Source organism: Sinomicrobium oceani (assembly GCF_900119185.1).
Lineage (GTDB): Bacteria > Bacteroidota > Bacteroidia > Flavobacteriales > Flavobacteriaceae > Sinomicrobium > Sinomicrobium oceani.
On sequence record NZ_FPJE01000006.1, the window covers coordinates 1 to 115343 of the forward strand.

The following is a 115343-nucleotide window of genomic DNA, read 5'->3' on the forward strand; positions in this document are numbered from 1 at the left end:
TTTTAAAAAAGCAGCGAACTCCTTTGTCATACGAGTGCCCTGCGCTACTAAATTCCAATCTCTTTCAACCACATGTCCACTATCCTGATCCAACCACCTCCTGCGCTTAACATGTAAAAAAACACGATGTCCTCGTAAGGGAAAATCTTGAATGGTAATCTCTTTATGGAAGCCCTTAGACATTAACCGACCGAAAGAGTTCTCTTTTGGAGGGGTGTTACGCTCCTCAAAATAAAGATGCATGACTTCACCATGCTTTTCGCTTTTTATCAAATCAAAGTAATCAACCAGGAAAGAGGGCAAAACCATTTTTATAAAGTCAAGATAATTGTCCAAGGTGCTTTTTTTACAAAGATCGAACCTTTACGCCAATTTCCCCACAACTTTTGAGATTGATCCTTTTAAACCCGGATTCTTCAACTTCACTTTTTTGAGTATCAAAATATTTATTTGGGACTTTTCCCGGCTTTACGTGTGTAGTTATAAGATGATTATAGCAATCAAGAACCCAATCTTCAATCGTAAAATCTATGAGAACCGTCACTAAAATTTTATGTCTGTCCCTGTTATGCCTGTTTGTTATGGCTTGCCAGGAAGATGATGAAGACCCTACGCGCGAATTATTGCTGGAGACCGGGGAGATAGAGCTCAGTCCGGGAAGTTCGGCAGAAATAGAGGTGGTATCCGGCTTCAGAAAAATTACCGCACGTTCATCTAACGAAGATATTGTAAAAGCTGAGGTTGTGGATAACGTAATACGGCTGACCGCCCTGGAATTCCGGGAGTATGCCGAAGTTATTGTTTACGTATCGGATGGTCTTCTCAGCAGGACGAGTCTCTTGGTGCGCGTTGCCAATTTCGGAGGGTTGCGTGTAGCACAGGAAAAAGTGGTTTTACCACAGCTGCAAACGACAGATACCCTACAGGTTACAGGTCTTAACAAAGGTTATGCCATAACAGCGTCGGAACCCGGAATTGCCGAATTTTCCGTTGTGGGAGACCAGCTGGTCATTAAGGCAAGAAAGCGCGGTAAGACCGTAGTGACTATAGAAGATAAGTACTCTGGAAGTGCGCAGGTGGAGGTAGACGTGGAAGGAGCGAAAATGTCTCTTGATTTTGGAGACCGGATTTTCGGGTATGCAGCTTTTGATGAAATAGCAGTTGTGGATAAGTCTGTCCGGAGTCTGCAACAAGTCACTTTTGAAATGACCTGTAAACTCGATGGATACCGGGGTCTGCAAACCTTTATGGGACTGGAAGGACAATTGATTGTACGGGGAAAGAACGACGATTACCGGGAAGATCACCCTATACAGATCGCCGGGCTCGGCGACAGGATTATGCTCGAAAGCACGCGTAGTTTTAACCTGCATGAATGGTTGCATATAGCGCTGGTGGTCGATTGTTCGCAGGCTGCGGTAGAAGATCAGTATACGCTTTATATCAATGGAGTACAGGACCCGCTTATTATACGAAGGAACGAAGAAACACACCGGCAGATCGACCTGGCTTCGAGCAATGACGGAAACCGTTTTGTTATTGGAAGAGCTTATGGGCAGGACTGGCGGGTGATTCGCGGTATGGTTTCGGAAGCCAGGGTTTGGACCGTAGCCAGGACGGCAACACAAATAGCCGAAAATCAATGTGAGCTGAAAGAAATGTCCCCGGAAGGGCTTCTGGCTCACTGGGATTTTTCCTCGGGGGTGTCGACAGACCATATTCCCGATATCAGCGGAGGAAAATACGCATCGGATCTTAAGCTGTCCGATGCACGGAAAAACGGCATGTACTATCCGATGACCGTCCCGAAGGAGCTGTTCTTAACCGAAACCTGTGAATGATAACCCCTTAATCTGCTTATGTTATGAAAAAAAGTTTTTTTAAGTATATCGTCGGAGGATGCCTGACGTTGTGTATGGTATATTCCTGTAATGATCAGGAAATTTCTGAGCCCGATGACCCTGCTTTGGGAGCTGTCCAGGGAGTTTCCGATCTGAAGGTAGAACGTAACGGACAGGAAGGAGAAGTGATCCTCAGCTGGAAAAATCCGGACGATCCTTACCTGGCTAATATCGAACTTTCCTACTTCGAACGTTCGGCAAAAGACGAGCGTACGGTGTTGCTGCTGGATGCCGGGAGCGGCGAACAGATGACGTATACGTTGGATATGGAGACTCCTGAAATTTATAACTTCGGACTTACCGCACTGAACATGGCCGGAATGAGGTCGGAAGAAATGATCGCCGGGCTGCATACGGCAGGTGAAAATATCTGGATATCCAGGGCGGATACCCTGATGCAGGCGATTGTAAGCTTGTATCTCGACGGAAAACCACGCGATATATGGAGTTCACAGTATCCGCAGGGTGGCGGTTATTGGGACGGCGCAGCCGTCATCTGGGGGCACGGCGCAGCTTTTTCCGGGTACACGGCGTTTAAACATGCCACGTGGAATGTCCCTGAACTTAAGGCTGAAGTCGAGGAAAACTATGATGAAAGGTTACTTACAGCTATCGACAAATTCAGGAACCGAAGAAACGGTGGACCAGAAGCGTATGCGGTGTATCCCGGGGAAGGAGACGAACGTTATTATGACGATAATATATGGATAGGAATAGATATGGTGAGTTTGTATATACTGACCAATGATGCGAGATACCTGGAAAGGGCGGAGATCGTATGGAATTTTGTCCAGGCAGGAACAGACGATATTATGGGAGGTGGTGTGTACTGGAAAGAAGGTCAGAAATCCAAGCATACCTGTTCGACAGCCCCTGCGGCCGTACTGGCGGCGAAGCTGTACGAAGCTACGGGGGAAGAGCATTATCTGACCAGTGCCAAGGCTTATTACAGCTGGGTAAAAGAGCTATTACAGGATCCGGCCGATTACCTGTACTGGGACAATGCAAGGCTGTCCGATGAAAACGATCCGGATTCCGGTATAGAAATATCTACGGCAAAGTACTCCTACAATTCAGGTCAGCCTATGCAGGCAGCGGTATTGTTGTATAAGATCACCAATGAACCTCATTACCTTACGGATGCGCAGCACATTGCGGAAGCCGCCCATCAGCGGTGGTTTACCCCGTTCCAGTCTCATATACTGGACGAATCGTTTAATATTCTGGAACCCGGGCATGTCTGGTTTCAGGGAATTATGCTCCGGGGATATGCCGAACTCTACCTTGTGGATCACGATGATACGTATATCGAAGACTACAGGAAGACCCTGCAGCATGCCTGGTTGTCCGATGCGCGAAACCCGGATACTAATCTTATCAATGAAAACTTCAAAGGGACAACAACCCAGGATAGCTGGGAGATCCTTCATCAGGGAGCGATCGTAGAAATGCTGTCCCAATTGGCCCTGCTGGATGCGGATTAACAGGATTACAGTGTATTGATAAAACAGGATTTACCGGGATAATGGAACGTCAAAATCACGTATCCCGGTAAAAAATTGTTAAAACAGACACCATTTTGTTATAGGAATTAAATTTTTAGGTGTAAAATATTTCCTGTTTCGGAATTATTACTTAGTTTCGTGTAATCGATTGCATTGTTTGTTTTTTATAATGAAAAGAAAATTTTGTTGAGCTGTTTTAATAGCTGCTACCCGTACTAACTAAAACCTGAACTATGAAAACCAAAGTTTTGGACTTCTTTCGGCTGACCTGCCTTGTCCTTGTCATTTTCCCGGTAAGTATTCAATCCTGCAAACCGGAGCACAAAGAAAAAAAGAGTGTTCCTGAGGTTGCAGACCCTGCCGATGCTATTATTAAAAACATTCGGGTACCCGAGTTTCCCGATACCGATTTTAATATTACCGATTTCGGCGCCATAGGTGACGGGACAACCTTGAATACCGATGCTTTTAAAAAAGCCATAGCAGCCTGTAATGAAGCTGGGGGAGGAAAAGTGATCGTGCCGTCCGGTAAGTTTCTTACCGGCCCCATACATCTCAAAAGCAATGTAAACCTGCATACCCTATCCGGTGCCGTTATTTTGTTCAGTAAAAATCCGGAAGATTATCTGCCTGTCGTACATACCTCATACGAAGGTGTGGAATTGATGAACTACTCTCCGCTGATCTATGCGTACGGACAGGAAAACATCGCTGTTACCGGAAAGGGTGTATTCGACGGTCAGGCCGGAAAGACCAATTGGTGGCCCTGGTGCGGGAGTGAAAGATATGGTTATCAGGAGGGGCAGCCCCATCAGCGGGATGATAAGAACCTGCCCCGGTTGCGAAAAATGAATAAGGAGGGCACGCCGGTTTCCGAAAGGATATTCGGGAAGGGGCACCAGTTGCGACCTACCTTTTTCGAACCGTTCGAATGTAAAAATGTACTGGTACAGGGGGTAACCTTTACCAATGCCCCGTTTTGGGTGATGCATCCTATAAAGTCCGAGCATGTCACTGTAGACGGAGTTACCGTAAGCAGCCACGGTCCGAATAACGATGGCTGCGATCCGGAGTACAGCAAAAACGTACACATTAAAAACTGTATTTTTGATACCGGAGACGATTGTATTGCCATTAAATCGGGAAGAAATGAAGACGGGAGACGGGTGAATATTCCCAGTGAGAACATCGTTGTGGAAGACTGTGAAATGAAAGACGGGCATGGAGGTGTTGTTATGGGCAGTGAAATATCTGCAGGCGTACGAAATGTTTATGTCCGGAATTGTGTTATGGATAGTCCCAACCTGGACAGGGCCATCCGGATAAAAACCAACACCCTCAGAGGGGGATTTGTCGAAAATGTTTTTGTCGAGAATATCAAAGTCGGTCAGGTTAAGGAGGCTACCTTGAAGATTAATACTCACTATGCCATTTACGATGCCCAGGAAGGGAACTATATTCCGGAGATCAGAAACATATACCTGAAAAATATTACGGTGGAGAACAGCGGGAAGTACGGAGTGCTGATAAGAGGTAGAAAAGAAGCAAAAGTAGAGAAGATTATCCTGGAAAACGTTACGATTACCAGGGCAGATTCTGTAATGTCCGTAAAAGATTCGGAGCCTGTAAAATTTCTGAACGTTACGATTAACGGGGAGAAAATGAAAGAGGAATAAGGATGTATATATTTGATATCCGCACAGTGCGACGGTTTGAATCGAACGACATTGTAAAGTATTTGCTTTTTATCCTGTTTTTTACGCTTTGTGGGATACTTTCGCAGGCACAGGAAAAGATCACGCCCTATAGGGAAATTGTTGTTGCCAAGGGGGGTAGTGCCGATTTCAGGAGTATAGCTCAGGCCATACAATCTACCAGGGACCTGGGACCTGGTTTTGTGAGGATTACCATTAAAAAGGGAGTTTACGAGGAAAAAATCGTTATCCCTGACTGGAAAACGCGGATAATACTCAGTGGAGAGGACCGTGAGGAAACGATTATTGTAAACAGCGATTTTTCCGGGAAACACAATCCCCTGACAGGTGTGAAGTTCTCTACATTCAACTCGTACACGATGCTGGTGGCAGGAGATGATTTTATTGCAGAAAACCTTACGGTGAAAAATGCATCCTGCGGAGAAGGGCAGGCCGTGGCACTGCATGTGTCCGGTAGCAGGGCGATCTTCAGGAACTGTAATATCGTAGGGTGCCAGGATACGGTTTACGCTTCCAGGGAAGGGAGTTTACAATATTATGAAGATTGTTATATCGAAGGAACAACCGATTTTATTTTCGGAGAGGCTACTGCCGTATTCCGCAATTGTACGATAAAAAGTACCGGTAACTCTTACATTACCGCAGCGGCAACTCCCCGCGGTCAGGAATTCGGTTTTGTTTTTATGGAGTGCGCTCTGGAAGCCGCGCCGGGGGTAGGTGCCGTTTTCTTAGGGAGGCCGTGGCGTCCTTACGCCCGTACGGTATTTCTCTCCTGTACGCTCGGTCCTCATATTGTACCGGAAGGCTGGGATCCATGGACCGGCGACAAGATGTTCCCGGCTAAAGAGAAAACCGCTTTTTATGCGGAATATGGGAGTGTAGGGGAAGGTTCGGATGTTTCACAAAGAGTGGCATGGAGTCATCAATTGCATAAACGCCAGGCCCGGATATACACCCTGAAAAACATACTGAAAAGTACAAAAGAAGCCGGTCCCTGGTACGATCGTATTCCCGATTGAAGTGTTTCCGAACCCCGTAAAATAAGATGCTGACGCCGAATGTAGCAGGTTGTGTCACCTCGAAATTTTTAGAAAGGAAAGCCTCGGAAGCCCTCGGAAACATTGTAAAATGCACTATCTTGCTACCATGAAAAAGATAGTGATTACCTTGTTGCTCTTTACCGTCTGGGGTAAGGGGATTACCCAGCAATTACACGATGCGGGAGTAGAACTACTCGAAGAAGGATTTATTTACGATGAAGCTCCATTTCCGCAATGCCATTCTTCCACCCTGGTGGGCATGGACAACGGCTCCATCATGGCAGCATGGTTCGGAGGTACGCACGAGAGGCACCCGGATGTGAGTATATATACGTCTGTTTATGACGGCAGCAATTGGTCGGTGCCCGTAAAAGTAGCCGATGGCGAGGTCTCCGATTCACTTAGATATCCTGCATGGAACCCGGTATTGTTCAGGAATAAAACCGGCACGCTATTCCTCTATTACAAGGTAGGACCTTCTCCCAGCGAATGGTGGGGATTGTACAAGACCTCCGATGATGACGGTAAAAGCTGGTCGGAGAGCAAAAAACTTCCCGAAGATATACTTGGACCTATAAAGAACAAACCGATAGTTCTGGAAGACGGCACTATTATAAGTCCCTCCAGTACGGAAGACGGAGAACTCTGGAAAGTACATATGGAAATCTCCGGGGACGGAGGGTTTACCTGGAAAAATATTCCTGTCGATCACGGGTCGGCATACAAAGCCATACAACCTACCTTGATTGTGCTTGGCAATGGTACGATTAAAGCCTTGATCCGCAGTGACCAGAATGTAATACTGCAAAGCGAAAGCAAAGACAACGGAAAGACCTGGTCTGTGCTTGAGAAAAGCGATGTCGCTAATCCCAATTCGGGTATAGATGCAGTAACGCTTGACAACGGAAAATATCTCTTGGTCTACAACCCGATGCTTGCGGGAGAGAACTGGTGGGAAGGGCGAAGCAAACTCAATCTCGCATATTCGGAAAACGGGAAGCAATGGAACGACATCTATGTCCTGGAGAACGAAGAAAAAGGAGAATTCAGTTACCCTGCAATCATACAGGCTCCCGATGGTACGGTCTACATTACCTATACCTATAACAGGGAAAAAATCCGTTATGTAAAGCTCCGTATGAAGGAGTGAGGGCGGTTATTCCTTAACTATAATAATTTCAGGGCGCCGAGGGCTTCTTCGATGTGGTTCCCGGCGTTGACCAGATCCCTGAATTTGTGAACGACCCTGCCCTTGGCATTGATAATAAACGTTTCTCTTCCGGTGAGAAACAGCACGTTTTTGATCCCGAATTGTCGTAGTACCTCATTATCCGGATCGCTTAACAGCGTGAACGGAAGATCGTACTTCTGTTGAAATTCTTTGTGACTTTCGGTACTTCCGGAATTGATACCGATGACACGTACCCCGGCATCTGTAAAAGCTTCGTAATGGTCCCGGAAAGCACGGGCCTGTCGGGTACATACGGGACTGTCGTCTTTGGGGTAAAAATAAATGACCCCTCCGTTTTCTCCCAATGCTTCGGGGAGATCAACAGGATTTCCGTTTTGGTCCTTTAGAGTAAAAGAAGGTATAAGATCTCCTTTTTTCAAAGATTTTCCTGATCTTTCGAACAATGCCATGATTGAGATGCTAAAATTTATATTCGTTTTCCACTGTCTTTTGTAAAGATAGGAAGAATTTCCGGACATTAAAAAATGTACGTTTTTTGGCACTTATTATATAAAAAGCGGTAAATAACACATTTTTTTTTACGTTCTCCTTTTATCTCTTTAAATTGGGACCAAAGCCGGAGAACGAACATGAAACACGTTGTGATTATCGGTGGCGGGGCCTGCGGTTCGGCTGCACTTATCGAACTACTCATTCAGAGTATAGCCAAAAAGCTGGAGAACCATGTACGCTATACGCTTATAGAACGTAGTGAACGTATTGGTTACGGAGTGGCTTTCGGAACACCTCAGAAATCCCACCTGTTAAATACCCAGGCCGACCTTATGGGAATATATGCCTACGAACCCGAACATTTTGCCGTTTGGTTACGCGAACACGGTGGTAAACATAGAAATGATGTAAAAGGAGAAGGAGAAGAGGAAAACGCCTATACCAGCCGCATTCTCTACGGTCATTACGTAGCGGAAGAAGTTGGTATCACGATTAAAAAGGCTGAAAAACACGGGATTTCTGTTGAGGTGATACACAGTGAAGCCATCACCATAGACCGCGATGATAAAGAACAGCTGCATATAACACTTGCAAACAAGGATGTGATCATTGCCGATGAGGTACTTCTCGCTCCCGGTACTCCGAAACCCAATTCGTTCAAAAACCTTCGGAAATACGATCAGTATATAGATTTTCCATGGCCCGCACATCGTTTGCTCGAAAAGAGCCGTAACGAAGAACATGTTGGTATATTAGGAACGAGTCTCAGTGCTATAGATACCGTGATGACCCTGGTAGACAACGGGCATACCGGCCAGATTACGATGTTTTCCCCGGACGGTATGTTGCCGCGGGTTCAGCCCGATCAAAACAAAGAGGTAGAGCGTCATTACCTGACGCTGGAGAACCTGCATCGGTTACAACGAGAAAACGGACACCGCCCTACGGCCAAGGAGTTATTCCGCCTGTTTATCAAAGATGTAGAAGCCGTTGAAGGCCGACAACTGGACTGGAAAGGGATGAACCGTCATGCCAGAGATCCTTACCCGTTGTTGCAAAAAGATATTGAGATCGCCGAATCGGGAGGAGATACCATCCTGAATATGGCCTACGACCTTCGCTATGAAGCCTCGAAGGTATGGAGCTGGATGGATAAAGAACAACAAATAATGTTCAGTAGTTGGCTCGGTCGGCACTGGACGGTAACCCGCCATGCCATCCCTTTGTACAATGCAAAAAAGATAGCTTCTTTAATGGAGCAGGGAAAATTACAGGTTGTAGCCGAAAATGATCAGGTGGAATTTGATGAACAGAGTAAGCAGTTCCGCATCCGTACCGGAAAGGGAGAGAACTATCATACCGATTGCCTGGTGAATGCTACCGGAAGTGCTTCAAAACTGGAAGAAATGGATAATGTTTTAGTAGAAAATCTTTTGCATAAAAAATATCTGGAACCTTACGCATTGGGAGGGGCAGTGATAAACCCCCATACGATGCAGTGTATTTCAGAAAAGGGAGGAAGCCATATTTATGGTGTAGGACACCTTGTCAATGGTATGCTGATGGATGTTAATGCCGTATGGTTCAACGTAAAGACAATTTCCAGGCTGGCCACGGAGATTTTATTTAAAATTACCCGGGATGAGTGCATTTAAATCCCTTTACTTTACCTTACTACCTTATCTGTGTTTTATACCTGTCGGATATATTCTGAGCAAAAACAAGATCATTCCGAAAGCGTACATCAATAAACCGTTGCTTTTTCTCTTTCTGCCGATATTGGTTATCGATAAGGTTCTGGAGGCCAATGTGTCTAATATAGCCATACTGGCCGTAATTTCTTTTTCCCTCTCCTTTCTGATGCTCGGCCCGGCTGTTTTTGTACACCGAAAACTGGAGTCGCACCTGAATATCAATATTCTGAAAAGCAGTTATGCCTATTTCAACGTTGCCTTTTTCGGTATTCCGGTTGTCACAGCCCTGTTCGGAGAAGAAGGGATAACCGTACTGATCTGTATATATATCGGCTCCGCACTTTACGGTAATATTCTGGGATATATTCAGGTGGCCAAATCGAGATTTACCACCCGTGAGGCTGTCAGAGAAGTGTTTAAGGTCCCGTTTATTTACGCCATAAGCCTTGCTGTCATCCTGAAGGTATTCCAGGTAGAGCCCCCGGAAATTCTCGGTTCGATAACCAGTGTGTTAAGTGTTGTGGTGTCTGTAGCCGGAATGACGATCATAGGGATGAGCCTGACGACCATAAAATTCCGGTCGGTCTCCTGGAAGTATTATGCCCGGATATTAGGAGTCAGGGTGTTGGCGGCCATACTTATCGTAAGCGGTTTACTGTGCCTGGAATATATTCTTATAGATGGTCTGAACAGTGAAGATCGACAGGTCATGGCACTCATTTCACTTTTTCCCATAGCCGTAAATCTTGCCGTTTTTGCTTCGTTCCTGAGATCCTGGGAGGAAGAGGCTGCACTACTGATCCTGTTTTCTACGGTAATGTCGCTGGTATTGGTACCTGCGGGGGCCATGTTACTGCAATACCTCACCGAACAGGGAGTACTGTGATAGTGGCTTGATAGCGATAATGCGGGCATCGGAAAGTTGTTATGGTGTGGTCTGTGTCCACCTGGGTTTTTCCTTCAGAATGTCTTCGTAGACCGGGCAGCTTTCGGCGTGAGCTCCCGGCAGGTATCCTGTGCTCATCAGGAATTCATTGACGATTTCGCCGCCTGTAAACTTAAACGTCTTTTTGAATAACTTCATCCATTCCTGTAGTGGTTTCGGATGATGGTGATCCAGCCATTGCTCGAAAGAACCGAATTCTTCCTGCAAGAGCAGGATACTTTTGGCATTTTCGATAGCAGCATTCACTTTGAGCCGGTTTCGTATAATACCGGCATCACAGAGCAGTCTTTCCCGGTCTTTTTCCGAATAGGTCGCAACTTTTTGGATATGAAAATTATCGTAGGCTTTCCGGAAGTTAGCTTCCTTTTTAAGAATAGTCTCCCAGCTCAGTCCAGCCTGGTTTATTTCCATGATCAGTCTTCCGAACAGCTCGTTATCGTCATGGATAGGAAAACCATAAAGGTTATCATGATAATTTTTATGCAAACTTCGTCGTGGTTCGGGGAGCGTATCGATATGAAAGCAGTAAGACATATTCTTTGGTTTTTGCCATGGTTTTGAAGGGTGCAAGATACGAACCTGCGGGTGTAGTATGGTAGAAAAAATCTCGTTTTTTCATATAGAACTGTCAGGGCTTACCAGTAGGTGCCGGTCAGGAAGGTCATACGTATAAAAGTAATAACGGTATGTTCCGAAATTTGTAATGCCGCTTCCGGGTCGGTGAATTCTTCATTGTCGATAAAGACCAGGAAAAGCCCGTCTTTAAAAGCAAGCATAGCATTTTCCAATGCCTTTTTTTCATCGGCCGGAGTAATATTGGAAATGTCTCCGAACCCGATTTTACCCGTTTCGGATTGTGTGCCTATTTCAGCCGGCCCCAGAAATGGGCTCAGTACGATCTTCGTCCGCTGTTCGTTATAGCGTTTTACTTCACTCCGGATGCACTCGGTGATAAGTCCGGACAGCGTTTCCGGATATTGGTCTACCGGAAATGCTACTGTCTTTATTTTCTTTTTTCCCAATTTCTTCAGTTGAAGGCTGAGTTGTGGCATACGCTCTTATTTGTTGATTTGTGTCAATATGGTGGGGTCCTTGATCTTGTTATCTTCGGCGAGTAATTTCATCTTGGAGATGATCTCTGCCGATTTGGGGTCATCATCTATAAAAGGTAGAAAAACTCTTCCGCGGTGCTGGCTGTGAACCGGGATAATGGACAGTTGCAAACCGTCTTTATACACCATGCCACTACCCAGGTGAATGCTGTAATCTCCCAGTTGGCCTCGGATCAGCAGATGTCGTTCTTTAACTTCCACATGGTCTAATTTAAACAGGCGGGCAGATTCCCTGGCCAGTACAGCACGCATTTTCATCGTACTGTGGCTCGCTTCCGGATCGACTTCGCCGACATGTGCTACGCTGACAACCAGATCGATATCTCTCATAACTTCACTAAAGATCACCGGGTTGATCTCTGCTATCGGGACTTCATGATAATCCTTGAGGTTCAGGAAGCAGACTTCTTCCAGGGTCGGCGCCTCCACATCTGAAGGCGAATACCAGTCGGCCATGGCGTATAAGGTGGCCATAATCCCGTATCGGTGAAATACCTTCTGTAACCCTTCTTCATAATTTACAGTCCAACCCCGGGATCGTAACAGGGCAATGGTCTTTTGAGGCTGGATCTGGTGCCCTTGGTACCTTTCGGATCGCGTACGTTGTTCCAGTTCGTTTTGTGTAGGCAGGTAAAGCTCGCGGAATACCTGTTTGAAAGGCTGTACGATGCCGAGATCAAACAGATGTTTCTGGTACAAGTCCCACTGTGCTGTATCATACAGGTGTACCGGGTGAGCTATGATAAGCAAGTCGTCATCCCCGAGAGGAATACGGTTACCCGAAGTATCTCTTAACCCTCCTTCATCCCAGAAACCCGAAAGTTGTTTCGCTTTGTTAAAGAGTACCAACGTACTCAACATCGCTTTGACTACGGGATGTTCCATGATTCCGGTAATTTCATCGATTGTAAAGGCATCTTCCCTGACCATAGCGTTTTCCAGCGATTCCCGGGTGCGCGAATACTGTTTCCTGAGGTAGACCTTATGCTCTTTGAGCAGCAGTATATCTTTGTCTTTTTTATACCTGGCCGGGATGGATTTCTGTTCTTTACCTTTTTTGGTCACTGTAATAGCTGCTTTGCCTTCAGGGGAAACAACCAGCTCGATTTCTGCATCCTCTTTCTGTATGCTGGCGTTTGCCATGATTTTTTTTACGGCTTTTGCTTCCATGGCCCAGCTAAAGCGAATCCGGTCTTCATAGCCTGCATTCCTCGCGAGATTGTCCAGTCCGATCTCTACGGCATTGGCCTCGCTGGCCTGTCTTTGTGCACCAAACTGTTTGCTTTCTTTGAGAAATGTCTGTAACAGGTCGTAACGCTTCAACAGGTCATTTTCCGGATTGACTTTACTTATGGGGATCAATCCGAGTGCCATCACATAATCTTTGTCTCTTTTATCGGTGATTTTTTTCAGGGTCTCCCGTATTTTGGTCTCCCCGAGAAGTACGGACGAATAGATCTTCACCCTTCGGTATCCCATACCGTCAGACAGGTATTTGGCCGATTCGTGCAGGAGTTTCCAGTTGGTTTTACCCAAGGTACTGTAGACCCTCCGGAACCAGTTTATATCAATGGCTCCCCGGACAAAATCGTTTTTCGGAATGTTCGAATACCTGGAAATAACCGTTTCTTTTTCTGCGGTCATATAATCTGTGGTATGTGCCAGGAACCACCATACCGCCTCCCCGAGATCTTCTATGTTCAGGTAATCTCCCAGCCAGTCGGCCCATTGCGTAGCAAAGCAGGCGACTTCTATGCTTCTTTTTCTGGAGAGTTTCAGAGCATCCATTACCGTGCTGAAATCGGCGAATGTTTCGTCTTCCGAAGGTGTCGAATGTTTGAGCAGGTGGCTGAAGTTCTGTGTACGTGTCCGGTGGTGGTAGTAACTGTTACCACGTTCCAGCTTGTCTGTTTTCATGCGTTGCATGATGTCGTAAAAATAATGCGTGCCCTCGATGTGGTGAAAACTCCGGATGTATGGGGATACTTCGGTTTCCAGGTATCCCCGCTGTAGTTCGACACTAAGCATCTGTGCTTTGAGTGGCCTTAAGACATCAGGACGTTTTATATGTTTGAAACGGTTTTTCAGGTAATTCGTGCCGCCGTCCAGGTAATAAAAGAACTGCAGATCAATAAGCGCGGTCAGTAGCAGATCGGCTTCCGTAATGTGTTTTTCGTGATACAGTTTCAGCGTAATTTGCAGCGGGAACTGGTCATAATTCCGGTGACGGTCGGCGCTGTGCAGTTTGGAGACGGCAGGAATAATTTCACGAATATCGGTGATCTTTGTAGCAGTGCTTATTTCATGAGCCATCAGGTATTGTTGTATCTTCCAGAAACGAAGCTGTTGTGCTATAGACAATTTCAGGACTTCATGTTCGTAAATACCGAAGGCTGCCTGGGGCAGTTTTCGAAACTTGTAATCATCGTTCGGAAGTAAATCCGGGGGGTCGGAAGCCATCATATCCTCAAGGACATCCAGTTTAAAAGCTCCTATCATTTCGATATCTGCAAAAGCGTCGATGAGGACAGAAAGCAGGAAGGACATTTTTCCGAGTACAGGGTCGGACTGGTACTGACTGACCTGCGGTTTCAGGTGAAGGCCTTTGATATCCGGGATATAAGCACTCATAAATTGTGCTCCTTCCTTGGTAAGTTGCCAGCCCTGATAAGGATACTGTAATTCCTGACAACTATGCAGGCATACCATGAGTTCAATATCGTTCAGTGTACTGCTTGTATACCACGCTTTCCAGATGTCTGCCAACGGCAGATGCCGGAACCTTTCTTTTGGGGAAAGCTCATACATGTGATCCTCGCTATATACATAATCGAATCTTTGTGCAAGCAAGGTCGTGACGATTTTATCCCGGTATCCCCTGATCCTGTACTCAAAGTCCTTGTTTTCACTGAACAGGGCAATCAGTTTGTTCAACTGAACAACAATGTTATCCCTGTCGATCAGGTTTTTGAAGAGAAAATTATCCTTCTTTCTGAGCAGAGATAAGCCTCCCGAACGTTCGAATTTCTTTTCCGGGCCGAATAATGGCGTGAGGTTTTCATAATCGATAATTCCGAAACCGTTGGCAAAAGAGAGTTCGTTATTGCGATCCTCGAGTTTATCCATAAGTACCGCTTCGTTTTTGCTCAGGGTTCTCTCCCGGTAACGGTCGGTTTGCTCTTTGACAAATCCGGGAAACTGCTTTTGTTCATGCAGTATCGAAAGCAATTCCAGTCCGGCCAGGCGTTGTGGCAGCCGTGAAGCATTCAAAAGGTTTGTCACCCGCGTTTTCAGGATGTTTTCGGGCTGTTTCAGCATAGCATCTATACTCCCCGAACGAATGAATTTACTTTTCCGTCCCAGCAACTGTTCCAGGATATCGAGTTCTTCTTCGTAGAGTTCCATTTTTCCGAACAGGATCATACCGGTAGCCGAAACCGCATCGCTCCTGTCTTGTATCGCCTGTTGCGCCACCGACCGTTTCCAGTTTCCTTCAGGTGGGTTGAAAGCGGTGTCGTTTTTATTGTTATTGTACCGGCTTGAGTAGGTGTAGAATTCCGGAAAAACGCTACGCATATATAATTCCCTTACTTCCGAAGGCAGTGATGCCAGATTTGTTCCGAGTTTTTCAAGCTGTTCTTCGGAAGCGTTCTGTATGAGAAAACGATAGAAATACCCGGGGCCTATCTTGTATGTTTTCCAGGAGAATCCGGTGCCGGAAAATGTTTTTCCGTCCTTGGGCAGGTGCTCTGCCCGTTGCTTGATCTTTTCAAAAAAAGTATCGTTAAGCTTAAATTCTGGAGTATTCATCAGCATCCAGTAATCCAGTTCGGGATCTTCTCCGAAGTTTTCTTCGGCATACTTTATAAGCTCATTCCGGGTGCGTTGGGTTTCATAAATGAAAAACAGAGCTACCAGCTTTTCGTCTTTCGAAGCCGTATTGCCGAATACTTTGTCAAAAGCTATTTTGTTCGCCTCATCTACATCGGTAAGTCCTTTAACCCAGAAGGCAATATAGGCTTCAAGGTGATCCTTGCTTTGGGCCGCAGCTAAAATATTTTCCGGGGTTCGTAACAGGTTTGATGCTGTAGAAAGAATACGTTTTATCGTCGCTTTTTTCGGAGCCTCCCACCCAAAGCCAAACCAGGTATCGACTGCTCGTATCACGCTGCTGAAACGGTATAGTTCTTCTTCCAGGATAAGGTCAATGATGTATAGTAATGCTCCCGTCGAGGTGAAATCGAGAGTTTCCAGGATGGTCTGCCGAAGCCCTTCCTGTCGTTGCGCTGCGAGGAGCAGGTTACCCACCGGTTTCCAATGTGTGGGATTTTCGGAGATCAGTAAGGCTTTTATGATCTCCGAACTGACAGAGCCGATCTCGTCTTCCCCGTTTATAATATCTTGCAATATGGGAAAAAAAGTAGCTCCATTGTGCCGTAATAAAAGCGTAAATAATAAGGCATGACCCGGATATTGCATGTGGAACGGACAGCTGTAACGTATCTGGTCTTCGAAGGGGATCATAGCAAATCCGTCAAATCCGGAGGCGTATAAATTTTGCAGGTGTTGTAGTTGTACCTGGTTGTAAGCCACCGAAGGAATACTCCGGAAAGGTCTGCGATAATATCCGTTCTGGTAGGGTAGTGTCAGGGCCAGTTCCCATAAACTTTCGATAAAAGGTGCCCTGATATTTCCGAAGAGTAAAACCGCAAGCCGTTTTCCTTCCTGCGTTTTCCAGGGGTTAAAGGCGGGGTCATTACTTACATGAGCAGTATAAAGCCTGATAACGGCGGTGTTTCCGTAACGCTCATGGGTGAGCCTGGAAATGATCCTGCCGAGTACCTGGTATGGTTCGGAAAAGGATGTAAGGTCTTTTTCAGTGATCTTTATTACCGGTTGAGAATTCAGATATACCCGGGCCTGCTCTCTGCTTATCATGACTAAAAGTATTGTTTGTTTAAGGCAAACTTATGATTTTGAACGTCACAGTTACCTCCCTTAAATCAGTGATTTCACCATTTTTAACATTTTTACAAAATCCCTGAGTTGGGGGATGGTTTCTGGCAATTCCCGGGATATTTTTGACCGATAAGATTATTAATGAATAATCAGAGGGGAGCTTGTACCGATATTTTGAGATCGAGACACTACACCGTGGGGGAAGCAAAAAAATCTTGAGGTATAGCCCGCTTACAACAAAAGCAGAAGTAATCGTCTTGTGCGTTGGTATTGAAGTTTATAGAGTGTTAAAGTGATAATAACAAACGATACTTTCGAGCTGGAGAACATAAACTTCGTACTCACGAAGATGCCGAAGAACATAAAAAGGCGGAACTTTCCGGAGGGACTTTTACATGGACAGTATGTTGGGGCGGACATTATAGCGGGTATTTTACGGACACTGTTATTAGGGAATATCTTGAAGAAAATTTGTAGGGAGTAGAATAATTTACAAAAAAAGCTGTTTCAATTATAAAGAAGTAGCTTTTTTTAATCTTACCGAAGACAACTTTTAGGACATGAATACTTTTGAAAAAATAAAAAGCGGTATTCCGAAAACAGTCAGTATTCCTGCCGGACTCGAAAAATTATGTCATTGGACGGACACTCATGGCTATCCTATCAGCGGATGTTTTGAGCTGAGCGCGGATGACGGGGAAACCATTACATCCTGGATGGGTTTTGATAAGGTATCGGATAGGTTTGGTGTGTTCGGGAATGGCCCGGATGGTTCCCTGTATGCCTTCTGGATCAATGACAATGCTGATCAGAAAATCGTGCACCTCGGATCGGAAGGAGAAGAGCTTTACATTCTTGCCGAAGATTTTACAGATTTTCTGAGATTACTGGCCATAGGATATGACGAAATAGGATTTTCAGATATGGATATGACCCTGGAAGAGTGGAATGATATCCTGGATGTCGAAAAAGATTATGGTGCTAATCCGGAATTCCGCGAATGGGTGATATCAGAATTTGAGGTGTCCATACCCGAAAGAGGCCATGAGATTGCAGATATGAACGACAGGTCTTTTGCGGAATGGATCGAAAACCAATTGGAAAAATATACTTCTGCTGCCGATTGATACAGCGGCAGCCCTGTTGTATAAAGAAAGACCTCCGGGATATATGATCGGAGAGGCTTTAGCAGTAAAATTATTATTCCGGATATCGTTCTCCGTAATAACCGGGAAATAATATAGTCCGATAAGCGTCCTAATTGAGTTTTACATTTTTTAGTGTAACGCCTTTGAGTATCGTACTGAAATAATTTCCCTGTGGATATGAATTATTCTCTGAAAATGATTGACTATAGCTTGCGAAAGTCGCTTTTTCAAAAGAAAGGACCATGGCAGGTTCTTTGCGGTACTTGAAATACACATGTATCGTTCCCGACCACGCTTGCGGTTGATGGACTATCCATTGTAACAGCAGTGTGTTGGGAGCGTTGTTGATAACACCTGATAACGACATATCCGCAGGTCCGGACAATTCGTGCCGATCGTTATACGAAGAGGGAAAGTTATAGGCTGTCTGGCGCAGGGAATAGTGTACTGTGGTATTGTTATCTTTTTAAGGTAAGATTTATGCGGTCCATAACATCGGTGTACATATGGTCGTATTGTGCATGGGTTGTGGTTGTTCATGATACACAAAGCAAGGTCAATAAAATTATAATGGTTTTTTTCATAGTTACAGATGTAAAGACGATCTGAGAACAGGACTATGAGACCATCAGATTATACTTTTTTGTTTTGTCTATTTATTTGAAAGGTAGTTTTTTGTGTGGTTATAAGAGCAGTTTTTAAATACCGGATCATAAAATTCCAGAATCTTTCCTAATTCCTGTATTTACTTTGCGTATAGAATTAGTGAAATATTCATCGTTATCCTTATTTAAGAAGTCATATAGTGTATGGCTTTTCTGGGAAATTAACATTACGGAAAATGTCTGTAAGAGCAGGATTTTATATAATACTTTTCATATTTTTTTCTATTACCGCCAAGGCACAGATAGCGCCTCCCGGACTTGGGGATGTCAATAGTTCGGCATGGTTTGCCGTCGGGGTAAAAGAAGATCTTTTTGCGGAAAAGAACATCACATCTACAACTTTTGTCGGTATAGGTACGACCAATAGTCCGGAAGATCATAATCCGCTGGATCGCGGGACGATCTATGTGATTAACCAGGAGGTCGAACACCAGTTTGCCAGACACTGGAAATATTCCGGGGCACTGAGTTACCGCTGGCAAAACCAGTTCGATGAAGCAGATCCATACGACGGACGGCAGGAAATCCGTTTATACGGACGTTATTCTTACCTGCATCCCGCCGAATTTGTGAGTTTTTCATTTACATTCCGGCCTGAGTTGCGTTTGTTTTACGATACGGCGTTTGACCCGTATAAAAAAAGCGCGCAGTTCCGGACCCGTTTCAGCGGAAAAATGAGTGTGAATCTCAGTGCGGATAAGGCGCACAAGCTGGTCACCATGGCCGAAGTTTTGCTTTCTTCGGATAAAAAAGAGAATTGGGGCGTATGGGAATACGGCGAAAGCAGATTTTCTGTATATTATTCCCTTCATTTACCCAAATACAAAGCTACTCTGAATTTCGGATACATGAACAACCTGCTTGGTAAGGACTTTTACAGGGATGCTCACTATGTTGCATTTGATATTGTATTACATAATATTTTCCGGAAAGGATAGCGTTCCGAAATGGGATATCAGGAGGAATTCCGTACAAATTCTACATGCTGTTAGAACTTCTTCTAAAACTTAATTTATAAATTCGATTTACAGTTGTCTTAGTTTAGCAGCTAATTTAACAGAATCCTTTTCGGGGTCAAAACCTGAAAAGGAACCAGTGAATTCGGAATTTTAAAACCAACCAAATCACAGTTCAGCGATGAAAGTACAAAAAGGATTATTTACGACTTTTGCCATAATGGTTTCCCTGTATGCCGTAAAAGCACAGGATGGTTTTTCGGGGATTATAGCTGCCGGTGAAAAAGATGCCAATACGTTGATGAGGGCCTACATAGCACCTGCTATGGAAGGACTTGTGTATGCTGCAAACGGTGGCTGGGCCACTACAGCTAAAACACATAAAAAACTTGGTTTTGATGTGACTTTAGCAGTGAATGCCGCAATGGTACCTTCCGGTAAAGAAGTATTCCGTATTTCCGGATTGCAGTTTGAAAATGACATCAGTGGTATGCCCGATGTTACGCCTACGGTTGCGGGAGATACACAACCTGCCGAGGTGAGTATCCGGTTGAGGGATAGCGGGGAAACGGCTACTTTTACTATGCCCGAAGGCATAGGTGACGATATTCCTCTCCATGCCATGCCTGCTCCCGTAATACAGGTAGGTATGGGATTAATAAAAAATACGGACCTCATGGTTCGTTTTGTTCCGAAAGTGGGTTGGAATGATGTCAGGGCCAACCAGTTTGGGATGGGGATAAAACATGATCTTATCCAGTATTTCGGGGCTCTGGAAAAACTACCGCTTCATGTATCGCTCCTTGCCGCTTTTTCCAGTATGAAAGTAGATTACGATATCGAAGAAGGAGAAGCGTATGACGGAACCGGACAAAGAGCAGAATTTAAGTTGGGGACCTATACCATACAGGGACTGGCATCACTCGATTTTCCTTTTATTTCGGTTTTTGGGAGCCTCGGATACTCAGGGGGAACATCGAGGTTGAACGTCTTGGGGACTTACGAAGTGGATTACCAGGTGGCAGGTGTATTTTCACGTACGCAGACCTTTACCGACCCTATCGGGCTGAAATATGGGGTAGGAAGTATGCGGGCCGGAATAGGAGCAAGGCTCAACCTGGCTTTTTTCAAACTATTTGCAGAGTACGCTATGCAGGAATATAATATGATTACTGCCGGGATCGCCTTCAGTTTCAGGTAAAATATAAGTAAGAGTATAAGGAAAGGCGGTTTTAAGACCGTCTTTTTTACTTTTCCGGAAGTTGTTTTTCTCTGCCCGTGTTTTTTACTAACTTCCCTTTCCGATAAACCGTATCATTACGGCCCGAATCTCAAAATATATAGCATGGATTTCGACAGACTGTTTCGTTTTTTACACGATCTCAATAACAACAACCACAAAGAGTGGATGGATACCCACAGGGCAGCCTACCATCAGGTTCGGGATGACTATAAGCAATGGGTGGAAGCATTGGATGCGGAACTTGCGGAGATAGATCCGGAGTATGAACATACGCCTCCGGGTAGGGCACTGAACAGGATTAATAACAACCTTCTGTATCATCCGGACAGGCCTGTATATAAAGACCATTTCGGGGTGGTGATGGATAAGATACCGGGGAAGAGCGAATTTTATATCCATCTCGGGATATCGGAGTCTTTTATTGCCGGAGGGTTCTTCCGGCCGGAAAGGGAGATCCTGTCCAGCATCCGGGATGCGATAGATTATAACGGGGAAGTGCTGGAAGATATCCTGAATAAACCATCTTTTCGGAAGTTGTTTCCCGACGGGCTCTATAACGATCGTCTGAAGACAACGCCTAAGGGATACCATAAAACGCATCCCCACATCCGGCTTCTGCGTAACAAGAGTTATGTGGTGACCCATAATTTAACACAAACAGAGATCACATCTCCCGGGTTCAGGGATAAGGTGATCTCTGTGTACAGGGAGTTAATTCCCTTTCGTGATTACCTGAATACGGCGATTACCGTATAGCGGTTTATTTGGCAGGAAAGCCAGGGCTCTCTTTTACTTCTTCGATCTGTAACGTATGGCGTGCACCGTGCGCGGCTATGAGTAAAGTGTATTGGTAAGCATCGATCGGCCCCATAGGAGAATCGGCAACATGATTACGCAACTCTTCAATAGGTGTATCCTTTATAAACTTCAGGATTTCTTTACGTTGTTTTTCAAAATCTTTCAGCGCGGTTTTGGTGTCGGTGTACGTGCTGGCAGGCTGTATAGGTTCCGGGGCCTTGGCTTTATAGCTTCGGTCTGTCATGGTTTTGATCAGGTCTTCATCGGTGATTTTTATTTCCTCGCGCCGTTCCGGGTTTGCCGGTGCTTCCATCAGTTTTTTGATGTTTTCGAATAAAAAAGCCTCCGTAAGGATGATGTGTTCCAGACATTGGTTTATAGACCAGGATTCGGGTTTCGGCTGATAGCCCAGTTGGTCCTTGCTCAGTCCTTTGATACTTCCGGTCAGTTTCTTTGCGGTCTCCTTGTAATAATCGAGGAGGAATTGTTTGTCCCCGGCTTCCGTTCCGGACTTCACGGAAGTGGACAGCATATATCCCGGAGCAAAAGCTGTCAGGGTGAGAAAAGATACGATAAGAATAGCTGTTTTTTTCATGGTTTTTGTTTTAAAGTTAAGGCAGTTTCCGGTAGGGTTCCGATTTCCTGAAAGGAATAAGTTGGCGAAGGCGTTCATCACAGAGATAGACCCCAAGCCATATCAACACCCCGAAAATGACAGAAAAGTAAACCGGTTGTTCCACCCGGAAATGTGTGGCTGTTGCGCCACCGAGATATCCCGTGAGCAGAATGGCTCCAAGTACGGAAGTCCGCGGAATGAGATAGACCACAGTACACAGTAGCAGGGTTACTCCCATGGGAATGACCGTGTTTTCCGGGTAGCCCAGCTCGACACTCCCTTCCACCGAGGGGGCCGCCTTTACAATTTTCATAATGGCATCCAGAAGGAGGAACAGGGAGAGGAGTATACTGATGACTTTTCCCGTCCAGAACATTTTCTTCGGAACTTTTTTTGAGATTTCCGGTGGTGTTTCCATAATATCTTTGGTTTTTTATTGATAAAATAAAGGACTTTGTCGTATAAAGATAGTGTTTTTATTGTGTTTTGATTTGTATGACAAAGGAAGTGAGCTCCTTTATTTTGAGATCTTTAAAGTTGCTGAATACATATATATCGCAAAAAGCATAGGTTGTTTTATCGGACGAATGCATCGCTCCATGTACACAGGCTATTTTTCCATGCGTAATGATGTGTTTGATCTCCAGATCGAATTTGTCTTCGCTCTTCATGGTTTCCAGAGCTGCCGAGAAAGCTTCTTCACCTTGTATTATGCGGTTGCCTGTCATATTCCATACGATATCTTCCGAAACATGTGCTCTTATAAACGAGATGTTGTTTTCGGAAAAAGCACGGTTGAACTCCCGGAGGAAATTTTCTTTTGCCGTCATATTGCTGTTTTTTGCATGTACTATTGTTGTTGCGCTTTGTTGCCTTCGAAACTGATCATCCACGGGATCCCGAATTTATCGGTAAAAGAGCCGTAGCGTTCTGCCCAGAAAGTTTCGGCCAAAGGCATTTCGGTTTTCCCCCCTTCCGTCAGGGCGTTCCACAGGCGCTCGCATTCCGTCAGACTTTCCGGGTTCAGTACGATATACATATTATTACCCTGTTGCAATTGCTGCCCCAGACATTCCAGGGAATCGGTTCCCATTAAAATGGTATTTTTTCCTATGGGAATAGCGATATGGCCTATTTTGTTCCGGTCTTCTTCAGAAAATTCTTCCATTCCCGGCATGTCCGGGAAATCTTTGAAACGCATCACCATGAGAAATTCGGTATTGAAAACAGCCTTGTAAAAAGTGAAGGCCTGTTCTGTCTTTCCCGCAAAATTGAGATAAATACTTACGTTGTCCATGATCACTGTTTTTTTAGAGATGTGGGTTATAAAATGTTTAGTATTCGTATGTTATGGTATAGCAAAGCTCGGAAAGAAATCCCGTTTCCACAGTGTGTATAACTGCCATAATCGGGGGGTGTTTGTGACAAAAGATGATTTCTGACGAAACAACGGAGCACATAGTAAGTGTCGAGAAAATAGGGCAAAATCCCGGGAAGTGAAAAAGACGTATTACCCGGAAGCCACTCCCGGGATAACATGGATGAAAATAGAGGGTAAGCGGTATGGGAAAACCGGTAGTGCCTGATCCGGGTTAGGGGATATTCAGGTATTTATGGGTCTGAAGGGAAACTTTCCACCTCGGGTTTTTCATGACAAAGGTTACGATCTCCGGGATCATTTTATCCCTTCGGCTCCATTCCGGTTGCAGATATAGGATACAGTCTTTATTGACTTTCGCCGCCTGCTCTTCGGCAAAATCAAAGTCGTGTTTGTTGTATATGATCACTTTCAGTTCATCTGCCTTCTCGTAGACCTCGTCTACCGGAAGCTTTATTTTTTTGGGAGAAAGACATATCCAGTCCCATATTCCGGTGAGCGGATAGGCCCCGGATGTTTCTATATGGGTTTTTAGTCCCCGGGCTTTTAATCCTGATGTCAGCGGAGCCATATTCCAGGTAAGCGGTTCTCCACCGGTGATTACGATGGTATCGGAATGCCGGGCAGCATTTTCTATGATGTGCTCAACGGCGGTTGGGGGGTGGGTCTCGGCGTTCCAGCTCTCCTTAACATCACACCAATGGCAACCTACATCACATCCGCCTACACGGATAAAGTATGCAGCCGTTCCTTTGTGATACCCCTCTCCCTGTATGGTATAGAACTCTTCCATTAAAGGAAGCATTAATCCCTTTCCTACCAATTCCGAAACCTCTTCTTTTATCATGCCGCAAAGATACGACAAGAAGTCGGAAGTGTGAAGCGGAGTTTCTTTCTTATCAAAGAAGTATGGGTATATGTACTATATTAAGAGACTTCCTGTTCCGGATTTTTGAAAAATTAACCTATTTTTATAAAAAAAATAATAGATGAGCCGGGAAGAAAGCTTTTTAAAAGACATTGCGGAGGGCTATGCCATCCAGGGAGATGCCATAGTTCTCGGGGCTGCGATGCTCGACGGGGAACCCGTTGCCGATGCCTTGGTACAAATACCTTTGAAAATGTTCAATCGTCACGGACTCATTGCCGGGGCTACGGGAACAGGAAAGACCAAAACATTACAAATCCTGTCCGAGCACCTTTCAAGTCAAGGTATCCCCGTATTACAAATGGATATTAAGGGCGATCTGAGCGGAATAGCAAAACCCGGCGAAGCATCGGATTTTATTAAAGACCGGCATGAGAAAATAGGACTGCCTTACGAATCTCAGGGTGCCCCGGTAGAATTGATGACAATTTCGGATCAGGATGGGGTGAGGCTCAGGGCTACCATTTCCGAGTTCGGACCGGTACTGTTGTCCCGTATCCTGGATCTCAACGACACCCAGGCCGGGGTCATGGCCGTAGTATTCAAGTATTGCGACGATAACCATTTTCCTTTACTGGACCTCAAGGACCTTAAAAAAACGTTGCAGTATATCACCAATGAGGGGAAAAAGGAGATCGAAAAGGAATACGGCAGGATATCTGCAGCATCCACAGGTGCCATACTCAGAAAACTGATAGAACTCGAACAACAGGGCGCCGAACTTTTTTTCGGAGAACGTTCTTTTGAAATCGAAGATCTGATGCGAATCGACGAACAGGGGAAAGGGTATGTAAATATTATCCGGCTTACGGATATTCAGGACAGGCCCAAACTGTTTTCTACGTTCATGCTCAGTCTTTTGGCAGAAATGTATAACACGATGCCTGAACAGGGGGATACCGACAGGCCCGAGCTGGTGGTTTTCATCGATGAGGCCCACCTGATCTTCGACGAGGCGAGCAAGGCACTACTCGATCAGATAGAAAGTATAGTAAAGCTGATCCGTTCCAAGGGCGTAGGACTTTATTTCTGTACGCAACTCCCTACCGATGTGCCCGATGCGGTACTTTCGCAGTTAGGTTTAAAAATCCAGCATGCATTAAGGGCCTTTACGGCTAAAGACCGGAAAGCCATAAAGCTTACGGCGGAGAATTATCCGGTGAGCAATTATTATGATACGGCAACGGCGTTGACTTCTTTGGGGACGGGGGAAGCCCTGGTGACGGGACTGAATGAGAAGGGAAGACCGACACCGTTGGCCGCTACGATGCTCAGGGCGCCTATGAGTCGTATGGATGTACTGACAGCCGGAGAGATCAGTGAGATTATTGCAGGCTCCGGACTTCGTAAAAAATACAATGAAGTTATTGACCGCGAGAGTGCTTATGAGATACTCGACAGTAAGATCGAGCAGGCAGAAAGCAAGGAAGCCCGGGAACAGGCTGCTAAAGAACAGGAAAAAGCTGCAAAATCCGCATCAGGACGGTCGTCCGGTCGCATGAATCCCTGGATAAAGCTTTTTACAAGTGCCACTTTTATACGCGGAGTGTTCGGAGTGCTAAATAAACTTACCCGTAATACCTCTTCTTACAGGGGAAAATAACAAGGGGTGCTCCCTCCTGGTTATATATGTTTTTAATACGTAATTGCAAGATTACGATTTTGGGAAGGTAAATAAAATCATAATTATATTATATGAATACACATGTAGGAAGCCGGATAAAAATCCGGCTTTTTTTATACAAAAAATCAAACTGCATGCTTTGTACAGGGAAGACCACTAAATTTATGGAACAAAATAGACGCGCGCAAAACTATCTTGTAAATCCAAACGATTCATTAACCTTTAAAACATTTTATTATGAAAAATCTTGAAAACTATGGTGTACAGGAACTCGAACTTTCCGAAATGCAAAATATAGACGGAAGCTTTATTCCGCTTGTTATTTTCGGAGTAGCCTATACCGCAGCACAGGTAGCTACCGGTATGGGAATAGCTTTCGGAGCAGGAGTAACCATAGGGGCGGCCGCGTATCTTGCCGGCAGATAGTCAATAATCATAAAATTAATAAATTACAACCATGAAAAATTCATTAACTTTAGACGATTATAACGTTCAGGAACTTACCGGCGAGCAGCTGGTTGAAACAGAAGGAGGAGCTGTACCCGCAGTAGTAGTAGGGGTAGCTCTGGTAGGAGGTGCCTTTGTAGCCGGACTGGCTGTAGGTGCTCTTGCTGCCTGGGCTGTTTATGAAATAACGCATTAAATCTGTTCATAATCATAACACCTTCCCGGAAGGGCTCATACCTTTCCGGGAAAACCCAAAACCTATTTACTTATGGAACGACATGAAATTATGAGTCTTGCTTTCAAGATGTTCTTTGTAGGGACGATCATCGGAGCATTTATATTTCTGGCCGTGATCTGGTGAAGGAAAAAGAAAAAGTGCCCATAGTGCACTTTTTTCTTTACAGATCCTCGTCCGTAATTGGTTTGTTCAGGATCTTACTTCTTACCTCGTTAAAATAACTCCTGCCTATGGTAAAACGTTGCCCGCCGATTTCAATACTGTTTCCCTCCAGGGCATCTATTTTTTCCAGAGATACCGTGTAAGAACGGTGGATACGGATAAATTTATCTGCCGGTAGTTCTTCAGTGAAACTGCTCAGTGTCTGGTGCACGATATATTTCCCGGTATGTGTGTTGATCTTGATATAGTCCTTCAGGCTTTCTATGATCGTAATTTCATCCAGGAAGATCTTTTTCATTTTCTTTTTGTCGATCTTGATAAAAATAAACTTCCGCTCTCCCGGATCTCCGAATTCGTTTTTATGTTGCATGGTACGCATGCGAAAGGCTTTGTTTACTCCCATTACAAACCTGTGGAGCGGAATAGGTTTGATGAGGTAATCCAGTACTTCGAGTTCGTAGCTTTCCACAGCGTGTTCTTGGTAAGCCGTGGTAATGATGACCATGGGTTTGACACTCATGCTTTTGAGGAGATGGAGGCCATTCATCACCGGCATGTTGATGTCCAGGAAAATGAGGTCTACTTCGTTTTCCCGCATGAAATCCATACTTTCTAGCGCATTGCCGAATGTGGCAATGAGCTCCAGACCTTTGGTCTGTCCGATATAGTTTTTCAGTACGTTAATAGCCAGAGGTTCATCATCAATTACGATACATCGTATAACCATGTTGTGTTACTTTTGGAGTTAGCCCGTTTTCGTTAACCGGAAAAGCTCAGCCAACTTTTATTTTTAAATCTACTATATATTTATGGTCTTTCTCATAGATGTTCAGGTCATATTCATGTTTTTTGTATCCCAGGGCCAGTCTTTTTTTAACGTTTTTGATGCCTATTCCCCCCGAAGGTTTTCCGGCGGGACTCATATTTTCAAAGGGCTGGAGGGGTATGGTGTTAGCAACTTTAAAGTACAGGTAATCGCCTTCGACAAGAAAATAGATATCTATACACACCTCTTCGATATTTTTATTGGCACCATGCTTAAAACAATTCTCAATAAATGATAGTAAAAGCATCGGAGGAATCTTTTTACCTTCAATATCACCGGAAATCTCCATGTTTATTTTAAGGGAATCCCCGTATCGCATCCGTTCCAGATCGAGATAATTCTGCAGACATAAGATCTCTTTGGATAAACTCTGTTTTCGCTGTTTGGTCTCATAAAGCAGGTAGCGCATCAATTCGGAAAGTTTCAGTATGGTTTCCGGTGTTTTTTTGGATTGTTCTATAGACAAAGAATAAATATTGTTCAGGGTGTTGAAAAAGAAATGGGGAGAGACCTGGGTGCGGAGAAAACGCAGCTCGGTTTCCAGTTGTACCCTTTCCAGTTCGGAGGCCCTTTTGTGTTCCCGGAGCCAATCGGCAGTGATCTTTATGGCTGTGACAAAAGACACCACGTACAGTTCTCCGAGCATCATCTGCATGACATAATTAAAAGACAGCGTCGTGGTTTCTTCCGGTCCTTCCGGCCATACGTTGGTACTGATCAGGAAATACGTCAGATAAAACTTCACCAGAACCATCACAAAAATAGCTAAGAATATGCCTGCAGTGTACGATACGAACTTCTTCCGGTAGATGAGCTTCGGCATCAGGTAATAGAGGTTGAAGTAACACAGGGTCATATGGATCGGAAAGCCCACGATGTTCGCTTTCAGGGAATACCAGTAATCGTGATAGTAACTTCCCCAGCGCAGGGTGTTGAAAAGAAAATAAACCAGCCAGAAAATAATATGGTGCTTAGTCTCTATGCGGTAATTAGCGGAGAGATTAAAATCGAAAAAGATTCCTGATTTTTCGTTTTTTGCCATAATTCTTTTACACCTTTTCCGGAGGTGTGTGCTACATTTTTGAGCCGTCTTGCCGCGTTTCCTTATTTTGCCGGAGATGGCTTTTTTCCTTTCCGGGCCGGAAACCGTGCCGCGTCTTTTGCGCCTTATATTCTAAGTGACTTTTATGACGTTTGGCTCTTAAAAAATGTTGTTGGTCTAAATTTATTCTTTAAGTTCTCAAAAATATAAATATTTGGTAACATCCCCGAGGATTAAATTTATACATAATCCATCTCCAAAGCAACCGGATGAATAGGTATCGGGTTAATGATAAGTAGATTAGAGGGATGCAATTAACAAATAAAGACGGACTCCACAAACTATTGTATGAAAAAAAAATGTGCTTCTTACGCATTACTCGGAATGATGTGTGCCCTGGTCTCCTGTGGCGGGGGTGAGAAAAAGGAAAAAAGCGAAACAGAAGAAAAAACACCCGAACTCACACAATATGCCGATCCTTTTATAGGTACCGGCGATCACGGGCATACCTATCCCGGAGCTACGGTGCCTTACGGGATGATACAGCTCAGCCCCGATAACGGTACTGCTGGTTGGGACTGGTGTTCCGGATATCATTATACCGACTCCATAGCTGTGGGCTTCGGTCACCTGCACCTGAGTGGTACGGGGATCGGCGACCTGGCAGACCTGCTTTTTATGCCGGTAAACAAAGAAGTCGATCTGTCTGTCAAGATAGCTTCGCGCGACGATTATCCCTTCAAATCGAGATACACTCACGAAAACGAAACGGCAACCCCCGGATACTATCAGGTGTACCTGGAAGACCACAGGATCAATGCAGAACTCACGACATCCGAAAGAACCGGGTTCCACCGTTATACCTTTTCCGAAAATGATCCGCAATCCGTAGTCGTCGATCTCGGATTTGCAATCAATTGGGATAAGGCCGTAGATACCAGGATTACGGTAGAAGACGAAACCACGATCAGCGGATATCGCCACAGTACCGGATGGGCCAAAAACCAGAAATTGTTTTTTGTAGCGCAATTCTCCAAACCGATTACCGGGCATAATCTCTACGCCGAATCGAAGCGCGTAGAAGGAGCAGAAGAAGTAACCGCTGCGAAAACTTCTGCGCAATTGTTCTTTGATGAAAAAACCGGCGATACGCTCGAAGTAAAACTGAGCCTTTCTTCCGTAAGTATCGATAATGCCAGGGAGAATATGAAAGAACGCGAAGGATTTGATTTTGATGCGGTAAGAGCCGATGCCGACAAAATATGGAATACGACCCTGGATAAAATAGAAATCGAAACTCCGGTAGATTCCCTGAAAACCATTTTCTATACAGCATTGTATCATACCCGTCTGGCTCCTGTTACGTTCAGTGATGCAAACGGGCAATTCCGCCTGCAGAACGATAGCATCGTAACGGCCAAAGACTATACAGCATATTCCACCTTGTCTCTCTGGGATACGTTTCGTGCCGCACAACCGTTGATGACATTACTCGATGCCGATAAAGTATCTGATATCATCAATTCCATGCTGGTGTATTATGCCGAGAACAAAACACTTCCGGTATGGACATTGTACGGTAACGAAACCTATACCATGACCGGAAATCACGCCATTCCGGTTATTGCGGAAGCTATACTTAAGGGGATTGGTGGTTTCGATAAGGAAAAATCTTTCGAGGCCATGAAAGTAACCATGATGAAAGACGAAGAAAGCCGGGGGACTAAGTTTTATAAAGAATTCGGATATGTTCCTTATAACCTTTTGGACGAGTCTGTTACCATTACACTCGAATTTGCTTATGACGACTGGTGTATAGCACAGGTGGCCAAAAAACTGGGTAAGCAGGAAGACTACAAATACTTTATGGAAAGATCGAATGCCTTTAAACATCTTTACGATGTCGAAACCGGGTTTATGCGTGGAAAATCGGACAAGGGAAAGTGGCATGAGCCTTTCGATCCTAAGCTTTCCATTCACAGAAAAGGTACCGACTATACCGAAGGAAATGCATGGCAGCACAGCTGGTTCGTACTTCATGATGTAGACGGACTGATAGAACTTCACGGAGGCAAAAAGCCCTTTACCGATATGCTGGAGCAGTTATTTACCGAGAGTTCCGAGATCAATGGAGGGGATGCCTCTCCCGATATCTCAGGACTGATCGGACAGTATGCACATGGTAACGAACCGAGTCATCATATTGCTTACATGTTCAATATTGCCGGAGAACCGTGGCGTACCCAGTACTGGGTGAGAGAGATCCTCAACACGCAGTATGATACTACCCCTGCAGGATTGAGCGGAAATGAAGATTGCGGACAAATGTCGGCCTGGTATGTGTTCAGTGCTATGGGAATCTATCCTTATAACCCCTCTTCCGGTACGTACCAGATAGGAAGTCCCTTGTTTGAGAAATCCGTTATCAAAGTTTCGGATGATAAGACTTTTACCATAAAGGCAAACAAGGTGTCCGATAAAAACATATACATTCAGTCGGCCACAATCAACGGTAAAGAACTGAACAGGACCTTTATTACACACGAAGAAATGATTTCCGGTGGAGAACTGGAATTCGAAATGGGGCCCGAACCGAATAAGAACTGGGGTGTAAGTGCCGAAAAACAGGTAGATGAATAGTGTAGATGTTCTTATTATTGCCCTGTATATCATCTTAACCCTTTCTATCGGGGTCTGGGTGTCGAGAAAGGCATCCAAGGGGCTTGATGGATATTTCCTCGGAGGGAACACTATAAAATGGTATTATCTCGGACTCAGCAACGGGTCCGGGATGTTCGACGTTTCCGGAACTGCCTGGATGGTCGGAATATTATTTCTGTATGGTGTAAAGAGTTTCATGTTCATGTGGATGTGGCCGATCTGGAACCAGATCTTTGTCATGGTGTTCCTGGCGGCCTGGATCAGGCGGTCCAACATCATGACCGGCTCCGAATGGATACTCACCCGTTTCGGCGATGACCGTGCGGGGAGAGCATCGCACCTGATTGTTGCCGTATTCGCCGTAGTGGCGGCGGTAGGCTTTATCGCCTATTTTTTTGAAGGTGTCGGAAAATTTATGACCATTATACTTCCATGGGACTTGTCTCTCACCTTAGGTAATATGCTTCTGCTCACATCCGAGCAGGCATATGCACTGACTATCATTCTGCTTACCACCATATACACCATTAAGGGAGGGATGTACTCCGTGGTGGCTACGGAAGTACTGCAATACCTGATCATGGTGCTTGCCGGTGTGCTTATAGCAGTATATGCATTTATAGCCGTAAGCGATGCGCAGATCGCCGAGTTTATTCCGGCTGAATGGAAGAATATCTTTTTCGGTAACGAACTGGAGGGATTCTGGGATGGCAAACTGGCTACCTTTAACGAACTCATCGATACCCAGGGGTATAAAATGTTCGGTGCTTTTATCGGGATGACACTGCTCAAAGGCTTTTTTGCCAGTGTAGCAGGGCCCACTCCGAGTTATGATATGCAACGTATACTTTCTACCAGGAGTGTAAAAGATGCTGCGTATATGAGCGGATTCACCAATCTTGTGCTCTTTATACCCAGGTATCTTCTCATTGCGGGTATTGTTATTATAGGTCTTGTTTACATAGGGCCTTCTATGGCCGCATCCGGATCGGTCACTTCCAACGACCTGGAAATGATCCTTCCCAAAGTAATTAATAACCATGTCCCTGTAGGGATCAAAGGCTTGCTGCTCGCCGGTCTTCTGGCGGCATTTATGTCGACATTTTCCGCTTTCGTAAATTCGGGGCCGGCCTATATTGTCAATGACATCTACAAAAAGTATTTCAGACCCAAAGCGCCGGACAGGCATTATATAACCGCCAGTCATATAGCTTCTTTCTTCGTGGTTATTCTCGGTGTGATCATGGGCTTTTTTGCCGAGTCGATCAACTCCATTACCTTGTGGATTACCAGTGCGTTGTACGGAGGATATGTCGCAGCGAATTTCCTGAAATGGATCTGGTGGCGGTTTAACGGATGGGGATATTTCTGGGGGATGCTTTCCGGGTTGATCATCGCTACGTTGCAATTCCTGATGGATCATAACAAGGGCAGCTTTGCCGAAGGGTCTTTTCTCTATGAGGCAGCCAATATCCCGGCCATATACCTGTTCCCGGTCATTTTCGGTTTTTCGCTGCTTGGATGTATTCTCGGAACACTTCTTACGCCCGCGACAAATGTGGAGACGCTGAAGCAGTTTTATACCAATGTAAGGCCCTGGGGATGGTGGAAGCCGGTGTATATGCAATTGAAGGCATCGGGTAGTGATATCCGGGAAAACAAGAATTTCGGCATGGACATGCTCAATTGTGCCATCGGTATCGTATGGCAGTCGAGTATGATACTGCTCCCCGTATTTTTTATGGTCAGGGCTTATTCCAAAGCCCTGATATGGTTCGCTATATTTGCCGTAACTTCGGCCATACTGAAGTATACCTGGCTTGATAAAGTACGGAAATACAAAGATTAAAAAAAGTCTAATACCTAACATTCAGATATCATATGAATACTATTCCATGGCAGGATAAACCGGAAAATTGTAAGGACGTAATGTGGCGTTACAGTGCAAACCCTATTATAGACAGGTACGCCATTCCTTCATCCAACAGTATTTTTAACAGTGCCGTAGTACCTTTCGGAGACGGATTTGCCGGAGTCTTCCGGTGCGATAACAAGGCGGTACAAATGAATATTTTTGCCGGTTTCAGTAAGGACGGAATACACTGGGATATAGAGCATGAACCGATAGTTTTCGTTCCCGGTAATACAGAGATGATAGATTCGGATTACAAATACGATCCGAGGGTAACGTTTATCGAAGACCGTTACTGGATTACCTGGTGCAACGGATACCATGGTCCGACCATAGGTATCGGTTATACTTTCGATTTCAAAGAGTTTCACCAATGTGAAAATGCATTTCTGCCTTTTAACCGAAACGGCGTGCTGTTTCCAGAAAAGATCAACGGCAGATATGCCATGCTGAGCAGGCCGAGTGACAACGGGCATACCCCTTTCGGAGATATCTATATCAGCTATAGTCCGGATATGAAATACTGGGGCGAGCATCGTTGTGTGATGAAAGTAACCCCTTTCGTGGACAGTGCCTGGCAATGTACCAAGATCGGAGCAGGGCCTATCCCGATCCTTACCGACGAAGGCTGGCTGACATTCTATCACGGGGTGATCAATACCTGTAACGGTTTCCGGTATTCTGTAGGAGCTGCCTTGCTGGATAAGAATGAGCCTGAGAAAGTAAAATACAGAACACAGCCCTATTTGCTGGCACCTGCGGAGACATACGAAATGGTAGGAGATGTGCCTAATGTGGTTTTTCCCTGTGCAGCATTACATTCGCACGAAGAAGATAAGCTGGCCTTGTATTACGGAGCCGCAGATACTGTAACAGCTATGGCTTTTGGGCGTATCAGCGAGATCGTCCGGTTTGTCAAAGAAAACAGCTTGTAAAACAGACAGAAAGTTATGGATAGTATAAACCAACCGGAATTCTACCGACAAAAAAGTTCCCTCTTTTTTACGGCGATCTTTTCGCTGCTCTGCTTCGGTGCCTTTGCCCAGCAGAAGATAGTGGCACCCAGGCAGTATACGGCTTTTAGAACTTCCGAAGCTATGAATATAGACGGAAAAGCAGACGAGGAAGCCTGGGAAAAAGCAGTTTGGAGTGCGGATTTTATAGATATCGAGGGTGTCAGAACCCCGACCTATAAAACCAATGTAAAAATGTTATGGGACGAAGAGTACCTGTATTTCTATGCCGAAATGGAAGAACCCCATGTGTGGGGCAACCTCAAGCAAAGAGATACCGTGATTTTCTACAATAACGATTTTGAGATCTTTATAGACCCGGACGGTGATACCCATAACTACATGGAATTTGAAATCAATGCCCTGAATACCATCTGGGATTTGTACCTTGTAAAACCTTATCGCGAAAGCGCACCGGTGATCGATAGCTGGGATATACAGGGAATCAAAACGGCCGTACATATCAACGGAACGCTGAACAATCCGGAAGATACCGACAAAGGGTGGAGTGTCGAGATTGCCATGCCCTGGAAAGTGCTTTCCGAAGCGAATACCCTCGCCACGAAGGAAGTCCCGGAAAATGAGTTCTGGCGAATCAATTTTTCCCGTGTCAACTGGGACTTCGACCTTGAAAACAACAGGTACGCGCGCAAGAAGGATAAGGACGGCAAGTATCTGCCGGAATACAATTGGGTGTGGTCTCCGCAGTGGGTGATCAACATGCACGAACCTGAGTGGTGGGGATATGTGTATTTTTCTGCCGCTACGCCCGGAAGCAAGGATGAGTTCCGTATTCCGGAAGACGAAAAGATCAAATGGGAACTCTATGCCCTGTACCGCAAGCAGAAAAAACATTTTCAGGAATCGGGAGACTGGATAACTTCCGTAAAACAATTGGTGGAACACCCCGTAATTATCGGTGGGAAATCCGTTAAAATTGCCCTGGAAGTACATAGTGAGGGATGGAACCTGATCGCGGTAAGTCCCTTCACGGGGAAGCAACTTGTGCTCCGGGAGGACGGAAAGTTCAGTGCCAGAAAAGAAAATACCGGAAAGTAACCCGGAATATCCGTAGCATAATATTTACCAATACCTAAAACCAATAAATACACACAGATGAAACTCTTAAAACTCACCATGCTTTTTACCCTGGTCTGTCTTGTTTCCTGCGGAAAACAGGAAAAGGCAGCGGATGTAAAAGAACAAAAAGACACGACCGGCCATACGGATTCCAAAGCATTTAAATATTGGACTTGGATCACTGCCGATGCCAAGAGGGATGATGACTCCTATAAAAAAGAATTTACCCGTTATAAGGACAACGGGCTCGATGCCGTATTGATCAATACCAATACCGACCCGGAGCTGTTGGGAAGACTGACCCCTTTGGCACGTGAAGCCGGACTGGAAGTTCATGCCTGGCTGATGGCCATGAACAGGCCCGGAGATTCCGTGGCTTTACAACATCCGGACTGGTATGCTGTGAGCCGTGAAGGAAATTCGTGTTTTGATCACAGACCCTACGTAGATTATTACCAGTGGCTCTGCCCCACAAAAGAAGATTCGAGGAACCACGTACTCGGACTTGTCGAAGGCCTTGCCAAAGTAGAAGGAGTGGCCAGCGTACACCTGGACTACATCCGTTTCCCCGATATTTTTCTTCCTATAGGGTTGCTCCCCAAGTACGATTTGGAGCAGAAAACGGAGCTTCCCGAGTTCGATTTTTGTTATTGTGATGCCTGTGTAGCCGAATTTGAGAAAATACATCATAAAAATCCGAAGGAATTCGAAGATCCTGCCCTTGATATGGAATGGAAGCAATTCCGTCTGAACAAGATCAGAGCTGTCGTAAACGATGCTTATAAGATAGCTCACGACCATGGAAAAATACTCACGGCAGCCGTTTTCCCTTACCCGGAAATGGCCGATCACATGGTTCGCCAGCGTTGGGACAAATGGGATATCGATGTAGTGCTTCCGATGATCTATCACAATTTCTACAACGAAGAAACCGATTGGATAGGATTTGCGACCAGGCAGGGTGTTGAAGACCTCAAAAACAAGAAAACCGAATTACATACCGGTATCTATGTGCCGGAAATGTCTCCTTCTGAGATTAAGGAAGCTGTAAAGCTGGCTAAAGATAACGGGGCGAAAGGTGTATCGTTCTTTGACGGTCCTGCACTTACCGATGATATGCTCAGGGCGATAAAAGAGACCAAAGAAGGAAAATAGTACTTCTTTAATGTCGAATGAAAAGTTTCGGAAACAAAAAGATGTAGAACAGTAAGTATGCCTGCAATGATAGACAGACGTAAATTTATTACAAAGACAGCCCTTGGCACCGTAGCAGTCGGAACGCTTTACAGCTGTGTGGATAACGGAATCAAACCTCACGATCCCCAACAGAAGAACGGAGCTGTTAAGGAGGGAGAAAAGAAAGTAAAGAAACCGGTATTGATCTCGACCTGGAATCACGGTTTGCCGGCTAATGAAGAAGCCTGGAAAACCCTGAAAAACGGCGGATCGGGACTCGATGCTGTCGAGGCCGGAGTAAAAGTTGCCGAAGCCGATCCGAAAGTATCCAGCGTAGGATATGGCGGATGGCCCGACAGGGACGGTAAGGTGACTCTCGATGCCTGTATCATGGACCACGAATTCAATTGTGGTTCCGTAGCCTTTTTACAGAATATAAAACATCCCATTTCCGTAGCCCGGAAAGTTATGGAGAAAACCCCGCATATCATGCTGGTAGGAGAAGGCGCAAAACAGTTTGCCCTGGAACAGGGGTTCAAAGAAGAAAACCTGCTTACTCCTGAGGCCGAAAAAGCATACCGGGAGTGGTTGCAGAAATCGGAGTACAAACCGGTGATCAACATCGAAAACCACGACACCATAAGCATGCTGGCTATTGACGAAAACGGGGATCTTTCCGGTGCATGTACTACCAGTGGGGCAGCCTGGAAAGTACACGGAAGAGTAGGAGACTCTCCGATTATCGGTGCCGGTCTTTTTCTCGATAATGAGGTCGGCAGTGCAGCTGCCACAGGACTCGGGGAAGCCGTAATACGTACCTCAGGCAGTGCAATGGTCGTAGAGCTTATGCGTCAGGGTAAAAGTCCCTATGAGGCTTGTAAGGAAATCGTGGAACGTATCCACAAAATCTACAGGAACCGCCCGGACCTGGAATATCTCCAGATCGGCTTTATTGCCCTGAACAAACAGGGAGAATACGGGGCGTACTGCCTGCGCCCCGGTTTCAACTATGCCGTTTACGACGAAGAGCATGGGAACCGTCTTATCGACGGGGAATACGAAATATCATAATCTTTTTGACAGACCTGTGGAGGCCCGGTTTTAGGGTCTCGCAGGTTTCTTATACCAGTCGGACCTTCCGGTTTCTCCATGCAGAAATATAGTTTCGGATATCCGTATCCCGGAAACAAACCCATTAAAAAATGAAAATAAAACCGATATACTTCACGTTACTGGTCCTGGCCGCGTGGATTTCCGGATGCGACCGTTCGGAAAAAATTACCTTTACAAAAAGTGATATCAACATCATACCGCAACCGCGGGAACTTCACCTGCAGGACGGGGCCTTTGTCTTTGACAAAAAGACCGTTTTTGTAGCCGGAGAAGAATCACATAAAATAGCGTCGATCCTGACATCGAAATTCCGTACGGTTGCAGGGTGGGAACCCGCCATTACCTCTTCCGCTCCCGAAAGTAATTACGTTGAGTTCAGGGAAGACAGTGGTATGGACCATGAAGCCTATACGCTGGAGGTTACCGCGGATCATATCGCCATTACTGCTGCCGGTTATTCCGGTTACCTGTACGGCCTGGAGACGCTGAGATTGTTACTGCCAGCAGCCATAGAAAGCCGGGACCTGCAAGAAGGTGTCACCTGGGCAGTACCAGCCGTAACGATCAACGATAGCCCGGAATACCCCTGGAGAGGACTTATGCTCGATGTATCCAGGCATTTTTTTCCTAAAGATTATGTACTTAAGGTCATAGACCGGCTGGCCATGCACAAAATGAATGTCCTTCATTTTCACCTGGTAGACGACCAGGGGTGGCGTATAGAAATTAAAAAATATCCTAAGCTGACCGGAGTAGGGGCATACCGGGTAGACAAGGAAGACATGCACTGGAATGCACGTCCTGTTCCGGACCCTTCCGAAAAAGCGACTTACGGAGGATTTTACACTCAGGAAGATATCCGTGAGATCGTGGCCTATGCCAAAGATAAAGGGGTAGAAGTCGTACCCGAAATAGAAATGCCTGCGCATGTGATGAGCGCCATAGCGTCCTATCCGGAATTATCGTGTAAAGGAGAGCCTATCATGGTACCTTCGGGAGGTGTATGGCCCATTACCGATATTTATTGTGCAGGAAAGGAATCTACTTTCGAATTTCTCGAAAACGTGCTTGCTGAAGTCATGGAACTCTTTCCTTCACGCTACATTCACGTGGGTGGTGACGAAGCCACCAAGACCAACTGGAAAACCTGTCCGCATTGCCAGAAGAGAATCAAGGAAGAAGGACTTGCCGATGTGGATGAACTCCAAAGCTATTTCATGAAACGTATGGAACGGTTTGTCAGCTCCAAAGGACGGATCATGCTGGGATGGGACGAAATACTCGAAGGCGGACTGGCCCCCGGGGCTACCGTCATGAGCTGGCGTGGTATAGAAGGCGGATGGGAAGCCTCCGCCCAGGGACATGATGTCGTCATGACCCCGGTGTCTCATTGTTATTTTGATTACTACCAGGGACCGCAGGATTCCGAACCTATGGCTTTTAATGCCTATCTCCCCTTGAGTAAAGTCTATGAGTTTGATCCCGTAGTCGATTCTATGAGTGTGGAACAGGTCGCACATGTTCTCGGAGGACAGGCCAACCTGTGGTCGGAATATATCCCTACAACCTCCCATTCCGAATATATGCTTTATCCCAGGCTTAACGCGTTGTCCGAAACCCTGTGGAGTCCGAAAGAGAAAAGAGATTGGGAAGATTTTTCATCAAGAGTACAGCATCTGTTCGGACGTTACGATATACTCGGTATCAACTATGCCAAAAGTGCTTATACTATTACGGCAGATGCTTCGGTAGATGCCAACCAGGAGGTGACCGTAGCCTTGAAAACCGAATTTCCGGATACCGATATCAGGTATGTTCTCAATGATGAAGCGCTGGACAAGGCCGTTAAATACACCGAACCTGTACAAATTACAGAGACGACAACCGTAAAGGCTTCCCTGTTCGAAAATGACAAATCCGTGGGTAATGTATTTGAGCGTACGTTTACCTGGCATAAGGGCGTAGGGAAAAAAGTGGCTTACACCCGGGAGTGGAACAAGAATTATCCCGGAGCAGGCACATCCAATATGGTTAATGTCCTGCGGGGAAGCAAGGATTTTCACGACGGACAATGGCAGGCCTGGATAGGTCATGACATGGAAGTCGTTATCGACCTGGAAAACGCTTCCGGTATTCGAAAGGTTGCGGTCGGAGCCATGGAAAATCAGGGAGCCGGAATCTACTACCCGGTCCGTGTCGAGGTTTACCTCTCCGAAAATGGAAAAAGCTTCACCAAAGCCGGCGAGATACAACGGGATTATGCCAAAAACGGCAGTGCGGATATCAAGGATTTCGAAGTGGATTTTCCGGAGCAATCCGCACGTTATGTAAAGGTTAAAGTTACAAATCAGGGGAAAACCCCATTAGGTGGTAATACCTGGCTTTTTGTCGATGAGATCGTAGTGGAATAATAATCTCTCCGGGAGAGTGCAGGGCAGTGTCCTGTAGAAACAAATTATAATATGAAGACATTAAAAATAGCATCTGTAAGCTTTCTGATTTCTCTTTTCAGCGGATACGCACAGGAAAAACCCGTAGATTATGTCAACCCTTTTATAGGGACTTCCAATTTCGGAGCGACTAATCCGGGGGCTATCGCCCCGAGGGGAATGGCCAGTGTATCGCCTTTTAATGTGGCGGGAAAACATAATGTACTCGAGAAAGACAGTCGATGGCTGTCCAACCCGTATGTTAATGAAAACACTTTCCTCACCGGTTTTACCCATGTCAACCTCAGTGGGGTCGGTTGCCCGGATCTGGGAGTAGTTATTACAATGCCTACTACGGGAGGATTGGAAACCGATCACCTCAAATACGGTACGACTTATACCGGTGAAGAGGCCAGGGCAGGTTATTATGCCGTAAACCTTTCGCGTTACCACATCAAGGCAGAAGCTACGGCCAGTACGCGAACGGGAATAACACGATATACGTTTCCGGCGGGAAAATCGAATATCCTCCTCAACCTCGGTCTCGGTCTTACCAACGAACTGGGAGCTATGGCCAAAGTGGTATCTCCTACGGAGATCGAAGGAATGCGTACCGTAGGTTCGTTTTGTTATAACAGCCCGGAACAGGCATACCCGGTATACTTTGTAGCCCGATTTTCTATTCCTGCCGAGGAATTCGGTATTTGGAAAAAACCGGCTACCTATGATGGGGTCGAAGCACAATGGATGACTTATAACGGGAAAACCCGAATAATGAAAGGCTTTACCCGGGAGGTTATAGGCGATAGTATAGGCGCGTATTTCCGTTATGATTTCAAAGAAACCACGCAGGTGGAAGTACAGATAGGCGTATCGTATGTAAGCATAGCCAATGCGAGGGAGAACCTCGACCGGGAAGCCGGGGGACTCTCCTTTGATGAGGTCTACGAAAAAACGCGGAATGCATGGAACGAACAGCTTTCCAGGATTGAAGTGGAAGGCGGGACCACGGATGATAAGACCATTTTCTACACCGCATTATACCACACACTTATTCATCCTAATATCTTTAACGACAGCAATGGCGAATATCCCGAAATCGCCACAGGAAAGACGGGTAAAACCGATAAGCGAAGGTTTACGGTATTTTCTCTGTGGGACACCTATCGCAATTACCACCAGTTTATGAGCCTGGTTTACCCCGATCAGCAACTGGAAATGGTGAAGAGTATGCTCGATATGTACGATGAAAACGGTTGGTTGCCCAAATGGGAGCTGAATGCTACCGAGACATTTACTATGGTCGGTGATCCGGCATCCGTAGTTCTGGCAGATACATATCTCCGCGGGTTGAAGGGCTTCGACGTGGAAAAGGCTTATAAGGCGATGAAAAAAGGGGCTACGACGATAGAAAACAATCCGTTGCGCCCAGGGTTGGATGACTATGTCCGCGATGGGTTTGTCAATACCGAAAGTCCGGTCGACGGTTCAGTTTCTACAACCCAGGAGTACAATATTTCCGACTATGCCATAGCACAACTGGCAAGGGCACTCGGAAAAAAGGAAGACCACAAACTGTTTACGGAACGGTCCCTGTCCTATCGGAAACTGTTTGATAAGAAGCTGAAAGTACTGCGTCCCCGCACCTCCGACGGAAGCTGGTACGAACCTTTCGATCCCTTGAAAGGAGCTAACTTCGAGAAAAATGTAGGATTTATCGAAGGGAATGCCTGGCAATATGTCTTTATGGCTCCTCACGATGTCAAAGGACTGATAAGGCTGGTGGGAGGAAACCGGAACTTTGTCAAACAACTCGATTATATTTTTGACGAAGGACATTACGATATGGCCAACGAACCTGATATCGCATATCCCTTTCTGTACAACTATGTAAAAGGTAGCGAATGGAAGGCCCAGGAAAGGGTGAGAGCGCTGCTGGATACTTATTATAAAAATACTCCGGACGGATTACCCGGTAATGACGATACGGGAACGATGTCGGCCTGGGCGATCTATGCTATGATGGGGATTTATCCGATAACACCCGCCGATCCGGTCTACACTTTTGTGACTCCCCGGTTCGATAAGGTTATCATTCATCTCGATACCGATTACTATTCCAAAGACAAACTCATACTCTCCTGTGAAAATCCGGGAGAAGGAACATACATCCGTAAGATCAGGATAGGAAACCGGGAACATACAGGCTATTTTATTTCCGATAAGGAATTGCTGAATGCCGGGGAGATATCTTTTGAACTGACTGACAAAAAATAGAGAAGCAACTCCGTCGATGCCGGGTAGTTCCGTGCATCCTTGATGTCGGGGTGTGTTTGTATGTAAATGACCCGAAACTACATAACAGGCCGGTTGAATACACTGTCAGCCGGCCTGTTATTTGATACAAAGTTAGTCGGGAAGCCGGCAGATATACGGCACATAAGTTATCCCGGAATATCCTGTAGTCTGGCGAGGTAATCGTAATGCGCACCTTCCAGAATGAGTTCACACCCGAAACCATTGGATATCGCTGCATTTTGCAGGGTATTGTAGTCTGCATACAGCCATGGAAAGTTATTACTCTGTTCTTTTTTGTAACGCATTTGAAATTCGATTTCCCCATAGTAATCAGGGTAGGAAGGAATCCATCGGCCACCGTCATCATCCCCGTCGAACATGTAAATAATATCCGAAGAATCGAGGAGTATCTGTCCCCCCGGGCGAAGCAGGGTACGGAGATGATTTAAAAATCCGGAGATATTCTTCAGGCGGCCACATATCCCCAGGCCGTTCATCAGCAACAGGACAGTGTCGAATTTTTCATTATCGTACTGCATGACATCCTGTACCAAAACCTGTTTTACTCCACGCTCACGACAGACCTCCACAGCTCCGGGAGACGTATCTATGGCCGTGACCTCCAGTTTTTTTTCACACTGAAGGTACAAAGCATGGCTTCCTGCTCCGCAACCCACATCGAGCACTTTACCCCTGGCAAGTTGCAGTGCCTTCTGTTCTATGGGAGGCATTTCGTCATAGCTACGGAAAAAATAAGGCAGCGGTAGCGTATCTTCTTCCGAAATAGAAGTTTCCGTGATGATGTCTTCGGTATAGTTTCCCTGTTGGAAGTCGAGAAGGGCTTTCCCGATAATATCTTTTTTCTTCATAAGTACCCTGTATTGCAGGTGTTTTTTAGTGTTACGGCTATAGTAGTCACAGGTTTTTAAAGACCCGTTCTCAAAATCGGAGTCCGCCTGCACGAAAACCCGTTTCTATATCCTAATTTTGCACTATGGATGATTTACTGAAACAGCTCCCGCAACTCGCCAAAGATAAGCATAAGGAAAACAAGAAGTACTTTGCCAGACTCAAAAAGAAACCGCCGAAGAACCTGGATTACATGATGCAGGAACTTCACGAAGAAGAGTTTGAGCGGACGGACTGCCTGCAATGTGCCAATTGTTGTAAAACTACGGGACCGTTGTTTACCAATGCGGATATAGAACGCATAGCAAAACACTTCCGGATGAAACCCCAGCAATTTATAGATACCTACCTGCAGATCGATGAAGACAACGATTATGTGTTGCAGCGTGTTCCCTGTGCCTTTTTAGGGTACGATAACTATTGCTCTATTTACGAAGTACGTCCCAAGGCGTGTAGGGAATATCCGCATACCGACCGTAAAAAGTTTCATCAGATTACCAATCTCACCCTGAAAAATACTGCGATCTGTCCGGCCGCTTTTCACATCGTGGAAGCTATGAAGAAAAGAATGCCCTGAGGATCATGCATTCGGAACTACAGGATTTCCGCAACCCTGGCATTGACAAATTCCAGGAACTGTTCGTCTTCCTCCGTAAACGGATCGGGAGTATGCGAATCGATATCGATCTGCCCGATGTTTTCTCCGTTTACAAAAAGCGGGATAACAATTTCTGCTTTCACATAAATACTACACGCTATATAATTGTTTTGGGCTTTGACATCCGGCACCACGAAATTTTTATTGGATACGGCAACCTGTCCGCATATCCCTTTACCGAACGGGATGATCGTATGATCGGTAGGTTCTCCGGCAAACGCTTTGAGTTTTAGTTCTTCCTTATCTCCGTTTTTAAAGTAAAAACCGACCCAGTCATAATAAGAGACATGCTCTTTCAGCAATTCGCAAATCCCGGTAAGGCGGGCTTCTATTGAAATTTTTTCCGCAAGTATGTTTTCGACCCGGGGTCTCAGTTCTTTAAAATTCATAACACATGGTTTAGCGGACAAATTTAGGGAATAAACCGATAATTTACGGTATGTAAAACGTAACGGGCGACGAAGCAGGGACGGAAAAATGACCGTGTTCAGGTAACACCGTAAATATCCATAACTGTTAACAATGTCGAAAAAAAATATTTCGAATGGAATATTTACTATGAACTCGTTTAAACTTTTTCCTTTTTGAAGGGTTTGAACTTTTTCAAGGCTAATACAATAAAAGCAAGATAGTTAAACCCTGTCCAGCTTGCCACGGTAGTATCAAACCTGTTTAGTAACGACCGGAAACTGTCCATCCATGCATTGGTACGCTCGATGACATAGCGTTGGTCATAAAGTTCTTTGTCAAAATAGTCATCTCTGTCCCTGTCACCGTTGCGTCTGTTGAAGCAGATATTGGCATTGATTTGCTCTTGGGCACAAGCCTGTCGAAAATCTTTGGAATCAAAGCCCGCATCAGCATTGAGGAATAATCCCTCCACACTCAGGTCAGCATCTTTCAGCGTGCCAGTAACGACTTCAAACTGCACCTCAATGTCATACAGGTCATTATGGTTGCCTGCCAGAGGTTCAGACATCGCCAAAGGTAGCCCCTGCCTTTCGCTAAGATACAGGGCATTAGTAGTTTTACGCCTCTTACGAGCTTGATATTCTACTTGTTCCCCGCCCTTGATGGCCGAGGTGTGACTGCCATCCAAGTCCACGCTGGAAAGGTCGAGTTTTGATTTATGGCGGTGGAGAAAGTTCACCCAACAGTCTTTCCAAAAACCACATAGGCACCATTTCCGGTAATGGTAATATACCGACTGCCAACTGAGCACTTTACTGTCAAAAAGGGCTTTTACAGGCAATTGATACCACTGAACACCCGTTTTGAGTTTGTAAAGGATGGCGTTAACAATCTCTACCAATGGAACCGTCGGGGCAAATCCTCGATTCGTCTTTGGTATGTAAGGGACTATTTCCAATGCTATTGTATCTTTGTCAAGTACAGAGTACATAAAGGGTTGGTTTTGATAATTGTATGTTTCGCAACACAAATATCTGCAACCCTTTTTTATTTTTAAAAAAAGTTTAAATCACTTCTATTTTTGTACTGCAATGAAAAAGGTTTTTTTCAAAATATCATCCTTTTTACTCGCCTTTCTGGTGTTGTTTTCTACGGTTTCCTTTACTGTAGAAAAGCATTTTTGTGGAGATTTTCTGGTAGATACGGCGTTGTTTGTCAAGGCAGATAGCTGTGGTATGGTAGCCGAAAAAATCCAAAGCCCTACAATTAAGGATACAGGCAGTAGTGCCTGCACGGTAAGCAAGACTTCCTGTTGTTCTGATGAGATTGCCCTGATACAGGGACAGGATACACTGCAGAAAGCGACAAGCCTGGAATGGCAGCATCAGCTTGTATCTGTACAGGCTTTCGTCTATGTTTACCTCAATCTTTTCGAAGGGTTAAAAGAAAATGTCATTCCCTTCAGGGATTATGCTCCCCCACTTGTTGTACAGGACATTCAGGTTCTGCACGATACTTTTCTCATTTAGTTTTTAGTGATTGTTCCGTATCCGTGAAAATTTTGTACGGATGAGGTATGTCCGGATATGTCCGTTACCCCATCTTTCACGGTTTATCGTTTGCATCACTAAAAACAAGCTTCGATGTTAAATACTATTATTCGTTATTTTTTGCATAACAGGCTGGTTACTGTTCTCCTGCTCCTATTGTTTATAGGATGGGGGCTGGTGACATCGCCTTTTAACTGGAATACCGGTTTTTTGCCCCACGATCCTGTTCCGGTAGATGCCATTCCGGATATCGGGGAGAACCAGCAGATCGTTTTTACCAACTGGCCCGGAAGGTCTCCCCAGGATGTGGAAGACCAGATTACGTATCCGCTGACAACAACACTGCTTGGGGTACCGGGAGTAAGCTCGGTGCGGAGTACTTCTATGTTCGGTTTTTCCAGTATCTATATAATTTTCGATGAAGATGTGGAGTTTTACTGGTCGCGTTCCAGGATACTTGAAAAACTGAATTCGCTTCCCGCCAACCTTCTTCCGGAAGGTGTACAACCGGCCCTGGGGCCGGATGCTACCGGACTGGGGCAGGTGTTCTGGTACACTCTCGAAGGACGTGACCCGGACGGAAATGTTACCGGGGGCTGGGGCCTGCACGAACTGCGTACCGTACAGGATTTTTATGTAAAGTACGGCCTCAGCGCTGTTTCCGGGGTGTCCGAAGTGGCATCCATAGGAGGGTATGTGCAGGAATACCAGGTCGATGTCGACCCCGATGCCCTTAAGGCCTATAATATCGGTATAGACAAGGTGATGATGGCCGTGAAAAATTCCAACAGGGATGCAGGAGCCAAAACCATAGAAGTCAACCAGGTCGAATACCTGGTTCGTGGCCTGGGCTATATCAAATCCGTAAAGGACCTGGAGGAAACAGTAATTTCTGTTAATGCCAATAAACCCGTGCTTGTCCGGGATATCGGCAAGGTGACACTCGGCCCTGCAACGCGACGCGGATTGCTCGACAAGGAAGGTGCTGAGGTTGTCGGGGGCGTAGTTACAGCACGCTACGGATCCAACCCGCTCGAAGTTATTGATAATGTCAAGGACAAGATCGGTGAAATAACTCGTGGACTGCCCCGGAAAACACTGGAAGACGGTACGGAAAGCCAGCTTACCATCGTTCCGTTTTACGATCGTACACAACTCATTCACGAAACCATAGGAACGCTCGAAAATGCCTTGTCACATGAGATTCTCATAAGTATTATCGTTGTGGTGGTCCTCGTGCTCAACCTGAGGGCATCCGTACTGATATCGAGCCTGCTCCCCGTAGCGGTGCTGATGACCTTTATAGTGATGCGTTATGCCGGAGTCGATGCCAATGTTGTAGCCCTGTCCGGAATTGCTATAGCTATCGGGGTGATGGTTGATGTGGGGATCGTTTTTGTGGAAAATATGATCCGCCATCTGGAATCCGGAGAAAATGAGGGGGCGGGAGGAAAGGTGCTCGCAGACATTATCTATCGTGCGACCACAGAAGTCGCCCCGGCCATAACTACGGCGCTTGCCACAACCGTAGTGAGTTTCCTTCCCGTATTTTTTATGGAACACGCCGAAGGAAAACTGTTCCGCCCGCTTGCTTTTACCAAAACCTTTGCGCTTGCCGCTTCTTTTGTGCTCGGGATTATCGTTTTGCCTACCCTCTCTTATTTTGTGTTTTCGATGGGGTCGAAGAAAAAGCACATCAACCGGGTGTGGCATATTTCCCTGGTGGCGGGCGGGCTCATCCTGGCCGTGGTTTTCCGGATGTGGTTGCCGCTGGCGCTCACAGTGATCGGTGTCATAAAGCTGTTCGAACACCGAAGCCCGGAATTCCTCGGTAAGTATGCCTCCGGGATCACGCTGTTTGTCATACTGGGCGTGACCCTGTTTTTTCTGGCAGAGGAATGGGTGCCGTTAGGCCATCAGAACAGCCTGTTCAGCAACTATCTTTTTGTAATCCTCCTACTGGCTTTGATACTTGTGGCCCTGCTTGCGGTGGTCCGGTATTACGAACCCATACTGAAATGGTGCCTCGTACACAAAGGAAAATTTTTGTTGCTGCCTCTGCTTACCGTTTTTCTGGGATTGATGATATGGATAGGTTTTCCGAAGCTTTTCGGCATGGTCGCCCGGGGGGGAGATGCGATAGGATGGAACATCCGAACGACTTCGCTGTGGAGCGGCCTGGCTCATGCATTTCCGGGAACCGGGAAAGAATTTATGCCTGCTCTCGATGAGGGAAGTTTTCTCTTGATGCCTACTTCCATGCCACATGCGGGGATGGAAGAGAACCGGCGTGTCGTCCAGCAACTGGATATGGCGGTAGCCGGAATACCGGAGGTGGACATGGCTGTAGGTAAGATGGGAAGGGTCGAAAGTGCCCTGGACCCGGCGCCGATATCCATGTATGAGAATATCATAAACTACAAGCCGGAATACAGCAGGGACGGGAGAGGAAAGCAGCAGGCCTATAAAACGGATAAAGCAGGCCGTTTTATCCTGAAATCCGGAGATACGCTTACCAATGACGAAGTGCTGGAACAAGGGTTTTCGGACAAAGACCTGGTACAGGATACGGACGGCAGCTATTTCCGGAACTGGAGGAGCACGGTGCAGTCCCCTGATGATATATGGAACGAGATCGTAAGGGTTACCCGGATTCCCGGTGTGACTTCCGCTCCCCGTTTACAACCCATAGAAACGCGCCTGGTGATGTTACAGACAGGGATGCGTGCCCCGATGGGAATCAAGGTTTACGGCCCGGACCTGGAAACGATACAGGATTTCGGGATACAACTCGAAAACCTTCTCAAACAGGTCCCTTCTGTAAAAGAAGAAGCCGTTTTTGCCGATCGTATCGTGGGGAAACCTTATTTGCAGCTGCATATCGACCGGAATGCCATAGCGCGGTACGGCCTGAGTGTAGAGCAGTTGCAACAGGTCATAGAAACTGCGGTAGGTGGTATGCAGGTGACCAGTACGGTGGAAGGAAGAGAACGCTTCCCGGTAAGGGTACGCTATCCGAGAGAACTGCGGGATACCCCGGAAAAAATAAGGAAGATACTCGTGCCGACACCTTCGGGGGCACAGATACCGTTGGGGGAACTGACCAGGACGGAATATGTTCGCGGGCCACAGATGATAAAAAGTGAGGAAACCTTCCTCACCGGTTACGTGCTCTTCGACAAAAAAGAAAACTATGCCGAAGTGGATGTTGTTGACGATGCCGGCCGTTTCATCGAAGAGAAAATAGCTTCGGGCGAATTACAGGTGCCCCGGGGAGTAACCTATAAGTTTTCCGGAAATTACGAAAACCAGGTACGTGCTGTCAAGCGGTTGTCAATCGTAATTCCCCTGAGCCTGGTCCTGATCTTTTTACTACTGTATTTCCAGTTCCGTACCGTCGTTGCTTCCACCATACATTTTTCCGGGGTATTTGTCGCTTTTGCAGGCGGTTTCATCATGCTCTGGCTGTACGGACAGGACTGGTTTATGGATTTTGCCGTACTGGGGGTGAATATGCGCGACCTCTTCCAGATGCATACCATAAACCTCAGTGTGGCGGTCTGGGTAGGATTTATCGCCCTGTTTGGAATTGCTACGGATGACGGGGTGATTATGGGAACGTATATCCATCAGGTTTTTGAAGAAAAACAACCCCGGACCGTTCCGGAGGTCAGAGCGGCCGTACTGGAAGCCGGGCTCAAAAGGGTCCGTCCGGCCATGATGACAACAGCCGTAACCATTATCGCCTTACTTCCCGTGCTGACTTCGACCGGGAAAGGATCGGATATTATGGTGCCCATGGCCATTCCTACAGTTGGTGGGATGTTCATACAGATTATGACCATGTTTGTCGTCCCTGTGCTGCAGGCCTATTGGAGAGAAACCGTCGTAAAAAAGGAAAATGCCGGAAACGGACAAAACGAAATCTTACAGTCATGAAAAAGATAATCCGGATCATAAGTATAGCATTGCTGCCTTTTATGGTAAATGCACAGGCCCTTGATGATTATCTGCAGATCGCTGCCGAAAACAACCCTGAGGTGAAGGCCTCTTACGCCCGTTTTGAAGCAGCCATGCAAAAGGCCCCACAGGTGAGCAGCCTGCCCGACCCTACACTTACGATGAGTGCCTTCGGGAAAATGATAGAGACCCGGCTGGGAAGGCAGGAAGCCAAATTCTCGCTGATGCAAATGTTCCCCTGGTTCGGGACGCTGAAAGCTCGCGAAGACGCTGCAACTTCAATGGCAGAAGCCGGTTTTCAGCAATACCTGGACACCCGGGAAGAACTTTTTGTAAAGGTAAAGACAGTCTATGCGGAAATGTACGAACTTCAGGCGACCATCCGTATACAGGAGGAAAATATGGAAGTGCTCAACACCTTCCGCGAACTGGCACTGTCCAGGTTCCGTAACGGCAAGGCGGCCATGGTAGACGTGGTACGGGTGGATATGAAACGGAATGATGCCGGGACAGAGATCACCCTGCTCAAAGATAAAAGGGCATCGGTAGCGTACCGTTTCAATGCGCTGCTGAACGTGGCTTATGACAGCGAAGTGGTCTTTCCCGAAACGCTTCCCGCCCTTCCCGAAGGAGAAGGGATGGAACAGGGAAATATTGAAGGCGACAGTCTTTTTGCCGCGCATCCGAAAATGCAACAACTGGACAAGCAAACGGCTTCTTATGCGGCACAGCGAAGAGCGGCCGTGAAGCAGGGCCTGCCCATGATCGGGATCGGGGTGGATTATTCCATCATAAGTAAACAGACGGAGATGAACCCTGAAAACAACGGGCAGGATGTGATTATGCCTATGCTCTCGGTGAGTTTGCCCGTTTTTCGGAAACAGCATAAGGCGAGGGTGAAGGAAGCGGACTTCCTGGCCGAAGCGGCCCGACAGGAAAGTGTTGCGGTACGGAACCGGTTGAGGGCCGATTACGAAATGGCCCGTTACGACATCAGGAAAGCACAACAGCGCATAGCACTGTACGATAAACAGCTCGAAAGTACCGGGCAGGCCATGAAGTTATTGTTGTCGTCTTATGGCAATACTGATAGTACTATGGACGAGATACTGCGCTTGCAGCAGGAAAAACTGCTTTACCAGGCCGCAAAAATAACAGCCGAAAAGGATGGTTTTTCGGCGTATGCCAGGAAAGCATACCTGTTATCGGAAGACTAAATTATCATTGGTATGTACAAGGTGAGAAGGCCGGAAACCGGCAGTAAGTACGGATACACTACAAACTAATAAACTAAATGAAAGCAAAAAACAAGAATATACTGATCATGGGCGGACTCCTGCTTTTAGGATTTCTGCTCGGATGGCTGTTTTTCGGTGGAGGCCGGGAGTCGTTGCCTACACATGATCACGCAGCCGAAAGTGGGGTAGAGGAAGTGTGGACCTGTTCGATGCACCCGCAGATCAGGCAGAACGAACCGGGAAAATGTCCTATTTGTGGAATGGACCTCATTCCCCTCGAAGGCGATGCATCCGAAGGCGACCCCGCAGTGGTAGCCATGAGTGAAAATGCGGTGAAACTGGCCAATATCCGAACGATGACGGTGGGAAGGCAGGCGACCGAAAAAACGCTTCGGCTCAACGGAAAGGTCGTTCCCGACGAACGTAAGGTGTATGCACAGACCACTCATGTGCCCGGGCGGATAGAGAAACTCAGTATCAATTTTACCGGTGAAAAGGTACGGAAGGGACAAACCCTCGCCGTGGTGTATTCGCCGGAGCTGGTGACCGCCCAGGAAGAATTGTTGCAGGCCTATACCATGCGAAATACCCAACCCGAACTTTTCGAAGCGGCCAAGCAAAAACTGCGGAACTGGAAAATCGGGGAGGCACGGATTAACAACATACTGGAAAACCGAAGTCCTTTGCAGCGTTTTCCTATCGGTGCCGATGTCAATGGTATTGTAACCGAACGCAAGGTGGAACTGGGGGATTATGTGGAACGCGGAATGCCCCTCTATGAAATTGCCGATCTTTCGGCCATGTGGGTGCTTTTTGATATTTACGAAAGTGAAATGACCTGGATAAAAGAAGGAAGTACGATAAAATATACCATCGCTTCGTTGCCCGGAGAGACCTTTGAGGGCAAAGTTACTTTTGTCGATCCGTTGATCGATGCACAAACCAGGGTGGCAACGGCCCGTGTGGAAGTGTCCAATAAGGACGGAAGGCTCAAACCCGAAATGTTTGCTTCGGGGGAAATGCACATCGTACCGGGAGCAACGTCGGAGAAAGCCATTGCGATTCCGGAAAGCGCCGTGTTGTGGACAGGAGAACGTTCGGTAGTCTATACGCGGGAAATGGGTGGAGGACGGCCATCGTTTAAAATGCGGGAAGTCGTTCTCGGTCCGTCTCTCGGAGGAGCTTATACGGTAGAAAAAGGCTTGGAAACCGGTGATGAGATCGTAGTGAATGGCACCTTTACCGTGGATGCGGCCGCCCAGCTGGCGGGAAAACCCAGTATGATGAATCCGGACGGCGGAGACAGCGGGATGGGCCATCATCATGGCAGCGGAACGCCTGTTTCAGGTAATACCGGGGAAAGAAGGATGCCTGAAAAGGCGGAAATTTCTCTCGAAGCCAGGCAGGCTGCAGAGCAGGTAACCCGGGCTTATCTCGAACTGAAAGATGCGCTTGTAGGAGGCGATGTCCCGGAAGCGGGGAAAGCCGTTTTGAATATCGGTGCTGCACTTGACGGTGCTGACATGTCGTTGTTCAAGGGTACGTCTCATCAGTATTGGATGGATTTCCGGGAAGAGGTAACGCCCCACCTCGAGCGTATGACCAGTACCAGCGACCTGGAGGAGATGCGTCGCTCGTTCAAACCGCTGTCTGAAAGTGTGATCCGAATGGCTCATGCATTCGGACCGTTTTCCGTAACTTTATACGTGCAGCACTGCCCTATGGCAGATTCCGATAACGGGGCGGACTGGCTGAGTTTGTCCCGGGAAATACACAACCCGTACTTCGGGGCTATGATGCTGAAATGCGGAGAAATTACCGATGAGATCAAATAAACAAGAATAACGTTAAATTACATACTAATGAAAAACAGATTTGTAACGGTCATGATGGCATTTATGACCCTGACGGGAGTGTATTCCTGTAAAGAGGAAAAGAAAGAAAATGTAAAAACCGTGGAGATGCATGAGCATCATGAAGGGGATAAAGGAGAAACGGATCATCGTGATATGGCCGGATCACCTGTCTTTAAAAATGAAAAATTCGGTGAGGCTTACGGGCATTACATCCATATCAAAACGGCTCTCGTGCGTAGCGATGCCGGAGAGGCTCAAAACGGAGCAAAAATGCTGGTGAAGGCGCTTGGTGCAACAGAAAACAACGGAAAGGGCCTTGAATTTGCCACAGCCATCGAAAAAAGCGATGATATTGACGTGCAGCGAAAGGCTTTTTACGGACTTTCCGAAGCTTTCACAACAATGATAGATGGACAAATAGCTTCCGGAACGGTCTACAAACAGTTCTGCCCTATGGCCTTCGATTTCGAAGGTGCTTACTGGCTATCTTCCGAAGAAGAAATACGTAATCCGTACTTCGGTGATAAGATGTTGACATGCGGGGAAGTCAGGGAAAGGTTCAATTAAGCATAATATGAGAATGCAGGACCAACCGGATTATCAATGGTTGGCCCTGCATTCTCATAATTAATTAACTATGAAACTTCATATCAAAAACATGGTGTGCAGCCGCTGTAAGATGATTGTCCGTTCCGAGCTGGAAAAACTCGGATTAGAACCCGTATCCGTAGAACTGGGCGAGGTAAAACTGTCTTCTGATATTTCGAAAGAACGAAAATCAGAGGTGGAGAGGATGTTACAGCACTATGGATTTGCACTTATAGATGATAAAAAAAGCAGGTTGATCGAGAAGGTGAAGAACAGGATCATAGCGCTTGTTCATGGCCTGGAAAAAGATTTTCCAAAGACAAATCTTTCCGGATATCTCAGTGCGGAATTGCACCACGACTATACTTACCTGAGTAACATTTTTACCCAGACGGAAGGTACGACCATCGAAAAATATTTTATCGCACAACGTATAGAGCGAGCCAAGGAACTCCTGGTGTATGACGAGTTGTCTTTGAGTGAAATTGCATTCCTGCTACATTATTCGAGTGTCGCACACCTCAGCAGACAATTTAAAAAAGTCACCGGGCTGACGCCCTCCCATTTCAAAAAACTGGGAGAACATCGGAGAAAGCCCTTGGAAGAGATATGATTGTCCTACACCTACAGAGTAATATGTTTTGAGGGACAAAAAAGGATCCGGGACCATTTGATCCATATCCTGCCTTAATTACAAAAGTATTTTTTAATATTTTTGTTTGTTATGGAAAACAAGGAGGAAAAGCAACTGGTAGGAGTAAAAGAGATTGCCAGGAGGGCTAATGTCTCTACTGCTACGGTAGACCGGGTACTGAACAACCGTTCGGGGGTTTCGGCTAAGACCAAAGAGCGTATTCTGGAAATAGTCCGCGAACTGGATTATAAGCCGAATATCATGGCACGGCGGCTGGCTTCGAGAAAAACCCTTGCTTTTGCTGTATTGATCCCCGGGGTTTCCGAAGAGACCGGCTACTGGGCTGCCCCATTAAACGGGGTTAACAAAGCTTCCGGGGAGCTCAAGGATTTCGGTATTACGGTAGATACCTATTTTTTCGATCAGAACGATAAATCTTCCTTTATCGCAAATGCCTCGCAAATTCTCGATAGAAAATATGACGGCGTTGTACTCGCACCGATGTTCGAAGACGAATCCGTAGCCTTTATCAGGGAATGCGAAGCTTCCGGTATCCCATTTGTCTTTATCAATTCCGATATCGAAGATCAGCATAACCTTTGCTATATTGGGCCCGACCTTTTTCAGAGCGGTTACCTGGCAGGCCATCTTATGCACTATATCCTGCGGGCCGGACAGAAAGCACTTATCGTTAATATTTCCAAAGAAATGGACCTGCATCATCACCTGCTGAGAAAAGAAGAAGGGTTCCGGAAGTATTTTTCCGAAAAGAAGCAGGATGTCACCCTTTTAAAGACTGATATACGAAAAACCGACTATGCCTCTATACGATCCGAACTTCACCGGATTCTCGATGAACACCAGGTCGATGTGATTTTTGTAACCAATTCGAGGGTGTCTTCTGTAGCCCGGTTCCTGGAAGAAAACAGCAAAACGGATATTCTTCTCGCAGGATACGATTTTCTCGATGAAAATATTCGTTTCCTCAAAAGGGAAGTTGTGGATTTCCTGATATGTCAGAAGCCTCAGGAGCAGGGATACAGAGGGGTAATGGCTCTTTATGAGACTCTGGTACATCAGCACAGCCTGCCCAGGGAACAATTCATGCCTATTGATATTATAACCAAAGAGAACTACGTGTATTACCAGAATTAAACAACAATATGTAGCACTGTAAATACTATCAGAAATATCTTTCTCAGAATATAGTTTTTACAACATTTATAATACGGGAAGCAAAGTGTAAAGAAAATGCCTCCTGTTTTTTTATCTGTTTTTTCTCCGGTTTTACATTAACCTGGAATCCCCGGTCCCATCTGGGATTAGGAGCTTTTTATCCTGCTTTTTCTATACTATCCTCAAAATAAAAATCATTAATTTATTATCAATAATAATGGCTTTTTATGGAAAATTATTATCTTCGGGCACGTTACCGATTAATAATAATTCATTATAAATTAATTTTATTGTTGTTTTTGTCAGAATTTGAAATTAGAATTTATAGTGTGAAAATTTCAGGTATCCTGAAAAATTAATATAAAAAACCAAAGTGAGATTATTTCGTTATCCGTTTGTCATTTGTAGAGTTTCCGTAATTCAATTACTGTTTTTACTCTTTGTTTTTCCATTGCATTTTATGTATGCCGAAGCCCGGCATACGTTCGAGGTCAGAGGATTCCATCTGGACCTCAGAATACAGGTTATGAAAATGCCGGCTTTAAAGGATTTGGCCCTGGAGCTGAGTGAAAATGGAATTAATACGTTGCTCATGGAGTGGGAGGCCACTTATCCTTACGAAAAACACCGGGTTATAACCGGAGAAAATGCTTATACCCGCAAAGAAATTACGGGTTTTGTAAAATATTGTAATTCCATCGGGATCGATGTGATACCCTTGCAACAGAGTTTCGGGCACGTAGAATATATACTCCGGCATCCGCGGTACCGGGAGCTTCGTGAGGACCAGAAAGACTATTCGCAGGTAAACCCTACAGAAGAAGCTTTATGTAAAGCACTTTTTACCGATTTGTACGAGGATCTCATCACAACACATACTTCGGAATATATCCATATCGGTGGTGATGAGACCTATCTGCTCGGACATTCCGAAGCATCCCGTAAAAAGGCTGAAGAAGTAGGGATGGGCAGATTGTACGGAGATTACCTGAAGATGCTTTGCGACGTTGTGGTCGGGTTGGGAAAACGGCCAGTGATCTGGGCGGATATTGCGCTTAAATATCCCGACGCCCTGGAATTGCTCCCGGAAGAAACCGTACTTGTAGACTGGAATTATGGTTGGGAACTCGACCGGTTTGGCGATCACGGGAAGTTAATACAAAGCGGATTTGAAATCTGGGGGGCACCTGCCCTGCGCAGTGGCCCGGATAATTATTACCTCACCGACTGGCAGAAACATATGGACAATATACATACCTTCATACCACAGGCACGCCAACTGGGGTACAAGGGTATAGTGATGACTTCCTGGTCAACCTCCGGTATTTACTCGCCGGTATTCGAATCGGCAGATAATATCACCGATCTGTACCCGGTAAGACGTGTTTATCCGCTGAGCGGGTTCCGTCTTCTTATCCGGGCCTATCTGGAAAGCCTCCGTACAGAATCTCCCCTGGCCGTGGAAGAATTTATCGTCAGGTATTCGAAGGACACCTACGGACTGAATAAAGGCCAGGCGCTGACCTTCTGGAAAGCACTGACTGCGGCATCTTATGAAATAAAACAGGGAAAAATAGCCGGGGAAGGCATAGATGTCGTGAGCCTGAGCGATAGTGTACGTACTGTTCTGGATGTACTGCGGAGTCTAAAACCTCTTAAAAACAAGGAAGAGTTCCGCCATTATGTGCTGATGACCGAAATACGTTGGTATTACCTTCAGGGAATGCTGGCAGAAGCGGAATTAAACAAACCTTCTTTCCGGGAAGAGGATATTCCGCAACTGCTTCGGGTACTCAAAGATCTGCCTTCGGAGCGTATCGACAAGGAGTTTTCGGTGCTGCACCGCGATGTTCTGTATCCTTCCGAACTGGAAAAGGAAAACAGGCTCAGGAACCACAGGATTGAAATGCTGATCCGGAAACTCACTAACTGATTATTATGGAACAGACCAACCAAACACTACAATATACAAACAAGACAGGAAAAGGGCGTGCTGCCGTATCTATTGCCACCATAGGGGTACTGTTTTTTATCTTCGGATTTGTAACCTGGGTCAATGCCATCCTGATCCCTTATTTTAAAGTGGCCTGTGAACTCAACAATTTTGAGTCGTACCTCGTAGCCTTTGCATTTTACATTGCGTATCTCGTCATGGCTTTACCTTCCGGGTACCTTCTGAAAAGGACGGGATTCAAAAGAGGAATGATGATAGGGTTCTGGGTTATGGCCCTGGGGGCATTGATATTTGTCCCTGCGGGACTGACCCGTACGTATGGTGTTTTTCTCGTCGGACTGTTTACCCTGGGGATGGGGCTGGCCGTACTGCAAACGGCAGCCAACCCGTATATAACTATCCTGGGTGCCAAAGAGCGTGCCGCGCAGCGGTTCAGCATTATGGGAATATGTAACAAACTGGCGGGGATAATGGCTCCGCTCCTGTTTGCTACCGTCATATTACGACCTACCGATGATGTGCTCTTTGAGTCCGTAGCTCTTATGAAAGGTGCGGAAAAGTCCCTGGTGCTGGACGAGCTTGCGCAACGGGTCGTTATACCTTATGCTGTACTGGCCCTTGTACTGGTAGCTCTCGGACTGTTTGTCAAATATTCGCCTTTGCCGGAAATCGACACCGAGTCGGAAGACGAAGAAGACAGGGCTTCGACGGCAGGGAAAAAGAGTATTCTCGATTTTCCGCATCTCGTCCTCGGGGCCGTTGCCATTTTTTTTCATGTGGGGTCACAGGTGATCGCCGTGGACAGTATTATCAATTATGCCTCCGACAGTGGCCTCTCTTTCCTTGAGGCCAAAGTATTTCCTTCATACACACTGACGGCGACCATTATAGGTTACATACTCGGCATTTCCCTGATCCCGAAATTTATTTCCCAGCTGAATGCCTTGAAATTCTGTACGATCCTCGGATTCTTGTTTAGTGTGGCTGTATTTTCGGTCAGTAAAAAAGTGGATTTTTTAGGATTTCATGTCGACATATCCGTATGGTTCATCGTACTCCTCGGCTTTGCGAATTCCATGATATGGGCGGGGGTCTGGCCCCTGGCTATGGACAATCTCGGCAGGTTTATTAAAATGGGGGCTTCCCTACTTATTATGGGACTTTGCGGAAATGCCATCATGCCATTGCTTTATGGGTACTGGGCCGACCATCATGGTTTAAGGGAAGCATACTGGGTGTTATTACCCTGTTATTCCTATCTCATTTTTTACGCCTTTGCGGGGCATCGCCTGAAAAGATGGACGTATAGAAAAACTCTTAAATGAAAACGAACATATGAGTTACCTTAAAATATATAATGGCAAGATAATCACTCCGCACCGTACAATCAAAGACGGAAGTATCCTCATTAAGGACGGAAAAATAGTGGAAGTGGGCAATGCCAATACGGAAATCAGCGGGGCCCTGGAAATCGATGCCGGGGGAAAGTACATAGCCCCGGGTTTCATCGATATGCATGTACATGGTGGTGGTGGGCATGATTTTATGGACAATACCCCGGAAGCATTTCTGGAAATAGCCCGTACACATGCAACTTTCGGAACCACGGCGCTCATGCCTACAACGCTCAGCTGTGGTGCTGCCTCACTCCGGAAAACACTTGAATTGTATGCGTCAGTCCAGGCGTCGAACCACCGGGGAGCCCGGTTTGCCGGACTTCATATCGAAGGACCTTATTTTTCGATGAAGCAAAAGGGGGCGCAGGACCCGAGATATATCCGCAATCCCGATCCGGAAGAATATGAGACGATCGTAACGGAGTTCCCGTTTGTAAAACGCTGGAGTATAGCCCCCGAACTACCCGGTGCGGTAGCGATGGGGGCATACCTGTCGGCAAAACAAATACTGCCCTCGATAGCCCATACCGATGCGGTCTATGAAGAGGTTCTGGAGGCGTATGAAAAGGGCTATACACATGCCACGCATTTTTATTCCTGTATGTCCGGTGTATCCAGGCGTAATGCCTTTCGCTATGCCGGTGTCGTGGAAAGCGCATACCTGATCGATAATATGACCGTAGAGATCATTGCGGATGGTATCCATTTACCTCCTCCTTTATTAAAACTGGTGTATAAAATCAAGGGAGCAGATCGTACTGCTTTGGTTACCGATGCCATGAGGGCTGCTGGAATGCCGGAAGGGCCGAGCATACTGGGAAGTCTGGAAGACGGATTACCCGTACTCATCGAAGATGGTGTGGCCAAACTTCCGGATCGTACGGCTTTTGCGGGGAGCGTGGCTACAGCAGATCGCTTGGTGAGGAATATGATCAGTCTTGCGGATGTTCCCCTGAACGACGCTGTAAAGATGATTACAGAAACCCCGGCTTCCATTCTCGGTATAAACCGGGAGAAGGGATCGTTGGTCTGCGGAAAAGATGCGGATATTACCATATTCGACGAAACGGTACATATAGCTATGACCATAGTAAATGGAACGGTTATATACCAGGATAAGAAACATTACACCGACCATATCGTATAAATATATGACAAGAACATATAAAGCCGGACTGTTGGAAGTCCGTATCTGTGAAAACAGAAAAGACATGGGCCAACAGGCCGCGAATGCCGTAAAAAAGGCTATCCGGGAATTATTGAAAACCCGGAAAGAGATTAATATGGTATTTGCAGCTGCGCCGTCACAGAACGAATTTCTCGAAGCTCTGAAAAACTCGGAAGATATAGCATGGAGCAGGATCAATGCTTTTCACATGGATGAATACATCGGACTGTCGCCCGATGCTCCGCAGGGATTCGGGAATTTTCTGAAAGCACGACTTTTCGGGGCACTGCCTTTTGCTTCGGTCCATTACCTGGACGGGAATGCAGATGATCCGGAATCGGAATGCAAACGTTATGCAGCCCTTCTGGAAAAGTATCCGGTGGATATCGTGTGTATGGGCATAGGAGAAAACGGTCACCTGGCGTTTAACGATCCGCCTGTGGCTGATTTCGGGGACACTAAAAAGGTAAAAATCGTTACACTGGATCATACCTGCAGGCAACAGCAGGTACATGACGGGTGTTTCACTGCCATAGAGGAGGTGCCGCTTCAGGCTCTGACCCTGACCATTCCTGTTTTGACAGGTGCAGCCAGACTATTTGGTGTAGTTCCGGGAAAGACGAAGGCAGCGGCCATAAAAAACACCCTGGAGAAACCGGTGAAAGAAGCATACCCTTCCACGATACTCCGGTGTCACAGGCATCCCATATTGTTTCTCGATACGGAGAGTAGTGTCTTTTGTAAGGAAAGCAGGGAAGGATGAAGGCACTGAAAATAAGGTATGCAAACCTTCCGGAAGTGCTGGCTCCGGAACGTGTGCATAAGTATCTGGATACTGTGGCCATTGTGCCTATAACCTGTTTTCCGTGGGAAGTATATCCGGATACCGTAAAGGTAAATTACAGTGTGGCCCATAATGGTAGTGCCTTATTGCTGAAGTTCCGGGTGGAAGAAGAATACTTAACCGCCGCATCGGTGACCAACGGAGCAGTACATAAAGATAGTTGTGTGGAGTTCTTTGTTGCCTTCGGGGATGATGACTGCTATTACAACCTGGAATTCAACTGCATCGGATGGGCCAAGATAGGGTATGGCAGAGACCGGCGTCACCGGAGCCTGTTGCCCGATGACAAAATCAACGAAGTGCTCTCGTTTTCTACGATCATTTCGGGGGAAACGGAAGGTGAGAAGAGGTTTTCCTGGGAGATTTCCCTGGTGATACCGGCAAGCGTCTTTTTTTATAACAACATTGTCTCTTTTATGTCATTAAAGGCAAGGGGAAATTTTTATAAGTGTAAAGGAACACCACCTTCGGACCATTACATAAGCTGGAATATGGTTAAAGCTCCGAAGCCGGATTTTCACCGGAAAGAATGTTTCGGAGAACTGGAATTCGAATAGTATGGTATGGCCATCTAAAGCAATGAAGATATGAGTTAATCCTTAAATGTCCGCGGATCCGAACCGGGATATAAAAAGAATGTATTGTCATGGAAGTTAAAGTAAAAGAAGCAACACAAAAAAAAGACTGGGACCTGTTCTTTACAGGAGGTGAAGAAACACTTTATTCCTGTTTTTATCTTTTTTACAACGATTTGTACAGGTTAGGACTGTTCTGGTTCAAAGATGCGGATATAGCTAAGGAAAGCATTCATAATCTTTTTATAGAACTCCATAAAAAATGGAACTGTTCGCAGGATATTTATAATAAAAAACAATATGTAATCACCGTACTCCGACGTGTAGGGCATAAAACTTATTATCGTAATTATACTCCGGGAAACATGACTAAAAAAGCTGTTGATATGTCAAATGTCGATAGCCTGAAAGAGTTGTCTTATGAAGACCTGCTTATCGCTTCGCAAGCAGAGGATCAACGTAAAAAACAATTGTTTGACGTCATGCATAAGCTTACGAGACGACAGCAGCAAATGATTTATCTAAGGTTTTTTGAAGGACTTTCCTGCACGGAAATCGCACGGATTACAGCGCTGAGCGAAAGGACTATTTACAACACCCTGCACAATGCTATCAGTTACTTCCGAAAGCATCTGACCTATTGATGCAAGTCACAAACGAAGTCTGTCTTTTTCCTGATGTCATAGGGTTGACGTCCCGAATTGATAAACTATAATGGGGTAAATTCGAACGACCTGATAATGATCTCCACTTCTTCTCCGTCCGAAGGCGGTGCGTCAAAAAGCCAGAGGTTCATGTGTATGGGCATCGCCACTTTCGGAACAGCAAACCCGGAAGGTGTCTGCCAGACAAAGAAAGCATTTCCGGGATCTTCCGTATGCCCGTGAAAACTGCTGTATGCCACTTTCTCACTATCGCGTATAAAACGGTATGTACTCCATAAGCCATTTAGTGAAAGTTCATGAGAATTCGATACGGATTTTCCTTTAGGGTATTCCGGGTAGACCGTATTGCTGAAGTTATCTACATGAGCATGTCCCCAACGGGAGAATTCAATGTCGATTTCGTCATACTTGCTGTATTGTATCCCGCGGTAATCGAATAAACCCAAGACGATATTTTTATCGAGCTGATCCACACGGCTTTCGATCTTCCAGACATACTTACCGTACCCGAAATTCTCGGTAGATTGTATCTCGGCACAGGTCCAGCGCCCGTCAGGCTCGCGGGTGATCTTCAAATGCAACCTGCCCTGTTTGTCTACCCACACATTGTCTTTGCTCCAGTAATTACTGTGCGGGCCTACCTGTCCCGGAGGGTTCTTAACCATCCAGGTATAGCCACTGAACCGAATTGTGGTCTGCGCAGCAGACTTTAGGAGTTCTCCGGTAGAGTTTGAGCCATTTTGCGGAATTATTTTTTTGCTGCAACTCGCAGAAGCGAATGTAACAACAATAAATAGCAGTATATTTTTCATACGAATATAATCAAATTAAACATTTGTTTTTTAAGCAATTACGAAACCATAAAAGGAGTCGCCATTCCTTAAAAAACGTTTACTTTATTCATCTCCTTTTGTGGAGGCATTTACCTTGGCCATATTAAATCCCTCTATGAGGGTTTCATGATGGTAAAATTACATGGATATGTATATAGTTTGTTATTCTCCTCTCGAAATGTGCAGGATATACAACCATGAGTCGTACAAAGAAATCCGTTCCGGGAAATCCCGGGAACACCTGGTAACGTATGTGGTGTTCCCTGAGGATTACGGCCGGTTATTTTTATACGTAGGTAGCGTCATGGCCCGGTAAGCAGACGTTTGTAATCCCTTTATATTTTAAGTCTGATTTTCCTTTTTTCGAGGAAACCGGTAATAGTGATAATGATAAAGGCGTACAAAAGTGACTTACAGATGCCCACCATGCCTGTGCGCAGTACTTCGGGGAGTTGCCAGAAATACATCAGCAGCAAGGATTTGTGGATATAGGGCAGGAGGTAGCATGTCAGGGTACTGGTTCCGGCAGGACTTATCCAACGGTACCATCCCGACCATCCCTTGATGTCTGTAATCCATACCATAAGGCCATAGCCGGCCATACTGATACCGGAACAAACGAGTACGAAAGACGGTGTAGCCAGAATTTTGGAAATAATCCATTCTGTCCGGGCCAGTAATCCCAATACGATAAGCGTAACAGCCAGGGCTGTCAGGATGCCCAGAAATTTTTCTTTTTCCTCCTTGTATTGCCTGTACAAAAGAGAAATGACTACACCACCGGCCGTAAGGGCGGCGGCAGAACCATTGCCGGCAAACCAAAGGTAAGGACGAATACTGTCCAGAGGAGTGAGTGCCCCGGAATGGGAGGCTATGTTAAAAAGAATAAGTCCGCCCCATGTAGCAATCTGTATCCATAACCGTCCGCCGGAAAACAGGAATATAATACTTACCAGGAAATAGCTCCAACCGATTTTTCCAAGAATGCCCCACCAGTACGATTGCATGCCAATGATCCGGCCGTCGCCGTCTTCTCCCTTGAAGAGTATGGCCATAAGTAACAGCGTAAGGATGCCGATGGCTTTGAGTATTTCGTGCCAGGCCTTTTTTTCTTTCGGATAATCGAGCCACACGAGGAAAAAACCTATGGTCACCAGGAGCAGCCATAAACCTTCCGGTAAAGGCGCTGCCGCAGCATAATGTTCCATGTTTACATGAAAGAGTCCCATGATGACAAGGGCGAGGGTGCGGATAAGGATGTGCCATCCGATTTCGGCTTTGGTATCTCCCTTTTTCAGTCTGTTTTGTATCGCATAAGGAACGGATAGCCCTACGATAAAGAGAAAGGCGGGAAAGATAGTATCGGCAAGGCCCAGACCGTCATCCTGTGCTGCCCGATGACCGATCCACCCCGGGATGTCTTTCAGGGTCCACAAGGTATTTACGAATATCATTAATAACATGATCACTGCGCGAAAGGCATCGATAGATAACAGTCTGTTTTTCTTGTTGGTTTGCATTGCTAATGGCATTTGTCACCCCATCCTTTGTATCGCAGGGGGTTTTAGGTTCTCTCTATTTTTATGGGTATAGGATTCAGTTATTTTGTGCTATACGTTCCAAACGGATATTGCTCAACGAGTAATCGAGCGTATTTCCTGCGCTGTCCGACCCGGTAAAGAGGACCGCATCGATCCTCCCTTCGTTTTCGAGTTCTCCCGTGCTCACCAGGTCGGGTGAACCGGAATAGGTAACAAACTGGTCGTTTACCACAACGTGATAGGAGTTCGGAGCGATGGTATAGCTCGATATCCCGCGATAGTAGGTCTTGGATGATGCGGTATTATTACAGTGAATTTCTACTTCCAGCGGGACAGTTCTCGAAAAGAGATCCGTATCACCCTCCCGGTGAAAATAGCTCCCTGCATCTTCATAACGGTATTCCGGATTGGTGCAGCAGTTTCCTACAAAAAAACGGATCGCCCCGAATAATCCTTCCTGTTCGGCATTGGTATATGCAGCGGTGTTGGTAAAGATATCTGCCGAAGAATTTCCGAGGGCAAATACGGCGGTACCTTGCGTACTACTGTTGAAATTCACGGTAAAATACAGGCTGGTTGCCTCAGATCCTTCAGTTATTTTGGAGAAGGCGAGTTTATTGGGAACATTGCCGTTACTCGCTCCGAGGTTCAGCGTAGTTCCGCTCCGGTCAAACCCGGCACCGGCGGCAGCAGCCGTACTCACCTGTGCCGTACCTGTAGGAGGATAAGGCAGGAATCCGGGATCTTCTTCTGTGGAAGAAGAAGTCTGTACAGTTCCCGAAGGTGGATAGGCTGTCCCGGAACCGGTACCCGATCCGAGGTCATAATCCCACAGGGCTTCATCTTTAAAATGAGCCTTCATGAATACTCCGGATACCTTGAGGTTTTCATGTGTCCAGGGACCGTCGGGACAGGTGTCTTCTTTCCAGACCGCACCACTGCGATCACTGTCGGAATAATTCCAGTTACACCAGGATACTTTATGTTCTTTTAGAAAATTCAACCATTTTTGCGACATATCGAAGTCGTTTTCCCCGTCTCCCCAACCATCCTGGGTGCCGAATTCCGTAACAAATACCGGTATCCCGGCGGCAATAGCACCGGATACGTATCCCATACGGTCGGTCTGCCCGGGATCTGCGGCATAGAAATGCATGGTGTACATGAGATTGTCGTAATTGATCTCGTCCCCGATAACCCAATCCGGTCTTGAAGCAAATTCCGGTGTCCCGACGATGATGACCGAGTTCGGATCGTTGTTCCGGATAATCGGGATGATCTCTTCCGCATAGTTCTTTATCATGGGCCAGGCTACCGTATAATTATCATTGTTGGGCTCATTACAGATCTCGTACAATACATTTCCCTTGTCGGCATGTTCTTCGGAAACATGTTCAAAAAACACCTTGGCAAGAGCGGTATTGGCATTAGGATCGCCCGGGTGGAGCATGTGCCAATCGATAAGGGCGTATATCCCGCGGTCATAGCATTCACCTACGAGGCTGTCCACAAACTTCGTAAAGAAGACAGGATCGTCTTCGTACCCTCCTTCCTGTACGTACATGGATATCCTTAGAATATCCACACCCCAGTCATCGGTCAGCAGATCCAGTGATGCTTCATTGTAGCAATCTCCACGGTATTGCAGTCCGTGTGTGCTCATTCCTCTCAGTTGTACGGGGTCGCCATTGCCGTCAGACAGTTGTGTTCCGATAACCTGGAGGTTACCATGTGTGGTGAACGTCTGGTTCACGGCAGTGAGCTTTGTTTTCCGGTCCGGGAATTCATGGTTGCATGAGATGGCGAGTATAGCGATTATCGCAGATGCGATGAGTAATTTTTTCATGGCAGATTGTTTGGCAGTTTAGTTATTTTCAGAAAAATATACATCATCCACATGGAAGACATACGTAGAAGGTGTGATACTTCCTGCCATTCCCGGAATACTTTTTACGATTACGACATTATTTACATCCGAAATATCGAAACCGGAGTTCTGAGCAAAAATATCCGTAAAAGGAATAGTCATGGCATGCCAGTTTCCATCATAAGCAAAACCATAATCGGTGGGGTCAAAAGCGGCCTGCTGCCCTGTGGCATCTTCAAGACGGATAATGGTTTCCTGCGGGCTTGCAGATTTCAGGGAGATGTGAAAGTAATTATAGGCGCTCAGATCCTGGTTGGGATCCCCGGGATAATTAAAATAGGTGGAGTAATTGGTCGCCGAGCCATCTCCTGTAGCTTTCGCTTCGATAACAACGCTTCCGCCATCTGTTCCGCCATCGGAAAAAGAAGAATTTGCAGTCATAGCGTTGGTATTGAGATTCTGGGAAGAAACAGTGGCACTTACGACCCGTTCTGTAAAATATCCCAAGGTCAGACCAGCTGACGATCCGGATATTTTTCGGCCGATAGCCTGTAGCAGACTTAAGCTATCTGAAGTGTCCTGAGAGAGTTCCCAGATCATTACCCCGGCAATATGTTGTGCCGCATATTCGGTTTTGGCTTCTATGGTAGGAATACCGTTATACTTGTAGCCGGCATATTCATCGACATAGGCAGCAGCCGGGTATTGCCCTACAATATCCTTGTATGAGGTTCCACCGGTGCCGACAGTATTGGTGTATCCGTAAAAAGGAACCCCCAACACCAGTTTTTCGGCGGGGCAACCAAGCCCGAGCCATGTTTGTATATGACCTACGGCATGAGCATAGGTAGAATGATGTCCCGTGGTTCCCCACCCGTTGTCATAAGACATGACATTGACATAGTCGAAATACGGAATCGAAGATACGGGTATCCTGCCACCTGTATAGGTTGCGGTAGCACAGGTTACCAGTTTTCCCTGAGGATTAAGGCTGTCATGGAGATTTTCTATAAACGGGGTGTAATACCCGGCATCGATAAGATCCTGTAATCTGTTTCCTTCGATGTCAACATCTATGCCGTCCAGGTTAAAATACTGTGCAAATGCCGACAAATTACTGACGAGGGTTGCCCTGTTGGAAGGCTGAAGTAAAGTTGTCCAGCTACCGGCACATGAAGGTTCCGATCCTCCTCCCAGAGAAGCGAGAACCTTAACGCCGTTTTGGTGTGCCTTATTTACGACATAATTAATATCGGAGGCCGAAGCATTGCTACAGGTCGGTTCTCCGCCGGACATAACCGATCCTGAAGTGTCGGGATTGATAAAGGCGATATTGATATGGGTAACGATGTCGAGATCCGTATTGTCTATGGCATTCTGCATATTGACATACGTGGGGATATAGCCTATGACAACCTTGTCATTATTTTGTAACAGGCTTACCGACTGGTGCGATTCCGAAACAGGTATTTCGGTGATTTCCTGTTGCGGGTTGCAGCCTCCGAGTGTTGAGGCCGCAGTCCATAAAATAGTTAAAAACCACATACTTTTTTTACGTTTCATAATTTAAAAATTTTGGTTAAGTTTTTTATCTGGTATTCAGGATCGGTTCGTTGTGTCTGTAAGTGTTTACCGCAGAACACGATGACCGTTAACTAAAAAGTAATTTCATCGTTTGACAAAATTCTTGAATTTTAGTTTTACAGCGTTTTAATTAAGGATGTTGTACAAAGTGCCTGTAAGCGAATTCGCTCCTGCAGCATCGTAATCGCCGGCCCATATATAGGCTCCGAGAAACTGGTTGTCCCTGATGTACGTTGCTTTTTCTTCGACAAGCGGGATTCCGTTGTAATACACTCCAAAGGCAATATCCGAATATTCCTGGGTAGCGGCATCCGGATCTTCTGCCAGAATATCGTTATAACGCATATACGCATAGGAGCCCCAACTGGCATTATTACCGTTTTCGTCCAGCTGGTCATAGCGTACTCCGAAAGCCGGAATACCCAGTACTATTTTGTTTGCCGGAATATTGTGCTGGTTTACCCACAGATTGGCCCCCTGTACCATATAACTAAGGGGTGACGATTGTCCGGGAGGTGCGCCCGGGCCGACGTGAGCACCGTTTTCAAAAGCTCTGACATTGAGCCAGTCTGCATCCGAAAGATCGGTGTATTCGCTGTGCACCCAGTTTGTAGCCACGGTAACAGTGACCAGGGACCCTTCGGGCAGAGCGCTTTTAAGAGCGGTAATAAACGGACCGACGGCAGCAGCATTGGAAGAGGCGAGTCCCGAATTGAGATCGGTCATCATAATATCTACCCCATCCATTTTTTTCTCACTGACATAACTGACAATATTTTCGATAAGGATATCCCTGGTCTGCGGGTCGCGAATAACATTGCCGAAATCATTACTTTCGTATAAGGCCCATCCGTCTATACCGGAAAGCCTTCCGCTGATGCCCATCAGCACAGGAATACCGTTGAGGTGTGAGCGGGCTACGAGGGCATCGGCCGTTTGCGCGTTTTCCCCGGCAATAACTTCGAGATCTCCTCCGGGGAGCACCCTGCCACATTTGAAAGCGATGTGTGTAACGATATCCCAGTTGATACTCTCGGAACTGCCCTGATCGGATAAATAAGGCATTACCACAGCGGTGTAAGGTTTGAATTCGTAGTTTTCCGGGCTTACCAGGATAAAGGTATTCCTGGTAACTGTGTCTTCACCGTTTTTCACTTCCAGTACCAGTTCGAATTCTCCGCCTTCTGTGGCAGTAAAGGTGTAAGATTCTTCTTTGGACACCTCTTCACCGTTGATCTTCCAACTGATATCGACTACGCCTCCCGGTGAAAAAGCGAGGTTTTCGAAGGTGACTTCGTCTCCTACATTGATGACATAGGACGGAATGGAAAAAACATTCGTAGGGTCAAAAATTCTGGGGAAGAAGTCGGTGCTGTAACCGTCATCGTCCGATGAGCTGCATCCCGAAGCGAGCAGTAATAGTGCAACAACGGGGATGATATATAACCAATTTTTTTTCATCTTTTAAGCTTTTTATATTATTGTTCGACATCCCACCATACCCGGGCATTCCAGGAATCCTGCCCGCCGAGGCGATCTACGGCTTCCTGATAATTCGTGGCATTCTGTTCCTGTTCCGTAAGCGGGTACACCAATCTTCTCGGGGTCTCCGTGGTCGTTGATTCCGAAGTTACAGAAGAGGGGAGGACGGGATAGCCTGTTCTTCTCCAGTTGGCAAAAGCCTCGGGACCGTTGAGGAAGAGTGCTATCCAGAGCTGGGTGTTTACTACTTCCAGTTCTCTTCCGGGCAGTAAGGGAACGCTTTGTATGAAATCGGAGATCTGGGTTTCTGTGAAGGTAGGACCGTCGGGGAAGAAACTCAGCTGTTCCAGGGCAGCCCGTATACCTTTTTCGTAATGAATCTGGGCACTTTCGCCGAATTCCTGTCCGAACCGTAAGGTAGCGTCCGCAAGAAGAAACTCTACTTCGGCATAGGTAAGGTGCAGATAGGGTGCATTATTGGCTATAAGGAAGTTGGCTGGCTGAATTTTTTGTTCATTATTGGTGACCACATGAGTTTCTCCTGACGGCAGGGTAATCTCGAACGATCCCTTCCAGTTGTCCCATAAATATTCGTTACTGTTCACTCCGGTATAGCCTACGACAGCCCGTACTTCTTCTGTAATGTCTATCCGGTCGAACGGGCGGTATTCGTAAGTGGTATAATACTTTGCCATTTCGGCTAATCTGGGATCATTAGATTCCCGCATGATATCGACCAGTGTGTTGGATAGCCTGGAAGGTTCCGAACTTTGATTGAGGGCTGCGGACAGTCCGTTTCCGCGGATGTCCGTATAGTCATTCTGGACATTTTCATGCTGCATCATACAGGTTTCTGCATTGTTTTGCAGCAATCCGGCTTCATAGGCTTTTCGGGCTTCCTCCCGGGCCAGTTGCGGATCTGCTTTAACCAGGCGCATGGCGAGCCTTAAGTGAAGGGAATTGGCAAATTTCTTCCAGGCTTCTATATTTCCATCATAGAAAAAATCATTTTCTACGTTGTCTGCCGAAGGGTCGAGTTGTTCCGATGCTTCACTGAGTTCCCGGAAGAAATCGTGATAAATATCCTCCTGTCGGTCGTACACCGGTCGTACGATACCCTCGAAATATCCTTTTCCGGCCTCCGTGTATGGAATGTCTCCGTAGAGGTCGGTAAACCTTGCAAAGAGATAGACTTTCATAATACGGCATATCGCATTGAGATTGGTCTGGTCTTCTTTTCCGTCGGTACGCTCTACGGCATCTACTATGTTCAGTAGCTGTGCATTAAAGGTATTTTCCCAGAGATACCCCATATAGGGTTTGTTCTCGATGTAGAATTGCCCGTAACGATTGGCCCATATACCGCCTATTTGTTGTACCATGGGCATGGTGAGCATGACACTTACTCTTTCGTTGACGCCGAGACCACCGGAATAACCGAGCTGCACGAGGTTTAATTGCTTTTCCGGATCCAGATTACTGGACCGTACGGGATCTATATTGGTGTCACCGAAATCACTGCATGCACTGAGTAGCATGACAAACAATAGGGTAACAAGTCCTCTCCCGATATACTGTTGCGTTGTAATTAACTTCATCACTTTCATCATTGAGTTAGTTAGAACTTGATTTTAAAATTGAAGCCCATGCTGCGCCGGGACGGTAACGATCCGTATTCGAGCCCTTGCCCGTTACTGTTATTATAATTGGAATCGGGATCGATATTAGGAACGTTTTTATAGATAATAAAAGGGTTCCTGCTTATCAGAGCAACACTCACTGCACTAAGCCCCCACCTGGAAACCAATGTGGAAGGAAGACTGTATGACAGGGTGAGTTCTCTCATTTTCACATAGCTGGCATCGTAGATATAAGGCACGGCAATACCGTTACCATCCGAATATATCCCGGACCAGTACTCGGAAGGATTTACCGCTCTGGTGTTCTGTTCATAAACCGGGTTGCCCTGTTCGTCCACGCCGGTCTGTACCACACCTTGAGGTACATATCCGCCCGAAATACCTGCAGCCTCCATTTCCTCTTCGGTCATTCCCCTGCCTTCTTCCTGTGCGCGTATCCATTCTTCACGACCTTCCAGGGTCTTCTTGGATAATCCACGGATATCAGAGAACAGATTGCTCATGGCAAAGATGTCACCACCCAGTTTGATATCGAGATTCGTGGTAAGTGTTATGTTTTTATAGGTGAAAGCACTGTAGAGTCCTCCGGTCCATTTAAAAACACCCTGGCCGATAACCTGGCGTTCTTCACTTATGACGGGCATTAGCGTATTGGAATTGAGAATAATATTCCCTTGCGGGTCTCTCTGATACCCGTATCCGAGTATGGCGCCGTAAGGTGCTTCGGGCATGGCCACAACCGAAACTCCCATCCAGCGGGCATCGGCCATGGAGAGAAAAGGAACACCTTCTGCCAGGGATTCGACCTTGTTTTCGTTAAATGCCATATTCATGTTGAGGGTCCACTGAAAATTTTTATTGACCACAGGTTTGGTGCTCAATACAATTTCGACCCCTTCATTGGTTACGACCCCTGCATTGATCATCTGGTAGGTGAAACCGGAAGAAATAGGTATGGGAACGCGGTTGATCTGGTCTCTCGACCTCTGGTTGTAATAGGTAAGATCCAATCCTATCCTGTTTTTAAGGAACTTGAGTTCCAGTCCGGTTTCGAACGATCTTGTGCGCGTAGGCTTCAGGTCGGGATTGGGTAGGGTGGTACCTGCAATACCTCCGACGGAAGTTCCGTTAAAGGAAAGCGGATTGAGCTGGTAGTAGAGATCGAGCTGGTACGGATCGGTGTCATTGGCCACCTCTGCTGCCGAAGCTCTTATTTTTCCGAAAGAAAGAATGTCATTTTTCCAGTTCAAGGCTTCTGTAAAAACGAAACTTCCGGAGAGCGAAGGATAATAATAGGTGTTGTTGTCTTCCGGCAAAGTGGAGGACGCATCCTGTCTTATCGTGGCATCGAGGTAAAGAAAGCGCTTGTATCCTGCGTTGAGAAGCAGGTATGCCGAGTTGTTCTTTTTCCTGTAATGAGTAGATACTATAGATTTATCTGCGAAGCTGTTCGGGCTTACGACATCGGTAACTGTCATGTTCAGAAATTCCCAGGAATCTCTTTTATTACTAATGCGGGAAAGGCTTCCGCCCAGTTTGGCAGAGAAATTAAAATCGGGTGTAAACTGTTTTTCAAAACTCAGTAACACATCGGCTTCCGTAGTATAATAAGCCTGATCGTTGAGGTTGAGGCGCCCTACAAGGGAACCGGGCGTAGTTCTCGGGGCAAATTTCCTGAAATCGATATAGGTTATATCCGTGGCAATACGTCCCTGGATACTGAGCCAGTCATTAATGGTGTAATTAGCCTGGATCATTCCCATAAAACGGTCTTTCCGCGTGGTATTTTCCATCTCATTGATCACCCAGTAAGGGTTCAGCCGGTATTGTCCGCCACCCCAGTTGACATAGGTGCCGTCCTCATCTTTATAGTAGTCCTTAAAGAGTGCCTGGTCTACGTTATTGGCCAGTCCTATGAAATTATTTCCGATATTACTGGGATCGTCCGCAAGTCCGGGCCTGTTGTTAACCTTTTCTTTCAGGTAAAAAGCCCGTCCCGAAACCTTGAGTTTTTCCCCGAGGTTCGCACTTCCGTTAAATGTAAAGGAGTTTCTCCTGAAATCGCTTTCGGGGATGATGTCTTCGTTCTTCATATCCAAAACGGCAAGCCGGAACGATGCCTTGTCAGAGTAACTGCTGAGAGCAACATTATTGCTATAGGTGATACCGGTACGGAAAAAATTACTGATATTATCCTTTACCAGGGCATAGGGACGCTCCACACCATCGTAGTAAGTCATCATGAGGTTCGGATCGAGCCTTGGGCCGAAATTGGAAAAAAGGGAACTTCGCGCCTGGGTTTCGTCCTGGGGTAGAGTCTGGTTTCGTCCCTGTCCGTACAGGTGCTGATGGTCGTCGTATCGGGTGAGCTGTTTTTCAAAGGTTATGGTACTGTTCAGTTCTATCCCCAGTTCTTTTTGCTGATCTCCTTTTTTGGTAGTAATAAGAATGACCCCGTTGGCGGCCCGGCTCCCGTATAGTGCTGCTGCCGATGGGCCTTTGAGCACACTGATTTTATCAATGTCATCGGGGTTGATGGCCGATATGGCATCGCCCATATCATAGCCATCGCCATACTGACTGCTGCTTACCTGCCCGTAGTTGGAGTTGTCCATAGGTACTCCGTCAATGACGTAAAGTGGCTGGTTACTTCCGGTTATGGTCGTATTTCCGCGGATAACGACACGAGAGGAGCCTGTAGGTCCTCCTGCGCTACTGGTAATGGAAAGTCCCGCAACCTTTCCTGCCAATGCATTGACTACATTAGGAATCCGTACCTTTTGGACTTCTTCCCCGTCAACTTGTGAAACGGCATACCCGAGGGAACGCTCCTCCCTTTTGATGGCGAGTGCAGTTACGATAGTCTCTTCGAGTTCCATGACACCTTCCTCCAGTGTGATCCCGACAGTCGTATCCACGTTTTGTATGGTTACGGATTTGGAGTGATATCCCATCATGCTGAATTCCAGTATATCCCCTTCTGAAGCCTGTATGCTGAATTTCCCGTCGAAATTGGTGATGGCTCCGGCTTTGGTCGTCATGTTCTGTACGGTCACTCCCATCAATGGTTCCCCGTCAGTGCCGGTAACTTTCCCGGAAAGCTGTTGTTGAACCTCCGCAATATAAAAAGGTATCCCGGAAGGCACAGCTTCTGTAAATGCGGTACAAAGCAAAGTGAAGCCGGAGAGAAGTAATGATTTCGGAGGTAGCCAACGGCACCGTCTTTTAAGTAATGTTCTCATCATCTTAGTTAGTTAATGTTAAATTTAGAATGGAGTAAACCTCCGCATGTGACTGGTATTCTCAAGTAGGAATGTTGCTGGTATGGCTATCTGTTCTCAGTAAGACAGCCTGTTGATAATGGTGTGTTTTTGATGGGACATCTATTAATGAAGTGATGGCGTTTGAAGCTTTTTACCAAAAAAGTTTACTTTTTTTAATAAAACAGGTTTACGAAACCCGGAGCAAAGGCTTGCCGGCACTTCGTATAACCCGGAAGGAATGTATGTTGCAATTCTGAAGTATAAGCCGTAAATTATACAATCCTTTTCCAAAATTGTATAACATAATAGAGCACTTTTCCTTGGAAATTTGTAGTGAAAATATATTGAGATGAAACATACATATTCGATAACCGGTATGTCCTGTAAAGGGTGTAAGGGTCATGTAGAAGATATTTTACAGCATGTGGACGGGGTCACCGGTGCTCAGGTAGACCTGGAGAAATCCTTGGCTGAAGTCGAAATGGAGCACCATATTCCACTCGAAAAACTGCAACAGGCATTTAAAGAAGATGGCGGGCATTACGGGATAAAGACGCCGGAAGCGGTGGCGGAGCACAAAAGCTGTTGTTCTGGTGGCGGCGGAGCTGCTTCGGGGCATAAGCAGGTGGCAAAGCAGGCTTCCGGAGAGCATAGCGGAATATACTATTGCCCGATGCATTGCGAAGGTGATAAAACGTACGACAAGCCGGGAAGTTGCCCGGTTTGCGGAATGGATCTCGTGGAGGCTCCTGTCCGTAACAGGAAAAAGACAAAATATACGTGTCCGATGCATCCCGAGGTGATCAGGGATGAGCCCGGTGCATGCCCGAAATGCGGGATGGACCTGGTGCCTATGGAGCCGGATGATGATAAAGAAGAAGATCCGGTCTATAGGAACCTCCTTCGTAAATTCCGTATAGCGCTGGGGTTTACATTACCGGTATTCCTCATTGCGATGTCCGAGATGATCCCGGGAGATCCGCTCGGAAAAATGATGTCCAGGACCTATTGGAACTGGGTACAGCTGGGACTTTCTGTCCCGGTCGTGTTCTATGCCACATGGATGTTCTTTGAAAGAGCTTACCGCTCTGTAGTAACGTGGAACCTCAATATGTTTACCCTGATAGGGATAGGGGCCGGAGTGGCCTGGCTGTTTAGTGTCGGGGCATTGTTGTTCCCCGGTTTTTTTCCGGAACAGTTCAAATCTCACAACGGCACGGTTTACGTGTATTTCGAGGCGGCCACGGTGATACTTACGCTGGTTCTGCTCGGACAATTACTGGAAGCAAGAGCTCACGGAAAAACCAATTCGGCAATTAAGGAACTCTTAAAACTTGCACCCAATAATGCGACCAAACTCGTGGACGGCAAAGAAAAGATAGTAAGCCTGGACGAGGTACAAGAAGGGGATGTGCTAAAAGTAAAACCCGGAGAAAAGATCCCGGTAGACGGTGTTATTAAGGAAGGAGAAAGTGCGGTGGACGAGTCTATGATATCCGGAGAACCGTTACCTGTAGATAAAAAGGCCGGTGATAAAGTGAGTTCGGGGACTATAAACGGTAACCGGAGTTTTACCATGACCGCAGAAAAAGTCGGGACCGATACCTTATTATCCCAGATTATAGATATGGTGAATTCCGCAAGCAGGTCCAGGGCTCCTATACAGAAGCTGGCAGACCGTATATCCGGGTATTTTGTGCCTGTTGTTGTAGCGATAGCAATAATAACCGGAATCGTATGGGCTGTTTTCGGTCCGGAACCTGCTTATGTATATGCTTTTGTCAATGCGATAGCCGTACTGATCATTGCGTGTCCATGTGCCCTGGGGCTGGCCACGCCGATGTCTGTTATGGTAGGTGTGGGCAAAGGGGCACAATCTGGAGTGCTGATCAAGAATGCGGAAGCCCTGGAGCGAATGAATAAGATCGATGTAGTTATTATCGATAAAACCGGGACGGTGACCGAAGGTAAACCCTCGGTAGAAAAAATAGTAACCAACGGGGAGAGGAGTGAAGAAGAGGTATTACGGAAAATTACAGGGCTGAATACCCATAGTGAGCATCCGCTGGCACAGGCCACTGTACATTATGCAGAGGACAAGGGGATAGAGGCTCTGAAAGTAAACGATTTTGAAGCAGTCGCCGGAAAAGGGGTAAAGGGTATATGCTCTGAGGAAGGTAAGGATAAGGTACTGGCGCTGGGGAATGATAAACTGCTGGAGCAGTTGGAGGTGAACATTCCGGAAATGTTAAGAAAACAGGTAAAAGAGGAGCAAAAGAAAGGAAAAACCGTTTCTTATCTCTCGGAAGGAAAGGACGTTCTCGGGTTTGTGGTTATCTCTGATAAAATTAAAGCGTCCAGCAGGGAGGCTATCCGTAAGCTTCAGGAGGAAGGTCTGAAGGTTGTGATGCTGACCGGTGATAATGAAGATACTGCCAGAGCAGTCAGTGAAACGCTGCACCTGGACGGTTTTAAAGCGCAAATGCTCCCGGAGGATAAACAGAAGGAAGTTAAGCGGTTACAGGCAGAAGGAAAAAAAGTAGCTATGGCGGGCGACGGGATCAATGATGCTCCTGCACTGGCGCAGGCCGACATAGGAATAGCCATGGGCACAGGGACGGATGTCGCCATAGAAAGTGCCGGAATTACCCTCGTACAGGGTGATCTCGAAGGGATCGCCAAAGCACGGATGCTGAGTCATAAAGTGATGCGTAATATCAAAGAAAATCTGTGGTTTGCTCTGGGGTATAACATGTTGGGAATACCTGTGGCGGCGGGGGTGCTTTATCCCGTTTTCGGGTTATTGCTTTCTCCTATGATCGCAGCACTGGCCATGAGTTTCAGCTCGGTGTCTGTTATTGCAAACGCCCTCAGGCTCCGAAAGGCCCGTATAGATTGAGTTTAAAGAGGTGCCGGGTAGTATGATTACGCGGCCTTGTTTTCCTGTTGTGGTGTATATTTACCTGTGATTAGAAAACTAAAACATATAAAAATAAGAATGGATCGAAATAGTAAGCACCAAACCGGTTTCTTCTTCTCCGGCAATACCGCATGGGAAACCGTGGATAAAGGTATACAGCGTCAGTTTGTAGGCTATGATGACCGTGTGATGATGGTTAAGGTGAAATTTGAACGGGGAGCCGTAGGCTACCTGCATCATCATTATCATTCTCAGGCCACTTACGTGGCTTCGGGGGCGTTCCTGATAACGATAGACGGGGAGGAAAAAACAGTACGGGAAGGTGATGGTTTTTTTATTCCCTCCGATGTCCCGCACGGGGCCGAATGCCTGGAAGCCGGGATGCTAATCGATGTATTCGGCCCGGCCAGGGAAGACTTTCTGGAAGCCATACGATCCGGGAACAATACCTAACGGTTAAAAGGATATTCGTTGATCCAGTGAAACCCTCTGTTAATGAGCAGGAAATCTTTTCTGTCTTTTTTGTTCAATGTCATCCGAATGCTATCCTTCCCGGTTATGCCCCGCAACATCAGGATACTATCGCCGATCCGGGTATATCTAAAATGATATTGCATCGCAGCGTCCCGGAAATGGGTCAGGGTAAGTCGTTGTTGTGTGGTATCGGTATGATTTTTCATGTAAATTTTGGTATCGTCCATCTTTATGATGACTGCACTGTTTCTGTCTACGATGAGTTGTTTCCACCGGATCGGATCGGTGAGTAATGGAGGTAGCGTATCGCGGTTATACATAAAATCGTCAGTGTTGTATATGCCGTAAAGGGCGGGAAGTAATGCAGTGTCGTGGTTTTTCCGGTATCGGATATGAGAACTTATACTGTAATTTGTGATGACGTACAGGATTAGTATAGTTTTGAATATGTACCCTGCATTACGAGTTGTTTTCCGTGAAGTGTACGGAATGTTCTGCTGTGAAAGAACAGTTTTGTTCTGTATGAAAAAGTGAAGAAAGGCATTGAAGTGAGCGATAAGTATAATGCCGCAGGCAAACATGAGATGAAAGGAGAACAGCTTGACAGGAACGTCGTAACTCATATTCATAACAAAGACATTCAGCATGACCCCGAATCCTATAAGTGCTCCCAGGCGCTCTGTATTACGGAAGAGCAGAAAGATGCAGGCGAGGGCTTCGGCTATCCCGGCGAACCTGACGTAAGCTTCGGAATATCCCATAAATTTCCATAATAATCCCATAGGTGATAGCTCTCCGAAAGACCGGGTCAGGTCGATCAGCGAAGGCTCCCAGAACTGGGTGGGAAATATTTTTACGATGGCATAGACAAACAGGTTCAATGCTGTATAATAGCGCAGGTATACAACCTGATAGCGGAAGAGTGTGTTGTAATGGTTGTGTTTCCGGTCGGTGAGTGTCCAGATCAGGGCAGCGACCAGGGCCATGGTGAGCAGAATAAAAATTATGATATAATCGAGAGAGGTGTCTCCACTGCCCCTTCCCTGTAAGGTTAGGTTGTCTGTAATGTGGAAGAGATGACGTGCTACAGGAAGTGCCAGCCATTTCCAGAATTGATCTGTCCATTGGGTGATATATTGTCCGAAAGGAAGGAAGTTAAAAGGAAACGGAAAGGTATAGAGTAAGGTATATATCCATATAAACCGGAATATAAATTTATTTGGCTTGCTCCAGGATATATCGGCAGATAAACCGGTGGGCATAGGTGTTTAGGTTGTGATTGATGTTTAGCTAAGTTCGGTTTTTTTTAGATTACAGAAAAATTTCCATGGGGACTATGGATAAAAAAAGCGGGATCTGCCATGCAGATCCCGCTTTTCGGGTTTTTGTATATGCTCAGAGGAATTACATCATTCCCGGCATTCCGCCTCCCATAGGAGGAGCTGCAGGAGCATCTTCTTTAATGTCGGTCAATGCACATTCTGTAGTCAGGATCATTCCGGAAACAGAGGCAGCATTTTCCAGGGCGATACGGGTCACTTTCTTAGGATCAATGATACCGGCCTTGAACATATCTACGTAAGTTTCGGATTTGGCATCGTATCCGAAGCTGTTTTTACCTTCCAGTACTTTAGAAACCACAACAGAACCTTCACCACCGGCATTTTCTACGATAGTACGTAGGGGAGCTTCGATAGCTCGGGCCACGATCTGAACCCCGGTTTCCTCGTCTGCATTTTCAGGTTTTACCTTGTCCAGAACAGCTTTTGCTCTGACCAGGGCTACACCACCACCGGCAACTATACCTTCTTCAACAGCAGCTCTTGTAGCGTGAAGGGCATCGTCCACACGGTCTTTTTTCTCTTTCATTTCTACTTCGGAAGCGGCACCTACATAAAGTACGGCTACACCACCTGCCAGTTTAGCGAGGCGTTCCTGAAGTTTTTCCCTGTCGTAGTCGGATGTGGTCGTTTCGATCTGTGCTTTGATCTGGCTTACACGGGCTTTGATAGCATCTGCCTCACCGGCACCGTTAACTACGGTAGTGTTATCTTTGTCGATAGTTACTTTTTCAGCAGAACCAAGCATGTCAATAGTTGCATTCTCCAGAGTAAATCCTCTTTCTTCGGAGATTACGGTACCTCCTGTAAGGATAGCGATATCCTCCAGCATGGCCTTTCTTCTGTCTCCGAATCCGGGTGCTTTTACGGCCGCTATCTTAAGAGAACCTCTGAGTTTGTTTACCACGAGGGTAGCCAGGGCTTCTCCGTCAACATCTTCCGCAATGATCAACAGGGGCTTACCTTGTTGTGCTACGGGTTCGAGTACGGGAAGCAGATCTTTCATATTGGAGATCTTCTTGTCGTAAAGGAGGATGTAAGGACTTTCCAGTTCGGCAACCATTTTTTCGGAGTCTGTCACGAAGTATGCAGAGAGGTATCCTCTGTCAAACTGCATTCCTTCTACCACGTCTACATAAGTATCGGTTCCTTTGGACTCTTCTACAGTGATGACACCTTCTTTTCCTACTTTGTTAAAAGCCTGTGCAATGAGTTCACCTATAGTTTCGTCATTGTTGGCAGAAATGGCAGCAACCTGCTTGATTTTTTCTGAAGCATCACCTACTTCCTTGGATTGTTTGGACAGATCGGCAACCAAAGCTTCTACGGCTTTGTCGATACCTCTTTTCAGGTCCATAGGGTTTGCACCGGCAGCTACGTTTTTCAGTCCTTCTTTAACGATGGCTTGTGCCAATACCGTTGCGGTAGTCGTACCGTCACCGGCAAGATCATTGGTTTTGGAAGCAACTTCCTTTACCATTTGCGCACCCATGTTTTCCAGTGCGTTTTCCAGTTCTATTTCCTTGGCTACGGAAACACCATCCTTGGTTACGGTAGGAGCGCCGAAAGATTTGCTAATGATTACGTTTCTTCCTTTAGGTCCTAACGTTACTTTCACGGCGTTTGCAAGTGCATCCACTCCACGTTTGAGTCCGTCACGGGCTTCAATATCGAATTTTATGTCTTTTGCCATTGTTCTTGGTTTTGTGTTTAATGTCTTGTTTTGTTCTAAGGGTTAATTTCCGGGGGAGCTATACGATAGCAAGGATGTCGCTTTCACGCATCATCAGGTAATCGGATCCTTCCAGTTTGAGTTCGGTACCTGAGTATTTTCCGTAAAGCACAGTATCACCGACTTTTACAGTTAACGGTTCGTCCTTGGTACCGGGACCAACTGCAACAACAACACCTTTTTGCGGTTTTTCTTTTGCGGAGTCGGGAATGATGATTCCTGAAGCGGTTGTTGTTTCTGCGGCAACAGGTTCTACCAGAACTCTGTCTGCAAGTGGTTTAATGTTTACTTTAGCCATCTTATTTTTTTTATTGGATTAGATTTATTTTTTAAACTATGCAGATTCAGACAGAAATTGTGCCAACGTGATCAGCGGTGATAAAAAGAGAAAGAAACTGACAATTTTGTAAACAAAAATGCCAGCTTATGACAAGCTGGCATTTTTATGTATATGTTTTTAGCAGATTACTGCACTGTACCTGTAGTGTCTGTTGCAGGTGCAGGAGTCTCGGTTTGCTGTGGTGTCGTAGCTTCTCTTTCCGTTCTTTGTCCGTCCAGTAATCTGGATTCCTGCGAAGAAGAATTTCCGCTTCGTAGTGTCAGGTTGGAAAGTAATATCAGGACGATAAGAATGGTAGCCAGGGTCCAGGTGCTTTTGTCCAGGAAATCTCCTGTCTTTTTAACACCGCCTACTATCTGGCCGCCTCCGCCACCAAAAGACGAAGAAAGTCCGCCGCCTTTCGGATTCTGTACCATGATGACCAGAATCAACAGCAGTGCTACTATCATGATCAGCACTAAAAAGATAGAAAACGTACTCATTGTTTGTGTTATAATTTATTAATCCCTATTATTTCTTGTTTTCAATCGCGAATTCTTTCGCTTGTAAATGTCAGGTTAACAGTTAGTTGTTCTGTTGTAATTTTTTTATTGCCCTGATTTGGTCTGCAAAGAAACCACTTTTTTCCGGATATTTCAAACTTAATATTTTATATGCCTGAATAGCATTTTTATATCGCTTCTGTTCCAGGTACACTTTAGCCAGTGTTTCTGTCATGAGTTCGGCCTTTTCCATCTGGCCGCTTTTGGCGAGATTCACTGCGGGTGCTTCGCGGTTACGATCGGCAGCTTTGGGAACAATTTTCGGATTGCTATTGATAAATTTATCGATAAGCCTGAACTTTTTTTCTTTGTCAGCATCCGTTTTTTCTTCCGTTTCTTTTACCTTACTTTTTTTGTTATCCGTTCTGTTAACGGGTTTTGCTGCGGATAGTTTGAGCCATTCTGCAAAAGAATGTCGTTCGCCGGAATTAAAATCGATGGGAGTGCCTATTCCCAGTTGCTTTTCTTCTGACGTCTGTTCGGCTTGTTGTTTTTCTACCGGTATAAAAGCGGCAGGATTGAGGATGTGTTCGGCTTCTTCTTCACTTCCTATGTGGGTTTGCTCGATGAGTTTATGGTTCTCTATCCGTATTTCCTGGGCGTTGACCTCTATGTCGGAAATGTCCGGATGGTTCCCGGCAATGGCTTTCGCTACATCATTCTGCCGGAATTCCGGCAAAGTGATCAGATCGAACAGTACAGCTCTGTCCGTTGTGTATGCGGCTGTTTTTTTCAGGGCGTCGTTATACGTAAAGCTGTTGAGGTTTCTGAGTCCTTTGAGGTGAAGTGCCCGGGCAGCCTGGAAAAAAGGATATTGTGCTATGAGCTGTTCCAGAGATGTAGTTTCTCCCAGCCGGATATGTTCCGGATTTTCTGAAAGCTGTATGAAATTTGAAACTGTCATAAATAATGTATCTGACACGCTGTCTTTGCGTGATCTCTGATTCTATTTTTACCGTATTCCCCATATTCGGGTTTTACTGCGGTCTGTCCTGGTACTTCGCGGTTTACCCTGATGTTATTACATTACCAATCGGCAAGGGAGGCGTTAAATATATCCTGGGTTATCCGTTCGAAAATCTCCTGGTGCGCAGCGCTCTGTATGGCATTGAGCTGCTCGTTAGCCCCGAAATCGTAAAAGAATGAAAATGTTCTTTCGAAATCGGCATCTTCTTTGGTATTGTTGGTAAAACGTACCCGTACCCCGATGGTAAGTCTGTTCTGTGCCGCAGTTTGCTGTGCAGTTGCGGTCATGGGGGCTACCCGGTATTCGGTGATCTCTCCCTCATAAAGAAGGTCTCCTCCGGAAGGTACGAGGTCCAGGCTGGTCTGGTTCATGATCAGGTCCTGCAGGGCGAGGGTAAAATCACGGTCCAGTCCAGGTTCTACCAATGGGGCTTCGTTTCTGAACATGTTTACCTGAAAAGTTGTGGCACTACCGACATCACCACCGGTGAAATTATAAATACCACAACTTTGTACGGTGACCAGGACGAGGGCAACCGCAAGATATACGGCTTTTACGGATTTTAATATTTTCATTGGGTTGAAGCTGTTTTAAGCGCATCTCTCGGGATGCCTAAAGATCGTATTGTTTTATTTTGCGATATAACGTCCTTTCGGAAATGCCAAGTTCTGAGGCAGCGGCCTTTCGCTTACCGTGATTGCGATCCAGTGCTTTCTTGATGAGTTCGAGTTCCTTGTCCTGCAGAGAGAGAGTCTCTTCTTCCTCGATCTCTTCGGCAAAATGGTACTTGTCTTCGTTTCTTCCCCGCATGGCAGGGTGTTGGGAAACGGGTAGTACCTCCAGGGCCTCGCTGTCTTCGTAATCTTCGATATCGCTGTAATCTTCGGATACGGCATCGGAGCTTTTTGCTGCCGTGTCAAAATCGGCATCGTTATCGGATTTGCCGTATATCTTCTGGATCAGGTTCTGGTTTTCTTCCTGTACTTTCTGGCTGCTGCCCGACTGCATGAGTTCGAGGGTGAGTTTTTTCAGGTCGTTAAGGTCGCTCTTCATGTCAAAGAGAATTTTGTAAAGAATTTCCCTTTCACTGCCAAAATCGGCCTGACTCTTTTTTTCGTTGATAACTGCAGGCAGGTTTTTTCCGGCACCGGGAAGATATCCCGTAAGGGTGTCTGCCGAGATTGTTCTGTCCTGTTCCAGTACCGATATTTGTTCGGCTACGTTGCGCAGTTGCCGGATGTTTCCGGACCAGCGGTATTTTAATAACGCGTGGACAGCTTCATCTTCGAGCCGGATAGCAGGCATCTTGTATTTTTGTGCAAAGTCGGACGCGAATTTCCGGAACAGCAGATGAATGTCGTCTTTCCGGTCGCGTAACGGTGGCAGGTGGATCTCTACGGTGCTCAGGCGGTAATAGAGGTCTTCTCTGAATTTTTCCTTTTCTATAGCTTCAAACATGTTTACATTGGTTGCAGCTACAATACGTACATTGGTTTTTTGTACTTTGGAAGATCCTACCTTTATAAATTCTCCGTTTTCCAGTACCCGCAAAAGCCGTACCTGGGTGGTGAGCGGAAGCTCTCCCACTTCATCCAGAAATATAGTACCCCCGTCGGCCTCTTCGAAATATCCGCTTCTGGTCTGTGTCGCTCCGGTAAACGAACCTTTTTCATGCCCGAAGAGTTCACTGTCTATAGTGCCTTCGGGAATGGCTCCGCAGTTTACGGCAATAAATTTACCGTGTTTACGGTGCGACAGGGAGTGAATGATCTTGGGAATACTTTCTTTTCCCACACCACTTTCCCCGGTGACCAGGACAGAGATGTCGGTAGGGGCAACCTGTATGGCCTTTTCAATGGCACGATTGAGTTTTACATCGTTGCCTATGATACCGAATCGCTGTTTTATCGCTTGTACGTTTTCCATAGTTATGTCCGGTTCCGTGGCTTTATGCTACCGGGAACAGTTTTGGTTTATATTTTATTTGCCGGCCGGAAAAGAACCTCTATTATTCCGAATATCCGACAGCCTCTCCTATAAGTGTTGCGGCAGTACAGTCCGTGATATTTACATTGACAAAATCACCTATATTGTAATGTTCCTTCGGGAAAACAACAACCGTGTTTTGTGTATTGCGCCCCATCCAATGGGCATCACTTTTTTTCGAAGTGCCTTCCACGAGAACTTCCTCTGTTTTGCCGAGGTGCTGCTGTGTTCTATAGAGTCCGTGTTGCTGCTGTAGGTTGATGATCTCCGTGAGTCTGCGCTTTTTTACTTCTTCCGGAACATCATCTTCCATCTTTCTGGCGGCCAGGGTACCGGGTCTTTCGGAGTAGGCAAACATGAATCCGAAATCGTATTTTACATAGTCCATCAACGAGAGGGTGTCCTGATGATCTTCTTCGGTTTCCGTGGGGAAGCCGGTAATCATGTCGTGCGATATGGCACAATCGGGGATGATCTTACGGATATTATCTATGAGTTCGAAGTATTCTTCACGGGTATGCAGGCGGTTCATGGCTTTGAGAATCCTGTTGCTGCCACTTTGCACAGGCAGGTGAATGTATTTACAGATATTTTTATACCTGCTCATGACTTCGATGGCATCGAGAGTCATATCCTGCGGATTTGAAGTAGAAAAACGGATGCGCAGTCCGGGTTGTGCTTCGGCTACCATAGCCAGCAAGCCGGCAAAGTTTACGGCTGTGGCTTTCTGAATATCCGAAGCGGTTTCGAAATCTTTTTTAAGCCCTCCGCCATACCACAGATAACTGTCTACGTTTTGTCCGAGCAGAGTAACTTCTTTATAGCCTTTTTCCCAGAGTTCGTTAACCTCTTCGAGGATAGACTGCGGATCGCGGCTTCTTTCCCTTCCTCGGGTAAAGGGAACTACACAGAAAGTACACATATTGTCACATCCCCTGGTGATAGACACGAAAGCGGTAATGCCATTACTGTTCAGGCGGACGGGCGCTACATCGCCATAGGTTTCTTCTTTGGAAAGAATGACATTAACGGCATTTCTGCCTTCGTCTATTTCCTGTACCAGGTTAGGAAGGTCCTTGTAAGCATCGGGGCCTACGACCATATCGACTATTTTTTCTTCTTCGAGGAATTTGCTCTTGAGGCGTTCGGCCATACAACCGAGTACCCCTACTTTCATTCCGGGGTTTATTTTTTTTACCGCATTGAATTTTTCAAGTCGTTTGCGTACGGTCTGTTCCGCTTTTTCCCGTATGGAACAGGTGTTGATGAGAACCAGGTCGGCTTCTTCCAGTTGCTGTGTGGTATTAAACCCTGCATTGGCAAGAATAGAAGCTACGATCTCACTATCGGAAAAATTCATTTGGCAGCCATAACTTTCAATATAAAGTTTCCTGCTGTCCCTGCCGTTTCGTACGGTCTCTTCTGTTTCCTTTTGCGGATCGAGAACGAGACTTTCCCCCTGTTTTTTTTCGTCAATTATTTTCTCCATAAGGACTGGTGCCCGATCCGGGCAATTCTTTGTTTTTCCGGGGCTTGCAGCAACGCAGATCCGGAAATGTTTGCAATCGGTTTGTAATAAATAATCGGTGCAAAGATAGGATTATTTATAAACTCAGTGACAATTTGACAGTAAAATGCCTGTTGTTTTTTAGGCAAAAAAACGTTAAGGTATCCCTATAAATATTTTTTAATATACTTTTGTAGTCTTAAAAATGGGTTTATGGCAAAGAATTTAGTGATTGTAGAGTCGCCTGCCAAGGCGAAAACTATAGAAAAATTTCTCGGTAAAGATTACAAGGTAGCATCCAGTTACGGACATATTTCCGATTTACCTTCCAAAGAGCTGGGTGTGGATGTGGAGAAAGATTTCGAACCCAAATACATTGTTTCCAAAGATAAAAAAGACGTTGTTAAAAACCTCAGGAACCTCGCGGAAAAAGCCGATACGGTCTGGCTCGCGAGTGATGAGGACCGCGAGGGGGAAGCTATAGCATGGCACCTGGCGGAACAATTGAAACTGGACCAGTCCAAGGTAAAGCGAATTGTCTTTAATGCCATTACCAAGAACTCTATTTTAAAAGCGATAGAAAACCCGAGAGGGATAGATTATAACCTGGTCAATGCCCAGCAGGCCCGTCGGGTACTGGATCGTTTGGTGGGATATGAACTGTCTCCCATTCTCTGGAAGAAAATAAAAAGCGGATTATCCGCAGGACGGGTACAGTCTGTTGCGGTGCGGTTGATCGTAGAAAGGGAACGCGAGATCAATGCGTTTACCCCGGAAGTGTCTTTCCGTGTGGTTGCGGAATTCCGTACCGAGGAAGGCAAGTCCGTCAAGGCAAAACTGCCCAAGACCTTTGCCACTAAAGAAGAGGCTCATAAATTTCTGAAAAGTAATGTCGGTGCCAGTTTCAAGGTGGCCAACCTGGAAACAAAACCTGCCAAAAAAACACCGGCACCGCCTTTTACGACTTCTACCCTGCAACAGGAAGCTTCACGGAAACTTTATTTTTCGGTAAGCAAGACCATGAATATGGCGCAACGGCTTTATGAGGCCGGACTCATTACTTATATGAGGACCGATAGTGTAAACCTTTCTCCGGAGGCTGTCGAAGCTGCCAAGGAAGAGATTCAACGCGAATACGGTAATAAATACAGTAAACCGCGCAAGTTCTCACAAAAGACAAAGGGTGCGCAGGAAGCACACGAAGCTATACGTCCTACCGATATTTCCATTCATTCCGTTTCGGTAGAACGGGACCAGGCCAGGCTGTACGACCTGATCTGGAAACGTACTATAGCTTCACAAATGAGCGATGCCGAACTGGAACGTACTCTTGTAAAGATAGAAGCCGACAAGCATAAAGAACAGTTTACAGCCAATGGGGAGGTGCTCAAATTTGACGGTTTCCTGAAGGTGTATATCGAGGGGACCGATGACGAGGATGAAGAACAGGCCGATCTGCTCCCTGCGCTGAAAGTAGGGGAGCCGCTCCTGAACAATTATATGACTGCGACCCAGCGTTTCTCCAGAGCACCGTATCGTTATACGGAAGCTTCGCTTGTGAAAAAACTCGAAGAACTGGGGATAGGCCGTCCGTCTACATACGCACCGACCATTTCCACCATACAGAACAGGGGATATATAGAACGGGGAAGTATAGAAGGGACGGAGAGAAACTACATACAGTTTACCCTCGAAAAAGAGCAGATAAAAGAAAAAACACTTTCGGAGATTACCGGGTCCGACAAAGGAAAACTGGTACCTACGGATATCGGAATGATCGTGAATGATTTTCTTGTCAATCACTTTGAAAATATACTCGATTACAATTTTACAGCCAAAGTAGAACAGGATTTTGATGATATAGCCTCCGGACAGGAGGACTGGACGCTGATGATGAAAGATTTTTACAAAGGTTTTCATCCCCAGGTAAAAGATGTGGAAGAAAATGCAGACCGGGAAACCGGGGAGCGTATATTGGGTAAAGATCCCGAAACGGGAAGACAGGTAAGTGTAAGGCTGGGACGTTTCGGTCCTATGGTGCAGATCGGAGTGGCAGAGGAAGAGGAAAAGCCGAAATTTGCAAGCTTGTTGCCCGATCAGACTATAGAAGGGATTTCCCTGGAAGAAGCTCTGGAGCTGTTTGCTCTGCCACGTAATCTCGGTACGTATGAAGGGAAAACGGTAGAGGTTAATGTAGGACGCTACGGTCCTTATGTGCGTTTTGACGATACTTTTATTTCACTGGACAAAGGAGAGGATGTTTTTGATGTTTCGCTGGACAGGGCTATAGAGGTTATCAAGGCTAAACAGAAGGCCGATGCCCCCATTGCCAATTATAAAGGGAAAGAAGTGACCAAAGGCAAAGGACGTTTCGGACCTTTTATTAAGTGGGACGGGATGTTTATCAATGTAAACAAGAAATATGATTTTGACGATCTTTCCGAGGCGGATATCCGTGAACTGATTGAGGATAAGCTGAAGAAAGAGGCGGAGAAAGTAGTCAGGGAGTGGTCCGAAGAAGGTATCAGGATCGAAAAAGCACGGTGGGGGCGTCATAATATTCTGAAAGGAAAAACCAAGATCGAACTCCCGAAAGAAGTTGATGTAAGCAAACTTAGCCTGGAGGAAGTACAGGGAATGCTGGATAAGAAAGCTCCCAAAAAGAAAAAGACTACGAAGACTAAAAAATAAAAAAGCCCGTTTTTAGGGAGTTATAATTTTTCTGTATTGGGTTTTTACAGGAACATTTTTGTATATTCCGACATTCTTTTTTCGAAGAGTGTAGCTGTATATGACACTCGCGGAACGGGATTTTGCTGTAGAAAAAAATAAAGATTAAGAAAAGGCAGCTTTTTAGCTGAACAAACCCAATCTTCGAAAGATATAAGCCGTATGGATTTTGAGTTTTTGTCCCCGGTAAGCACGGTGGTTCTGGCCCATAGCCAGTTATTGTCCCGTCAGACCATTGGGAAATATATAAGCATTCATACCGAAAAAGACGGTTTACCGGAACTGGATGACGTGCAACTGGCCATTATCGGGGTTAATGAGACCAGGAATGCCTCTGTTCAGGCGATGGACCGGCCGGATTTGAATGAAATAAGAATACAGTTATACCAGCTTTATACCGGCAACTGGGGAAGCAATATTGTGGATCTGGGTAATATAGAGCCGGGAGAGCGTGTGGAAGATACTTATTTTGCGGTGAAAACTGTTGTGGAATATCTCGTTAAAAACCGTATAATTCCTATAGTTATCGGGGGTAGCCAGGATATTACGTATGCGGTATATCGCGCTTTTGACCAGCTGGAGCAGATGGTAAATCTCGTAGCCGTAGATCACAGGTTTGACTTCGGCTCTTCAGACGAACTCATATCATCCAATTCCTATATCAGTAAGATTATCGTAGAGCAACCCAACAATCTGTTTAACTTCTGTAACCTGGGATACCAGACGTATTTTAATGCGCAGGAAGAGATAGATCTTATGGAAAAGCTGTTTTTTGATGCTTACCGGCTCGGGGAAGTTACCGGCGATATTACGCTGGTGGAACCGGTGTTCAGGGATGCCGATGTAGTGAGTATAGATATCACTGCTGTCAGGGCTTCGGACCTCGGATATCCGTCCGATACCTATCCGAATGGTTTTGACGGAAGAGAAATCTGTGCTATAGCCCGGTATGCGGGTATCAGTGATAAAGTGTCGGTATTCGGTATTTTTGAAAACAGAAATACCCGGATGAATGCACAGCTTGTCGCCCAGGTATTGTGGTATTTTATGGAAGGATATAACTTCAGAAAAAAAGATTACCCCTATATCGGTACCCGGAGTTACGAGAAATATATCGTGCCTATGGAAGAGCAGGAACTGTGTTTTTATAAAAGTGACATTTCCGGAAGATGGTGGATCGAAGTGCCGATTCTCGGAGAGATGAATAATAAATTGAAAAGACATACGTTATTACCATGCACCCATAAAGATTATTTAGATGCCTGTAACGAAGTCATTCCCGAACGTTGGTGGAAGGCATATAAGAAAACAGCTTTATAGGGAAAATAGTATGGTGAGAATGCTTTTTGAAAATAAAATCTGGTAAAAATCGGGTTCCGGATCATTAACAAAAAGGGTATGGTCGAATTTTTAAACTATAATTAACCGAAAAAACGAATGAAAAGATTATTGTTTGTTACAACCCTGGCATTATTTCTTTATAGTTGCGGTAAAAAAGACAGGGGGGAACTGGTTGGAGTAGGCGGAAAACGATGGCATCCGGAAAAACCCTACGGAATGACTCTGGTTCCCGGAGGTTCTTTTATTATGGGAAAATCCGAATCGGATGTTGCAGGAGGGATGAATGCCCCGACCAAAACCGTTACGGTACGTTCTTTTTATATGGATGAGACCGAAATTACCAACAGTGAATACAGGCAATTCGTAGATTGGGTGAAGGACTCCATCGTTCGTACAAAACTTGCTATCCTCGCCGATTACGAAGGCCTTACTCCGGATGACGGAGGTATAGGTGAATATGCTTTTAAGGATGCGGATACCTCTAAGCTTTCGGCTTACGACAAGTATATGCTCGAAAATTACGAAGGGATGGGAGAGACCGGGTTCGAAGGCAGAATGCTGAACAAAAAGCCCCGTTTGATCTGGGATACGTCCAAATATCCGGACGAATACTATACCGAGGTTATGGACTCTATGTACCTTTCTATGGAAGAGTCTTATAACGGATACCGTACTATCGATGTCACTCAACTGAAATATAAATATACTTGGATGGATATCCAGGCTGCTGCCAAAATGAAAAAAGGAAGTAGAAAGGACTTTCTGAAAACCGAAGAGTTAATGATTTACCCGGATACAACGGTATGGATCAAAGATTTTTACTACTCGTATAACGAACCTATGCATAACGATTATTTCTGGCATGATGCCTACAGTGAATATCCTGTAGTAGGTGTTTCATGGAAACAGGCTAAGGCGTTCTGTAACTGGAGGACGAAGTATAAGAACGATTTTCAGAAATCGAGAGGAAAAGGTTTTGTCAACCAATTCCGCCTTCCCATCGAAGCCGAATGGGAATACGCAGCGCGTGGAGGACTCGAATCGGGGACATATCCATGGGGAGGACCTTACCTTATCGATGAGCGGGGATGTTTTCTGGCGAATTTTAAACCTAACCGGGGTGATTACGCTGCAGATGATGCCCTATACACCGTAGAAGCCAAATCGTATCAACCCAATGATTACGGTTTGTACAATATGGCAGGAAATGTCTCGGAATGGACGAATTCTGCCTACGATCCCAATTCTTATGACTATGCATCGACGATGAACCCGAATGCTTATGACGAGAGAAACAAAAGAAAAGTAATCCGTGGAGGATCTTGGAAAGATGTTGCGTATTTTCTCCAGGTGAGTACACGTGATTTCGAGTACCAGGATTCGGCCCGTAGTTATATCGGGTTCCGTACGGTACAGGATTATATGGGGACCAGTGAGATAGGGCGTTAACCCCCGGATTTATATCTGAACTTTTAACTAATTATATTACAAATCAACTATTACCATTATGGCAAAATCTAAATCTAGTAAAAAGTTGTTCAATATGGCTTATGGCCTTGGAGCATCTGTTGTTATCTTAGGGGCGCTGTTCAAACTTAACCACTGGGAACTCGGGTTCCTCGACGGGACAGTACTTCTGGCCATAGGACTTGTTTCGGAGGCAATTATATTTGCGATATCTGCTTTTGAACCGGTAGATGAAGAGCTGGACTGGAGTCTTGTATATCCGGAGCTCGAAGGAGGAGAAGCTAAAAGAAGAGAGAAGAAAGTTCAGGAAGATACAGTCGAAGCCGAAGGAATGCTTTCCAAAAAGCTGGACGGATTACTTAAAGAGGCAAAAATAGATGCTCAACTGATGAGCAGTCTCGGGCACAGTATCCGTAATTTCGAAGGTGCCGCCAAGAATATGGCACCTACCGTAGATGCGATTTCCTCAACCAAAAAATACAGTGAAGAACTTTCGCTGGCAGCAGCCCAGATGGAGTCACTGAACAGCTTGTACAAGGTGCAGTTGGAAAGTGCCGGAAGACAGGCAGCGATTAATGAAGAAGTGGCAAACAATGCCGGAAGACTCAAAGAAGAAATGGAGTCTCTTACTTCAAATCTTTCCTCACTGAACAGTGTTTACGGAGGAATGTTATCTGCTATGATCAAACGCTAATTAGTAACCCCAAGACCAAAAATCAAAACTCTGATTAGACATGGCAGGAAATAATTTATCACCGCGTCAGAAGATGATAAACCTTATGTATCTCGTATTTATTGCCATGCTGGCCATAAATATGGGAAAAGAGGTATTGTCTGCATTTGGCTCGTTGAATGAAAAACTCGAAGCTTCCAATGTAAAGGCCAATGCGGATAACGCAGCGGCACTGGACGGTCTTTCCAGGCTGGCCGGAGAAAAACCGGAACGCTATCAGCCCGTACTGGACAAAGCAAACCGTATCAAGGAAGTTTCTTCGGAATATTACAGTTATCTCGAAGGGATAAAAAACGAAATGACCGAAAATCTTAAGAACAAAAGGGACTATGAAAAGATGGACCAGTCCAAGTTTCTGGATAAAAAATTCTTTAAAGGCGGTGGAAAATATTCGGAAGAAGGGCAGGAATTCGTAGATAAAATGAATGGTTACCGTAATGCTTTAGAGGAAATACTCGGAGAGAATTTTAGTGAGATCAAGAGTTCGGTAGCCCAACGCTTCTCTACCGGTGAAAATGGCCAGGTAGAGAACAGGGACGGGATAAAAATAGACTGGTTGAACTACAACTACGAAGGCTTTCCACTCGTAGCATCCTTAACCAAGATTACTCAGATCCAGGCCGATGTAAAAGCGACGGAAAATGATATTTTCGGAGCAATGCTCGGAGAAGAGCTCAGCAGTGAGGTGTCGATGAACAACTATACAACCTTGCTGGAGCAACCGAAATCAGCCTATTACCAGGGCGAGACCTTTGACGGTTCTATTGTGCTGGGAAGAACTGACGCTACGACCAAACCTCATGAGGTAGAGCTTTTTCTGGATGGGAAAAAATTGTCTGAAAGCGATTACGAACTCGACGGAGGTAAGGTAAAACTGAAAGTTAATGCAGGTAACGCGGGAGATCATAAGATCGAAGGAAAACTGATCTTCAAACAGAATGATGAAGATTTGCCTGTGACAGTATCTGCAACTTTCGCTACGATTACAAAACCCAATGCGGCAGTGATTTCGGCAGATAAAATGAACGTGGTGTACAGGGGGGTGTCTAATCCCATTACGATATCCATCCCCGGAATACCTGACAATAATGTCTCTGCATCGGCAAGTGGTTTGTCTAAGGTTTCGGGCAGTAAATACGTGATGAATCCGGGATCGGGCCGAACCGTTAATATTACGGCGAGCGGAACCTTGCCGGACGGACAGAGAATTAGTACGACTTCCGAATTCCGGATCAAAGATGTACCGAGACCTTCCGGAACGATAAGAGGGGAGTCGGGAGAAGTGAGTATGCCGAGATCGAGTCTTGAAGTTTCTACGGTGGGCGCCGTTCTCGAAGACTTTGATTTTGATCTTAACCTCGGCATTCGCGGTTTCAAATTTAAAGTGCCCGGACAACCTACGGTATCCGTAAGAGGAAATAAACTTGATGGGGCCGCCAGAAATGCTCTGCAAAGGGCACGAAGAGGTGATGCTGTACAAATCTTCGATATAGAAGCATTTATTACCGGGAATACGGGATACAAACTCAAAAAGGTTTCTCCGGTAGTTATTCAGCTTACAAACTAATACAAGCTGCCATAAAATAAATACATACCGGGAGTGACGCGCATGTGATAGCGCGTGGCTCCCGGTTATTTAATAGATTACGTCTTATCTGAATAACCTAAAAAACAAGTGTATGAATTGGAGAGCTACTACCCTACTTTCCCTGGCTTTTGTAATGTTGTCCCAGTTCTTAACGGGACAGGCCAATATACTCAATGCCAAAAAACCCGAAGAGATCGGGGTGAAGACCGAGAGACAAAAGGAAGCAGACAACGATGCTCCTATGGAATACGGTTACGTGGATGACCGGGATATTATGTGGTCTAAAATGACCTGGGAGGTCATTGATCTTAACGAACGTGTAAACTTCTCTTTGTATTATCCTATAGAGCCGATAAGGGAGTCTAACAGGATGTCGCTTTACGACGTGTTCGTCAATGCGATCAAGGAGGGTAAACTGGAGGATATCTATGTGGATTCTTACTTTACCGAGAAAAGGGCATTCGAGGACCTGGAGGCTACTTTGTCCAGGATCGATACTACCGATATGGGATACGAACAATTGAACGCCGGTGAGCAGGTGTCTCCTGAGTATATTGATAAAAGAGATATTACTGCGGCTGATATCGTAGAATATCACATCAAAGGCGTCTGGTATTTTGACAAACGCCAGGCCGAACTGAAATACAGGTTGCTGGCTATCGCTCCTGTGGCCCCGGATGTGAATTTTATAGATTCGGAAACAGACGACGGGTCCAATCTCGTTGAGCTTTTCTGGGTATGGTATCCGAGTTCAAGGCAAATACTTCATGAGGCGAAGACTTTTAACAACAGGAATTCCGCCGCGCCGCTTTCTTTTGATACGATACTGAATACGCGGAGGTTCAATGCTGTTATCTATAAAGAAGACAATGTTCACGGAGATCGCCCTGTAAAGGATTATGTCGTTGATAATTCTCTTTTCCAGTTGCTGGAAGGGGAGCGCATAAAAGAAAAGATAAGAGGCTTCGAGGAGGATATATGGACCAATTAGCGTTAGCGCAGTCCATCAGATGATCCAAAACGTCTATTCAATCCGAATAGACGTTTTTTTAGCCTTACAATTAACGGTTTTATCTTAAGAGGAGGTTGTTTCGGTCTTGCAGATCAACTGTTGGTCTCTACGGGAAAACTGAGTGTTATCCTTGTGCCCCTGTTCAGGGTACTTTTTATTTCGATTTTTCCGTTAAGGATGATGAGCAAATCCATTATAATTTTTATTCCAAGGCTTTTACTTGGAGTGTCGAGGGAAACAGGGGGGGCTGCATCTGGCTTTAAAAGTGATTGGTAATACTGTAATTCTTTTTGTGGTATGCCACGTCCCGTATCTTCTATAACAATGCGTAATCTGCTTTCACTAACAAAAGCGTATATTGTTATTTTTCCGTTTTGTGTATTTTTAACCGCATTATCCAGGATATTATGAATAATAATAGAGAGCAGATGTTTGTTTACTGAGGTGGTAAAATGATAGGGAACATAATTGTATATACGGGTTCTTTGAGAATTGGCTATTTCAGCAAACAACGATATTTTTTCACCTATGAGATGTTGTAAATCATAGTCTTCAGCAGGTGTGTTGCCTTCGCCCTCGTACATTCTTGCTTTACTGTAATCCAGGATCTCACTTATAAATTCATGTATTTTTACAGATGCTGTGTACATCGAACGAATGCCTTCACGTATCATCTTCTTGTTACCCGTATCGTAATTTGCATAAAGGTATTCGCCGGTGTCTACCATAAACCGCAGGGGACTCCGGATATCATGACTTATAGAAGCGATAAGTTTTTCCTGTATGGCGGTTTGTTGTTTGAGCTTGTCTTTGGTAATACGTAACGTACGTATGGTGTTACGAAGGTGTCTCGTGCTTTCTATGATTTTTTTCTTAAGGAGTATGTTTTTGTATCGTACATATTTGATCCTCAGTTTTATGCTGTAAAAAATGATAATGGGTGCCGCAAGACATACCAGGATAAGGAACCAGTCTGTTTCCCAAAAATAAGGAGGGACCACCAGCACGATACGTTTGTGGATGTAATAGGAGTAGAAGCTGTTCATTTTACGGATAACCAGGGTGTGCTGCCCCGGCGGTAACTGGGAAAAGGTAATGGTCTGGCCGTCCTCTATATGTTCCCAGTTTTTGACATTTTCATCTTCGAGTTTAAATTCCATATTAAGATTATAGGGGTTGTCATAATAAGGGGAGACCAACTCGATATGTACACGGCCAAAATTCCGCTTCAGTGTCAGCGTATCCTGATGTATGGCGAGATCATTATCGGCGGTTCGTACTTCATCTACATAGATAGTTCCGTTAGGAAGTTCTGGTTTTACTTTTTTCGGATCGAATATAACAATACCATTCAGAGATGGCAGGGCTATATGGCCGTCCTGGAGTTGTATGCCGCAAGGTTGGCATCCTCCCATGAATTCGTTGGATAGGAAACCGGAATTTTTGTCGTAGAAATGATAATAAACCTGTTTCATTTTTCCGGAGGCATAATCGATCATTTTCTTCTTGGATGCCTGAAAAAGTCCTTTCCCTGTGGTGATCCACAGATATCCCTGATCATCTTCGACAATACAATGAGAAGAGAGCATATAACCCCGGGTGTCCGGAGGAAAACTGGTGAGTGTTCCGTCTTTATAGAGAAAAATACCTTGAGTGGAGGTTGTTATCCAGATTTCTCCGCTGATGGAAGCGTGCAGACTGGTGATCTGCTTATCATCAAGACCGCGGATCTGATCCAGTTTTTCATGGATAAGATCCAGTTTGTATAATCCGTTCAGGCTGCCGAGCCAAAGCATATTATCTGTCGTTTGCAGTATATATTGTATACCGAAACTGACCTTTCTTAAATTTTGTGGAGCGTCGAAGAGAGGGTCCATATAATACAAGTAGCTCCCCGAATTATGTTTTTCATCATTCTCACTATCAGTAGCAATCCAGATACGATTGTTCCGCCCTGCTGAGATCTGTTCTATAGGGTACGGAAATGTCCATTTTTGAAAATCACGGTTCGTGCTGTCTTTGCTGAAACGGAAGAGTGTTCTATGTTTTTTGGTCCATATATAACCTCTGGTATCCACGATAAGGTTTTGCTTATCGTTATCCCAGGGAATATCGGGTTTTTGCCCGCTAAGCTGATCCGTACGGATAAGGGCTCCCGAAGCGGTTAGAATTTTATTTGGACCGTAATTGGCCAAGGCATATTGAACTCTTTCTGTGTCCCTGGTATTAACACTTCTGAAAGGATATTTTTTTATGATACCCAATCCCCTGGTGGCACTCCCGAGGTAGATGATATCCAGGTTTTGATCGTAATATGCGGATATGATACTGTTTTCAGCTCCGAAGTCAAAACCGGTAAGCAGTTTTTTGAAAGACAGAGAAGTGTCTTGTATTTGAAGGATATATAGGTTTTGTCTGGTATGTACAAAGGTTTGTTGTGTTATTGGATTATAAAAACATCCTGTAATATAGCCATCGTCATCAGGGATAGCCAATTCATTTTCATTAATGCCCTCTGCGGTAATCGCCGTGTAGTGTCCGGTTTCTGTCAGGTGATAAAGTCTGTTGTTCAGGGCAAAAAAGTAACCTGGTGTATGGTCCGGAAAATAAACACTGAGCTTTTGAGTGAGGTACCCGGTATGAAAGTTAACGGTGTCACCTTCTACGGAAAAGTACATATTTCCTGCAACGGGGATGATATATTTTTTCGGGAGTCCTGCTATACTGTCCGGAGTGTAAATTCCCGGTGTCGAGGCAAATGTCTTGATATATTTTTGTGAGGGATTCTCGAGAGGAAATGCTTTTCTCCGGGAAATAAGTAGGGCTTCCCCGAATTCGTTATACACCGCAATACTATCCCCCGCGATATTACGATGAGCATACATCATTTTATTGCTGTATATATTCGTGTTTTTAGAGTTAAAGACTTTAAAATTTCTTCCGTCGTAGCGAACGAGCCCGTTTTGTGTGAGCAGCCAGGTAAAACCATAACTGTCTTTAAATATTTGTTTTACACTGTTTTGCGGAAGTCCGTCACTATCTGTATACCACTTAACGCCAAAATCTTTATCCTGAAAATTGCTCACGGGGTTGCAATAAGAAAGAAGAAAGGATAAACTAAAAAGAATGGTCAACGTAAGTCGCATTAGAATCAGAAGGGAATTCTAAAATTATATGAAAATTGTAGGTTTATGTTGCTAATCGGGCGTGAAAACATCTGTTTTATAGTGTTCTTAAAAGATATAAAACAGTAATAAGCTCCTGAGATAAAGTAAATTATAAGCAAACGTGTTTGAGGTGTACAATGATACAAAAAAAATATTTATAAACAGCGGGTTATGTATAGAACTTGTTCTATCTCCAACACGAATTTATTCTACATTCCGATGTATTAGTTCTACAACTTTTTTATCGGAAATGTAACAGGGTCCTTTAATTTTATAACAACGTTAATACAGCGTTTCCTAATATCATAATCAAGTGTTTAGAACAGTCCTTTCCCGATAGCATGACTTAGCAGGGAAAGGCTGTTTCCTTAAGATTATTACGACTGCAAATATAAAAATGTTCTATGGGGTTTCTGAGTTTTTTTGGAGGAAACAGGATGAAATTGACAGTAAAACATGAATATAGGGATTTTTTAAGTATTAAGATATCAGTCTTTGACAACCAGTAAAAAATATAGCGATGTCAATAATTTGTAAATACGTCATGTTCACATTGCGAATCCGACACTGCCCCTTTGAAAGCTATTTGTGGAAAAACAGTAGAGATCAACGTATATGTCATCTCAAGAGTATTTTGGAAGGCGGAATACTATTGTCCAAATCCAAAGAGGAGATTGTAGACCTTCTGGGTGATGAATACAATCATTATTATGTGGATCAGTGGAAATATTTTATAAGAGATATCAAAACACTGCCCTATAAGATGTATCTCGAAATAGAATTTCAGGAGAACAGCGTTTCGATCTGTAGAGTAAAACTTATCTAAAAAATGTATATGGAAATACTTTTACAACAAAAACCAATAGAAGACAGAAGCACTGTAGTGCGAAAACAGATCGACGATTTCCGGAGTTCCGGTAAATTACACATGCATTCTGACTTTCCTTTTTTTTATACGGAAGGAGTGGAGTATGTGACTTCAGTCCTGGGTGCGGGACATTTGCTCAGGGATATGGGGATGCAGGCATTTGCATTGTCAGGAGAATGGGACTTCGTAAGTATACGGCTTTGTCGCGGTTGCCTGGACAATTGTTGGATAGAATATTCCAGAAGAAACGGAGAGATTATCAAAAAGATGCGGATTCCTGAAAATATTCCATTAGCCCCCAATTTTGCCATTTGTTTTTATTTCATTGGAAGAACGCTGATCCTGCCGACAGAATTCTGATCGGGCAGGAGGGTGCAAGGCAACTCAGGTAGTGTCTGTATTGTAAAATATTATACCGGCCCGGTTTTTACTAAACCGTAAAACCGGCCGGTATAATAGAAGAAGAAAAGAAGATATTTTTTAATACTTATTCGCCACTCCCGGTTTTACGGATAATTTCGTTGGCCAGATTCAGATAGCTTACAGCTCCTTTGCTCGAAGCGTCATAATTGATAATACTTTCGCCGTAACTCGGAGCTTCACTCAGGCGTATGTTGCGCTGTACTATGGTATCGAATACCATAGTGCCAAAGTGTTGCGTTACTTCTTCCACCACTTGATTGGATAGTCTGAGACGGGAATCGTACATGGTAAATAACATGCCTTCGATGTCTAATGAAGGATTATGGATTTTTTGAACACTTTTTATGGTGCTCAACAGCTTCCCCAGGCCTTCGAGGGCAAAATATTCGCATTGAATAGGGATGATTACCGAATGTGCTGCAACCAGAGCATTCAGAGTGAGTAGTCCGAGTGACGGAGCGCAGTCAATAAGAATGTAGTCGTATTGTTCTGCCATACCCTGCAGTGCTTTGCGGAACATATACTCCCGGCGTCTCTGATCTACCAATTCGATTTCTATGGCAACCAGGTCGATATGAGCAGGTATAAGATAAAGATTGGGTGATGAGGTCTTTATTACCGCATCGGCAGCCTTTGCCGAATGTTCGAGTACCTGGTACGTACCGGTTTTTACATCTTCAACCGAAATTCCGAGCCCGGATGTGGCATTGGCCTGTGGGTCTGCATCTATGAGCAGGACCTTTTTTTCGAGAACTCCGAGAGCCGCCGCAAGGTTGACCGATGTAGTTGTTTTACCTACGCCTCCTTTCTGGTTTGCAATAGCTATTATTTTGCCCATACAAGATTATGTGTTGATATCAAGAAATATGACCACTAATGACCCGGAATATCCCGGAGTTTTTCCCTGCTTTATTGAACAGATAATTTCAGGGAGGGTAAATTTCCCAAAAACCCACTCCGGGATATCAGGAATCAATGGTCGGTTTTCTGCAATTTATGTCGTTCTCTTTCAGTGTTTCACGATTGTTTTCTGGTGATCCCCCTGGCATAGAGCAGGAGAACAAGCCCTATGAGCAACAGGATAAAATTTCCCGTTATGTAACTGGTCTCATTGCCGGAAATAATGTGGTATTCCAGAAAATATCCCAGAATAGTGGCCATGGCGTATATCGATATTATAATGCCTGTTAGTGTTAATGTCGTTTTCATAAACCGATAATCAAATTTAGTTTCCGGGTTTATATGCGGTGAAATTAGTGTAATTCCTCCTCCCGATAGATCAGAGTATTGTAGAATTAATTCTATGCTATGTTAGAATGAGTTCTAAGGAAAGTGTGGTTTGGTTGTTTTCAGTAAAACGTAGGAGACAATATCATGTTTCCGATAAGCTCGGAATATTGCTTTTCATTTGATAATAATTTCTTTTTTCACCCGAAATCGACTGTTGTTTGGCTATAGGCATTTTCCTTACAAATTATTGGGGTTGACGAAAACGATTTGATTATAATATAGTTCAAACAACGTTTATGGAGCTGGATTTCTTTCCGGAATTTTGTTTGGAGACGGAGAATGTCCGTATTTTTTTGCGATGTTCTCGCTTACGGGAGAGAGTGGTGTCCCGGTTAGCGGATGCAGCCAGGGAAAGGTGTAGAACTCCACATGTCCAAGGTGATTGGTATACCACAATAAGGGCCTTCCATTTCTGAAAAAAAGGGTGCTATCTGTGATCCGGATTTTTTTTAAACTTTCGAAGAACATCTTCATTCAGGATGGTTTCATATTCCAATCCGGAACATCGGATTTTCTCGTAGTGATCGTTCATCCAGACCATACAGTTTTTCCGGTAATATCTGGAAATACAAAAAAGGAGTGTACAGCAAAGGATAACATTAATACCGAAACTGATCCATACTTTAATGTGCAGGTTTCGAATCTTATCAGTAAATTTTCTGAGAGACATGTCTTCTCTGGTTTCATTTTTTCTTACAAAATCTTCAAAGCTATGATATCCGAGATATAGCGAAAGAATATTGAGTGTAGCCTTATTGGGTCTTATTTTTTTTGTTTCCCCGGTGATATATCCGGTGTAATACCTTGATATATTTCTATCACTGAGTAAAAAGCCATAACGCTCTTCAATAATCAGGGAGAGATATTTTGATTTTCCGCTGGTCGTCAGTTCTATGGATTGTTTATCCACTTTTTTAAAAACGGACTCCATGAGGGTTTGGATCCAATTTTCCATGTGTGTGATTTTTAAGTGTAATAATTTGGTTTATAGCGCTGTAATTCGTGTCTGCTTGTGTCTGAGAATTGTCAAAAAAATGTCAATGACATGTCCGGTACTTTGTGTCATGGCTGTCTTTATTTCGCTGTCGAAAGGGTTCTTTTCTTTTTTACCACATGGCTAACATAAAAAAAGAAAATTGCCTGTTTTTACGGAATTCCATAATGCGTCAAAATCAATACTGTGGGAAGTAGTCGGATGCTGTCGTATTAGGGTTTTTCACTTCCCCGAGTAAAAGGAATATGACTTTAGGCTACTGCAGTGCCGATAGTGTATGCCTTTTTGAGATGCCGGATTTTCCGGCGTGATCCCCTTTGTTTAATTCGAAAATGAATCAAATTATGAAGAGACTATTCTATCTGGTCGTTATTGCTGCCTTAAGCAGTTTACCATTGGTATCGTGTACCTATAACGATACTGCAGATAACGAAGCAATGCAAGACACGCAAGGGTCAGGAGGTGAAGATGAGCACGTTGGGCCCTTCGAACCTTCGGAAGGAAATTAAATGTATAATAAAAGGTCGCGGAGTATTCGCGGTTTTTTATTTTTTGTTATTTTGGGGATTGGATCAAAACAACCTCATGAAATCTTTTCTTTTAGTATCGTGCATAACCGGTTTATTATTTTTTACCGGTTGTGAAAAGCCCCGGATGTCTTCTGAGAAAAAGAGTGGGATCGAAGGCGATTCTGCTGTGTATTACTATACGCTTTCTATGGATAAAGAGTTATCGACCCGGGAGAAGCTGCACTTTCTGAACCGGTCTCTGATACACAGTCTGAGACATAAGGACTCTATGTTGCTCAAAGGGCTTTCGCAAAAGGTATATCTGTGTAATATACTGAAACAGTATGACAGTTCTCTTTACTATGCAAAAAAGCTCATTCGGTATGCAGAGGAGAGTAAAGATACCCTTTACCTGGCAAAAGGATATTACAGAAAGGCGAGGGTCTTGTCTTATATTCATAACCCCCGGGAGAGCTTTAAAAGTGCGATAGCATCTCAAAAGTATTATCAGGCTCTCGGAGATAGTGCTCAGGTGGGAATGAGACTTGTGGAAATGGCTATTTCCCAGGAACGTCTGGGGGATTATTCGGGAAGTCAGGAAAGTGCGTCCGAGGGAATTTCTTATCTCGACAGAAACCAACATCAGGCTTATTTTGCTATTGCTCACAATTGTATAGCTATAAGTTACAGAAAACAAAAGCTTTATGAGAATGCTATCTGGGAGTACCATAACGGGTTGAAATATGTGACTTCGGGTAGAGATAGTATTTCTTTTATAAATAACATGGCCATAGTGCAGCGGGATATGGGTAATATCAAAGCTGCCTTGGTTCTCTGGGATGCCATAGATACGAGCGGACTACCAGCCAAGACCAAGGCCAGGATATTGGATAATCGCGCGTATGCCGGCTGGTTGGAAAATCCAGCTATCAATGTAAGTAATGAGCTGAATATTGCTATGAAAATACGTGTAAGTGAAGAAGATATAGAAGGCTTGCAGGCGAGCTTTGATCATCTGTCACGATATTTTGAGGACAAGGATCCTTCCAAGGCGCTGTTTTATGCTGAAAGATATCTGGAAGTGGCCACGGCATATCATAATTCGGAAGACCGTCTGGATGCGCTTAAGAGATTGGTAAACCTGACGGAAGAAAATAATACAAAGAGGTATGCCACACAATATATGATATTGAATGACAGTATAGAGACAGCACGTTTACAGACTAAAAATGCATTCAGTAAGATTAAGTATGATTATACCCGTGAAGAGCAGCAGAAACTCAAATATAAGTCGGCAAAAGAAAAGGCGGAAATACTCCTGAGAAATGAGAAAACAGAGAATCTGATCCTGATCACTATTGTTATAGGCCTTTCTGTTATCGGTTACTTATGGAATTCCTTACAAAAAACCAGGGAGCAGGCCAGAATTTCCCGGGAAACACAGGAAGCTATCTACAATACCGAAATCAGGCTTTCCAAAAAGGTTCATGACGAATTGGCCAACGGTATTTATAATGTAATGACACAGATGGAGGAAAACGAAGCTAACGAAGAAATGCTGGACCGGCTCGAGAAAATATACAACATGACGCGGGATATATCCAGAGAAAGCATTCGTATAGACACCGGGCCTGCATTTGCCGAAGAACTGGCCTTTATGCTGGGAAGTTATCCTCCGGGAGATACCAAAATCGTAATCCTGGGGCTTGATGATGTGCCGTGGTCTAAAATTACTGCGGAAAAAAAGATCGTGCTGTACAGGGTATTGCAGGAACTCATGACAAATATGAAAAAACACAGTAGCGCGACATTTGTTGGTATAACGTTTTTGAACACGTCTAAAGTGCTGAAAATAAATTACTCTGATAATGGGATAGGTATACCTTCTGAAATGTTAAAATTCGGGAATGGACTCCGGAATACGGAAAACCGTATTTTATTCGTAAACGGATGTATTACCTTTGATACCGATAAAGGCTTCAGAGCTGAAATAGAGTTACCCTACTAACTTAATTATGCTATGTTCAAGAAAATATTAGTTGCCGAAGATATAGACAGCATTAATCAGGGCCTGTCTTCAGTGATCCGGGCATTGGACATTCCGGAAGTGTGTCATGCGACCTACTGCGATGATGCGCTACTGAAAGCAAGAAAGGCTGCATACGATGGCTCTCCTTTTGACCTGCTGATCTGTGACCTTTCGTTTAAGCCCGACCATCGTGTTCAGCATATTACATCGGGACAGGAATTGATTGCTGTACTATCCCGGGAGTTTCCGGAACTAAAGGTTATTGTATATTCTATAGAGGATCATCCACAAACCGTCAGGGCCTTATGGAATAGCGGTAAGATAAAGGCTTATGTATGTAAAGGAAGAAACGGCCTCTCAGATCTGGAGCAAGCCATCCGAAGGGTATATGTCGGCGAGAGCTATCTGTCCGACCGTGTAGAGGAAGCCTTGAAAGGAAAAAATTTTCTAACGCTACGGTCTTACGAAGTAACACTTTTGACCCATCTGGCCAATGGTTATACGCAAGAGCAGATAGAGAAAAGTTTTAAAGAAAACGGTATTTCGCCAAGTAGCAGAAGTTCCATAGAAAAAAGACTTAAAGAGCTTAAGGAAGATTTTAATGCCAATACCACGGTACATCTGATTACTATTCTGAAAGATTTACGATTATTATAGGTTTGTTACTTAAAAAGCAGTGTTAATAAGCTGTCTTTTAAAATACGTTGTTTTGTCCTGCCCGGAGTCGGGGTATTCTGGTAAAGAATACATTGGGGGTTCCGTTTTCTTCGGGAATTTAAGGACAAAGTCCATTATTTTGAAGGCAGCTTTTTTTATCTGTGGAAATCCATTAGGATTTTTTTTATTATTGGTTTAGGTTTGAAAAACTAATCCAAAAGACCAAAACCCATGACAAAAAGAAAATTTGAACTGACGTTTGAAGGTTATTGGAGAGAGCGTGACAGTAAAGGGCTTCCCTCATATTCCGGTATTTATGCAGTATTGAGCTATTCCCATGATCCCGATAAGAGGAAGGTCGTACTGCACAATTTGCTTTATATTGGGAGAGCAGACAATATTAAAGAGCGTATAAACATACACGAAAAGTGGTGTGTGTGGAAAAATCTTCTGAAAGCAGGTGAAGAACTGTGTTTTTGTTGTACTCCTGTACCTAAAGAGGACCGGGAGCGTATAGCCGCCGCACTTATATATGCCAATCAACCCCTTATAAATACGGAATATAAAAATAAATTTATGTTTGACACTACAGTCTTGAATCTTTATGGGAATTATGGTGTGCTCAAAGAAAAAACCTTACTTGAACATTAATTTTGTAGTCTTAAACTTTATAATTTATAAGATTATTTTTGAAATTTTGTGGGATAAAAAAGAGTAAACTGCAAGGTTTATACAGGGAGTACTGATAAATTAGCATAACTAAACCGATTTATTCATCATTAGGAATAAGCGGTTCCCTAAATCTTTTGTTTAACCTAATCTTATTTATTATGAAAAGTTTAGAAAATTACGGAGTTCAGGAATTGAACACCAGTGAGTTGCAAGAAGTTAACGGAGGCCTCGACATCGGAGGAGTTCTCGATGTGCTTACGGGAGTACTCGGTACAGTTACCGGAGTGGTAGGAGGAATAGTTTCTGTTGTAGGAAGTATTGTAGAACTGACACTCGGAGTGATCGGTGGAATTACCGATCTGTAGTAAAAAGCAGATAAACGCCGTACAGAAACGGTATTCAGAGATGATACCGTATTTTGCACGGCGTTTTGAACATAAGTTATACGTAAACTACAGATTATGAAAGATCTCAGAAATTATAAAGTAACCGAGCTTAGCGAATCCGAGCTTCATGAGATTAACGGAGGTCTGGATCTGGGAGTTTTTTTCGGGATGCTACAAGGTATTGTAGACATCGTGAACTCTCACATGCAGGCAGCTCTTGATGCGGTTCAGGATTTTATAAGTGATTTTCTGGAAGGAGTCTGAATTCCGGAAAAAAATTTGGCAAAACGAGTCCTTTTCCAAAATTTATATTTAAGAAAAGGACTTGTTTTATATATGGGGTGTTGCTGTAAGAGGCCTTAAGGAAAGGCTCAAGGCATCAATCAATACAGCTTTTTCTCAAAACACAAGCTCTGCTCTACAGTAGCATATTGCCCATAGTTGGGGATAATGACATAGCCGTTTTTCTGATACAGCGCAATAGCTTCCGGTTGTTTTTTACCGGTTTCCAGTATACAACGCGCATATCCAAGTTGGCTGGCCCATTTCTCAAGGTTTTTCAGGATTTGCGATCCGATGCCTTTACCCCTGTGATCTGTTGTTGTAAACATTCTTTTGATTTCTACGGTATCTCTATCATAGGCTCTTAATGCTCCGCATGCTATGGGAGTATCATGGTCATAAGCGATCACAACATGCGCTATCGTATCCGCTTTATTGAACTGTGCATAAAAGGAGTGTTCTTCACCATCTCTTTCTTTGAGGTCTGCATCCAGATGGCGGATCAATTGTGCAAATGCGGGAGAAGCACCTGTTACTCTTTCTATTTTTATCATGGGCCAAAAAGTTATTTTGAACTGTAAAAATAGTGTTTTTGGGAAATTGTTCTGCCCACTCCCCGATACAAGGAATGGAGACAAAAGTGTAGTCTGTTATTCCTGCCCCGTTTTTAGACAGCGCTTTTCCAATTCCTCTATCCGTTTTTTAAATATTTCCCGGGTTTCCCTTAACGCATTATTAGTTTCTTTGAGCGCAGCATTTGCCTCTTTCAGGGCTTCAATGTGACCTTCCATAGCGTGAATTTTTTCCTGTAGGACATACGCACTCCCTTCCTCGCTTACCGGATGTGCTCCGTGAAGTTCGTCTTTGAGCATTTCGCCTTCCCCGGTAAGTAACCAGGAAGGATTAAGACGGTCGCATTTGGTGTAAATAAGTTCTGCATCGAAGGAGTTCCTTTTTCTCCAGTTGGATAACACCTGCGGTTTTACGCCAAGGTGTTCGGCAAGATCCAAATCTCTTTTGAATTGGTAATGATATTTTATTTGATCCAGCATTAAAGACCTATCCATGGCTAAGTTAACGTTTGGTGAAAAATATATACGTATAATTTTATAATTAAACGAAATGTTTTATATTTGTTGTGTTACGATGATTTATGCAGATATATAAATCCGGTAGCTTAAAACGTAAATATACGTAAAATCAAATATATCCGGGTGTTTTTTCGGTGAATACCTGAGCGGTTTCCGGTATTGAAAATGCAACTTTACGGGGCATTTTTTAAGGAGACAGGCTTCTTGTTTTAAGAAAACGATCGGAATTCCAAGGTTTTTGTCTGGTCAGCAAAAACTATAAGCAACCTAAATATTTTTCAGGATTTTTCCTGTACCTTTATCAGATATCGATAAAGTACGATCCTTTCCTTATGGGTTCGTTATCAAAAGTATGTGATTTTTACTTCTGATATTTCCAAGTGAGGAAAGACATGAAATATTATTGTTTTGTGAAGATTTCAGACCATCGTGTATGGTGTCATTACAGATTATCATGAACCATCAGAAAAGAAAAGAAGTGAGTAATTTTGGTCCGCCTAAAGTAGATATAAAGCTTGTAAGGGCTGTTAAGGAAGGTGATGTGGAAGCCTTCGAAAAGCTATTTAATATTCTGCATGATAGAGTATACTATTTTGTGTTTTCCTATGCAAAGTCAACTTACGTTGCTGATGAGATTGTTCAGGAGGTTTTTATCCGGATATGGCAGAAGAGAGCGGATATAAAGCCACTAACCTTTACAACACTCCTGTTTACCATTGCCAAAAACCTCACCTTTAACCATCTCCGCGACGCTTTCCGGAGAGAATCGGCTAAGCAGGAATTATGGGACAATATCAATGCACAATACGAGCAGATAGAACATAAAATGAGGCTTGAAGAATATCAGCAGATCATCGACAAGGCTGTTGATACCCTTTCCGAAAAAAAGAAACTGATATACCACCTCTCTAAAGAAGTAGGAAAAACGAACTCAGAAATTGCTGAAATACTCGGAATATCCCCTAAAACGGTTAAAAATCATTTATGGAAAACTATGGATGTCATTAAATCTCATTTGAGGCCTCACATAGAAAATTTTCTTTCATTGGTAATATACCTGCTACTATTCGTTTAGTAGGTTAAAATCATTTGAATGAACATGACGGATTAGCGCTCTGAAGATCTCATCCGGTCTTTTTAGATATAACAGTTTTATGAAGGATAGAAGACGGGACTTTAGTTGGGCTTTGGTGTATAATAGATAGACACCAAGCACAAAATAAAATCTCGCAACACTTTTATTTGTTCTCAAAATTTGAATTAGCAAGAGATTTACACGTGTCTGAGCGGAACTTTTCATGAGTTCCGCTTTTTTATTTTCACTCCTATTTTACAATATTTCCATTATTATTTACCATAGTACAAAAATTACTTTCTTGGGCAAAAAGCCTGCGAAAATCCTCTGACAGTGTATGCGGCTTCGGATGAGCATGATATGTAAGATCAGCTGCCTGTACATTTATACAATTTTTTTCACCTCTCCGATAGGACGCAACCAACTCTCGCGTGTATTACTTATAGACGATACAGTCTGTATAAGCTATAGGCCCTAAAGACACTTTGAAAATTAAACCTTTAATAATTATGAAATATAAAACACAACTTCGGTCTCTTCTGGATAACCTGGATAACGACACCATTACCCGAATAGAACTAAGAATACTGGAAGGTATTATAGACCGTCATGGTGAGGAGCCTGACGTCATGGAGATTTTAGAAAAATACTGGATCAAGGCCCGAAAAAAGAAAATAAGTGACGCACATGAGGAATGTCTGATCGGTGGAAAGATATTCTTTGTCATATATAATAATTGATGTTAATTACATCAACACTTTTATGCTCATTGAAATACGATATATCGGGAAGGAAGAGAAGAAAACTTAATCGGTACTATTTGAAGAGCGCTTTCGGAAAATACTGGGAGAACAACCGTACTTATCCTTAAAGACCCGGGAAAAATGAGGAGCAGTTTTAAAGCCTGTCATTTCAGCAATAGCCTTAAAGGGCAATTCGGAATGCTGAACGAGTAAATTCGCCTTGCGAAGTCTTTCGTCCTGTACAAACCGGAAAATTGTAGTGCCGTAGAGCTCTTTAAACCCATATTTAAGTTTGAACTCATTAGTGCCCAAAGTTCGGGCCAGATCTTTAAGGGAGAGATTAATCTCCCTCAGGTTTGAGGTAAGATAATCTTTGGCTTGAGCAATTTTCGCTACATCAGCTTCCGTGAGCTGGATCCGAAGATTATTTTCGTTAGGGCCATTTTCATTATTTACCCTGTTCTGCAGGTCCCGTATTCTTTCCGAGCTTCGCAATACCGTTTCTATGGCTGTTACCAGAATGGCTCTTCTACTGTTGGTATCAGTAAGAATAGAAACCGAGCATACGGCCGGTACGATAAAAAATTCTTTTGCCTTAAAGGAAAGTTCTATGGTGTGGTTATCCTGTTCACCACTGATAATGGGCTTCATCAGCTCCAACCATTTTTCACGGGATTGGTCCACCAGAAAATCAGTAATGATCTGCCCCAAAATTTCTTCCGCAGGATACAATAACATTTCGGAAGCCATAGGATTTATGCTCTGTACACGAAAGTTCTCATCGAGTACAAATGTCATCTGGGCAATATATTTGTAAGATTCGTTGAGATTAATGTAGTTTTGGTGCCGGATAGACTCCTCCAGTTCCTCTGTCATCATGTTGGCAAGAACAATTAGAGCCTCCAGTTCGTCGTCTCGCTCTGTTCTCTCAATACGATATGAAAAATTGCCACTGGCTACTTCGAGGAGCATACGGTTAATACTTCGTATTCGCTTTTTATTATATTCGTTATGCATGAAAAAAGCAATTATTAAATGGCAGACTGAAATTGAAACTTACAGGAAAAACAAGCAGGAGGATGATCTTCTTTCTTATAGATGTAAAACCGATGAAAAGGTAGCCTTTTTATATGACATTTAAAAAAATAAAAAATACGGAAAGCTAAAATACATAATATAAGTTTTTTGTACAAAAAAAGCTTAAAGTTAAGGACAATAAATGTGTCCGTATGCCGAATTAAGCTAAGATCCTTCAAAACATAATTCCTCCTGCGTAATATCAGAAATAAATTTTTTAGCATACTATCATAGAAAACATCTTGGTCAGGCTAATTATCAGAAAAATTACTTTATAATATGCAGGCTGATGTTACTACCTGCCAACTGGAGAAAAAGCAATTTAGCAATTTTTTTAATTGTAGTTAATGAATTTCTTGTTAGGGTAGGTTTGAGATTTATAATATTTTATAGTTGGTACAGAAGGATAAAGAGAGATCATTATTTATTCAAAAAACATCCTATTACAAAAAAACTGTGTTTTGATATTTTAAGGAGCTTTAGCTCAAAAAAGGAGGAGACAAAAAAAAGATCACGTACCTTTGAACATTTGATTTTAGTTTCTTAGGGGATTTAGGCGGCAGGTAAATGGTTTTCGGATATCAAACTACTACAAGAGTGTCTCAGATTCCTTTCTGTAGTGATTATTTTTTGGGATACACCTGTAGTTTTTGTATAAAATGTGATCGTTCCCGGTCTCCTTTGTAGCATGAGGATAAATGAAGGAAAAACAAGATTAGCTGATGAACCGACATAGAGCATTAATAGATATATTGCTGAAAAAACTCAGAGAAAATACACTTTCTCGTGAGGAATTCGAACGGCTTGCAGAAATTATGAATGACCCCACCCTTGAAGGTGAGGTTAAATATTGGATGCAGGAATTTTGGGAGGACATGGAACTCCCTAAGGATAGTGACATCCTTAAACGGATAAAAAGCAAGAGCGAATTTGATGAACTCCGAAAAAGACTTGAGGACGATAGCCTGGATAAGAAAAGATCTTAGGTTAGCATTACCCCTTCTTTCGGGTGTTGCCAATCAGGTCCAGCGAGAAAACAGATGTCACCTCCCAGATCTCGATAATTTCAGAACGTGTCATCTCCAGTTCGAAAAAATTATTATTGGGCTGGTTATCCCTTACTAAATGAATAACTTCCGGATCGGAATTATCCTTTTGTATTCTGGAAATATAGATCCCTTTGAGATTACTGATGAGTATATAAATATTCTGATTGATGAGTTTGGCTATATCTTTACCGATATATTCTCCGACTACATAATCTCCTTCTTTCAATATCGGGAACATGGAGGAACTGATAACCTGAAAAGCCCGGACTTTTTTTCCTGATATAAAAGGGAAGCTGAATTTCGGAAGGGAATCGATAAACTCCTGCTTGCCTGCTTCATAAACATATTGAAAATACATGTCTCCGGTAACTACACTGAAGGCGTTTTCCGAATTCGTATTGTTCATGTTCCGGGGAGATCCCAGGTCTGATTCCTTGTTAAAGAAGATTTTGTCTATATCAATACTATATGTTTTGCATACCGAAAGAATACGGGGATAGTCGAGTGTATTTCTTTTTTTCCAGGTAGATATGGTATTGGGTTTAACTTCGAGAATATCTGATAATTCTGTGTTGGTTCGGATGTTCAGGTGCTTTTTTAGCCTATCAAGTACTTCGGGAACTTCAAAAGTGATTTCACCTTCTTCTGAAGTGGTTGATTGTGATGTTTTTTTCATGGGGGTAGCTTTAATTTATATGGTTATATTGAGCATGAGTAAGGACTTTTTAATGTTCATTAGTTATAGATTCAGGAACTGTAATTCTTATTATACAAATATAAAATGGCTTTTGGTTTGATTTTTATTTAGTAAATAAGGTATAATATAACGAAAATTACGGTTTAAGGTTAAAAATAGTGAGTATTAATCATGGTTGATGTTCGGATAATTTGAATTGATTTGGCCATTAAATGTTCAAAAATAGTTTTTTTTAAAAATATGTAGAACAAGTTCGAAATTAAAATAGAACTTGTTCTACGGTATTCCAGATTCGAAATAGTTTATAAAATGTAATTTTGTAGGGACTCTAAATAGGAATTGTATTTAAAAAGTATTCCTGCTTAATAGTTTAAAAAGAGTTTAAAATTCATAACATGTCGAATCTCAAATTTTGAAAATAGCTCTAATCGGAAATGTGATGTAAGTACGGTTTTTATTTTGAGTGTTTTTTGATTTTCGTAGTTGCCGAATTGATAATTTGTTTTAGGTTGTATAAAAGAAGGTTTGCACGGTTTGTGGACCTGCCTTTGGTATTTTAAACCTTTCAGTCGCCCCAATTGGCTCTCGGAACGAGGTTGTAGCGGTATGTTCCTTGTTCCGTGCCTGTGGGGTATAACAATATTACCTTGCCGAGATTGTTTCTGTTCTTCCTGTCAGAAGAAGGGTGGGGTATGGCAAGGTAAAGTATATGTTGTTTCGGATTTCCTTGCCAGGCTTCCGGAACGTTTAATATATAGATTATGCCCAATCCCTTCTTTGAAGTGTTCATTGAACGTTATTTTAAGTATTATCAGGATCTCTCTGCGGTGGGTGCTTGTGGTGTTGTGTTGCCCACCGGAGGAGATCGATCATTGTGACTTTTCTTACAAGGTTGTTGTCTGCAACTACGATCGGTATGTGGTATGCCGGTTATTTATCTGAAATCAGTTTACTTTTTTCCGTTTTGAGATATACTATGTGATGGCGGCTACTATAAAGTCTTGTTGTTTTTGGAGGGATATTCTTGTTTACTTACATATTGTTCTACTTCTCATTATTAGAATAAGTTCTACAAATAGATAGAATAAGTTCTACCGTTGCTTAGAAATAATTCTATAGGTGTTTGGGGGCAAACTTCCGGCCCGACCGATACTTTTACAAATACAAATAAACAACAAGTTTCATCAGTTGTATTTTGTAGTAATAAGGGTTAATCAAGTTGTTGGTAGCTTGTCCCGGCAGGTGCTTGTGTCGCTTTGGTTTACAGGTATGAATTTTCCAGACATTATAGGGCCTGCCGGGTTTTTATCTTAAAAGATGTGTAAACGGTAAAACCGGGTTTTTGTTTACAAAAGTACAATGAAGCCTCCAGTGGTGTAAAATCCCAAATCAAAAGAATGCCTATGGACCAAAAATTACCACATTTTACTAAAATATATATAGGGTTTCTGTTCTTCTTTATATCGGTGGGAGGTAGTTTTTCGTATGCGCAAACACTTTACAAACCGACACTGCAGTTTGAAAACCCATGTGCTTCGGCTGGTTTCAATACCTATAAGATAGGTTTTTCATGGGATCCTCCTATGGTAGATGCTTCGAACGAATTTATACTTGAACTGTCCGATCCTAACGGAGATTTTTCCAACAGTACGGAGCTTACCCGGATTACTGATAAGAACGGCAGCTTTAATTTCGAGATCCAATTCGGTTTTCCTGTCACCATAGCCGGTGATGAATATCGGGTAAGGGTGCGGAGTACAAGTCCTCAAAGAACCGGATCGCCAAGCGATAGGTTTTCCGCATATTACAGAAATGTATTAAGTCCATTGACCATCAATGTGATTAACGGATCGGTCGAGGGAAACGTAGCATTGTGTAATGGAGGTACCTATGAGTTATCCGTACATAATTATCCTGATGAGAATAGCTATATATGGTACAGGAATGGAGTGGAGATTCCCGGTGAAACCACAGTTTCACTGGAAGTCAGCCAGGGTGGATCGTATTATGCAGAGGTGAACTACGGGGAGTATTGTTCGAGCGACACCTCTTCTAACCTTGTTAATGTAACACTTGGGGCAGCTTTGGAGGTGAATATTAACAACGGAGATAATGCGTTGGAGGTCTGTCCGGATGATGAACCCAGACTCACAGCAGATTTTGACGATACTTCCGCTATGTATACCTGGTTCAAAGACGCGGAACAGATAGGCGCTGCAGGGTACCGTCCCGAACTTGCTCTGGATATGCCCGACCCTTCCGGAGAATATTATCTGCGTGTAGAGAATTCCGGAGGGTGTGTAACCGAATCAAACCGGGTAACTGTTTCTCTACCTTATGTTTCGGTTACGACAGATGCTCCACAGGAAGTAGTTTTATTTCCAGGAAATGATATCAGTGTGAATGTTTCTACGACAGCAAATGCTCCCGAATATACCTGGTACAAGAATGATGTAGCGATTGCAGGTGAAGAGGCCGCCTCTTTAGTTATAAGTCAACCCGGAATATATAAGGTAAAAGTCAAACAAACTTCCGGATGCGAACTCGAAGTTTTTTCACAGGAAATCCGGGTTTCTGAACCACAGAATTTTACACTTATCATAGCTCCCGGTGAAAGTTACAGCCCTTGCGAGAATGCTTCTGCAACTCTTGTGCTCAGTGGTATTTTTGCCGAAACAATCGATGGCAGTTCCGTTGATGTGTATGAAGAATACAGGAATGTATTTAACTACCAGTGGTATCGAAACAATAACTACCTCGATGGCAGAACCGGAACCTCACTGACCATAAATCAACCTTCAGATAATGGCTTATACACGCTGAAGGCCACGTTAGGAGATGAAGTGATGGTGTCCAATACTATTGATTTGAAAATAAGACTGGAAGAAACGGTGTCTATAGAAGCTTCGGATGATATACTTTGCGGAGGAGCTATTACCATTAATATAACGACGGGGACGGGAAATACCGACTATACATATGCCTGGTATAAGGACGGAGAAAAAATTTCAGAAAATACGACTGCTCTCAATATCGAAGAGGAGGGGACATACCGGCTTGGAGTATCTGCTTACGGCTGTACCGTGTTTTCCAACGAACTCATTATACATCCTTTTGATGAATCAGTCATAGAGGTCGACTCACCGGAACGTATAATTCTGCCCGAAGGGACGTCAAAGACAATTACTGTATCGGGAGGTGATTCCTATGCGTGGTATAATTCGGAAAATGAACTCATATCAGATATCGCATCTATTACGCTATATGAAGAAGGGAAATTTTACTTACTGGCCTATCTCGGTAATTGTGAGGTCTACAGGGAGTTTACGGTAGCGTTTCAGGACATGTATATCGTCCCCAATGTAGTGAGCCCGAATAACGACGGTATAAATGATTATTGGGTGCTTCCCAATATTTATGCCTTTAACCCGGATGTGGAAGTTGTTATCCTCAATGCAGAAGGAAAGATTGTACTTCGAACTACGGAATATCAGAATAACTGGCCGGAATCGTCCCTGACATATTCCCTGAACAAACCCGTTTTTTATTACCG

Annotated in this window: 97 protein-coding genes (1 of these 97 running past the window's edge); 57 read left to right on the forward strand and 40 right to left on the reverse strand. The window is 44.7% G+C overall.

Going from position 1 to position 115343, the window contains the following annotated elements; genetic code table 11:
* The coding region (locus BT112_RS06495) for an ISAon1 family transposase N-terminal region protein (protein ID WP_139276031.1) at positions 1-336 on the reverse strand (336 nt) is incomplete at its 3' end.
* Between the two features lie 194 nt (positions 337-530).
* Between BT112_RS06495 and BT112_RS06500 the strand changes: the two genes are divergently transcribed.
* The 5 genes from BT112_RS06500 to BT112_RS06520 all read left to right on the forward strand — a co-directional run bounded on the left by BT112_RS06500 (position 531) and on the right by BT112_RS06520 (position 7311).
* Positions 531-1841: a LamG-like jellyroll fold domain-containing protein gene (locus tag BT112_RS06500; RefSeq protein WP_083564812.1), complete on the forward strand. Its 1311-nt coding sequence runs from the start codon at positions 531-533 to the stop codon at positions 1839-1841.
* 23 nt (positions 1842-1864) lie between these two features.
* Positions 1865-3385, forward strand: coding sequence for a glycoside hydrolase family 76 protein (locus BT112_RS06505; protein ID WP_072316555.1), 1521 nt, complete (start codon positions 1865-1867; stop codon positions 3383-3385).
* 254 nt (positions 3386-3639) lie between these two features.
* Positions 3640-5082 (forward strand): glycoside hydrolase family 28 protein, encoded by a 1443-nt coding sequence (locus BT112_RS06510; protein WP_072316556.1) that lies wholly within the window; start codon positions 3640-3642, stop codon positions 5080-5082.
* Positions 5083-5084: 2 nt separating this feature from the next.
* Positions 5085-6140 carry a pectinesterase family protein gene (locus tag BT112_RS06515; protein ID WP_083564813.1) on the forward strand — a complete coding sequence of 352 codons (1056 nt, stop codon included), beginning with the start codon at positions 5085-5087 and terminating at the stop codon, positions 6138-6140.
* A gap of 127 nt (positions 6141-6267) precedes the next feature.
* On the forward strand, positions 6268-7311 hold the full coding sequence (locus tag BT112_RS06520; RefSeq protein WP_072316557.1) for a sialidase family protein: 1044 nt from the start codon (positions 6268-6270) through the stop codon (positions 7309-7311).
* A 17-nt stretch (positions 7312-7328) separates the two neighbouring features.
* On the opposite strand, the gene BT112_RS06525 is transcribed toward BT112_RS06520, so the two are convergent.
* Entirely contained in the window at positions 7329-7802 is a 474-nt protein-coding gene (locus BT112_RS06525) for a peroxiredoxin (RefSeq protein ID WP_072316723.1), read from the reverse strand.
* 180 nt (positions 7803-7982) lie between these two features.
* On the opposite strand from BT112_RS06525, the gene BT112_RS06530 reads away from it, so the two are divergent.
* Complete coding sequence (locus tag BT112_RS06530) at positions 7983-9500, forward strand: FAD/NAD(P)-binding protein (RefSeq protein ID WP_072316558.1); 1518 nt, start codon at positions 7983-7985, stop codon at positions 9498-9500.
* On the forward strand, positions 9487-10425 hold the full coding sequence (locus BT112_RS06535) for an AEC family transporter (protein WP_072316559.1): 939 nt from the start codon (positions 9487-9489) through the stop codon (positions 10423-10425). The genes BT112_RS06530 and BT112_RS06535 overlap by 14 nt, the downstream gene beginning before the upstream one ends.
* Positions 10426-10464: 39 nt before the next feature.
* On the opposite strand, the gene BT112_RS06540 is transcribed toward BT112_RS06535, so the two are convergent.
* The 3 genes from BT112_RS06540 to BT112_RS06550 form a co-directional block, all read right to left on the reverse strand.
* Positions 10465-11019, reverse strand: coding sequence for a DNA-3-methyladenine glycosylase I (locus BT112_RS06540; RefSeq protein ID WP_072316560.1), 555 nt, complete (start codon positions 11017-11019; stop codon positions 10465-10467).
* A 101-nt stretch (positions 11020-11120) separates the two neighbouring features.
* Positions 11121-11537: a hypothetical protein gene (locus BT112_RS06545; protein WP_072316561.1), complete on the reverse strand. Its 417-nt coding sequence runs from the start codon at positions 11535-11537 to the stop codon at positions 11121-11123.
* A gap of 6 nt (positions 11538-11543) precedes the next feature.
* Positions 11544-16535: a DUF4132 domain-containing protein gene (locus BT112_RS06550; protein WP_072316562.1), complete on the reverse strand. Its 4992-nt coding sequence runs from the start codon at positions 16533-16535 to the stop codon at positions 11544-11546.
* A 581-nt stretch (positions 16536-17116) separates the two neighbouring features.
* On the opposite strand from BT112_RS06550, the gene BT112_RS06555 reads away from it, so the two are divergent.
* Positions 17117-17683: an SMI1/KNR4 family protein gene (locus tag BT112_RS06555; RefSeq protein ID WP_072316563.1), complete on the forward strand. Its 567-nt coding sequence runs from the start codon at positions 17117-17119 to the stop codon at positions 17681-17683.
* A 130-nt stretch (positions 17684-17813) separates the two neighbouring features.
* Here BT112_RS06555 and tssD read toward each other — a convergent pair whose 3' ends face one another.
* A complete protein-coding gene (gene tssD, locus BT112_RS21590) occupies positions 17814-18071 on the reverse strand; it encodes a type VI secretion system tube protein TssD (protein WP_139276035.1) in 258 nt (85 codons plus the stop codon).
* 474 nt (positions 18072-18545) lie between these two features.
* On the opposite strand from tssD, the gene BT112_RS06560 reads away from it, so the two are divergent.
* From BT112_RS06560 to BT112_RS06570, 3 genes are all read left to right on the forward strand, one after another.
* Entirely contained in the window at positions 18546-19307 is a 762-nt protein-coding gene (locus BT112_RS06560) for a DUF2490 domain-containing protein (protein ID WP_072316564.1), read from the forward strand.
* 199 nt (positions 19308-19506) lie between these two features.
* Positions 19507-20526, forward strand: coding sequence for a DUF6588 family protein (locus tag BT112_RS06565; RefSeq protein ID WP_072316565.1), 1020 nt, complete (start codon positions 19507-19509; stop codon positions 20524-20526).
* Positions 20527-20670: 144 nt separating this feature from the next.
* Positions 20671-21324: a DUF2461 domain-containing protein gene (locus tag BT112_RS06570; RefSeq protein WP_072316566.1), complete on the forward strand. Its 654-nt coding sequence runs from the start codon at positions 20671-20673 to the stop codon at positions 21322-21324.
* A 4-nt stretch (positions 21325-21328) separates the two neighbouring features.
* On the opposite strand, the gene BT112_RS06575 is transcribed toward BT112_RS06570, so the two are convergent.
* The 5 genes from BT112_RS06575 to BT112_RS06595 form a co-directional block, all read right to left on the reverse strand.
* Complete coding sequence (locus tag BT112_RS06575; protein ID WP_217652333.1) at positions 21329-21961, reverse strand: DinB family protein; 633 nt, start codon at positions 21959-21961, stop codon at positions 21329-21331.
* 16 nt (positions 21962-21977) lie between these two features.
* A complete protein-coding gene (locus tag BT112_RS06580; protein WP_072316567.1) occupies positions 21978-22400 on the reverse strand; it encodes a DoxX family protein in 423 nt (140 codons plus the stop codon).
* Positions 22401-22458: 58 nt separating this feature from the next.
* Positions 22459-22812, reverse strand: a complete 354-nt coding sequence (locus tag BT112_RS06585; protein WP_072316568.1) for a nuclear transport factor 2 family protein — start codon at positions 22810-22812, stop codon at positions 22459-22461.
* Positions 22813-22832: 20 nt separating this feature from the next.
* Positions 22833-23279, reverse strand: coding sequence for a VOC family protein (locus tag BT112_RS06590; RefSeq protein WP_072316569.1), 447 nt, complete (start codon positions 23277-23279; stop codon positions 22833-22835).
* 295 nt (positions 23280-23574) lie between these two features.
* Positions 23575-24207, reverse strand: coding sequence for a 7-carboxy-7-deazaguanine synthase QueE (locus tag BT112_RS06595; RefSeq protein WP_072316570.1), 633 nt, complete (start codon positions 24205-24207; stop codon positions 23575-23577).
* A 142-nt stretch (positions 24208-24349) separates the two neighbouring features.
* Here BT112_RS06595 and BT112_RS06600 point away from each other — a divergent pair, with 142 nt between their 5' ends.
* The 3 genes from BT112_RS06600 to BT112_RS06610 all read left to right on the forward strand — a co-directional run bounded on the left by BT112_RS06600 (position 24350) and on the right by BT112_RS06610 (position 26555).
* Complete coding sequence (locus BT112_RS06600; RefSeq protein WP_072316571.1) at positions 24350-25891, forward strand: helicase HerA-like domain-containing protein; 1542 nt, start codon at positions 24350-24352, stop codon at positions 25889-25891.
* Between the two features lie 258 nt (positions 25892-26149).
* Positions 26150-26338, forward strand: coding sequence for a hypothetical protein (locus BT112_RS06605; RefSeq protein WP_072316572.1), 189 nt, complete (start codon positions 26150-26152; stop codon positions 26336-26338).
* A gap of 31 nt (positions 26339-26369) precedes the next feature.
* Positions 26370-26555: a class IIb bacteriocin, lactobin A/cerein 7B family gene (locus BT112_RS06610; RefSeq protein ID WP_072316573.1), complete on the forward strand. Its 186-nt coding sequence runs from the start codon at positions 26370-26372 to the stop codon at positions 26553-26555.
* Positions 26556-26757: 202 nt separating this feature from the next.
* On the opposite strand, the gene BT112_RS06615 is transcribed toward BT112_RS06610, so the two are convergent.
* Together BT112_RS06615 and BT112_RS06620 are read right to left on the reverse strand one after the other, a co-directional pair.
* The gene (locus tag BT112_RS06615; RefSeq protein WP_072316574.1) at positions 26758-27486 is read right to left on the reverse strand and encodes a LytR/AlgR family response regulator transcription factor; all 729 of its coding nucleotides are present in this window, start codon (positions 27484-27486) and stop codon (positions 26758-26760) included.
* Positions 27487-27532: 46 nt separating this feature from the next.
* Positions 27533-28627, reverse strand: a complete 1095-nt coding sequence (locus BT112_RS06620) for a sensor histidine kinase (protein WP_072316575.1) — start codon at positions 28625-28627, stop codon at positions 27533-27535.
* Between the two features lie 348 nt (positions 28628-28975).
* Here BT112_RS06620 and BT112_RS06625 point away from each other — a divergent pair, with 348 nt between their 5' ends.
* The 8 genes from BT112_RS06625 (at position 28976) to BT112_RS06660 (ending at position 42288) form a co-directional block, all read left to right on the forward strand.
* The gene (locus BT112_RS06625; RefSeq protein WP_072316576.1) at positions 28976-31267 is read left to right on the forward strand and encodes a GH92 family glycosyl hydrolase; all 2292 of its coding nucleotides are present in this window, start codon (positions 28976-28978) and stop codon (positions 31265-31267) included.
* Positions 31260-33137, forward strand: coding sequence for a sodium:solute symporter family protein (locus tag BT112_RS06630; protein ID WP_072316577.1), 1878 nt, complete (start codon positions 31260-31262; stop codon positions 33135-33137). The genes BT112_RS06625 and BT112_RS06630 overlap by 8 nt, the downstream gene beginning before the upstream one ends.
* Positions 33138-33169: 32 nt before the next feature.
* Positions 33170-34135, forward strand: coding sequence for a glycoside hydrolase family 130 protein (locus BT112_RS06635; protein WP_072316578.1), 966 nt, complete (start codon positions 33170-33172; stop codon positions 34133-34135).
* Between the two features lie 15 nt (positions 34136-34150).
* A complete protein-coding gene (locus tag BT112_RS06640) occupies positions 34151-35272 on the forward strand; it encodes a carbohydrate-binding family 9-like protein (RefSeq protein WP_072316579.1) in 1122 nt (373 codons plus the stop codon).
* 57 nt (positions 35273-35329) lie between these two features.
* Positions 35330-36448: a putative glycoside hydrolase gene (locus BT112_RS06645; RefSeq protein ID WP_072316580.1), complete on the forward strand. Its 1119-nt coding sequence runs from the start codon at positions 35330-35332 to the stop codon at positions 36446-36448.
* A gap of 66 nt (positions 36449-36514) precedes the next feature.
* Entirely contained in the window at positions 36515-37540 is a 1026-nt protein-coding gene (locus BT112_RS06650; protein ID WP_083564814.1) for a glycosylasparaginase, read from the forward strand.
* Positions 37541-37671: 131 nt separating this feature from the next.
* Positions 37672-39993, forward strand: a complete 2322-nt coding sequence (locus BT112_RS06655; RefSeq protein WP_072316581.1) for a glycoside hydrolase family 20 protein — start codon at positions 37672-37674, stop codon at positions 39991-39993.
* A gap of 51 nt (positions 39994-40044) precedes the next feature.
* A complete protein-coding gene (locus BT112_RS06660; protein ID WP_072316582.1) occupies positions 40045-42288 on the forward strand; it encodes a GH92 family glycosyl hydrolase in 2244 nt (747 codons plus the stop codon).
* A gap of 167 nt (positions 42289-42455) precedes the next feature.
* Here the strand turns inward: BT112_RS06660 and BT112_RS06665 are convergent, their stop codons facing one another.
* Positions 42456-43178, reverse strand: a complete 723-nt coding sequence (locus tag BT112_RS06665; protein WP_072316726.1) for a class I SAM-dependent methyltransferase — start codon at positions 43176-43178, stop codon at positions 42456-42458.
* A 125-nt stretch (positions 43179-43303) separates the two neighbouring features.
* Between BT112_RS06665 and BT112_RS06670 the strand changes: the two genes are divergently transcribed.
* Positions 43304-43795: a YkgJ family cysteine cluster protein gene (locus tag BT112_RS06670; RefSeq protein WP_072316583.1), complete on the forward strand. Its 492-nt coding sequence runs from the start codon at positions 43304-43306 to the stop codon at positions 43793-43795.
* 17 nt (positions 43796-43812) lie between these two features.
* On the opposite strand, the gene BT112_RS06675 is transcribed toward BT112_RS06670, so the two are convergent.
* Together BT112_RS06675 and BT112_RS06680 are read right to left on the reverse strand one after the other, a co-directional pair.
* A complete protein-coding gene (locus tag BT112_RS06675; protein ID WP_072316584.1) occupies positions 43813-44265 on the reverse strand; it encodes a GAF domain-containing protein in 453 nt (150 codons plus the stop codon).
* Positions 44266-44444: 179 nt separating this feature from the next.
* Complete coding sequence (locus tag BT112_RS06680) at positions 44445-45278, reverse strand: IS5 family transposase (RefSeq protein WP_072316585.1); 834 nt, start codon at positions 45276-45278, stop codon at positions 44445-44447.
* A 100-nt stretch (positions 45279-45378) separates the two neighbouring features.
* Between BT112_RS06680 and BT112_RS06685 the strand changes: the two genes are divergently transcribed.
* The 13 genes from BT112_RS06685 to BT112_RS06745 all read left to right on the forward strand — a co-directional run bounded on the left by BT112_RS06685 (position 45379) and on the right by BT112_RS06745 (position 61871).
* Positions 45379-45816, forward strand: a complete 438-nt coding sequence (locus BT112_RS06685; protein ID WP_072316586.1) for an HYC_CC_PP family protein — start codon at positions 45379-45381, stop codon at positions 45814-45816.
* A 114-nt stretch (positions 45817-45930) separates the two neighbouring features.
* Positions 45931-49776, forward strand: coding sequence for an efflux RND transporter permease subunit (locus tag BT112_RS06690; protein ID WP_072316587.1), 3846 nt, complete (start codon positions 45931-45933; stop codon positions 49774-49776).
* Entirely contained in the window at positions 49773-51014 is a 1242-nt protein-coding gene (locus BT112_RS06695; RefSeq protein WP_072316588.1) for a TolC family protein, read from the forward strand. The genes BT112_RS06690 and BT112_RS06695 overlap by 4 nt, the downstream gene beginning before the upstream one ends.
* A gap of 77 nt (positions 51015-51091) precedes the next feature.
* Complete coding sequence (locus BT112_RS06700; protein ID WP_072316589.1) at positions 51092-52870, forward strand: efflux RND transporter periplasmic adaptor subunit; 1779 nt, start codon at positions 51092-51094, stop codon at positions 52868-52870.
* A gap of 27 nt (positions 52871-52897) precedes the next feature.
* Positions 52898-53458 carry a DUF3347 domain-containing protein gene (locus tag BT112_RS06705; protein WP_072316590.1) on the forward strand — a complete coding sequence of 187 codons (561 nt, stop codon included), beginning with the start codon at positions 52898-52900 and terminating at the stop codon, positions 53456-53458.
* A 70-nt stretch (positions 53459-53528) separates the two neighbouring features.
* Complete coding sequence (locus BT112_RS06710; RefSeq protein ID WP_072316591.1) at positions 53529-54092, forward strand: AraC family transcriptional regulator; 564 nt, start codon at positions 53529-53531, stop codon at positions 54090-54092.
* A 111-nt stretch (positions 54093-54203) separates the two neighbouring features.
* Positions 54204-55268, forward strand: coding sequence for a LacI family DNA-binding transcriptional regulator (locus BT112_RS06715; RefSeq protein ID WP_072316592.1), 1065 nt, complete (start codon positions 54204-54206; stop codon positions 55266-55268).
* Positions 55269-55662: 394 nt separating this feature from the next.
* Positions 55663-57222: a beta-N-acetylhexosaminidase gene (locus BT112_RS06720; RefSeq protein ID WP_217652334.1), complete on the forward strand. Its 1560-nt coding sequence runs from the start codon at positions 55663-55665 to the stop codon at positions 57220-57222.
* Between the two features lie 5 nt (positions 57223-57227).
* Entirely contained in the window at positions 57228-58568 is a 1341-nt protein-coding gene (locus tag BT112_RS06725) for a sugar MFS transporter (RefSeq protein ID WP_072316594.1), read from the forward strand.
* A gap of 10 nt (positions 58569-58578) precedes the next feature.
* Entirely contained in the window at positions 58579-59787 is a 1209-nt protein-coding gene (gene nagA, locus BT112_RS06730) for an N-acetylglucosamine-6-phosphate deacetylase (RefSeq protein ID WP_072316595.1), read from the forward strand.
* A 4-nt stretch (positions 59788-59791) separates the two neighbouring features.
* Positions 59792-60571, forward strand: a complete 780-nt coding sequence (locus BT112_RS06735) for a glucosamine-6-phosphate deaminase (RefSeq protein ID WP_072316596.1) — start codon at positions 59792-59794, stop codon at positions 60569-60571.
* A complete protein-coding gene (locus tag BT112_RS06740; RefSeq protein ID WP_072316597.1) occupies positions 60568-61209 on the forward strand; it encodes a carbohydrate-binding family 9-like protein in 642 nt (213 codons plus the stop codon). The genes BT112_RS06735 and BT112_RS06740 overlap by 4 nt, the downstream gene beginning before the upstream one ends.
* Before the next feature lie 89 nt (positions 61210-61298).
* On the forward strand, positions 61299-61871 hold the full coding sequence (locus BT112_RS06745) for an RNA polymerase sigma factor (RefSeq protein ID WP_072316598.1): 573 nt from the start codon (positions 61299-61301) through the stop codon (positions 61869-61871).
* A 65-nt stretch (positions 61872-61936) separates the two neighbouring features.
* On the opposite strand, the gene BT112_RS06750 is transcribed toward BT112_RS06745, so the two are convergent.
* Positions 61937-62704: a glycoside hydrolase family 16 protein gene (locus BT112_RS06750; protein WP_072316599.1), complete on the reverse strand. Its 768-nt coding sequence runs from the start codon at positions 62702-62704 to the stop codon at positions 61937-61939.
* A gap of 169 nt (positions 62705-62873) precedes the next feature.
* On the opposite strand from BT112_RS06750, the gene BT112_RS21785 reads away from it, so the two are divergent.
* Positions 62874-63041 carry a hypothetical protein gene (locus BT112_RS21785; RefSeq protein ID WP_175545758.1) on the forward strand — a complete coding sequence of 56 codons (168 nt, stop codon included), beginning with the start codon at positions 62874-62876 and terminating at the stop codon, positions 63039-63041.
* Positions 63042-63060: 19 nt separating this feature from the next.
* Here the strand turns inward: BT112_RS21785 and BT112_RS06755 are convergent, their stop codons facing one another.
* The 6 genes from BT112_RS06755 to BT112_RS06780 form a co-directional block, all read right to left on the reverse strand.
* Complete coding sequence (locus BT112_RS06755; RefSeq protein ID WP_072316727.1) at positions 63061-64245, reverse strand: heparan-alpha-glucosaminide N-acetyltransferase domain-containing protein; 1185 nt, start codon at positions 64243-64245, stop codon at positions 63061-63063.
* Between the two features lie 76 nt (positions 64246-64321).
* Complete coding sequence (locus BT112_RS06760; protein ID WP_072316600.1) at positions 64322-66112, reverse strand: glycoside hydrolase family 5 protein; 1791 nt, start codon at positions 66110-66112, stop codon at positions 64322-64324.
* Between the two features lie 18 nt (positions 66113-66130).
* Positions 66131-67696, reverse strand: a complete 1566-nt coding sequence (locus tag BT112_RS06765; protein WP_072316601.1) for a glycosyl hydrolase family 18 protein — start codon at positions 67694-67696, stop codon at positions 66131-66133.
* Positions 67697-67843: 147 nt separating this feature from the next.
* Positions 67844-69178 carry a glycosyl hydrolase family 18 protein gene (locus tag BT112_RS06770; RefSeq protein ID WP_072316602.1) on the reverse strand — a complete coding sequence of 445 codons (1335 nt, stop codon included), beginning with the start codon at positions 69176-69178 and terminating at the stop codon, positions 67844-67846.
* A 17-nt stretch (positions 69179-69195) separates the two neighbouring features.
* Positions 69196-70797, reverse strand: coding sequence for a SusD/RagB family nutrient-binding outer membrane lipoprotein (locus BT112_RS06775; RefSeq protein ID WP_175545759.1), 1602 nt, complete (start codon positions 70795-70797; stop codon positions 69196-69198).
* Positions 70798-70817: 20 nt separating this feature from the next.
* Positions 70818-74084, reverse strand: coding sequence for a SusC/RagA family TonB-linked outer membrane protein (locus tag BT112_RS06780; RefSeq protein ID WP_083564816.1), 3267 nt, complete (start codon positions 74082-74084; stop codon positions 70818-70820).
* Between the two features lie 367 nt (positions 74085-74451).
* Between BT112_RS06780 and BT112_RS06785 the strand changes: the two genes are divergently transcribed.
* Complete coding sequence (locus tag BT112_RS06785) at positions 74452-77001, forward strand: heavy metal translocating P-type ATPase (RefSeq protein ID WP_072316604.1); 2550 nt, start codon at positions 74452-74454, stop codon at positions 76999-77001.
* A 99-nt stretch (positions 77002-77100) separates the two neighbouring features.
* Positions 77101-77475, forward strand: coding sequence for a cupin domain-containing protein (locus tag BT112_RS06790; protein WP_072316605.1), 375 nt, complete (start codon positions 77101-77103; stop codon positions 77473-77475).
* Here BT112_RS06790 and BT112_RS06795 read toward each other — a convergent pair.
* The 8 genes from BT112_RS06795 to miaB all read right to left on the reverse strand — a co-directional run bounded on the left by BT112_RS06795 (position 77472) and on the right by miaB (position 85892).
* Positions 77472-78758 carry a hypothetical protein gene (locus tag BT112_RS06795; protein WP_072316606.1) on the reverse strand — a complete coding sequence of 429 codons (1287 nt, stop codon included), beginning with the start codon at positions 78756-78758 and terminating at the stop codon, positions 77472-77474. The genes BT112_RS06790 and BT112_RS06795 overlap by 4 nt on opposite strands.
* Positions 78759-78900: 142 nt before the next feature.
* Positions 78901-80529: a chaperonin GroEL gene (gene groL, locus BT112_RS06800; RefSeq protein ID WP_072316607.1), complete on the reverse strand. Its 1629-nt coding sequence runs from the start codon at positions 80527-80529 to the stop codon at positions 78901-78903.
* A gap of 58 nt (positions 80530-80587) precedes the next feature.
* Positions 80588-80866: a co-chaperone GroES gene (locus BT112_RS06805; RefSeq protein ID WP_072316608.1), complete on the reverse strand. Its 279-nt coding sequence runs from the start codon at positions 80864-80866 to the stop codon at positions 80588-80590.
* Between the two features lie 167 nt (positions 80867-81033).
* Positions 81034-81390, reverse strand: coding sequence for a preprotein translocase subunit SecG (gene secG / locus BT112_RS06810; protein ID WP_072316609.1), 357 nt, complete (start codon positions 81388-81390; stop codon positions 81034-81036).
* Positions 81391-81472: 82 nt separating this feature from the next.
* Positions 81473-82354 carry a hypothetical protein gene (locus tag BT112_RS06815; protein WP_072316729.1) on the reverse strand — a complete coding sequence of 294 codons (882 nt, stop codon included), beginning with the start codon at positions 82352-82354 and terminating at the stop codon, positions 81473-81475.
* 122 nt (positions 82355-82476) lie between these two features.
* Positions 82477-82992, reverse strand: a complete 516-nt coding sequence (gene lptE, locus BT112_RS06820) for an LPS assembly lipoprotein LptE (protein WP_072316610.1) — start codon at positions 82990-82992, stop codon at positions 82477-82479.
* A 37-nt stretch (positions 82993-83029) separates the two neighbouring features.
* Positions 83030-84343 carry a sigma-54 interaction domain-containing protein gene (locus BT112_RS06825; protein ID WP_072316611.1) on the reverse strand — a complete coding sequence of 438 codons (1314 nt, stop codon included), beginning with the start codon at positions 84341-84343 and terminating at the stop codon, positions 83030-83032.
* An 82-nt stretch (positions 84344-84425) separates the two neighbouring features.
* Positions 84426-85892: a tRNA (N6-isopentenyl adenosine(37)-C2)-methylthiotransferase MiaB gene (miaB, locus tag BT112_RS06830; RefSeq protein WP_072316612.1), complete on the reverse strand. Its 1467-nt coding sequence runs from the start codon at positions 85890-85892 to the stop codon at positions 84426-84428.
* A gap of 231 nt (positions 85893-86123) precedes the next feature.
* Between miaB and topA the strand changes: the two genes are divergently transcribed.
* The 6 genes from topA (at position 86124) to porN (ending at position 94760) form a co-directional block, all read left to right on the forward strand.
* Positions 86124-88601 (forward strand): type I DNA topoisomerase, encoded by a 2478-nt coding sequence (gene topA, locus BT112_RS06840; RefSeq protein ID WP_072316614.1) that lies wholly within the window; start codon positions 86124-86126, stop codon positions 88599-88601.
* A 201-nt stretch (positions 88602-88802) separates the two neighbouring features.
* Positions 88803-89960 (forward strand): formimidoylglutamase, encoded by a 1158-nt coding sequence (locus BT112_RS06845; protein WP_072316615.1) that lies wholly within the window; start codon positions 88803-88805, stop codon positions 89958-89960.
* A gap of 117 nt (positions 89961-90077) precedes the next feature.
* Positions 90078-91430, forward strand: coding sequence for a T9SS ring complex lipoprotein PorK/GldK (porK, locus tag BT112_RS06850; RefSeq protein ID WP_072316616.1), 1353 nt, complete (start codon positions 90078-90080; stop codon positions 91428-91430).
* A 58-nt stretch (positions 91431-91488) separates the two neighbouring features.
* Positions 91489-92142 carry a type IX secretion system motor protein PorL/GldL gene (gene porL / locus BT112_RS06855; RefSeq protein WP_072316617.1) on the forward strand — a complete coding sequence of 218 codons (654 nt, stop codon included), beginning with the start codon at positions 91489-91491 and terminating at the stop codon, positions 92140-92142.
* A 40-nt stretch (positions 92143-92182) separates the two neighbouring features.
* A complete protein-coding gene (porM, locus tag BT112_RS06860) occupies positions 92183-93748 on the forward strand; it encodes a type IX secretion system motor protein PorM/GldM (protein WP_072316618.1) in 1566 nt (521 codons plus the stop codon).
* A gap of 112 nt (positions 93749-93860) precedes the next feature.
* Positions 93861-94760: a type IX secretion system ring subunit PorN/GldN gene (gene porN, locus BT112_RS06865; RefSeq protein ID WP_072316619.1), complete on the forward strand. Its 900-nt coding sequence runs from the start codon at positions 93861-93863 to the stop codon at positions 94758-94760.
* A 113-nt stretch (positions 94761-94873) separates the two neighbouring features.
* Here porN and BT112_RS06870 read toward each other — a convergent pair whose 3' ends face one another.
* Positions 94874-97867 carry a sensor histidine kinase gene (locus BT112_RS06870; protein WP_072316620.1) on the reverse strand — a complete coding sequence of 998 codons (2994 nt, stop codon included), beginning with the start codon at positions 97865-97867 and terminating at the stop codon, positions 94874-94876.
* A 601-nt stretch (positions 97868-98468) separates the two neighbouring features.
* On the opposite strand from BT112_RS06870, the gene BT112_RS06875 reads away from it, so the two are divergent.
* Together BT112_RS06875 and BT112_RS06880 are read left to right on the forward strand one after the other, a co-directional pair.
* A complete protein-coding gene (locus BT112_RS06875) occupies positions 98469-98774 on the forward strand; it encodes a hypothetical protein (protein ID WP_139276037.1) in 306 nt (101 codons plus the stop codon).
* Between the two features lie 9 nt (positions 98775-98783).
* Positions 98784-99176 (forward strand): hypothetical protein, encoded by a 393-nt coding sequence (locus tag BT112_RS06880; protein WP_139276039.1) that lies wholly within the window; start codon positions 98784-98786, stop codon positions 99174-99176.
* Positions 99177-99303: 127 nt separating this feature from the next.
* Here the strand turns inward: BT112_RS06880 and BT112_RS06885 are convergent, their stop codons facing one another.
* From BT112_RS06885 to BT112_RS06890, 3 genes are all read right to left on the reverse strand, one after another.
* Entirely contained in the window at positions 99304-100077 is a 774-nt protein-coding gene (locus BT112_RS06885; RefSeq protein WP_072316623.1) for a ParA family protein, read from the reverse strand.
* A gap of 179 nt (positions 100078-100256) precedes the next feature.
* Positions 100257-100448: a hypothetical protein gene (locus tag BT112_RS21595; protein ID WP_139276041.1), complete on the reverse strand. Its 192-nt coding sequence runs from the start codon at positions 100446-100448 to the stop codon at positions 100257-100259.
* A gap of 508 nt (positions 100449-100956) precedes the next feature.
* Positions 100957-101484 (reverse strand): hypothetical protein, encoded by a 528-nt coding sequence (locus BT112_RS06890; protein ID WP_072316624.1) that lies wholly within the window; start codon positions 101482-101484, stop codon positions 100957-100959.
* Between the two features lie 383 nt (positions 101485-101867).
* On the opposite strand from BT112_RS06890, the gene BT112_RS21790 reads away from it, so the two are divergent.
* The 6 genes from BT112_RS21790 to BT112_RS06915 all read left to right on the forward strand — a co-directional run bounded on the left by BT112_RS21790 (position 101868) and on the right by BT112_RS06915 (position 106040).
* Positions 101868-102032, forward strand: coding sequence for a hypothetical protein (locus tag BT112_RS21790; RefSeq protein WP_175545760.1), 165 nt, complete (start codon positions 101868-101870; stop codon positions 102030-102032).
* Between the two features lie 145 nt (positions 102033-102177).
* Positions 102178-104040, forward strand: a complete 1863-nt coding sequence (locus BT112_RS06895; protein WP_139276043.1) for a sensor histidine kinase — start codon at positions 102178-102180, stop codon at positions 104038-104040.
* A 12-nt stretch (positions 104041-104052) separates the two neighbouring features.
* Positions 104053-104718 (forward strand): DNA-binding transcriptional response regulator, encoded by a 666-nt coding sequence (locus BT112_RS06900; RefSeq protein ID WP_072316626.1) that lies wholly within the window; start codon positions 104053-104055, stop codon positions 104716-104718.
* A gap of 231 nt (positions 104719-104949) precedes the next feature.
* The gene (locus BT112_RS06905; protein WP_072316627.1) at positions 104950-105369 is read left to right on the forward strand and encodes a GIY-YIG nuclease family protein; all 420 of its coding nucleotides are present in this window, start codon (positions 104950-104952) and stop codon (positions 105367-105369) included.
* 179 nt (positions 105370-105548) lie between these two features.
* Complete coding sequence (locus BT112_RS06910; protein WP_083564818.1) at positions 105549-105755, forward strand: hypothetical protein; 207 nt, start codon at positions 105549-105551, stop codon at positions 105753-105755.
* Between the two features lie 96 nt (positions 105756-105851).
* Positions 105852-106040, forward strand: a complete 189-nt coding sequence (locus tag BT112_RS06915; protein WP_072316628.1) for a hypothetical protein — start codon at positions 105852-105854, stop codon at positions 106038-106040.
* A 119-nt stretch (positions 106041-106159) separates the two neighbouring features.
* On the opposite strand, the gene BT112_RS06920 is transcribed toward BT112_RS06915, so the two are convergent.
* Together BT112_RS06920 and BT112_RS06925 are read right to left on the reverse strand one after the other, a co-directional pair.
* Positions 106160-106612: a GNAT family N-acetyltransferase gene (locus BT112_RS06920; RefSeq protein ID WP_072316629.1), complete on the reverse strand. Its 453-nt coding sequence runs from the start codon at positions 106610-106612 to the stop codon at positions 106160-106162.
* Between the two features lie 96 nt (positions 106613-106708).
* Positions 106709-107125, reverse strand: a complete 417-nt coding sequence (locus BT112_RS06925) for a helix-turn-helix domain-containing protein (protein WP_217652335.1) — start codon at positions 107123-107125, stop codon at positions 106709-106711.
* Between the two features lie 478 nt (positions 107126-107603).
* Between BT112_RS06925 and BT112_RS06930 the strand changes: the two genes are divergently transcribed.
* Together BT112_RS06930 and BT112_RS06940 are read left to right on the forward strand one after the other, a co-directional pair.
* Positions 107604-108224: an RNA polymerase sigma factor gene (locus tag BT112_RS06930; protein WP_175545761.1), complete on the forward strand. Its 621-nt coding sequence runs from the start codon at positions 107604-107606 to the stop codon at positions 108222-108224.
* 509 nt (positions 108225-108733) lie between these two features.
* Positions 108734-108964, forward strand: coding sequence for a hypothetical protein (locus tag BT112_RS06940; RefSeq protein WP_072316633.1), 231 nt, complete (start codon positions 108734-108736; stop codon positions 108962-108964).
* 66 nt (positions 108965-109030) lie between these two features.
* On the opposite strand, the gene BT112_RS06945 is transcribed toward BT112_RS06940, so the two are convergent.
* The gene (locus BT112_RS06945) at positions 109031-109984 is read right to left on the reverse strand and encodes a helix-turn-helix domain-containing protein (RefSeq protein ID WP_072316634.1); all 954 of its coding nucleotides are present in this window, start codon (positions 109982-109984) and stop codon (positions 109031-109033) included.
* Between the two features lie 782 nt (positions 109985-110766).
* Here BT112_RS06945 and BT112_RS06955 point away from each other — a divergent pair.
* Complete coding sequence (locus BT112_RS06955; protein WP_072316636.1) at positions 110767-111030, forward strand: hypothetical protein; 264 nt, start codon at positions 110767-110769, stop codon at positions 111028-111030.
* 7 nt (positions 111031-111037) lie between these two features.
* Here the strand turns inward: BT112_RS06955 and BT112_RS06960 are convergent, their stop codons facing one another.
* Together BT112_RS06960 and BT112_RS06965 are read right to left on the reverse strand one after the other, a co-directional pair.
* Complete coding sequence (locus BT112_RS06960) at positions 111038-111769, reverse strand: LexA family transcriptional regulator (protein WP_072316637.1); 732 nt, start codon at positions 111767-111769, stop codon at positions 111038-111040.
* A gap of 586 nt (positions 111770-112355) precedes the next feature.
* Positions 112356-112580, reverse strand: coding sequence for a hypothetical protein (locus tag BT112_RS06965; RefSeq protein WP_072316638.1), 225 nt, complete (start codon positions 112578-112580; stop codon positions 112356-112358).
* A 613-nt stretch (positions 112581-113193) separates the two neighbouring features.
* Between BT112_RS06965 and BT112_RS06970 the strand changes: the two genes are divergently transcribed.
* Positions 113194-115343, forward strand: partial view of a T9SS type B sorting domain-containing protein gene (locus BT112_RS06970; RefSeq protein WP_072316731.1) — the 5' portion only. 58 nt of this gene lie beyond the right edge of the window; only the first 2150 of its 2208 coding nucleotides appear in the window; it begins with the start codon at positions 113194-113196; its stop codon lies off the right edge, out of view.

What these genes read in the sequence shown, in the direction of transcription:
- BT112_RS06575 (WP_217652333.1), bottom strand. Translation starts at nt 21,961, where the DNA reads ATGAAAAAAACAGCTATTCTTATCGTATCTTTTCTCACCCTGACAGCT.
- BT112_RS06515 (WP_083564813.1), top strand. Translation starts at nt 5,085, where the DNA reads ATGTATATATTTGATATCCGCACAGTGCGACGGTTTGAATCGAACGAC.
- BT112_RS06745 (WP_072316598.1), top strand. Translation starts at nt 61,299, where the DNA reads ATGGAAGTTAAAGTAAAAGAAGCAACACAAAAAAAAGACTGGGACCTG.
- BT112_RS06590 (WP_072316569.1), bottom strand. Translation starts at nt 23,279, where the DNA reads ATGGACAACGTAAGTATTTATCTCAATTTTGCGGGAAAGACAGAACAG.
- BT112_RS06585 (WP_072316568.1), bottom strand. Translation starts at nt 22,812, where the DNA reads ATGACGGCAAAAGAAAATTTCCTCCGGGAGTTCAACCGTGCTTTTTCC.
- BT112_RS06610 (WP_072316573.1), top strand. Translation starts at nt 26,370, where the DNA reads ATGAAAAATTCATTAACTTTAGACGATTATAACGTTCAGGAACTTACC.
- BT112_RS06535 (WP_072316559.1), top strand. Translation starts at nt 9,487, where the DNA reads ATGAGTGCATTTAAATCCCTTTACTTTACCTTACTACCTTATCTGTGT.
- BT112_RS06775 (WP_175545759.1), bottom strand. Translation starts at nt 70,797, where the DNA reads ATGAAGTTAATTACAACGCAACAGTATATCGGGAGAGGACTTGTTACC.
- BT112_RS06705 (WP_072316590.1), top strand. Translation starts at nt 52,898, where the DNA reads ATGAAAAACAGATTTGTAACGGTCATGATGGCATTTATGACCCTGACG.
- BT112_RS06945 (WP_072316634.1), bottom strand. Translation starts at nt 109,984, where the DNA reads ATGCATAACGAATATAATAAAAAGCGAATACGAAGTATTAACCGTATG.
- BT112_RS06890 (WP_072316624.1), bottom strand. Translation starts at nt 101,484, where the DNA reads ATGGAAAATTGGATCCAAACCCTCATGGAGTCCGTTTTTAAAAAAGTG.
- BT112_RS06655 (WP_072316581.1), top strand. Translation starts at nt 37,672, where the DNA reads ATGAAAATAAAACCGATATACTTCACGTTACTGGTCCTGGCCGCGTGG.
- BT112_RS06845 (WP_072316615.1), top strand. Translation starts at nt 88,803, where the DNA reads ATGGATTTTGAGTTTTTGTCCCCGGTAAGCACGGTGGTTCTGGCCCAT.
- BT112_RS06560 (WP_072316564.1), top strand. Translation starts at nt 18,546, where the DNA reads ATGTCTGTAAGAGCAGGATTTTATATAATACTTTTCATATTTTTTTCT.
- BT112_RS06905 (WP_072316627.1), top strand. Translation starts at nt 104,950, where the DNA reads ATGACAAAAAGAAAATTTGAACTGACGTTTGAAGGTTATTGGAGAGAG.
- porL (WP_072316617.1), top strand. Translation starts at nt 91,489, where the DNA reads ATGGCAAAATCTAAATCTAGTAAAAAGTTGTTCAATATGGCTTATGGC.
- BT112_RS21785 (WP_175545758.1), top strand. Translation starts at nt 62,874, where the DNA reads ATGTATATAGTTTGTTATTCTCCTCTCGAAATGTGCAGGATATACAAC.
- porM (WP_072316618.1), top strand. Translation starts at nt 92,183, where the DNA reads ATGGCAGGAAATAATTTATCACCGCGTCAGAAGATGATAAACCTTATG.
- secG (WP_072316609.1), bottom strand. Translation starts at nt 81,390, where the DNA reads ATGAGTACGTTTTCTATCTTTTTAGTGCTGATCATGATAGTAGCACTG.
- BT112_RS06815 (WP_072316729.1), bottom strand. Translation starts at nt 82,354, where the DNA reads ATGACAGTTTCAAATTTCATACAGCTTTCAGAAAATCCGGAACATATC.
- BT112_RS06900 (WP_072316626.1), top strand. Translation starts at nt 104,053, where the DNA reads ATGTTCAAGAAAATATTAGTTGCCGAAGATATAGACAGCATTAATCAG.
- BT112_RS06965 (WP_072316638.1), bottom strand. Translation starts at nt 112,580, where the DNA reads ATGAACACTTCAAAGAAGGGATTGGGCATAATCTATATATTAAACGTT.
- BT112_RS06545 (WP_072316561.1), bottom strand. Translation starts at nt 11,537, where the DNA reads ATGCCACAACTCAGCCTTCAACTGAAGAAATTGGGAAAAAAGAAAATA.
- BT112_RS06715 (WP_072316592.1), top strand. Translation starts at nt 54,204, where the DNA reads ATGGAAAACAAGGAGGAAAAGCAACTGGTAGGAGTAAAAGAGATTGCC.
- BT112_RS06765 (WP_072316601.1), bottom strand. Translation starts at nt 67,696, where the DNA reads ATGAAACGTAAAAAAAGTATGTGGTTTTTAACTATTTTATGGACTGCG.
- BT112_RS06660 (WP_072316582.1), top strand. Translation starts at nt 40,045, where the DNA reads ATGAAGACATTAAAAATAGCATCTGTAAGCTTTCTGATTTCTCTTTTC.
- topA (WP_072316614.1), top strand. Translation starts at nt 86,124, where the DNA reads ATGGCAAAGAATTTAGTGATTGTAGAGTCGCCTGCCAAGGCGAAAACT.
- BT112_RS06880 (WP_139276039.1), top strand. Translation starts at nt 98,784, where the DNA reads ATGGAAATACTTTTACAACAAAAACCAATAGAAGACAGAAGCACTGTA.
- miaB (WP_072316612.1), bottom strand. Translation starts at nt 85,892, where the DNA reads ATGGAGAAAATAATTGACGAAAAAAAACAGGGGGAAAGTCTCGTTCTC.
- BT112_RS06525 (WP_072316723.1), bottom strand. Translation starts at nt 7,802, where the DNA reads ATGGCATTGTTCGAAAGATCAGGAAAATCTTTGAAAAAAGGAGATCTT.
- BT112_RS06960 (WP_072316637.1), bottom strand. Translation starts at nt 111,769, where the DNA reads ATGAAAAAAACATCACAATCAACCACTTCAGAAGAAGGTGAAATCACT.
- BT112_RS06540 (WP_072316560.1), bottom strand. Translation starts at nt 11,019, where the DNA reads ATGTCTTACTGCTTTCATATCGATACGCTCCCCGAACCACGACGAAGT.
- BT112_RS06770 (WP_072316602.1), bottom strand. Translation starts at nt 69,178, where the DNA reads ATGAAAAAAAATTGGTTATATATCATCCCCGTTGTTGCACTATTACTG.
- BT112_RS06875 (WP_139276037.1), top strand. Translation starts at nt 98,469, where the DNA reads ATGTCAATAATTTGTAAATACGTCATGTTCACATTGCGAATCCGACAC.
- BT112_RS06680 (WP_072316585.1), bottom strand. Translation starts at nt 45,278, where the DNA reads ATGTACTCTGTACTTGACAAAGATACAATAGCATTGGAAATAGTCCCT.
- tssD (WP_139276035.1), bottom strand. Translation starts at nt 18,071, where the DNA reads ATGTCGTTATCAGGTGTTATCAACAACGCTCCCAACACACTGCTGTTA.
- BT112_RS06615 (WP_072316574.1), bottom strand. Translation starts at nt 27,486, where the DNA reads ATGGTTATACGATGTATCGTAATTGATGATGAACCTCTGGCTATTAAC.
- nagA (WP_072316595.1), top strand. Translation starts at nt 58,579, where the DNA reads ATGAGTTACCTTAAAATATATAATGGCAAGATAATCACTCCGCACCGT.
- BT112_RS06550 (WP_072316562.1), bottom strand. Translation starts at nt 16,535, where the DNA reads ATGATAAGCAGAGAGCAGGCCCGGGTATATCTGAATTCTCAACCGGTA.
- BT112_RS21790 (WP_175545760.1), top strand. Translation starts at nt 101,868, where the DNA reads ATGAAGAGACTATTCTATCTGGTCGTTATTGCTGCCTTAAGCAGTTTA.
- BT112_RS06885 (WP_072316623.1), bottom strand. Translation starts at nt 100,077, where the DNA reads ATGGGCAAAATAATAGCTATTGCAAACCAGAAAGGAGGCGTAGGTAAA.
- BT112_RS06785 (WP_072316604.1), top strand. Translation starts at nt 74,452, where the DNA reads ATGAAACATACATATTCGATAACCGGTATGTCCTGTAAAGGGTGTAAG.
- BT112_RS06630 (WP_072316577.1), top strand. Translation starts at nt 31,260, where the DNA reads ATGAATAGTGTAGATGTTCTTATTATTGCCCTGTATATCATCTTAACC.
- BT112_RS06690 (WP_072316587.1), top strand. Translation starts at nt 45,931, where the DNA reads ATGTTAAATACTATTATTCGTTATTTTTTGCATAACAGGCTGGTTACT.
- BT112_RS06570 (WP_072316566.1), top strand. Translation starts at nt 20,671, where the DNA reads ATGGATTTCGACAGACTGTTTCGTTTTTTACACGATCTCAATAACAAC.
- BT112_RS06650 (WP_083564814.1), top strand. Translation starts at nt 36,515, where the DNA reads ATGATAGACAGACGTAAATTTATTACAAAGACAGCCCTTGGCACCGTA.
- BT112_RS06565 (WP_072316565.1), top strand. Translation starts at nt 19,507, where the DNA reads ATGAAAGTACAAAAAGGATTATTTACGACTTTTGCCATAATGGTTTCC.
- BT112_RS06605 (WP_072316572.1), top strand. Translation starts at nt 26,150, where the DNA reads ATGAAAAATCTTGAAAACTATGGTGTACAGGAACTCGAACTTTCCGAA.
- BT112_RS06710 (WP_072316591.1), top strand. Translation starts at nt 53,529, where the DNA reads ATGAAACTTCATATCAAAAACATGGTGTGCAGCCGCTGTAAGATGATT.
- BT112_RS06635 (WP_072316578.1), top strand. Translation starts at nt 33,170, where the DNA reads ATGAATACTATTCCATGGCAGGATAAACCGGAAAATTGTAAGGACGTA.
- BT112_RS06825 (WP_072316611.1), bottom strand. Translation starts at nt 84,343, where the DNA reads ATGGAAAACGTACAAGCGATAAAACAGCGATTCGGTATCATAGGCAAC.
- porK (WP_072316616.1), top strand. Translation starts at nt 90,078, where the DNA reads ATGAAAAGATTATTGTTTGTTACAACCCTGGCATTATTTCTTTATAGT.
- groL (WP_072316607.1), bottom strand. Translation starts at nt 80,529, where the DNA reads ATGGCAAAAGACATAAAATTCGATATTGAAGCCCGTGACGGACTCAAA.
- BT112_RS06505 (WP_072316555.1), top strand. Translation starts at nt 1,865, where the DNA reads ATGAAAAAAAGTTTTTTTAAGTATATCGTCGGAGGATGCCTGACGTTG.
- BT112_RS06625 (WP_072316576.1), top strand. Translation starts at nt 28,976, where the DNA reads ATGAAAAAAAAATGTGCTTCTTACGCATTACTCGGAATGATGTGTGCC.
- BT112_RS06740 (WP_072316597.1), top strand. Translation starts at nt 60,568, where the DNA reads ATGAAGGCACTGAAAATAAGGTATGCAAACCTTCCGGAAGTGCTGGCT.
- BT112_RS06555 (WP_072316563.1), top strand. Translation starts at nt 17,117, where the DNA reads ATGAATACTTTTGAAAAAATAAAAAGCGGTATTCCGAAAACAGTCAGT.
- BT112_RS06695 (WP_072316588.1), top strand. Translation starts at nt 49,773, where the DNA reads ATGAAAAAGATAATCCGGATCATAAGTATAGCATTGCTGCCTTTTATG.
- BT112_RS06640 (WP_072316579.1), top strand. Translation starts at nt 34,151, where the DNA reads ATGGATAGTATAAACCAACCGGAATTCTACCGACAAAAAAGTTCCCTC.
- BT112_RS06595 (WP_072316570.1), bottom strand. Translation starts at nt 24,207, where the DNA reads ATGATAAAAGAAGAGGTTTCGGAATTGGTAGGAAAGGGATTAATGCTT.
- BT112_RS06910 (WP_083564818.1), top strand. Translation starts at nt 105,549, where the DNA reads ATGAAAAGTTTAGAAAATTACGGAGTTCAGGAATTGAACACCAGTGAG.
- porN (WP_072316619.1), top strand. Translation starts at nt 93,861, where the DNA reads ATGAATTGGAGAGCTACTACCCTACTTTCCCTGGCTTTTGTAATGTTG.
- BT112_RS06520 (WP_072316557.1), top strand. Translation starts at nt 6,268, where the DNA reads ATGAAAAAGATAGTGATTACCTTGTTGCTCTTTACCGTCTGGGGTAAG.
- BT112_RS06600 (WP_072316571.1), top strand. Translation starts at nt 24,350, where the DNA reads ATGAGCCGGGAAGAAAGCTTTTTAAAAGACATTGCGGAGGGCTATGCC.
- BT112_RS06920 (WP_072316629.1), bottom strand. Translation starts at nt 106,612, where the DNA reads ATGATAAAAATAGAAAGAGTAACAGGTGCTTCTCCCGCATTTGCACAA.
- BT112_RS06895 (WP_139276043.1), top strand. Translation starts at nt 102,178, where the DNA reads ATGTCTTCTGAGAAAAAGAGTGGGATCGAAGGCGATTCTGCTGTGTAT.
- BT112_RS06795 (WP_072316606.1), bottom strand. Translation starts at nt 78,758, where the DNA reads ATGCCCACCGGTTTATCTGCCGATATATCCTGGAGCAAGCCAAATAAA.
- BT112_RS06665 (WP_072316726.1), bottom strand. Translation starts at nt 43,178, where the DNA reads ATGAAGAAAAAAGATATTATCGGGAAAGCCCTTCTCGACTTCCAACAG.
- BT112_RS06500 (WP_083564812.1), top strand. Translation starts at nt 531, where the DNA reads ATGAGAACCGTCACTAAAATTTTATGTCTGTCCCTGTTATGCCTGTTT.
- BT112_RS06645 (WP_072316580.1), top strand. Translation starts at nt 35,330, where the DNA reads ATGAAACTCTTAAAACTCACCATGCTTTTTACCCTGGTCTGTCTTGTT.
- BT112_RS06755 (WP_072316727.1), bottom strand. Translation starts at nt 64,245, where the DNA reads ATGCAAACCAACAAGAAAAACAGACTGTTATCTATCGATGCCTTTCGC.
- BT112_RS06685 (WP_072316586.1), top strand. Translation starts at nt 45,379, where the DNA reads ATGAAAAAGGTTTTTTTCAAAATATCATCCTTTTTACTCGCCTTTCTG.
- BT112_RS06670 (WP_072316583.1), top strand. Translation starts at nt 43,304, where the DNA reads ATGGATGATTTACTGAAACAGCTCCCGCAACTCGCCAAAGATAAGCAT.
- BT112_RS06700 (WP_072316589.1), top strand. Translation starts at nt 51,092, where the DNA reads ATGAAAGCAAAAAACAAGAATATACTGATCATGGGCGGACTCCTGCTT.
- BT112_RS06620 (WP_072316575.1), bottom strand. Translation starts at nt 28,627, where the DNA reads ATGGCAAAAAACGAAAAATCAGGAATCTTTTTCGATTTTAATCTCTCC.
- BT112_RS06955 (WP_072316636.1), top strand. Translation starts at nt 110,767, where the DNA reads ATGAACCGACATAGAGCATTAATAGATATATTGCTGAAAAAACTCAGA.
- BT112_RS06760 (WP_072316600.1), bottom strand. Translation starts at nt 66,112, where the DNA reads ATGAAAAAATTACTCATCGCATCTGCGATAATCGCTATACTCGCCATC.
- BT112_RS06790 (WP_072316605.1), top strand. Translation starts at nt 77,101, where the DNA reads ATGGATCGAAATAGTAAGCACCAAACCGGTTTCTTCTTCTCCGGCAAT.
- lptE (WP_072316610.1), bottom strand. Translation starts at nt 82,992, where the DNA reads ATGAAAATATTAAAATCCGTAAAAGCCGTATATCTTGCGGTTGCCCTC.
- BT112_RS21595 (WP_139276041.1), bottom strand. Translation starts at nt 100,448, where the DNA reads ATGAAAACGACATTAACACTAACAGGCATTATAATATCGATATACGCC.
- BT112_RS06780 (WP_083564816.1), bottom strand. Translation starts at nt 74,084, where the DNA reads ATGATGAGAACATTACTTAAAAGACGGTGCCGTTGGCTACCTCCGAAA.
- BT112_RS06930 (WP_175545761.1), top strand. Translation starts at nt 107,604, where the DNA reads ATGAACCATCAGAAAAGAAAAGAAGTGAGTAATTTTGGTCCGCCTAAA.
- BT112_RS06725 (WP_072316594.1), top strand. Translation starts at nt 57,228, where the DNA reads ATGGAACAGACCAACCAAACACTACAATATACAAACAAGACAGGAAAA.
- BT112_RS06510 (WP_072316556.1), top strand. Translation starts at nt 3,640, where the DNA reads ATGAAAACCAAAGTTTTGGACTTCTTTCGGCTGACCTGCCTTGTCCTT.
- BT112_RS06675 (WP_072316584.1), bottom strand. Translation starts at nt 44,265, where the DNA reads ATGAATTTTAAAGAACTGAGACCCCGGGTCGAAAACATACTTGCGGAA.
- BT112_RS06805 (WP_072316608.1), bottom strand. Translation starts at nt 80,866, where the DNA reads ATGGCTAAAGTAAACATTAAACCACTTGCAGACAGAGTTCTGGTAGAA.
- BT112_RS06915 (WP_072316628.1), top strand. Translation starts at nt 105,852, where the DNA reads ATGAAAGATCTCAGAAATTATAAAGTAACCGAGCTTAGCGAATCCGAG.
- BT112_RS06925 (WP_217652335.1), bottom strand. Translation starts at nt 107,125, where the DNA reads ATGGATAGGTCTTTAATGCTGGATCAAATAAAATATCATTACCAATTC.
- BT112_RS06580 (WP_072316567.1), bottom strand. Translation starts at nt 22,400, where the DNA reads ATGGAAACACCACCGGAAATCTCAAAAAAAGTTCCGAAGAAAATGTTC.
- BT112_RS06750 (WP_072316599.1), bottom strand. Translation starts at nt 62,704, where the DNA reads ATGAAAAATATACTGCTATTTATTGTTGTTACATTCGCTTCTGCGAGT.
- BT112_RS06940 (WP_072316633.1), top strand. Translation starts at nt 108,734, where the DNA reads ATGAAATATAAAACACAACTTCGGTCTCTTCTGGATAACCTGGATAAC.
- BT112_RS06735 (WP_072316596.1), top strand. Translation starts at nt 59,792, where the DNA reads ATGACAAGAACATATAAAGCCGGACTGTTGGAAGTCCGTATCTGTGAA.
- BT112_RS06530 (WP_072316558.1), top strand. Translation starts at nt 7,983, where the DNA reads ATGAAACACGTTGTGATTATCGGTGGCGGGGCCTGCGGTTCGGCTGCA.